The organism is Devosia sp. Z11_6, from assembly GCF_058133665.1.
In genome coordinates this window covers 1-111,502 of sequence record NZ_JBYUNQ010000002.1, presented here as the reverse complement: position 1 = coordinate 111,502, position 111,502 = coordinate 1, and the positions used below count along the sequence as shown (strand labels likewise).

General features: G+C 62.2%; 106 protein-coding genes, 1 tRNA gene and 2 pseudogenes (1 of these 109 cut by a window edge). 62 read left to right on the top strand and 47 right to left on the bottom strand.

Translation table 11 applies throughout. The annotated features are described in order from the left end of the window. A protein-coding gene (locus tag AC3YMN_RS05790; RefSeq protein WP_489889285.1) for a Crp/Fnr family transcriptional regulator crosses the window boundary here: on the bottom strand, positions 1-556 show its 5' portion. The gene continues 197 nt to the left of window position 1, outside the view; 556 of the gene's 753 nt are visible here — the first part of the coding sequence; the start codon lies at positions 554-556; its stop codon lies beyond the left edge, outside the window. 116 nt (positions 557-672) lie between these two features. Here AC3YMN_RS05790 and AC3YMN_RS05785 point away from each other — a divergent pair, with 116 nt between their 5' ends. After that, positions 673-1,053 carry a hypothetical protein gene (locus AC3YMN_RS05785; protein ID WP_489889284.1) on the top strand — a complete coding sequence of 127 codons (381 nt, stop codon included), beginning with the start codon at positions 673-675 and terminating at the stop codon, positions 1,051-1,053. 1 nt (position 1,054) lies between these two features. On the opposite strand, the gene AC3YMN_RS05780 is transcribed toward AC3YMN_RS05785, so the two are convergent. Beyond that, a complete protein-coding gene (locus AC3YMN_RS05780) occupies positions 1,055-1,522 on the bottom strand; it encodes a 5' nucleotidase, NT5C type (protein ID WP_489889283.1) in 468 nt (155 codons plus the stop codon). A 215-nt stretch (positions 1,523-1,737) separates the two neighbouring features. Between AC3YMN_RS05780 and rirA the strand changes: the two genes are divergently transcribed. Both rirA and AC3YMN_RS05770 read left to right on the top strand, forming a co-directional pair. Continuing rightward, positions 1,738-2,232 carry an iron-responsive transcriptional regulator RirA gene (gene rirA, locus AC3YMN_RS05775; RefSeq protein ID WP_127751748.1) on the top strand — a complete coding sequence of 165 codons (495 nt, stop codon included), beginning with the start codon at positions 1,738-1,740 and terminating at the stop codon, positions 2,230-2,232. Positions 2,233-2,360: 128 nt separating this feature from the next. Beyond that, positions 2,361-4,175, top strand: a complete 1,815-nt coding sequence (locus AC3YMN_RS05770; protein ID WP_489889282.1) for an ABC-F family ATP-binding cassette domain-containing protein — start codon at positions 2,361-2,363, stop codon at positions 4,173-4,175. Here AC3YMN_RS05770 and AC3YMN_RS05765 read toward each other — a convergent pair. After that, positions 4,172-5,227 carry a LacI family transcriptional regulator gene (locus tag AC3YMN_RS05765; RefSeq protein ID WP_489889281.1) on the bottom strand — a complete coding sequence of 352 codons (1,056 nt, stop codon included), beginning with the start codon at positions 5,225-5,227 and terminating at the stop codon, positions 4,172-4,174. The genes AC3YMN_RS05770 and AC3YMN_RS05765 overlap by 4 nt on opposite strands. A 495-nt stretch (positions 5,228-5,722) precedes the next feature. Between AC3YMN_RS05765 and AC3YMN_RS05760 the strand changes: the two genes are divergently transcribed. Next, the gene (locus AC3YMN_RS05760; protein WP_489889280.1) at positions 5,723-5,944 is read left to right on the top strand and encodes a hypothetical protein; all 222 of its coding nucleotides are present in this window, start codon (positions 5,723-5,725) and stop codon (positions 5,942-5,944) included. A 33-nt stretch (positions 5,945-5,977) separates the two neighbouring features. Here AC3YMN_RS05760 and AC3YMN_RS05755 read toward each other — a convergent pair whose 3' ends face one another. The 3 genes from AC3YMN_RS05755 to AC3YMN_RS05745 all read right to left on the bottom strand — a co-directional run bounded on the left by AC3YMN_RS05755 (position 5,978) and on the right by AC3YMN_RS05745 (position 7,124). Then, positions 5,978-6,220 (bottom strand): hypothetical protein, encoded by a 243-nt coding sequence (locus tag AC3YMN_RS05755; RefSeq protein ID WP_172121958.1) that lies wholly within the window; start codon positions 6,218-6,220, stop codon positions 5,978-5,980. After that, the gene (locus AC3YMN_RS05750) at positions 6,207-6,353 is read right to left on the bottom strand and encodes a hypothetical protein (protein ID WP_164854696.1); all 147 of its coding nucleotides are present in this window, start codon (positions 6,351-6,353) and stop codon (positions 6,207-6,209) included. The genes AC3YMN_RS05755 and AC3YMN_RS05750 overlap by 14 nt, the downstream gene beginning before the upstream one ends. Before the next feature lie 69 nt (positions 6,354-6,422). Further along, complete coding sequence (locus tag AC3YMN_RS05745; RefSeq protein ID WP_489889279.1) at positions 6,423-7,124, bottom strand: DUF1045 domain-containing protein; 702 nt, start codon at positions 7,122-7,124, stop codon at positions 6,423-6,425. 116 nt (positions 7,125-7,240) lie between these two features. Here AC3YMN_RS05745 and AC3YMN_RS05740 point away from each other — a divergent pair, with 116 nt between their 5' ends. From AC3YMN_RS05740 to AC3YMN_RS05730, 3 genes are all read left to right on the top strand, one after another. After that, a complete protein-coding gene (locus AC3YMN_RS05740; protein ID WP_489889278.1) occupies positions 7,241-8,494 on the top strand; it encodes a glycerate kinase type-2 family protein in 1,254 nt (417 codons plus the stop codon). 11 nt (positions 8,495-8,505) lie between these two features. After that, positions 8,506-8,862, top strand: a complete 357-nt coding sequence (locus AC3YMN_RS05735; protein ID WP_489889277.1) for a VOC family protein — start codon at positions 8,506-8,508, stop codon at positions 8,860-8,862. Between the two features lie 68 nt (positions 8,863-8,930). Continuing rightward, a complete protein-coding gene (locus AC3YMN_RS05730; RefSeq protein WP_489889276.1) occupies positions 8,931-9,869 on the top strand; it encodes a Gfo/Idh/MocA family protein in 939 nt (312 codons plus the stop codon). A 3-nt stretch (positions 9,870-9,872) separates the two neighbouring features. Here the strand turns inward: AC3YMN_RS05730 and AC3YMN_RS05725 are convergent, their stop codons facing one another. From AC3YMN_RS05725 to AC3YMN_RS05715, 3 genes are read right to left on the bottom strand one after another with little or no spacing between them, the layout of a single operon-like run. After that, positions 9,873-10,814, bottom strand: coding sequence for an aldo/keto reductase (locus tag AC3YMN_RS05725; protein ID WP_489889275.1), 942 nt, complete (start codon positions 10,812-10,814; stop codon positions 9,873-9,875). After that, positions 10,786-11,334, bottom strand: coding sequence for a hypothetical protein (locus AC3YMN_RS05720; protein ID WP_489889274.1), 549 nt, complete (start codon positions 11,332-11,334; stop codon positions 10,786-10,788). The genes AC3YMN_RS05725 and AC3YMN_RS05720 overlap by 29 nt, the downstream gene beginning before the upstream one ends. Then, positions 11,331-11,726: a VOC family protein gene (locus tag AC3YMN_RS05715; RefSeq protein ID WP_172121964.1), complete on the bottom strand. Its 396-nt coding sequence runs from the start codon at positions 11,724-11,726 to the stop codon at positions 11,331-11,333. The genes AC3YMN_RS05720 and AC3YMN_RS05715 overlap by 4 nt, the downstream gene beginning before the upstream one ends. Before the next feature lie 212 nt (positions 11,727-11,938). On the opposite strand from AC3YMN_RS05715, the gene AC3YMN_RS05710 reads away from it, so the two are divergent. The 5 genes from AC3YMN_RS05710 to AC3YMN_RS05690 all read left to right on the top strand — a co-directional run bounded on the left by AC3YMN_RS05710 (position 11,939) and on the right by AC3YMN_RS05690 (position 17,237). Then, positions 11,939-13,534, top strand: coding sequence for an ABC transporter substrate-binding protein (locus tag AC3YMN_RS05710; RefSeq protein WP_206524677.1), 1,596 nt, complete (start codon positions 11,939-11,941; stop codon positions 13,532-13,534). A 101-nt stretch (positions 13,535-13,635) separates the two neighbouring features. Then, positions 13,636-14,643, top strand: coding sequence for an ABC transporter permease subunit (locus AC3YMN_RS05705; protein ID WP_489889273.1), 1,008 nt, complete (start codon positions 13,636-13,638; stop codon positions 14,641-14,643). Beyond that, positions 14,644-15,549 (top strand): ABC transporter permease subunit, encoded by a 906-nt coding sequence (locus tag AC3YMN_RS05700; RefSeq protein WP_127751761.1) that lies wholly within the window; start codon positions 14,644-14,646, stop codon positions 15,547-15,549. Between the two features lie 3 nt (positions 15,550-15,552). Further along, the gene (locus AC3YMN_RS05695) at positions 15,553-16,401 is read left to right on the top strand and encodes an ABC transporter ATP-binding protein (RefSeq protein WP_489889272.1); all 849 of its coding nucleotides are present in this window, start codon (positions 15,553-15,555) and stop codon (positions 16,399-16,401) included. Further along, positions 16,398-17,237 carry an ABC transporter ATP-binding protein gene (locus AC3YMN_RS05690; protein ID WP_127751763.1) on the top strand — a complete coding sequence of 280 codons (840 nt, stop codon included), beginning with the start codon at positions 16,398-16,400 and terminating at the stop codon, positions 17,235-17,237. The genes AC3YMN_RS05695 and AC3YMN_RS05690 overlap by 4 nt, the downstream gene beginning before the upstream one ends. 15 nt (positions 17,238-17,252) lie before the next feature. Here AC3YMN_RS05690 and AC3YMN_RS05685 read toward each other — a convergent pair whose 3' ends face one another. The 4 genes from AC3YMN_RS05685 to AC3YMN_RS05670 form a co-directional block, all read right to left on the bottom strand. Further along, positions 17,253-19,862: a bifunctional diguanylate cyclase/phosphodiesterase gene (locus AC3YMN_RS05685; RefSeq protein WP_489889271.1), complete on the bottom strand. Its 2,610-nt coding sequence runs from the start codon at positions 19,860-19,862 to the stop codon at positions 17,253-17,255. A gap of 161 nt (positions 19,863-20,023) precedes the next feature. Beyond that, entirely contained in the window at positions 20,024-20,428 is a 405-nt protein-coding gene (mce, locus tag AC3YMN_RS05680) for a methylmalonyl-CoA epimerase (protein ID WP_489889270.1), read from the bottom strand. After that, entirely contained in the window at positions 20,425-20,979 is a 555-nt protein-coding gene (locus AC3YMN_RS05675) for a gamma carbonic anhydrase family protein (protein ID WP_489889269.1), read from the bottom strand. The genes mce and AC3YMN_RS05675 overlap by 4 nt, the downstream gene beginning before the upstream one ends. A 9-nt stretch (positions 20,980-20,988) precedes the next feature. Next, positions 20,989-22,398 (bottom strand): protein adenylyltransferase SelO, encoded by a 1,410-nt coding sequence (locus AC3YMN_RS05670; RefSeq protein WP_489889268.1) that lies wholly within the window; start codon positions 22,396-22,398, stop codon positions 20,989-20,991. A gap of 112 nt (positions 22,399-22,510) precedes the next feature. Here AC3YMN_RS05670 and AC3YMN_RS05665 point away from each other — a divergent pair, with 112 nt between their 5' ends. Both AC3YMN_RS05665 and AC3YMN_RS05660 read left to right on the top strand, forming a co-directional pair. Then, positions 22,511-23,194 carry an HAD family hydrolase gene (locus tag AC3YMN_RS05665; protein WP_489889267.1) on the top strand — a complete coding sequence of 228 codons (684 nt, stop codon included), beginning with the start codon at positions 22,511-22,513 and terminating at the stop codon, positions 23,192-23,194. A gap of 667 nt (positions 23,195-23,861) precedes the next feature. Continuing rightward, the gene (locus AC3YMN_RS05660) at positions 23,862-24,437 is read left to right on the top strand and encodes a cell wall hydrolase (RefSeq protein ID WP_489889266.1); all 576 of its coding nucleotides are present in this window, start codon (positions 23,862-23,864) and stop codon (positions 24,435-24,437) included. A 64-nt stretch (positions 24,438-24,501) separates the two neighbouring features. On the opposite strand, the gene pckA is transcribed toward AC3YMN_RS05660, so the two are convergent. After that, positions 24,502-26,097 carry a phosphoenolpyruvate carboxykinase (ATP) gene (pckA, locus tag AC3YMN_RS05655; protein WP_489889265.1) on the bottom strand — a complete coding sequence of 532 codons (1,596 nt, stop codon included), beginning with the start codon at positions 26,095-26,097 and terminating at the stop codon, positions 24,502-24,504. Between the two features lie 231 nt (positions 26,098-26,328). Between pckA and AC3YMN_RS05650 the strand changes: the two genes are divergently transcribed. The 9 genes from AC3YMN_RS05650 to tsaE all read left to right on the top strand — a co-directional run bounded on the left by AC3YMN_RS05650 (position 26,329) and on the right by tsaE (position 35,435). Continuing rightward, on the top strand, positions 26,329-27,045 hold the full coding sequence (locus AC3YMN_RS05650) for a response regulator transcription factor (RefSeq protein WP_127751771.1): 717 nt from the start codon (positions 26,329-26,331) through the stop codon (positions 27,043-27,045). Between the two features lie 123 nt (positions 27,046-27,168). Then, positions 27,169-28,848 carry a stimulus-sensing domain-containing protein gene (locus tag AC3YMN_RS05645; RefSeq protein ID WP_489889797.1) on the top strand — a complete coding sequence of 560 codons (1,680 nt, stop codon included), beginning with the start codon at positions 27,169-27,171 and terminating at the stop codon, positions 28,846-28,848. Between the two features lie 7 nt (positions 28,849-28,855). Beyond that, a complete protein-coding gene (locus tag AC3YMN_RS05640; RefSeq protein ID WP_172121972.1) occupies positions 28,856-29,335 on the top strand; it encodes an HPr kinase/phosphorylase in 480 nt (159 codons plus the stop codon). A 156-nt stretch (positions 29,336-29,491) separates the two neighbouring features. Further along, on the top strand, positions 29,492-29,893 hold the full coding sequence (locus AC3YMN_RS05635) for a PTS sugar transporter subunit IIA (RefSeq protein ID WP_127751773.1): 402 nt from the start codon (positions 29,492-29,494) through the stop codon (positions 29,891-29,893). Positions 29,894-29,897: 4 nt separating this feature from the next. Next, a complete protein-coding gene (locus AC3YMN_RS05630; RefSeq protein WP_172121973.1) occupies positions 29,898-30,206 on the top strand; it encodes an HPr family phosphocarrier protein in 309 nt (102 codons plus the stop codon). Between the two features lie 27 nt (positions 30,207-30,233). Beyond that, positions 30,234-30,749, top strand: a complete 516-nt coding sequence (locus tag AC3YMN_RS05625; RefSeq protein ID WP_489889264.1) for a DUF2937 family protein — start codon at positions 30,234-30,236, stop codon at positions 30,747-30,749. A 77-nt stretch (positions 30,750-30,826) separates the two neighbouring features. Next, positions 30,827-32,230, top strand: a complete 1,404-nt coding sequence (gene ahcY, locus AC3YMN_RS05620; protein ID WP_489889263.1) for an adenosylhomocysteinase — start codon at positions 30,827-30,829, stop codon at positions 32,228-32,230. A 369-nt stretch (positions 32,231-32,599) separates the two neighbouring features. Next, positions 32,600-35,002 (top strand): sensor histidine kinase, encoded by a 2,403-nt coding sequence (locus AC3YMN_RS05615; protein ID WP_489889262.1) that lies wholly within the window; start codon positions 32,600-32,602, stop codon positions 35,000-35,002. A gap of 1 nt (position 35,003) precedes the next feature. Then, positions 35,004-35,435 (top strand): tRNA (adenosine(37)-N6)-threonylcarbamoyltransferase complex ATPase subunit type 1 TsaE, encoded by a 432-nt coding sequence (gene tsaE, locus AC3YMN_RS05610; RefSeq protein ID WP_489889261.1) that lies wholly within the window; start codon positions 35,004-35,006, stop codon positions 35,433-35,435. Between the two features lie 49 nt (positions 35,436-35,484). Here tsaE and AC3YMN_RS05605 read toward each other — a convergent pair whose 3' ends face one another. Next, positions 35,485-35,742 (bottom strand): DUF2171 domain-containing protein, encoded by a 258-nt coding sequence (locus AC3YMN_RS05605; protein WP_489889260.1) that lies wholly within the window; start codon positions 35,740-35,742, stop codon positions 35,485-35,487. Positions 35,743-35,895: 153 nt separating this feature from the next. Here AC3YMN_RS05605 and AC3YMN_RS05600 point away from each other — a divergent pair, with 153 nt between their 5' ends. Next, complete coding sequence (locus AC3YMN_RS05600; RefSeq protein WP_127751780.1) at positions 35,896-36,225, top strand: hypothetical protein; 330 nt, start codon at positions 35,896-35,898, stop codon at positions 36,223-36,225. Here the strand turns inward: AC3YMN_RS05600 and AC3YMN_RS05595 are convergent. Then, positions 36,206-36,655, bottom strand: a complete 450-nt coding sequence (locus AC3YMN_RS05595) for a DUF1810 domain-containing protein (protein ID WP_489889259.1) — start codon at positions 36,653-36,655, stop codon at positions 36,206-36,208. The genes AC3YMN_RS05600 and AC3YMN_RS05595 overlap by 20 nt on opposite strands. Positions 36,656-36,791: 136 nt before the next feature. Between AC3YMN_RS05595 and AC3YMN_RS05590 the strand changes: the two genes are divergently transcribed. Continuing rightward, positions 36,792-36,998, top strand: a complete 207-nt coding sequence (locus AC3YMN_RS05590; protein ID WP_489889258.1) for a hypothetical protein — start codon at positions 36,792-36,794, stop codon at positions 36,996-36,998. Positions 36,999-37,712: 714 nt separating this feature from the next. Here the strand turns inward: AC3YMN_RS05590 and AC3YMN_RS05585 are convergent. Beyond that, positions 37,713-37,958: a hypothetical protein gene (locus AC3YMN_RS05585; protein ID WP_489889257.1), complete on the bottom strand. Its 246-nt coding sequence runs from the start codon at positions 37,956-37,958 to the stop codon at positions 37,713-37,715. Between AC3YMN_RS05585 and AC3YMN_RS05580 the strand changes: the two genes are divergently transcribed. Further along, positions 37,933-38,439, top strand: a complete 507-nt coding sequence (locus AC3YMN_RS05580; protein WP_489889256.1) for a hypothetical protein — start codon at positions 37,933-37,935, stop codon at positions 38,437-38,439. The two genes, AC3YMN_RS05585 and AC3YMN_RS05580, sit on opposite strands and share 26 nt — an antisense overlap. 249 nt (positions 38,440-38,688) lie before the next feature. Continuing rightward, the gene (locus tag AC3YMN_RS05575) at positions 38,689-39,627 is read left to right on the top strand and encodes a DUF4747 family protein (protein ID WP_489889255.1); all 939 of its coding nucleotides are present in this window, start codon (positions 38,689-38,691) and stop codon (positions 39,625-39,627) included. Positions 39,628-40,105: 478 nt separating this feature from the next. Here AC3YMN_RS05575 and polA read toward each other — a convergent pair whose 3' ends face one another. Continuing rightward, positions 40,106-43,012, bottom strand: coding sequence for a DNA polymerase I (gene polA, locus AC3YMN_RS05570; protein ID WP_489889254.1), 2,907 nt, complete (start codon positions 43,010-43,012; stop codon positions 40,106-40,108). A gap of 248 nt (positions 43,013-43,260) precedes the next feature. Here polA and AC3YMN_RS05565 point away from each other — a divergent pair, with 248 nt between their 5' ends. Both AC3YMN_RS05565 and AC3YMN_RS05560 read left to right on the top strand, forming a co-directional pair. Next, entirely contained in the window at positions 43,261-45,600 is a 2,340-nt protein-coding gene (locus tag AC3YMN_RS05565) for a hybrid sensor histidine kinase/response regulator (RefSeq protein ID WP_489889253.1), read from the top strand. Positions 45,601-45,705: 105 nt separating this feature from the next. Beyond that, on the top strand, positions 45,706-47,565 hold the full coding sequence (locus AC3YMN_RS05560; protein ID WP_489889252.1) for a PAS domain-containing protein: 1,860 nt from the start codon (positions 45,706-45,708) through the stop codon (positions 47,563-47,565). Between the two features lie 39 nt (positions 47,566-47,604). Here AC3YMN_RS05560 and AC3YMN_RS05555 read toward each other — a convergent pair whose 3' ends face one another. After that, positions 47,605-48,180 carry a lytic transglycosylase domain-containing protein gene (locus AC3YMN_RS05555; protein ID WP_127751788.1) on the bottom strand — a complete coding sequence of 192 codons (576 nt, stop codon included), beginning with the start codon at positions 48,178-48,180 and terminating at the stop codon, positions 47,605-47,607. Positions 48,181-48,646: 466 nt separating this feature from the next. Between AC3YMN_RS05555 and AC3YMN_RS05550 the strand changes: the two genes are divergently transcribed. Then, positions 48,647-48,723: transfer RNA gene (locus tag AC3YMN_RS05550), tRNA-Arg, on the top strand. 220 nt (positions 48,724-48,943) lie between these two features. Here AC3YMN_RS05550 and AC3YMN_RS05545 read toward each other — a convergent pair. The 6 genes from AC3YMN_RS05545 to AC3YMN_RS05520 form a co-directional block, all read right to left on the bottom strand. Beyond that, positions 48,944-49,969 carry an AbrB family transcriptional regulator gene (locus tag AC3YMN_RS05545; protein WP_489889251.1) on the bottom strand — a complete coding sequence of 342 codons (1,026 nt, stop codon included), beginning with the start codon at positions 49,967-49,969 and terminating at the stop codon, positions 48,944-48,946. An 89-nt stretch (positions 49,970-50,058) separates the two neighbouring features. Further along, positions 50,059-51,147: an isocitrate/isopropylmalate dehydrogenase family protein gene (locus tag AC3YMN_RS05540; protein ID WP_127751790.1), complete on the bottom strand. Its 1,089-nt coding sequence runs from the start codon at positions 51,145-51,147 to the stop codon at positions 50,059-50,061. 48 nt (positions 51,148-51,195) lie between these two features. Next, positions 51,196-52,695 (bottom strand): tripartite tricarboxylate transporter permease, encoded by a 1,500-nt coding sequence (locus tag AC3YMN_RS05535; protein ID WP_489889250.1) that lies wholly within the window; start codon positions 52,693-52,695, stop codon positions 51,196-51,198. Between the two features lie 43 nt (positions 52,696-52,738). Beyond that, positions 52,739-53,221 carry a tripartite tricarboxylate transporter TctB family protein gene (locus AC3YMN_RS05530; protein WP_489889249.1) on the bottom strand — a complete coding sequence of 161 codons (483 nt, stop codon included), beginning with the start codon at positions 53,219-53,221 and terminating at the stop codon, positions 52,739-52,741. Between the two features lie 125 nt (positions 53,222-53,346). Continuing rightward, on the bottom strand, positions 53,347-54,300 hold the full coding sequence (locus AC3YMN_RS05525) for a Bug family tripartite tricarboxylate transporter substrate binding protein (protein WP_127751793.1): 954 nt from the start codon (positions 54,298-54,300) through the stop codon (positions 53,347-53,349). A 59-nt stretch (positions 54,301-54,359) separates the two neighbouring features. Then, a complete protein-coding gene (locus tag AC3YMN_RS05520; RefSeq protein ID WP_489889248.1) occupies positions 54,360-55,307 on the bottom strand; it encodes a PdxA family dehydrogenase in 948 nt (315 codons plus the stop codon). Positions 55,308-55,524: 217 nt separating this feature from the next. On the opposite strand from AC3YMN_RS05520, the gene AC3YMN_RS05515 reads away from it, so the two are divergent. After that, on the top strand, positions 55,525-56,475 hold the full coding sequence (locus AC3YMN_RS05515) for a LysR family transcriptional regulator (RefSeq protein ID WP_489889247.1): 951 nt from the start codon (positions 55,525-55,527) through the stop codon (positions 56,473-56,475). A 149-nt stretch (positions 56,476-56,624) separates the two neighbouring features. Here the strand turns inward: AC3YMN_RS05515 and AC3YMN_RS05510 are convergent, their stop codons facing one another. Both AC3YMN_RS05510 and AC3YMN_RS05505 read right to left on the bottom strand, forming a co-directional pair. Next, on the bottom strand, positions 56,625-57,689 hold the full coding sequence (locus tag AC3YMN_RS05510; RefSeq protein ID WP_489889796.1) for an NAD(P)-dependent alcohol dehydrogenase: 1,065 nt from the start codon (positions 57,687-57,689) through the stop codon (positions 56,625-56,627). 365 nt (positions 57,690-58,054) lie between these two features. Further along, positions 58,055-58,945 carry a PRC-barrel domain-containing protein gene (locus tag AC3YMN_RS05505; protein ID WP_489889246.1) on the bottom strand — a complete coding sequence of 297 codons (891 nt, stop codon included), beginning with the start codon at positions 58,943-58,945 and terminating at the stop codon, positions 58,055-58,057. A 62-nt stretch (positions 58,946-59,007) separates the two neighbouring features. On the opposite strand from AC3YMN_RS05505, the gene AC3YMN_RS05500 reads away from it, so the two are divergent. Further along, positions 59,008-59,589: an SH3 domain-containing protein gene (locus AC3YMN_RS05500; protein ID WP_489889245.1), complete on the top strand. Its 582-nt coding sequence runs from the start codon at positions 59,008-59,010 to the stop codon at positions 59,587-59,589. Positions 59,590-59,716: 127 nt separating this feature from the next. Here the strand turns inward: AC3YMN_RS05500 and AC3YMN_RS05495 are convergent, their stop codons facing one another. Then, positions 59,717-60,334, bottom strand: a complete 618-nt coding sequence (locus AC3YMN_RS05495) for an FMN-dependent NADH-azoreductase (protein WP_489889244.1) — start codon at positions 60,332-60,334, stop codon at positions 59,717-59,719. A gap of 119 nt (positions 60,335-60,453) precedes the next feature. On the opposite strand from AC3YMN_RS05495, the gene AC3YMN_RS05490 reads away from it, so the two are divergent. Then, positions 60,454-61,353, top strand: a complete 900-nt coding sequence (locus AC3YMN_RS05490) for a LysR family transcriptional regulator (protein ID WP_172122219.1) — start codon at positions 60,454-60,456, stop codon at positions 61,351-61,353. A gap of 80 nt (positions 61,354-61,433) precedes the next feature. Here AC3YMN_RS05490 and AC3YMN_RS05485 read toward each other — a convergent pair whose 3' ends face one another. Then, entirely contained in the window at positions 61,434-62,333 is a 900-nt protein-coding gene (locus tag AC3YMN_RS05485) for a LysR family transcriptional regulator (protein WP_489889243.1), read from the bottom strand. A gap of 143 nt (positions 62,334-62,476) precedes the next feature. Here AC3YMN_RS05485 and AC3YMN_RS05480 point away from each other — a divergent pair, with 143 nt between their 5' ends. The 4 genes from AC3YMN_RS05480 to AC3YMN_RS05465 all read left to right on the top strand — a co-directional run bounded on the left by AC3YMN_RS05480 (position 62,477) and on the right by AC3YMN_RS05465 (position 65,329). Continuing rightward, the gene (locus AC3YMN_RS05480; RefSeq protein ID WP_127751802.1) at positions 62,477-63,208 is read left to right on the top strand and encodes an SDR family oxidoreductase; all 732 of its coding nucleotides are present in this window, start codon (positions 62,477-62,479) and stop codon (positions 63,206-63,208) included. A 41-nt stretch (positions 63,209-63,249) separates the two neighbouring features. Further along, positions 63,250-63,549 (top strand): Atu4866 domain-containing protein, encoded by a 300-nt coding sequence (locus AC3YMN_RS05475; RefSeq protein WP_489889795.1) that lies wholly within the window; start codon positions 63,250-63,252, stop codon positions 63,547-63,549. 114 nt (positions 63,550-63,663) lie between these two features. Continuing rightward, positions 63,664-65,037 (top strand): cytochrome P450, encoded by a 1,374-nt coding sequence (locus AC3YMN_RS05470; protein ID WP_489889242.1) that lies wholly within the window; start codon positions 63,664-63,666, stop codon positions 65,035-65,037. A gap of 37 nt (positions 65,038-65,074) precedes the next feature. Beyond that, positions 65,075-65,329, top strand: a complete 255-nt coding sequence (locus AC3YMN_RS05465; protein WP_172122227.1) for a hypothetical protein — start codon at positions 65,075-65,077, stop codon at positions 65,327-65,329. Between the two features lie 383 nt (positions 65,330-65,712). Here the strand turns inward: AC3YMN_RS05465 and AC3YMN_RS05460 are convergent, their stop codons facing one another. Beyond that, positions 65,713-66,438, bottom strand: coding sequence for an SDR family oxidoreductase (locus AC3YMN_RS05460; protein ID WP_489889241.1), 726 nt, complete (start codon positions 66,436-66,438; stop codon positions 65,713-65,715). Between the two features lie 77 nt (positions 66,439-66,515). Here AC3YMN_RS05460 and AC3YMN_RS05455 point away from each other — a divergent pair, with 77 nt between their 5' ends. The 3 genes from AC3YMN_RS05455 to AC3YMN_RS05445 all read left to right on the top strand — a co-directional run bounded on the left by AC3YMN_RS05455 (position 66,516) and on the right by AC3YMN_RS05445 (position 69,496). Continuing rightward, a complete protein-coding gene (locus AC3YMN_RS05455) occupies positions 66,516-67,142 on the top strand; it encodes a TetR/AcrR family transcriptional regulator (protein ID WP_489889240.1) in 627 nt (208 codons plus the stop codon). 103 nt (positions 67,143-67,245) lie between these two features. Next, positions 67,246-68,556 (top strand): MFS transporter, encoded by a 1,311-nt coding sequence (locus tag AC3YMN_RS05450; protein WP_489889239.1) that lies wholly within the window; start codon positions 67,246-67,248, stop codon positions 68,554-68,556. 103 nt (positions 68,557-68,659) lie between these two features. Beyond that, the gene (locus AC3YMN_RS05445; RefSeq protein WP_127751806.1) at positions 68,660-69,496 is read left to right on the top strand and encodes a division plane positioning ATPase MipZ; all 837 of its coding nucleotides are present in this window, start codon (positions 68,660-68,662) and stop codon (positions 69,494-69,496) included. 29 nt (positions 69,497-69,525) lie between these two features. Here the strand turns inward: AC3YMN_RS05445 and cysG are convergent, their stop codons facing one another. From cysG to AC3YMN_RS05405, 8 genes are all read right to left on the bottom strand, one after another. Further along, positions 69,526-70,959 carry a siroheme synthase CysG gene (cysG, locus tag AC3YMN_RS05440; protein WP_127751807.1) on the bottom strand — a complete coding sequence of 478 codons (1,434 nt, stop codon included), beginning with the start codon at positions 70,957-70,959 and terminating at the stop codon, positions 69,526-69,528. A 13-nt stretch (positions 70,960-70,972) separates the two neighbouring features. Continuing rightward, on the bottom strand, positions 70,973-71,830 hold the full coding sequence (locus AC3YMN_RS05435; protein WP_489889238.1) for a formate/nitrite transporter family protein: 858 nt from the start codon (positions 71,828-71,830) through the stop codon (positions 70,973-70,975). Positions 71,831-71,868: 38 nt separating this feature from the next. Beyond that, positions 71,869-72,204 carry a nitrite reductase small subunit NirD gene (nirD, locus tag AC3YMN_RS05430; RefSeq protein WP_489889237.1) on the bottom strand — a complete coding sequence of 112 codons (336 nt, stop codon included), beginning with the start codon at positions 72,202-72,204 and terminating at the stop codon, positions 71,869-71,871. Between the two features lie 5 nt (positions 72,205-72,209). Beyond that, complete coding sequence (gene nirB, locus AC3YMN_RS05425; protein ID WP_489889236.1) at positions 72,210-74,657, bottom strand: nitrite reductase large subunit NirB; 2,448 nt, start codon at positions 74,655-74,657, stop codon at positions 72,210-72,212. A 313-nt stretch (positions 74,658-74,970) separates the two neighbouring features. Next, positions 74,971-76,191, bottom strand: a complete 1,221-nt coding sequence (locus tag AC3YMN_RS05420; RefSeq protein ID WP_489889235.1) for a CmpA/NrtA family ABC transporter substrate-binding protein — start codon at positions 76,189-76,191, stop codon at positions 74,971-74,973. A 13-nt stretch (positions 76,192-76,204) separates the two neighbouring features. Further along, positions 76,205-76,828 (bottom strand): ANTAR domain-containing response regulator, encoded by a 624-nt coding sequence (locus AC3YMN_RS05415; RefSeq protein ID WP_248307213.1) that lies wholly within the window; start codon positions 76,826-76,828, stop codon positions 76,205-76,207. 66 nt (positions 76,829-76,894) lie between these two features. Then, positions 76,895-77,533, bottom strand: a complete 639-nt coding sequence (locus AC3YMN_RS05410) for a glutathione S-transferase family protein (protein WP_489889234.1) — start codon at positions 77,531-77,533, stop codon at positions 76,895-76,897. Positions 77,534-77,747: 214 nt separating this feature from the next. Then, positions 77,748-78,149: a RidA family protein gene (locus AC3YMN_RS05405; RefSeq protein WP_489889233.1), complete on the bottom strand. Its 402-nt coding sequence runs from the start codon at positions 78,147-78,149 to the stop codon at positions 77,748-77,750. Positions 78,150-78,306: 157 nt separating this feature from the next. Here AC3YMN_RS05405 and AC3YMN_RS05400 point away from each other — a divergent pair, with 157 nt between their 5' ends. Further along, positions 78,307-78,900, top strand: a complete 594-nt coding sequence (locus tag AC3YMN_RS05400; protein ID WP_489889232.1) for a TetR/AcrR family transcriptional regulator — start codon at positions 78,307-78,309, stop codon at positions 78,898-78,900. An 18-nt stretch (positions 78,901-78,918) separates the two neighbouring features. Here the strand turns inward: AC3YMN_RS05400 and AC3YMN_RS05395 are convergent, their stop codons facing one another. Genes AC3YMN_RS05395 through AC3YMN_RS05385 form a run of 3 tightly spaced genes read right to left on the bottom strand, consistent with a single transcriptional unit; the run spans position 78,919 to position 83,138 of the window. Further along, positions 78,919-79,665, bottom strand: coding sequence for a FadR/GntR family transcriptional regulator (locus AC3YMN_RS05395; protein WP_489889231.1), 747 nt, complete (start codon positions 79,663-79,665; stop codon positions 78,919-78,921). After that, on the bottom strand, positions 79,662-81,713 hold the full coding sequence (locus tag AC3YMN_RS05390) for an ABC transporter permease (protein ID WP_489889230.1): 2,052 nt from the start codon (positions 81,711-81,713) through the stop codon (positions 79,662-79,664). Before AC3YMN_RS05390 ends, AC3YMN_RS05395 begins: the two co-directional genes overlap by 4 nt. A 27-nt stretch (positions 81,714-81,740) precedes the next feature. After that, entirely contained in the window at positions 81,741-83,138 is a 1,398-nt protein-coding gene (locus AC3YMN_RS05385; protein ID WP_489889229.1) for an ABC transporter substrate-binding protein, read from the bottom strand. Positions 83,139-83,514: 376 nt separating this feature from the next. On the opposite strand from AC3YMN_RS05385, the gene AC3YMN_RS05380 reads away from it, so the two are divergent. Continuing rightward, positions 83,515-84,573 carry an ABC transporter ATP-binding protein gene (locus tag AC3YMN_RS05380; protein ID WP_489889228.1) on the top strand — a complete coding sequence of 353 codons (1,059 nt, stop codon included), beginning with the start codon at positions 83,515-83,517 and terminating at the stop codon, positions 84,571-84,573. A 50-nt stretch (positions 84,574-84,623) separates the two neighbouring features. On the opposite strand, the gene AC3YMN_RS05375 is transcribed toward AC3YMN_RS05380, so the two are convergent. Then, complete coding sequence (locus tag AC3YMN_RS05375; RefSeq protein WP_489889226.1) at positions 84,624-85,178, bottom strand: TetR/AcrR family transcriptional regulator; 555 nt, start codon at positions 85,176-85,178, stop codon at positions 84,624-84,626. Positions 85,179-85,257: 79 nt separating this feature from the next. On the opposite strand from AC3YMN_RS05375, the gene AC3YMN_RS05370 reads away from it, so the two are divergent. After that, positions 85,258-86,397 (top strand): FAD-dependent monooxygenase, encoded by a 1,140-nt coding sequence (locus AC3YMN_RS05370; RefSeq protein WP_489889225.1) that lies wholly within the window; start codon positions 85,258-85,260, stop codon positions 86,395-86,397. A gap of 55 nt (positions 86,398-86,452) precedes the next feature. Here the strand turns inward: AC3YMN_RS05370 and AC3YMN_RS05365 are convergent, their stop codons facing one another. Further along, a complete protein-coding gene (locus tag AC3YMN_RS05365) occupies positions 86,453-87,553 on the bottom strand; it encodes a Gfo/Idh/MocA family protein (protein WP_489889224.1) in 1,101 nt (366 codons plus the stop codon). Between the two features lie 174 nt (positions 87,554-87,727). Then, the gene (locus tag AC3YMN_RS05360; protein ID WP_489889223.1) at positions 87,728-88,708 is read right to left on the bottom strand and encodes a DUF808 domain-containing protein; all 981 of its coding nucleotides are present in this window, start codon (positions 88,706-88,708) and stop codon (positions 87,728-87,730) included. A gap of 259 nt (positions 88,709-88,967) precedes the next feature. Here AC3YMN_RS05360 and AC3YMN_RS05355 point away from each other — a divergent pair, with 259 nt between their 5' ends. From AC3YMN_RS05355 to AC3YMN_RS05275, 17 genes are all read left to right on the top strand, one after another. Further along, complete coding sequence (locus tag AC3YMN_RS05355) at positions 88,968-90,503, top strand: ABC transporter substrate-binding protein (RefSeq protein WP_127751823.1); 1,536 nt, start codon at positions 88,968-88,970, stop codon at positions 90,501-90,503. 89 nt (positions 90,504-90,592) lie between these two features. Beyond that, the gene (locus AC3YMN_RS05350; RefSeq protein WP_172122266.1) at positions 90,593-91,534 is read left to right on the top strand and encodes an ABC transporter permease; all 942 of its coding nucleotides are present in this window, start codon (positions 90,593-90,595) and stop codon (positions 91,532-91,534) included. Further along, entirely contained in the window at positions 91,534-92,397 is an 864-nt protein-coding gene (locus AC3YMN_RS05345; RefSeq protein WP_489889222.1) for an ABC transporter permease, read from the top strand. Before AC3YMN_RS05350 ends, AC3YMN_RS05345 begins: the two co-directional genes overlap by 1 nt. Then, entirely contained in the window at positions 92,397-93,617 is a 1,221-nt protein-coding gene (locus AC3YMN_RS05340) for an amidohydrolase/deacetylase family metallohydrolase (RefSeq protein WP_489889221.1), read from the top strand. Before AC3YMN_RS05345 ends, AC3YMN_RS05340 begins: the two co-directional genes overlap by 1 nt. After that, the gene (locus AC3YMN_RS05335; RefSeq protein WP_489889220.1) at positions 93,614-94,633 is read left to right on the top strand and encodes an ABC transporter ATP-binding protein; all 1,020 of its coding nucleotides are present in this window, start codon (positions 93,614-93,616) and stop codon (positions 94,631-94,633) included. Before AC3YMN_RS05340 ends, AC3YMN_RS05335 begins: the two co-directional genes overlap by 4 nt. Next, positions 94,630-95,601: an ABC transporter ATP-binding protein gene (locus tag AC3YMN_RS05330; RefSeq protein ID WP_489889219.1), complete on the top strand. Its 972-nt coding sequence runs from the start codon at positions 94,630-94,632 to the stop codon at positions 95,599-95,601. Before AC3YMN_RS05335 ends, AC3YMN_RS05330 begins: the two co-directional genes overlap by 4 nt. A gap of 20 nt (positions 95,602-95,621) precedes the next feature. Beyond that, entirely contained in the window at positions 95,622-96,113 is a 492-nt protein-coding gene (locus AC3YMN_RS05325) for a RidA family protein (protein ID WP_127751828.1), read from the top strand. 66 nt (positions 96,114-96,179) lie between these two features. Next, the gene (locus AC3YMN_RS05320) at positions 96,180-97,376 is read left to right on the top strand and encodes an aminotransferase class V-fold PLP-dependent enzyme (RefSeq protein WP_489889218.1); all 1,197 of its coding nucleotides are present in this window, start codon (positions 96,180-96,182) and stop codon (positions 97,374-97,376) included. A 44-nt stretch (positions 97,377-97,420) separates the two neighbouring features. Continuing rightward, entirely contained in the window at positions 97,421-98,209 is a 789-nt protein-coding gene (locus AC3YMN_RS05315; protein WP_127751830.1) for an IclR family transcriptional regulator, read from the top strand. A 104-nt stretch (positions 98,210-98,313) separates the two neighbouring features. Then, entirely contained in the window at positions 98,314-98,628 is a 315-nt protein-coding gene (locus AC3YMN_RS05310) for an ArsR/SmtB family transcription factor (protein WP_489889217.1), read from the top strand. Further along, the gene (locus AC3YMN_RS05305) at positions 98,625-98,966 is read left to right on the top strand and encodes an SRPBCC family protein (protein ID WP_489889216.1); all 342 of its coding nucleotides are present in this window, start codon (positions 98,625-98,627) and stop codon (positions 98,964-98,966) included. Before AC3YMN_RS05310 ends, AC3YMN_RS05305 begins: the two co-directional genes overlap by 4 nt. Positions 98,967-99,002: 36 nt before the next feature. Beyond that, positions 99,003-99,626, top strand: a complete 624-nt coding sequence (locus AC3YMN_RS05300) for an ATP-dependent Clp protease proteolytic subunit (protein ID WP_127751833.1) — start codon at positions 99,003-99,005, stop codon at positions 99,624-99,626. 275 nt (positions 99,627-99,901) lie between these two features. Then, entirely contained in the window at positions 99,902-100,309 is a 408-nt protein-coding gene (locus AC3YMN_RS05295) for an Hsp20/alpha crystallin family protein (protein WP_248305214.1), read from the top strand. A gap of 12 nt (positions 100,310-100,321) precedes the next feature. After that, the gene (gene lon / locus AC3YMN_RS05290) at positions 100,322-102,712 is read left to right on the top strand and encodes an endopeptidase La (protein ID WP_489889215.1); all 2,391 of its coding nucleotides are present in this window, start codon (positions 100,322-100,324) and stop codon (positions 102,710-102,712) included. 280 nt (positions 102,713-102,992) lie between these two features. Then, the gene (locus AC3YMN_RS05285) at positions 102,993-103,625 is read left to right on the top strand and encodes a LuxR C-terminal-related transcriptional regulator (protein ID WP_489889214.1); all 633 of its coding nucleotides are present in this window, start codon (positions 102,993-102,995) and stop codon (positions 103,623-103,625) included. Between the two features lie 123 nt (positions 103,626-103,748). After that, positions 103,749-105,239 (top strand): alginate export family protein, encoded by a 1,491-nt coding sequence (locus tag AC3YMN_RS05280; RefSeq protein WP_489889213.1) that lies wholly within the window; start codon positions 103,749-103,751, stop codon positions 105,237-105,239. Further along, positions 105,220-106,539 (top strand): serine hydrolase domain-containing protein, encoded by a 1,320-nt coding sequence (locus tag AC3YMN_RS05275; protein WP_489889212.1) that lies wholly within the window; start codon positions 105,220-105,222, stop codon positions 106,537-106,539. The genes AC3YMN_RS05280 and AC3YMN_RS05275 overlap by 20 nt, the downstream gene beginning before the upstream one ends. A 60-nt stretch (positions 106,540-106,599) precedes the next feature. On the opposite strand, the gene AC3YMN_RS05270 is transcribed toward AC3YMN_RS05275, so the two are convergent. Then, on the bottom strand, positions 106,600-107,238 hold the full coding sequence (locus AC3YMN_RS05270) for a hypothetical protein (RefSeq protein WP_489889211.1): 639 nt from the start codon (positions 107,236-107,238) through the stop codon (positions 106,600-106,602). 76 nt (positions 107,239-107,314) lie between these two features. Next, positions 107,315-108,181: pseudogene (locus tag AC3YMN_RS05265) on the bottom strand (alpha/beta fold hydrolase). Positions 108,182-108,616: 435 nt separating this feature from the next. Here AC3YMN_RS05265 and AC3YMN_RS05260 point away from each other — a divergent pair. Together AC3YMN_RS05260 and AC3YMN_RS05255 are read left to right on the top strand one after the other, a co-directional pair. After that, the gene (locus AC3YMN_RS05260; RefSeq protein ID WP_489889210.1) at positions 108,617-109,591 is read left to right on the top strand and encodes a Bug family tripartite tricarboxylate transporter substrate binding protein; all 975 of its coding nucleotides are present in this window, start codon (positions 108,617-108,619) and stop codon (positions 109,589-109,591) included. A 153-nt stretch (positions 109,592-109,744) separates the two neighbouring features. Continuing rightward, positions 109,745-111,127, top strand: a complete 1,383-nt coding sequence (locus AC3YMN_RS05255; RefSeq protein WP_489889209.1) for an MmgE/PrpD family protein — start codon at positions 109,745-109,747, stop codon at positions 111,125-111,127. A 195-nt stretch (positions 111,128-111,322) separates the two neighbouring features. On the opposite strand, the pseudogene AC3YMN_RS05250 reads toward AC3YMN_RS05255, so the two are convergent. Further along, positions 111,323-111,502: pseudogene (locus AC3YMN_RS05250) on the bottom strand (tripartite tricarboxylate transporter permease); the annotation flags it as partial.

Here is a 111,502-nt window from a genome sequence, read left to right as displayed (position 1 = left end):
CGGCGCGGCGCACGCCGAGCCGCGTGGCCAGCAATTCATGGGTGAGGGGCAGATCGTTGCGATCGAGCCGGTCATGGGTCATCAACAGCCAGCGCGCAAGGCGCTGGTGCACGCTGTAGCGGGCATTGGCGACCACTGAATGGATGATCTGCAATTCGAGCGCGTGCACGAAGCGGAGCAGCAATTGCATGGTGGCATGGTGCCCGCCAATGGTCCGGCGCAGCGCTTCGCCGCTGATCTGCCAGCCGCTGCCCTCGATCTGCATGGAAATTTCATAGGGACTGGTGCCCACCGAAAGCAAGGCCTGATGGCCAATCATCGCCTCGCGGCCAAGATGGGCGGCTTCGACCATCTGGTTGTCCCCGCTGCGCGCCACAGCCGAAGCGAGCCCGGCTTCCAGAAAGACGTGGCACTGCACAGCCTGCCCTGCTCCGGCCAGAACCGTATTGGTGGGCAGGCGCAAAAATTTGAGATGAGGATAAAGCGCAGCAAAGCTGTCTGCTGGCATGGTCCGTAGCAAATAATTGCCCATCAAGGGCTGGCGCGATTTGGGCACGGGGGCTCGTTTCTAGAGGGGAAAAGAGTGGCTGCAGACATAACTTACAGAAGCGCAAGTCGTTCGCTTTTTTCTACAGTCGGACGAGGGCAGGAAAAACCGGAGTAGTCGCACTGATGCGCAAGAAACCTTTGGTGATTGGCTGGACGCTGGTGCCGTCCGAGCGCATGGCCCTGCTGGCCCGCTTCGTGCCGGTTTATCCTGATGTGGTTGCCCACCATGTGACGCTGCAATTTGGGGCGTCCGCCTGGGCAGCGCTCCCCGTGGAACGAGCTGGCGACATCATCGGCCGGGTCGATGACGGCGTGGGTTTGGAAGCCCTGGTGCTGCGGATCGGCGGCACGAGCGATCGGCCGGATGGCGGGACCTACCACATCACCTGGTCGCTGGATCGAGGCGCCGGGCGCAAGCCAGCCGACAGCAACGAAGTCCTGGCTCGCTTGGGCTGGACCGACATCCCGCCGGTTTGCGTGCGATTGCTGCCCGGCCGGTTCTAGCTCAAATAAAGCCGCGCTCGCGCAGTTCGGCAATCGACTGGGCGGCACTGCGGTGATGCACGAAAATGCCGCCGGCTTCTTCCCAGAGATGCCGGTACTTGTCGCGGTCGTCCACCAGCACATCGCCGGGATGGGCATGTTCGCGCTTGAGGGCGGCGCTGGTGGTGATCACCGGCACACCGGGGAAATGCTCCTCGGCCCAGCGCCGCTTTTGCGGCTCGGCCCAATTGCCCCGGGGTAGGCCAGTCAGGATGATGGGGTTGAGATGCTTGACGGCGTCGAACAACTCCATGGCGTCAGGCAGGGGTTCGAGCCGCGCGAAGAACTCGGGCGCGGTTGCTAGGGCCTTCCAGAACTTGCCCAAGCCATGGCGGCGTTCATAGTCGCGCGTCGACATGCCGAAAATGGCCTCCGCCCCCTTGTCGAAATCGGCCAGAACGCCATCGCAATCCAGATAAACCTGCGCCATCCCCGTCCTCCTCAGCGCTTCAATGCGCAACGGGGCAAGTGGCTCCGCCTGCCCAGCATGAGGGGGATCGCGCAGGACAGCGCATGGCGGCGGTGAACTAAGTTGAATAGCGACATCATGTTTGGTTGACACATTTTAGAATGGTTATAAGGTGCAGCGATCAAACTATGCAGCCGCTCCGCGCTCCGCGAGAGGAGCGGACAGAAAGGTCGATCTTGAGACTGACGCGCCAATCCAACTACGCCATCCGCACACTGGTTTACTGTGCAGTTAACGAGCCGGGTCTGAGCCGCGTTGCCGACATCGCCCGCGCTTATGCCATTTCCGAGCTGTTTTTGTTCAAGCTGATCAAGCCCTTGGTCGAAAATGGCCTGCTGCGCACCGTGCGCGGGCGCAAGGGCGGCATTACGCTGGGCAAACCTGCTGACCAGATCACGCTGCTTGAAACGATCCGGCTGACGGAAGAAAATTTCGCCCTGGCAGAGTGCTTTGAAGAAGGGGCCGATTGTCCCCTGATCGGCGAATGCGACCTGAACGGAGCCCTGCGCGAAGCACTGGGGGCGTTCTTCACCGTGTTGGAAGGCTACACCATCGCCGATCTGGCGCACAAGAAGCGCTCGATCCGGGAGCGGCTTGGCTTGCAGATGCTCGAGGAAGTCGGTCAAGCCGACGAGATCGAGGAAATCGAGCCGGAAGCCAGCCCAGCCTAGCAACAGGCCCGCTGCTGCCTTATCTAGGCTGGTTGGGACCTTTGCGTCCCGACCGGCCCTTTGCGCTTGTCTCGCATTGATCCGCCCCCATCTTCGTGATTTATCGCGCCCAAACGCTTGGACGACTTATGGCTGCTGCCCCGCTTCTTTCCCTACAAAATATCCAACTGACCTTTGGCGGCACGCGCCTCCTCGAAGGAGCCGAACTGATTGTTTCCCCGGGCCAGCGCATTGCGCTGGTGGGGCGCAATGGCTCGGGCAAATCCACCTTGCTCAAGATCGCGGCCGGCGACGTGCAGCATGATGGGGGCGTTCGCTTCGTTGAGCCCAGCGCCACCTTGCGCTACCTGCCGCAAGAGCCTGATCTGTCGGCCTTTTCCACCACGCTTGAATATGTCGAGGGGGGACTTGGGCCGGGCGATGATCTTTATCGCGCCCAGTACCTACTGGAATCGCTGGGGCTGACCGGCACGGAAAATCCGAAAAACCTTTCTGGCGGCGAGGGACGCCGGGCGGCGCTGGCGCGAGTTTTGGCGCCAAAGCCAGATATCCTGCTGCTGGACGAGCCCACCAACCATCTTGACCTGCCGGCCATCGAATGGCTGCAGCAGGAACTCAACTCCATGCGCTCGGCCATGGTGCTGATCAGCCACGACCGTCGCTTCCTGTCCGACCTGACCCGCGCCACGGTGTGGCTCGATCGCGGGGTGACGCGGCGACTGGACAAGGGCTTCTCGGCGTTTGAAGCCTGGCGCGACGAAGTGCTCGAGGAAGAAGAGCGCGACCGCCACAAGCTCGACCGGCAGATCGTGCGCGAAGAACATTGGCTGCGCTATGGCGTGACGGCGCGCCGCAAGCGCAATGTGGGGCGCCTCGAGCGCCTGTCCGGGCTGCGCCAGAATCGTCGCGAGCAGCGGCGGGTCACGGGTTCGGTCAACATGCAGGTGTCCGAGGGCCGCACTTCCGGTGCGCTGGTGGCGGAAGCCGAGCACATCAGCAAGACCTACGGCGACCGGGTGATTGTCGCCGATTTCTCCACCCGTGTTTTGCGCGGCGACCGGATTGGCATTGTCGGGCCGAACGGCGCGGGCAAGACCACGCTGATCAAGATGCTAACCGGCCTGCTGCCGCCCGATAGCGGCACCGTCAAGCTGGGCGCTGCGCTCGAGATGGCGATGCTCGACCAGGGCCGCGCCAAGCTGCAGCCCGAAACGCGCCTCAAGGATGCTCTAACGGGCGGGGGTAGCGACACCATCCACATCAATGGCGAGCCGCGCCATGTGGTGGGCTATATGAAGGATTTCCTCTTCACCCCCGAACAGGCCAATACGCCCATCGGCAAACTTTCGGGTGGCGAGCGGGCCCGGGTGGCCCTGGCGCGCGCCTTGTCGCTGCCGTCGAACTTCCTCGTGCTCGACGAGCCGACCAACGATCTCGACCTTGAAACGCTCGATCTGCTCGAGGAAATGGTTTCGGACTATGCCGGCACCGTTGTGGTGGTGAGCCACGATCGGGACTTCCTCGATCGGGTTGCGACCTCCATCATCATTGCCGAGGGGGATGGCATATGGACCGAATATGCCGGTGGCTATTCGGATATGGTGATCCAGCGCGGCGCTGGGGTTAATGCCCGCGCCCCCATAACCAAGGCGACCCACCGCCCCGGCAAGACCTCGCTGGCGCCGGTGACTGCGGCAACCGGCAAGCGCAAGCTTTCCTTCAAGGAGCGGCATGCGCTCGAGAGCCTGCCCAAGGACATCGAAAAGCTCGAGGCCGAGATCAAGGCGATCAACCAGGCGCTGAACGATCCCAAGCTTTATGCGCGCGACCCCGCGGCATTTGCTGAAAAGTCCAAAGCGCTGGTTGCAGCCCAAAGCCGGCGCGACACCGCCGAGCAGCAATGGCTTGAACTCGAGGAACTGCGCGAAACGCTCGAGGGCTAGGCGCCGTCGGCCCAGGGGAAAACGGGTGTGTCGAGGGCGTGCAGGTCTTCGACGGGCTCGCCCGCAATCCGCCGCAGCAGCAGCGAGCCCAGATTGAAGCCGGCTTTGTTGAAGTCCTCGAACACGGTTTCGGCCCCGGGCTGAAACTGGGCGAAGAGGGGGGAGGCTTGCTTGGTCACCACATGCACGCTTTGGCCCACGACGGGGCCGCTGTCGTTGAGGCCGCCGATTATGGCGAGGGCTGAGAGCTCAGAGGCTCCGACATAGCCGTCGGGAGGATTAGGCCGCTTGGCGCGCTTGATCACATAGGTGCGGATGGCGTCGGTCGGGCTGGCCAGGGTGACATCAGCGGCGAATTCGCACTCGATGCCGGCCTCACCGGCGGCGCGGAGCATTCCCGTCTTGAGGTGTTCGGTATAGGTCAGCGCACTGTCGGGCAGCACGATCGAAACCTTGCGGCACCCCTTCTGCACTAGGCGCTTGACGGCGCCATAGGCGTAGGCCTCGTTGTCGAAATCGGCATAGGGATGCGCTTCGGGCCACAGGCAGCGGCCGTGACTGACAAAGGGGAAATCGTTATCCAGCAAGAAGCGGATGCGGTCGTCGAAGGTTTCCACCTTGGAAAACACCACCCCATCGGCCATGCCATTGCGAACGATGTGCCGGATCGGCTCGATCGAGGGCACATTGCGAAACAATGGCGTGATGATGAGATGGAAGGGCGTGTTGCGCATGGCTTCAGTCAGCCCGGCAACGATCGACGAGCCAAAGCCATAGATCTGCTCGTCGGGTTCGAGCACCAAGGAAAGGACATTGGTGCGCCCGGTCTTGAGGCGTAGGGCCGCTCGATCGGGCAGGTAGCCGATCTCGGCTGCGATCTTTTGCACGCGCTCGCGGGTGTCCTGGGCCAACTCGGGGGCATTGTTGAGGGCGCGCGAAATGGTGGTGACCGCCAGCCCGGTCATTTGTGCGATGGTCTTGAGCGTGGGCTTGCCCGAAGGCTTGGCGCCACGCTTGGGCTGCACAGGGGCAGGCAGGTTGTGCTCGGACACTTGCAACTTCCTCCGAGCCGGGCGGGCTCCCGGCTGCGCTGTTATCGTCCGACACCCATCAGATCGCGTCGGACCCTTCAACGCCTTAGCGCCGATAGCCGGTTAAGGGAAGTCCGTCGCGCGTGGCGTCCCGGACCAAGACGAAAGTTGAGCAGGCTTTTTCGCCTAAACCAGCTTGTGCAGGGTCACTGTAGCTGGCTTTTCCGGCTCGGCTGCGTTATTTTGGTGTTGCAGCCAAACTGCTTCGGGTCAACGCCGCAGGAGAGGAATGAAGATGACATCATCGACGACCTTCACCATCCATGCTGGTTCCATGACCGTAGCCAAACTGCTCCGCCGCGCCAAACGTTGGCAAGGAATCTGTCGCTCCAAACGAATGTGACCACCCGTCACTCGTTTGTCTCACAAGACCGATAGAAGCCCAGCGTCCCCGCCTCTTGGCGGGTTTGTGGTCCAGCCAAGGGCTGACCGGACGCGCAAGTGGAGCATCCACCCATGCAGGAAAAGAATCTAGGCCGGGCCAAGACCGTTAAGCCCATCATTGTCGAGGTTGGCGGGGAGCCGCAGGGCATTGTCGTGCCCGAAAACGGCGGCTTTCGTTTTGTTGCGGTCAGGCTGCCTGCCTTCGCCATCGATGGCCAGCATTTCGAAACCATAGAAGCAGCACGCCGCGCGGCGTCAGTGGCCTTGCGCGCTGATAAAGGCAACGGCCACTGACGGGATTAAGGGGCTGGCGACGCCAGCTCCGTCTTAGCCATCATTGGTGGAATTGAGCTCTTCGGGGCGCTTGCCCTCGTCCAGCGGCGCTGGTTCGGCTCCGGCGGCGTGAGTTGGATCGAGTTCAGCGGCAATGGCGACGTCGATGGCTTCCGCCAGCGCCGGCACATCGACGCGAATGGCACCGTCATGCGCCTGCCGGTCAAGCTCGCTGGCAATCACCTCTGCTATGGTTTCGCGGCGATCCTCGCCAGCACCCGGATTATCCGTTGCCATCGATCGATATCCCTTGTTCGTCCACCCTGACCTCGATGCCGGGGCGTGTCTGTTGCTGATAGATGTAGATGCCGAAGGCAAGAACTGCGACCAGCAGAATGCCGATCACGACGTACAGTCCGTTTTTGGACACGAAAAGCTCCTGAAACCCGGCTCCAACAACTTCCAACGCGATAAGCGAAGATCGGTTCAATACGCGGAGTTAAACGCCCAGCGCGCCGTCGCGCAGCCGATATTCCGTGGCTCGCCGGAACGGCTCTCCTGGAGAGGGCTCAACAAAAAGACAAATCCGGTCTAGCCGCACTGAGGTTGCCAGCACGGGCGCAAACCACGCCTCGGCGGCAGCCAGGACCCGGTCGTGATCGGCCTTACCCAGCCGATCGATCAAGGTCATGTGAAACTGAAACTCCTCAAACACATAAGGGTAGCCATAGGCGCCGAGCAGTTCCTGCTGCCGTGGCGTCAACCCAGCCGCTGCGCGGCGGGCCTGATCCTTGAGCGACAGCGGCGCGCGAAAGGGCTCGAAACTTTCCACCACATGGGCCGCAAGATCCTGCAAAGCCTCGTTTGCCTGCGGGATCAGCGCAAGAAAGCCGTGCAATGAAACGAGTTCGAGCCGCCCTAAGTATACCGGCGCGTGCTCGGCCGCAAAGCGAGCCAGCGCATCCTGCAACTCGGCTTCGCTGACATCACTGGCCAGCGCCATGGGCGCCTTGATGGTGGCGTGAAAGCCGTAGCGGCGGGCCGAGACGGTGAGGCCGTCGAGCTCCTCGCGGCCAAGCGGCGGGATCGGCTCGCGCACCATGCTCCCGGTGACGGGATCGCGCCCAAGCCACTGATTGGCTCTTGCCCAAAGCGGGTCCGACACATCAGGCGCATAGTAGATTGCATATCGTGGAGCCATAAGATCCTCGCGGGGAATAGAATATCTGCCTGCGGGCGTAGCGCCTGCTGGACAGTAACGATGGGCTTCGCCAAGTTGTGGCTATCGAGCGTCCCAAGGAATGACAAGCCACACTTATGGATCGAGACCTGCTCCAAGCCTGGTTCGGGCACGCCGTTGCCCAGGCCCAACCCGCTCTAGCGGTTCGCGATAACTTGCCGCCCAAGCCTCGGGGGCGCACCGTCGTGGTTGGGGCCGGCAAGGCTTCTGCCCAGATGGCGCAGGCTTTTGAAGCGGCTTGGGACGGACCGCTCAAGGGGCTGGTCGTCACGCGCTATGGCTATGGCGCGCCCTGCGAGCGCATCGAGATCGTGGAAGCCGCCCATCCGGTGCCCGACGAAGCGGGCTTTCTGGCAGCCCGGCGGATTGCCGAAACAGTTTCGGGGCTTGGCCCTGACGATCTGGTCGTGGCGCTGATCTCGGGCGGCGGCTCGGCGCTGCTGCCGGCGCCTGCGCCGGGCCTGACGCTGGATGACGAGCAGGCCATCAACCGCGTTTTGCTGGCTTCAGGCGCCCCGATCGGGGTGATGAACCTGATCCGCAACCAGTTCTCGACCCTCAAGGGTGGGCGGCTGGCTGCACTGGCGGCGCCTGCGCGTGTGGCGACACTCGTCGTGTCCGATGTGCCGGGAGACGATCCAGCCATTGTAGCTTCAGGCCCGACGGTCGCTCTGGCTGGAACGCGCGAACTGGCGCGGAAGTATGCCACGCTTTATGACCTGCAATTGCCGCCCGCCGCGGCGTTGCTGCTGGCGGGTGACGAAAACCTCGCGCCGCTACCCGGCGATCCCATCTTCGCAACTCACACCGTGCGCACCATTGCGTCGGCGGCGGTGTCGCTGGAAAAGGTCGCCGAACTCGCCCGGAGCCGGGGGGTTGAAGCGGCAATCCTTTCGGACTCGGTAGAAGGAGAAGCGCGCGACGTGGCTCTGGTTCATGCCGCTTTGGCTCGTGAAATTGCCCAGCGCAACCGCCCGTTCGCCAAGCCGGTTGTGCTGCTTTCGGGCGGCGAGACCACGGTGACTTTGCGCGGCAATGGCCGGGGCGGGCGCAATGCCGAGTTCCTGCTGGCGCTCGCCATTGCACTGGATGGGGTGAATGGGATTTCGGCGCTGGCGGCGGATACGGATGGCATTGATGGCTCAGAGGACAATGCCGGGGCGTTCTGTGATGGCAGTTCGGCCACAAGAATGCGCCATGCCGGCATCGACCCGCTGGCGGCCCTCGCCAGCAATGACGCCTATGGTGCCTTTGCCGCCGTTGGCGACCTGTTGGTCACCGGGCCGACGGGCACCAATGTCAATGATTTCCGGGCAATCCTGATCCGTTGAGGGGGACGCGAATGGCAGGCGTTGTGGGTATTGGCGGCGTGTTTTTTCGCGCGAGCGACAAGGCGGCACTCGCGAGCTGGTATGAGCAGCATCTTGGCGTGACCGGTTTGTGGAACCAGGAGGCGGGCCTGACGGTATTTGCGCCCTTTGCGGCGGACACCGATTATTTTCCGGCAGCCAAGCAGTGGATGCTCAATTTCCGCGTCGATGACCTCGACGCCATGATCGCGCAACTGACCAGCGCCGGCATCGCGGTGGAAACCCGGCCCGACGAATGGGATCATCCCGAGACCGGCCGGTTCGCCCGCATCGAGGATCCAGAGGGTAATGCGATCGAGCTTTGGGAGCCGGCCACACCTCGCCCCTGATGGTCCGCCTGCCGGGCTTGGCAGATCGTCAAGGCTCTGCTCTAAACCGCTCATGGAGGAGCCGAACCATGGCCAAGCGCAAGATTGCCGTTATCGGGGTGGGCAAGATCGCCCAGGACCAGCACCTGCCGGTGATCGATAAGTCCGAGCATTTCGAACTTGCGGCGACGGTGTCGACGCGCGGCATTGGCCATAACGGGGTTCCGGTGTTCAAGACGCCGGGCGAGCTCTACGCCGCCATGCCGGAAGTCGATCTCGTCTCGGTTTGCACGCCCCCTGGCATTCGTCACCAATATGTCCGCGAGGCTCTAGAGGCCGGCAAGGACGTGATGATGGAAAAGCCCCCCACCACCACGATTTCCGAGCTCGATGACCTGGTGGCGCAGGCCAAGCGCCTCGATCGCGTGCTGTTCCAGACCTGGCATTCCCAATACAACGCCGCGGTCGACCGGACGCGCGAGCTGCTGGCCGAGCAGGGCGTGGCATCGGCGCGGATCGACTGGCGCGAAAGCGTGCGCAAATGGCATCCCGGTCAGGACTGGGTCTGGGAGCCCGGTGGGTTCGGCGTATGCGACCCCGGGATCAATGCCCTTTCCATCTTCACCAAGGTGATGCCGTTCCCGGTCTTTGTGCAAAGCAGCCGGCTGACTTTCCCGGAAAATCGGCAAACGCCAGTGGATGTTGAGATCGCGTTCAAGTCGGGTGAGCCGCATCAGCCCCAAATGAGCGCAGGCTTCAACTGGCTCGAGGAAAGCGGGGAGATCTGGACCATCCGTTTTGAGACGCAAAGCGGCGACGTGCTCAAGCTGGAAAAGGGCGGCACGGCGCTGCGCGTCAACGACGAGATCGTGGTGCAGAACCCCTCGGAAGAATATGAGGGGATCTATGAGCGGTTCGCAGCGCTCTTGGAGCGTGGCGAGAGCGACGTGGACGCCGCTCCCTTGCGCTTGATGGCCGATGTGTTTCTGCTGGGCGCGCGGGAAAACGGCCCGGCATTCGAGTGGTAGGTGCTAGCGTCCGGCGGCGGTCAGGGCTTCCACCTGCTCGTCGCTGAGCTTGATCCGCACGCCCTTGGCAAGGCTCTTGACCTGCTCAACGGACGTCGCCGAGGCGATGGGCGCTGAAATGCCTGGCTGGGCAACGATCCAGGCGAGGGCCACTTCGGCCGGGGTAGCGTCGACCTCCGCTGAAACCTCATCGAGCGCCTTGAGGATCGCTTCGCCCTTGGGGTTAAGGTAGTTCTTGGCCCCGCCGCCGCGTGGGCTTTTGCCGAAATCGGCTTCCGAGCGGTACTTGCCGGTGAGGAACCCGGCAGCCAGGCTATAATAGCAGATGATGCCGAATTCTCCCTTTTCCGCCATCTCCTGCACTTCGCCCTCAACCTCGTCGCGGTCGTAAAGGTTGAAGCGGGGCTGGAGCACATCGTAGCGGGGCAGGGACTTGATGACGGAAATCTCATGGGCCTCGCGCATCATGGCCGCGGTGTAGTTCGAGGCACCGATCACGCGCACCTTGCCCGAGCGGATCAGCACATCATAGGCCGCGAGGGTTTCCTCATGCGGGGTATCCGGATCGGGCCAATGGCTCTGGTAGAGGTCGATATAATCGGTCTGCAACCGGCGCAGAGAGTCTTCGACGGCGCTCTTGATGGCCTCGGCGCTCAGACCGCCGGGGTTCTTGGCCGAGTTGACCTTGGTGAAGATATGCACGCTGTCGCGGTTGCCGCGCGCCTTGAGCCACTCGCCGATAATGGTTTCGCTCTGGCCCGGCGGGTTGCCAGGCACCCAGTTTGGATAGCCTTCGGCAGTGTCGATGGCGGTAAAGCCTTCGTCTACAAACGCGTCCAGCACCTCAAAGCCGGTGTTCTGGTCAACGGTCCAGCCGAACACATTGCCGCCCAGCACCAGGGGTTCGATCACAAGTTCACTGCGGCCAAGCGGGCGACGATCCATGGGGCTCTCCTTCAGGGGTTCGCTGGGTAACGCCCGGCGGCTCATTCGGTTCGGCCGGCTTGGGCGGGACGCAATAAGCCAGCGCGCGATTGATCTCGTAGAGCGAGCCGGACAGGGGAATGAAGTTGAGCGGGGCGGGCGGGCCCTCAAGCGGGTGGAGATAAGCCACGGCCCCATTCTGGAGATTGTGGAGCAGCCACCCGTCAGGATCGGGGAGCCTGGCGCCATAAGGTGCTTCGCCCTTTTCGGCAGGGAACGGGCGGTTGACCCTGTCGATGGTGATCAGCCACTCGCCGGTATGGGGCTCGGTGCGGCTGGTATGGGCATAGATGCCGACCGAGAAGTCGTCTTCGCAGCGCACGGCGATGCAGTTGAACTCCTCGGCAGTTGAGCGCAGCGCGCAGCCCAGGGTCGCCCGGTCGCCTTCACCCGGAAGAGGAGAATAATGCCAGCCCTCTTCCTGTCCCCGGGCGGGCAGGAGCAGCAGCAGGCCCGCCAAGACTATACGCAACAGGATCATAGGGGCCTCGCTTCAATCAAATCCCAGCGATTGCCGTAGAGATCAGCGAACACCGCGACACTTCCATAAGGCTCCTGACGGGGTGCTTCAAGGAACTGAACGCCCTTTGCCGTCATCGCGGCGAAGTCGGCGGCGAAGTCGTCGGTTTGGAGAAACAACATGACCCGGCCGCCGGCTTGGCGGCCAATGGCGGCTTCCTGCTCGGGCCCATCTGCCCGGGCCAGGAGCAGCCGCACGCCCCGGCTTTCCCTAGGGGCGACCACCACCCAGCGCTTGCCGCCGCCCAGCGGGGTATCCTCAAGAAGCGTGAAGTCCAGCAGGTCACAGTAATAGGCGATGGCCGCATCGTATTCGCGGACCACCAGGGTAACTGTTGCAATCGATCGGGCCATGCCGTGATGGAGCACTGCTACAAAGCAGCGGTCAAGAGCGGGCCCAGCAAAGAGCTGGATGGCGCCTTCATTGTGAAAAAAGGCCGCAGGGTCACAGCATTGACCAAACGGTAAAACTCCCCCATTGCGCTCCTTTGTTTTCTACGCTTTGTTGACCGTTAAGCCCGGCCGGCAAACCGGGCGCAAAAAAACTGTCCCGGGAGACACCAAATATGACATTGATGAAGAGCCTGCTGGCGGCGACCGCCGTGCTCGCACTGACTGCCGGCGCGGCCCAGGCCAAGCAGCTGGTCTATTGTTCCGAAGCTTCGCCGGCTCACTTCGATCCCGGTCCGCTGACCGGTGGCAACGATTTCGACGCCAGCTCGCACACCATCTATGACCGCCTGGTGCAGTTCGAGCCCGGTGGCACGGCGACCATTCCCGGCCTGGCCGAAAGCTGGGACATCTCCGAGGACGGCAAGGAAATCACCTTCCACCTGCGTCCGGGCGTCAAGTTCCATACCACGTCCTATTTCACTCCCACGCGCGATCTCAACGCCGATGACGTGATCTTCTCCTTCGAGCGCCAGTGGAAGGAAGACAGCCCGTGGTATGCTTACCTCGAGGGCATGACTTGGGATTACTTCCAGGGCATGGACATGGCCCGCTACCTGCAGGAAATCCGCAAGGATGACGACCTGACGGTGACCTTTGTTCTGACCGAACCCAATGCGCCCATGATCGCCAACCTGGCAATGGACTTTGCGGCCATTGTCTCCAAGGAGTATGCCGACCAGCTCGAAGCATCCGGCGACCTGGCGAGCTTCTCCACCCAGCCAGTCGGCACCGGCCCATTCATGCTGGTGGATTATCAGCTCGATACCGTGATCCGCTACCAGGCTTTCCCTGACTACTGGGATGGCAAGCAGCCGATCGATGACCTGGTATTCGCCATCACCACCGATCCTTCGGTGCGCGCGCAGCGTCTCCTCGCGGGCGAATGCGATATCATGTCCTATCCGGCGCCTGCTGACATCTCGCAGCTGCAGGCTGACCAGAACCTGAACGTGATGGAGCAGGAAGGCCTCAATATCGGCTACATCTCCTACAACGTCACGGAAGCGCCGTTTGACAATGTCAATGTGCGCAAGGCGTTGAGCATGGCCATCGACAAGGCTGCCATCATCGAGGCGGTGTATCAGGGCGCTGGCGAGGACGCCAAGAACCTGATCCCGCCCACGATGTGGTCCTATAACGAAGAAATTCCGGCCGATACCTACGATCCGGAAAAGGCTAAGGCCTTGCTTGCCGAAGCCGGCATCACCGAGCTGACCACTGACCTTTGGGCCATGCCGGTCTCGCGTCCCTATAATCCGAACGCGCAGCGCGTTGCCGAACTCATCCAGTCCGACTGGGCCGCTATTGGCGTCAACGCCAATATCGTCACCTATGAATGGACCGAGTATCGCGAGCGCGGCAAGGCCGAGGACCGCAAGGGTCCGTTCCAGATCGGCTGGACCGGGGACAATGGTGATCCGGACAACTTCTTTGCGACCCTGTTCTCCTGCTCGGCCATTGGCGTGTCCAATTATTCGAGCTGGTGCAACCAGGAATTCGAAGACCTGATCCAGAAGGCCAAGACCACTTCGGACCAGGAAGAGCGGGCCGCGCTCTACCGCCAGGCCCAGGAAATCTTCAAGGCCGAAGAACCCGCCATGACTCTGGCTCATAGCCGGGTGTTCATGCCAATGAAAAAGACCGTCCTGAATTACAAGATGAGCCCGCTGGGCAACCACTCCTTCAAAGGCGTGGACATCGAGGAATAAGGATCATCGCCGGCGCCCGCGCGCGCCGGCCCGTCCAAGATGGAACCTCGGTCCAGGCTGGACCGAGGTTTTCCATATACAAGGGGCCCTGAACCCAACCCATGCTCAACTTTATCCTGCGCCGACTGGCGCTGATTGTGCCGACAATGATCGGCATCACCCTTTGCGCCTTCTTTTTTGTGCGCGTGCTGCCGGGGGATCCAATTCTGGCCATGGCCGGCCAGCATGGCGTAACCCCTGAGCGCTACGAAATCCTGCGCGAGCAGTTTGGCTACAACCTGCCGCTCTGGCAGCAGTACTTCAATTACCTGGGCAACGTGCTGCAGGGCAATTTCGGTGTGTCGCTGGCCACCAAGCGCCCGGTGCTCACCGAGTTCATGACCTTGTTCCCAGCCACGATCGAGCTGGCCCTGGTGGCGATGCTCTTTGCGGTGATCGTAGGCATTCCGGCCGGCATCTTTGCCGCCGTCAAGCGCGGCTCGTGGTTCGACCAGCTCACCATGGGGATCGCGCTGACCGGCTATTCCATGCCCATCTTCTGGTGGGGTCTGCTGTTGATCATCTTCTTTTCGGGCTATCTGGGCTGGACCCCGGTGTCCGGACGCATCGCGCTGACCTTCTTTTTGCGCCCGATCACCGGCTTCATGCTGATCGATACGCTGCTTTACGGCAACTGGCCCGCCTTCGTGTCCGCCCTGCGCCACCTGATCCTGCCGGCCGTGGTGCTGGGCACTATCCCGCTTGCGGTGATTGCCCGGCAAACCCGCTCGGCTATGCTTGAAGTGCTGGGCGAGGACTATGTCCGCACCGCGCGCGCCAAGGGCCTCTCGAAACGCCGCGTCATCAATGTCCATGCCCTGCGCAACGCGCTGATTCCGGTGATCACCACGATCGGTCTCCAGGTCGGTCTGCTGCTGGGCGGCGCCATTCTCACCGAAACGATCTTCTCCTGGCCCGGTATCGGCAAGTGGATGATCGATTCCATCTCCAAGCGCGACTATGTCGTGGTGCAGTCCGGCCTGTTGCTGATTGCCCTGATCGTCATGGCCGTGAACTTGGCCGTCGATGTGCTCTATGCCGTCATCAATCCGCGCATCAGGGTGAAGTAGATGAGCCAGTTGCAAGCCACTCCCGTCGCCGACAAGGCCGACCTGGGCGCCAGTCTTCGCGAATTCTGGCATTATTTTTCCGTCAACCGCGGCGCCGTTATCGGCCTCGTCGTGTTCACCCTGCTGGTGCTGGTGGCGATCTTTGCCCCCTTGATCGCACCTCATTCGCCTGACCAGCAATTTCGCGACGCTCTCCTTAAGCCACCGGTTTGGGACGCAATGGGTGATCCACGGTTCCTGCTGGGCACCGACCCCGTGGGCCGAGATATCCTCAGCCGACTAATCCATGGCGCCCGTTATTCGCTGTTTATCGGCCTCTTTGTCGTGGTCGGCGCGCTGGTCGTGGGCGTGGTCCTGGGCGTGCTGGCCGGCTATTTCGGCGGCTGGGTCGATGCGCTGATCATGCGCCTCATGGATATTATCCTGGCGTTTCCCTCGCTGCTGCTGGCGCTGGTTCTGGTCGCCATTCTCGGGCCGGGGCTGTTCAATGCCATGGTCGCGATTGCGGTGGTGCTGCAGCCGCACTTCGCCCGGCTGGTGCGCGCAGCGGTGATGGCGGAAAAGAACCGCGAATATGTCACCGCCGCCAAGATGTCGGGCGCCGGCCACCTGCGCCTGATGATCGTTACCATCCTGCCCAACTGCCTGGGGCCGCTGATCGTACAGGCCACGCTGAGCTTTTCCAACGCCATCCTCGATGCGGCGGCACTGGGCTTTCTCGGGATGGGGGCCCAGCCGCCTACGCCCGAATGGGGCACAATGCTGGCCACCGCGCGCGAGTTCATCCTGCGCGCACCCTGGGTGGTGACATTCCCGGGTCTTGCCATCCTCGTCACTGTGCTGGCCATCAACCTCATCGGCGATGGCATGCGCGACGCCCTTGATCCCAAGCTGAAGCGGAGCTGACCCATGCCTCTGCTGGACATTCGTAATCTTACCGTCTCGTTCGACACCTCCGCGGGTCTGTTCAAGGCCGTGGACGGGATCGACGTCTCCGTCGACAGCCGCGAAGTGCTCGCCATTGTGGGCGAGAGCGGCTCGGGCAAATCCGTGGCCATGTTGGCAGTTATGGGCCTCCTGCCCCCTACCGCTACCGTGACCGCCGACAAGATGGAGTTCGAGGGCCTGGACTTGCTCGGGATGAGCGCCCAGGCCAAGCGCAAGATCATCGGCAAGGACATTGCCATGATCTTCCAAGAGCCGGTCGCCAGCCTTAATCCCTGTTTCACCATTGGCTTCCAGCTCGAGGAAGTGCTCGGCGAGCATCTGGGCCTGCATGGTCGGGCCGCGCGCGCTCGCGCGGTGGAACTGCTCCATCTGGTTGGCATCCGCGACGGTGCCGAACGCCTCGGCGCCTTTCCGCACCAGATGTCGGGTGGCCAATGCCAGCGCGTGATGATCGCCATGGCCATTGCCTGCAACCCCAAGCTCCTGATCGCCGATGAGCCGACCACGGCACTCGACGTCACCATTCAAAAACAAATCCTCGACCTGCTGGTGCGCCTACAGGCCGAGCATGGCATGGCCCTGATCATGATTACCCACGACATGGGTGTGGTCGCCGAAACGGCGGACCGCGTCATCGTTCAGTACAAGGGCCACAAGATGGAGGAAGCCGACGTGCTATCCTTGTTCGAAAACCCTCAGTCCAACTACACCAAGGCGCTGCTGTCGGCCTTGCCGGAAAACGCTGTCGGGGATCGGCTGCCCACCGTGGCGGACTTCGCCTTTGATCCCGAAACGGGGGCAGCCCGATGAGCACCCCCGTTCTGGAAGTCAAGAACCTGACGCGGGACTATGTTACGGCGGGCGGACTATTCCGCCCGGCCAAGGTCGTCCATGCGGTCAAGGGCGTCAATTTCTCGCTCCAGAAAGGCCGTACCCTTGCCGTGGTCGGTGAGAGTGGCTGCGGCAAGTCTACCCTGGCGCGCATGATCACCCTGATCGATCCCCCGACCTCGGGTGAGATTCTGATCGATGGCGCCAAGGTGGATGCCAGCCATGCCCTGACCCGCGAAATGCGCCAGAAGGTGCAGATCGTGTTTCAAAATCCCTATGGCTCGCTCAATCCGCGCCAGAAGATCGGCGACGTGCTTGCCGAGCCGCTGCTGCTCAACACTTCGATGGGCGCGGCCGAGCGGGCGGACAAGGCCATGTCCATGCTGCTCAAGGTTGGCCTTGGGCCCGAGCACTTCAATCGCTATCCGCATATGTTCTCGGGCGGGCAGCGCCAGCGCATCGCCATTGCACGGGCGCTGATGCTCAATCCCTCGTTCCTGGTGCTCGACGAGCCAGTTTCGGCGCTGGACCTATCGGTGCAGGCGCAGATTCTCAACCTGCTCAAAGACCTTCAGGAAGAGTTCGGCCTGACCTATGTGTTCATCAGCCACGATCTGTCGGTGGTACGCTATATCGCCGACGAGGTCATGGTGATGTATTTCGGCGATGTGGTGGAACACGGCACCCGCGACGCAGTGTTCAGTGATCCGCAGCACGGCTACACCAAGACCCTGTTTGCCGCGACGCCCCGAACGGACATCGCCAGCATCAGGGAGCGGCTCGCGCGCAAGGCGGCATTGGAGGCGGCCAGCTAAAACCGTCAGGTAGTCCTAGGAGGCGTGCCGCCAGGCCTGGACCTGCAGGAAAGTATCCAGATGATCCCGGCTCATCGGCCGAGCGAAGGCATAGCCTTGGAGAATATCGCAGCCCAGATCGCGCAACAGCGAGGCTTGTTCGAGGGTTTCCACGCCCTCGGCAACCACCTGGATGCCCATGGACTTGCCGATATCGACGATGGAAGCGAGCAACTGCCGCTGGGCAGGGTCAACGGTGATGGGGCGCACCAACTGCCGGTCGATCTTGAGGCGCCGCGGGCGCAGCCGCTGCAGCGAAACAATGGACGCGTAGCCAGTACCGAAGTCATCGATTTCGACGTCGATGCCCAGCTCCTTGAGCTGGTCGATATTCCAAGCGACCACCGGATCCTGCTCGTCGAGATAGATGGACTCCACGAGCTCGAAGGCGAGGCGGCCGGGCTCGATGTCCCGTTGTTTCAGGCCCTGGATCAGGTTCTCGTCATGCAGTCGCCGCAGGGAAACATTGACCGAGGCGCGCGGTACCTGCAGGCCCAGCCCATCCCAATGGCGCAGATCGTTCAGGGTCTGGTCCAGCAGAATTCGGTCGATGCTTGATAATACATTGAGGTCCTCGGCGATGGCCAAGAAGGCATCCGGGGTCAGCAATCCCAGCCGTGGATGTTGCCAGCGGGCAAGGGCCTCGACGCTGACCAAGTTGTGGGTGCGGGCGTCGAACTGCGGCTGGTAAAAGGCGATGAACTCGTTCCGCTCCAGCCCGCTCAGAATATCGTCGGCGATCCGCTTGGTGTTGACCACCTCGGCTTGCAATGCTGCGCTGAAGAACTCATGGCGGTTGCGGCCGCGCTTCTTGGCCCGGTACAGCGCGATATCGGCATTGATCAACAACTGCTCGGCCGCAGCGGGCGAGTTGTCGTCCACGGCTATGCCAATGCTGACACCGCAGCGGCATTCATGGGCCTCAAAGCTGATCGGCTGCTGCATCCGCGAGATGATGCGCTCAGCGAGCTCGGTCAGTTCGGCATCGCCAGTTCTGTCGGTAAGCACCACGACGAACTCGTCGCCGCCCACTCGGGCAACAAAGCTTCCCGGCTCGCAACTATCGCGCAGAACGCGGCTGACATGGACCAGCATGGCGTCGCCTGCAGCATGACCCATCGTGTCATTGATCTGCTTGAAGCGATCAAGGTCGAGATGGAGCAGCGCTATGTGGCGCCCCGGGTTCTCGGAGTTGCTGGAGAGCGCCTTGAGGATATCGTCGAGGAAGCGCCGATTAGGCAGACCCGTGAGGCTGTCGTGCAGCGCATTATGCTCGATCCTGACCCGGGCCGCTTCCAGTTCGATATTGCGGGCCGCCGTGAGGCGCTGGGCCCGCTGCAGGTCCTCGTTGAGGGACACATCGGCCGTGACGTCCCAGTTCACGCCCACGATCTTGGGATTGCTGCCGGGATCGGTGAACACGGCGCCCATTCCGCGCAGGTGCCGGACGGCGCCGTCCGCGCGCTGAACGCGGAAATCAGAATGGTAGTGGCCCCGCAGCATGGCTTCGGCAAAGTCGTGCTCTGCCTTGTACCGATCGTCGGGATGCAAGGCCTTCTGCCAGTCTCGATAGGAGCGGCGCCCGCCATCAGCGGGGAGGCCATAAAGTTCGTTCATCCGGTCATCCCACAGCAATTCCTGGGTGTGGATGTCCATCTCCCAAACCCCAACCTGGGAAGTGGCCAGGGCGAGGCCCAGCCGTCGCGACAAGCGTGCGAGGTCCTGCTCGCTTTGCTTGAGGCGTTGAAAATGCACATGCCGTTCGTTGAGCATCCGTGCAGTCACGAGAATGGGCAGCAGCACCAGGGCGCCAGCCCCCACCAGCACCAGCCGGAATATCCAGGATGACGAGGCCGCGGGCCAACCCCCCTTGGGTATGGCGGTGAGTTCCCAAGAGCCTGAGGGTAGCAGAACCGTGGCCCGGATTGGGTTCTGGGCAGCCAGATCGCGGCCAAAGAAAAGCTCGCCGTCGCCGCCTTGCGCGTCCTTGCCCGCAATGGAGACTTCGATCGGCAGGCCACGATCCAGCAACCCGCTTTCGGCGTAAAGCCGGTCAACATCTACAATGGCCGACAAGATGCCCCAGAAACGCTCCCCTTGCACCGTCTTGGTGTAGATAGGAAAGCGACCGATGATCCCCTGGCCCCCCTGTACCAGGTCGACGGGCCCCGCGATTACGAGGTTGTGGCTGTCCCGGCTGCGCATGGCAGCATCGCGCTGCACCTCATTAATGCGGTAATCGAGCCCCATGGCCCGCTCGTTACCGGCAAGCGGATAAACCATGCGAACCACGAAGTCAGGTGCCGCCGCCAAGGAGCGCAGTTGGGTGGGCTGCTCGAACAGGATGCCGGCAAGCTCCTGAAAGCGGGTCTGGGTCATGTCGGGCTCGCTGGCGATCGCCGCGACCATCCCCCGCACCAGCTGCAGATTGGCGTTGATGTTTCCTTCGAGCCTCGCCCGGATCAAGGATGCCTGGCTCGCTACAGAGCTGCGGATCCGCCCTTGCTCAATCGTGGTGTTCTGCCGATCAAGCCAAACCCCCGCAGTTGCAATGACAACCAGCGCGAGAATGGCCGGCAGCAGCATTGGCCGCAGCCAAGTGATCGCTCTGCTCTGCAAATTGTGTTGCGCCCCCACAGCTGTCTTCCGCCCCTCCATGGCGCAAAGCTAGCGTGCCAAGTTTTAAAATTGGCTGCACAAGCAGAACAAGCAAATGGAATGGTAAAGGGCCTGACAACAGGTGCAGGTCAAATCTGTTCCAGTTCAATAAGGGTGCCGTCGAAGTCTTTGGGGTGAAGGAACAGCACTGGGTTGCCGTGGGCGCCAATGCGCGGGTTACCATCGCCCAGAACGCGGGCACCCCCGGCGGCCAATTTGGCGGCGGCCGAGGTCAGATCAGCTACTTCAAAACAGACATGATGCAGGCCGCCGGCCGGCGTTCTTGCCATAAAGGCTGCGATGGGCGAAGTCTCATCGAGCGGCTCCATCAGCTCGATCTTGCTGTTGCCGGTGTCAACAAAAACAAGGCGAACCCCATGCTCAGGCAAAGTCTGGGGTGATGAAACGCTGGCGCCCAACAGGGTGCGATAGCGCTCGGACGCTGCAGCCAGATCTGGCACGGCAATGGCAACATGGTTGAGCCGACCGATCATGCCGGGTCAAACTCAACAGCCACGGGAGCGGAGACGGCAAGGCCGGCGGCAAAACGGCGCGCATTGCGGATATAGCTCGCTGCGGACCGCCGCAGGCGCTCGATATCGTCGGGCGTGAGCTGGCGCACCACTTTGCCCGGCGCACCCACGACGAGGGATCCATCCGGAATAGCTTTTCCTTCGGTCACGAGGGCTCCGGCGCCAATCAGGCAATTAGCCCCGATAACGGCGCCATTGAGCACTGTGGCACCCATGCCGATCAGCGTGTTGTTGCCCACTGTGCAGCCATGCAGCATCGCCTTATGGCCAATGGTGCAGCCCTCGCCGATCGAGAGCGGAAAGCCCATATCGGTATGCAGGACGACATGCTCCTGGATGTTGGAACGCGCCCCTATCGTGATGGGCTCGTTGTCGCCCCGCGCGACGGCGCCAAACCAGATGCCCACATCGGCGGCAACCATAACCCGTCCCACCAGCACAGCATCGGGGGCAATCCAGGCGGCATCACTGTCGATCTGCGGGGCGACACCATCCAGGGTGTAAATAGGCATGGTTTCTCCTTATGGCTTGATGCCATAAGCCTCGCGCATCTCGGCGATTTCGGCCAGTGCCAAATGCAGGGCCGACCAGTCATCGGTCGCGGCGATTGGCGCCCAGATCGCCTCCACCTCTTCGATCAGCATGGTGCGCGGCCGCTCCCGGGCGAAGTAGGGGTGATCAAGATTGAGGTTCCCAACCGGACTATAAGCCTCCAATGCGTCAGCGACGGGCCTGAAGGCTTCGCTGGCATAGTGGCTGGCCGAAGGGCTACGCGCGGCCCGCTCCGCACCGACTGCGCCCCCACGCCAATCAAAAAAGAACTGCTCGTAAGGTGTTTGGCTCGACAACATGAAGGTGAAGAGCGCATTCACGAAGGCGGTGTCCGGCTCGGCCCCGAGTGGTTGCAGTCCCAGCCGCCGCAGCAATGCTGCTGGCAGGGCGGCCCTGAATCCGGGCCAGACGGTGTTGAGCGCCGGCTCAAGGGCTTCAACGCTCGACAAAGGCACGAGGCACTCGGCCAGCCGCGTCAGGTTCCAGGCCAGCGCTTCGGGTTGCCGGCCAAAGCTGTAAAGTCCGGTTTCATCGAAATAGGCCGCCGTGAAGTTCGGGTCATAGCGCGGCAGGAACCGCCATGGGCCGTAATCAAAGCTTTCGCCGGTGATGTTGATATTATCGGTGTTGAGCACGCCGTGCACAAAGCCTGCCGCGATCCACTGTGCGCCCATTTCGGCAACGCGTGCGACGACGGCTTCGAGAAATGCCGCTGGCTTATCCGCCGCGCCGGCAAGTTCTGGATAGTAGTGCTCAATGGCGTAATCGAGCAGTCGGGCAATGTTCTCGGTTTCCTCAAGATAGGCGAGGCGCTGGAAGGTGCCGATGCGGATATGGCTATGGCTAAGCCGCACCAGAACCGAGCCTCGGGTAGGGGACGGCTCGTCGCCGCGCTCAAGTTCCTCGCCGGTTTCCACCAGCGACAGACTCTTTGAGGTGTTGACCCCCAGAGCTTCCAGCATCTCGGTAGCGAGAATTTCGCGCACGCCGCCCTTGAGCGTGAGCCTGCCATCGGCGCCGCGCGACCATGGCGTACGCCCGGACCCTTTGGTCGCCAAATCGAGCAGGCGGCCATCCTCAAGGTCAACAGCCTGGGCGAACAGGAACCCGCGCCCGTCGCCCAGGTCGGGATTGTAGGAGCGGAACTGGTGGCCGTGATAGCGTAGCGCCAGCGGAGTCGCGAGCGAGCCCGTCAACGGCTCGAAGCGGCCGAAGTGAGCAATCCATTGCTCGTCCGACAGGTTCTCGAGCCCCAGGCGGGCGGCCCAGCGTTGATCGCGATGGCGCAAGATGGTTTTGGGAAAGGCCGCCGGCGCTACGCGATCGAAGAATGCGTCACCCAGGCTTTGATGGTTCTTGGCGGGTTGAAACTGGCTCATGGATCAACAACGCTCACGCTTGGCCTTGGCTCCCCTGCATTGATGCGGTTGCATGGCAGAGGGCGTCCCGGGTGCCTAGCGCCCGGAGTCAAATCGCCCTATATGCGAACAGATGACACGCGAACCGCATCATCTGCACCTGGCTCCTTTCCAAGCCGCCATTTTCGACATGGATGGCACGATCCTTGACACCGAAAGCGTGTTCAAGACTATCGTCTTTGAAGTGTGCACCGAGCTTGGCTTTGAGATGACCGAAGCCGTGCACATGAACATGGTCGGGGCGAGCCATGAGCACACCAGCCAGATGTTGATGGAAGCATATGGAGTTGCTTTCCCCTACACGATCTTTGACGACCGTTGCCGGGTGATCATGCGGGACCGCATGCATACGGAGATTCCGGTCAAGCCCGGTGCCCGCGAGTTGATCACCGAGTTGCGCGAGCGCAATATCCCGACGGCGATCGCCACATCCTCGCGTCGTGCGCATGCCTGGACCCATCTGGGCAATGCTGGCCTGTTGGATCTATTTGACACTATTGTCACCCGCGACGATGTGGTGAATCCCAAGCCCGCTCCTGAGCCATATCTTTTGGCCGCCAAGCGGCTCGGGATCGAGCCGCAACATTGTTTGGCGCTCGAAGACAGCCATACCGGGGTGCGGGCTGCGCATGCGGCCGGGATGCAGACCGTGATGGTTCCGGATCTGGTTCATCCCAGCGACGAAATTCGCGAACTCGGAATCGCGATTCACGAAAGCTTGCACCACGTTCGAAGGGCTGCTTTTCCAGCTACTTAAGAGCGAATCTCTGCGCCACGGAGGGAGGCCAGTGTCTCGCCGCAACACTGCGCAGGCAATCGCATCAGTTCGACGTTAAGCCCGTAAAGCTTTATCGGTTGCGTTAAACCGGCGCTAGGCAGCCCGCAATTCATTCAAATATCACGCTTTTCAAGCGCCGTTGCGTGCGTTAACCCTGTCTTAAGTTCCTAAGCGCTATGGTTAATACAGCGTAAATTTCGGTTTGAAGTTCATCAAGCCTCGGCTAGGGTGCCGCCGGCGTGACGAGCGTCCCTTCGGGGGCATACCGACGAAGGCCCGGCGGATATGGCTGCCGGAGCCCAAGGGCAAGGACGGGACATTGACGAAAAGCTGGCAAGCAACAACGAGACGTGCGTTCTCTCACCTACTCGCGCTCTGCGCAGTGGCCCTGGTGCTCTTCGTTACTCTCGTGCCGACCCATGCTGAATCAGTGGACCCTGCCAACGTCTCTCCGCTCGAAATTCCTCCTTCGGTTCAAAAGGTCCGGCAACAGTCCGCGCTTGGGCCGACCTCGGCGCCTTTGGCGTCCGACCAGCGCAAGCTCAGCCCAGCCCTGCTAGCCAATTACGTAGAACGTCAAAAGGCCTTGCGTTCGTTTGACGTCAGCGCAGTCCAGCAGCCCGGAGAGCTGAACTCTCAAGTATTAATGGGTTACATCGCTCGTGGTTCCTTTGGCGGCAGCAATGGTGCGCTGTCCGCGATTGACAGCTTTGCTCCGGCGGGGCCGAAGCAGGCTTCCGGGCTCAACTCCGAAATCCTGGCCAAATATATCGATGAAGGCTTCCTGCCGACGGGGAAGCGCATCGAGCAGGCCAATACCGAGCGTGAATGCCTGGCCCAAGCCATCTACCATGAGGCTCGGGGCGAAAGCGAAGCTGGGCAAATGGCTGTCGCAAATGTGATCGTGAACCGGGCCCGCTCGGGCAAGTTTCCTTCCACCCTTTGCGGCGTTATCTACCAAAACGCCGACAAGGGCCGTTATCGCTGCCAGTTCACTTTCGCCTGCGATGGCCGCGCCGATACGCCCGGTGAGCGGCGTGCCTGGGCTCGTTCGGCCGCCCTGGCCGAAACAGTTTATGCGGAATATGCCAAGGGCGAAAAGCTCGGCTCACTGCCGCGTTCGGCGCTGTTCTACCACACCACTGCTGTGAGCCCGTCCTGGTCGCACACTTTCAGCCAGGTCGCCCAAATCGGGTCGCACATTTTCTATTCGCCGAACTGAGAGCCATTCCAAGCCGAACATAAAGGGCGCCCCTCGAGGCGCCCTTCTTTTTATCCGCTCTGGCTTATTCGGCCGCCTGTGCGACGACCGGTCCTGCCGAGGCGCTGGCCAAAGCGCCGAACTTCTCGAAGTTGGCGCTGAACAATCCTGCAAGATGGGTGGCCTGACGATCATAGGCTTGCGCATCCGCCCAGGTGAGGCGCGGGGTCAGCAGCTTGCTGTCTACGTCCGGCACCTCAAGCGGCACAGCGAAACCGAACAACTCATCGATCCGCGTTGCGGTGTCGTCGAGTTCGCCCTGGAGCGCCGCGTTGAGCAGGCGCCGGGTAGAGGCAATGTCGATCCGTTGGCCAACGCCATAGCCGCCGCCGGTCCAGCCCGTGTTGATCAACCAGGTTGAAGCGCCGCTGTCCCGGAGTTTGTCGGCCAGCATGGCTCCATAGACGTTTGGATGAAGTGCAATGAAGGGGGCGCCAAAGCAGGCCGAGAACGTTGCCTGTGGCTCGGTGATGCCGCGCTCGGTACCAGCTATCTTGGCGGTATAGCCGGAGAGAAAGTGATAAACCGCTTGCTCGGGGCTCAAGCGAGCGATCGGGGGCAGCACTCCGAAGGCGTCTGCGGTCAGAAAGACTACGGTGCGCGGAGTGCGTCCGATGCTTCCTTCCGCCACTCGCGGCAGAACAGTGAGCGGGTAGGCCGCCCGCGTGTTTTCGGTGAGGGAGACGTCGTTGAAATCCGGCAGCTTGCTGGCAGGGTCAAGCAGGACATTTTCGAGAACGGTGCCGAAGCGACGACTGGCGGCAAAGATTTCCGGCTCCGCTTCCGGGCTCAACCGGATCGTCTTGGCGTAGCAACCACCCTCTAGATTGAAGATACCTTCCTCACTCCAGCCATGCTCGTCATCCCCGATCAGGGGGCGATTGGCATCGTTGCTGAGCGTCGTCTTGCCCGTACCGGAAAGGCCAAAGAACAGCGCCGTTTCGCCATCTGGTCCCTGATTAGCTGAGCAATGCATCGGCAGGACGCCGCGGTCGGGCGCATGGAAATTGAACAGCGAGAAGACGCTTTTCTTGATCTCCCCGGCATACAGCGTTCCGGCGATGACGACGATGTTACGGCTTAGATCCAGCGCGATCACTGTTTCGCTGCGGCTGCCATGCCGCGCCGGGTCTGCCTGGAACCGTGGGGCATGCACGATAGTGACCGGCGTTGGCACCGGAGCTGCGGGCACCGTTTCGCCCGGTCGTATCAGCAGATTGCGGATAAAGAGCGCGTGCCAGGCACTGGGTGTGAGCACAGTGACGCCATACTGGTAAGTCGGGTCGGCTCCGGCCAGCAGGTCCTGCTGGTAGAGGTCCTTACCCGCCAGGGACGCAATGGCGTCTGCGAGCAGCGCTTCGAAGTGCGTCGGGGTCATGGCGGCGCAGTTTTCCCACCAGACGCGCTCTTGGGTGAGTGCGTCGCGAACAATGAACTTGTCCTTGGGGGAGCGGCCGGTGAACTTGCCGGTGCGCACACAAACAGCGCCATCGGCAGACAGCACTGCTTCCTCCTGCCTTAGGGCGGATGCAACTAGCTCGGGCACGTCTTCGTTCAGCGACAACGACGCGGCTTGCTCCGCAAGTTGGTTGCGGATGGGTCCATGATCAAAAAGAGGCATCGGGGTTCTCCCTGGGGGCGTCGCGTGCAGCGGGCCTGCGTGCTTCAAGGGGAGTCTAGGTGAGCCCAGAGGTGGGGAGCCATCCCCAAATCGGTCTTAAGACGGAAGTTGAATGGGCCTGCAGCTGCGTGCTGAGGTGGCGCCTGCCTTGACCGTGCCTTATATAACACTACTCATCCCCTGCAACGGCCGCGCCACGCGGACAATGTAAGAACAATAGAAAGGCAGCTTATGCCCAAGATCGCCCTTGTGGATGACGACCGCAACATTCTCACTTCTGTGTCCCTGACCCTGGAAGCGGAGGGCTATCAGGTTGCAACCTACACAGACGGAGCCTCGGGGCTCGAGGGTCTAACCACCGATAAGCCCGATCTGGCGATCCTCGACATCAAGATGCCGCGCATGGACGGGATGGAGCTGCTGCGCCGGCTGCGCCAGAAGTCGGATGTGCCGGTTATTTTTCTGACCTCCAAGGATGAGGAGATCGACGAGTTGTTCGGGCTCAAGATGGGCGCCGACGATTTCATCACCAAGCCGTTCTCGCAGCGGTTGCTGGTTGAGCGCGTCAAAGCAATCCTGCGCCGCTCGGCCCCTCGCGATCCATCAGCGCCTGCCGGCGCTCCTGGGGAAGCGGCGCCGAGCAAGCAACTCATCGAGCGCGGCTCGCTGGTCATGGATGAGGAGCGCCATACCTGCACCTGGAAGGGCCAGCGGGTCACCCTTACGGTAACGGAGTTCCTGATCCTGCAGGCGCTCGCTCTGCGGCCAGGGGTAGTCAAGTCCCGCAACGCGCTGATGGATGCCGCCTATGACGACCAGGTTTATGTGGACGACCGCACCATCGACAGCCACATCAAGCGCCTGCGCAAGAAGTTCAAGATGGTCGACGACGACTTCGAGATGATCGAGACGCTTTACGGCGTCGGCTATCGCTTCAAGGAACAATAGTACCAAGTGGCCATCATTGACCCCGAGCTAGGGGAGAAGGCAGATACTGGGCCGCGTTCGTCCGCGACCGTGGGGCGCACAGACAAGGTGCGCCGACCCCGCCGGAACTGGCGGCGCTTGCTCCTGACGCCACTCGCCAAACTCGCCCGAGGCTTTGGCCACCTCCTTGATCTAACTATCTTCTCAAGCCTGACGCGACGCATCATCGCGCTGAATTTGGCAGGGCTGCTGGTTTTGGTGGTTGGCATTCTTTACCTGAACCAGTGGCGCGCCGGCCTGATCGACGCCCGGGTGCAATCGCTGCGTGTTCAGGGTGAAATCATCTCGGCCGCCATTGCCGCCTCTGCTACTGTGGATAGCGACGTTATTTCCGTGAATCCCGACCGACTGCTTGAGCTGCAGAGCGGTGGAGTATCGCCCCTTTCTTATTTCGATCCGACGCTGGAATTTCCAATCAGCCCCGAACGGGTCGCGCCCTTGTTGCGCAACTTGATTACGCCAACAGGCACGCGGGCCCGGATCTACGATCAGGGCGGCCTATTGATCCTGGACAGCGACAATATCTACGCTCGCGGCGAAGTGATCCGACCGCCCGGAGAGGACAGTCCGTCCTTTTTCCTTTGGGACTGGTGGAACGCAATTCTCTCCTGGGCGCCAGGCGACAGCTTTCCCCAATATCAGGAATACGGGATCGATGAGGGCCGCCGGTACCCGGAGGTTGCCTCCGCACTGCAAGGCGCGCCGGCCGATTTCGTGCGGGTGGACGATCAGAACCGCCTGGTTGTGTCTGTCGCCGTGCCTGTGCAGCGCCTGCGGGCCATTGTTGGCGTGCTTCTTCTGTCCACGGCGCCAGGGGACATCGACTCCATCGTTTCCCAGGAACGCTGGAGTATTTTGCGCATCGCCATGATTGCGGCGGTAGTGCAGATCGGCTTGTCGTTGCTGTTGGCGGGGACCATCGCGGGGCCCATGCGGCGCTTGTCGGCCGCAGCCGAACGCGTGCAGACTGCTGGTGACGCGAGGGCAGAGATCCCCGACTTTACCGATCGCCCCGACGAGATTGGCCATCTGTCGGGAGCGCTGCGTCGCATGACGGATGCGCTTTACAACCGGATCGAAGCCATCGAGCGTTTCGCTGCCGATGTGGCCCATGAGTTGAAGAACCCGCTGACCTCGTTGCGCTCTGCGGTCGAGACCCTGCCGCTGGCCAAGCGGGCCGAGGATCGGGAGCGCCTCAACGCAATCATCCAGCACGATGTGCGCCGGCTGGACCGCTTGATCTCCGATATCTCCAATGCCAGCCGCCTTGATGCAGAACTGGCCCGCGAAAGCGCCCAACTGGTGGATGTGGACAAGCTCGCCCAAACCATGGTGAGCATCCAGAAGGACATTGCCGCTGCCCGGAACGTGTCTGTCGTTCTCGGTAAGCGCACCGGGCGTGGCTCGGCGGTGGTGAATGGCCATGAAAGTCGTTTGGCCCAGGTCTTTGCCAATTTGATCGACAACGCGGTTTCGTTCTCGCCTACCGGCGGAACAGTCACTGTTGCTCTCGCCACAAGTCCCGAAGACGTTACAGTGACTGTCACCGACGAGGGCAGCGGCATCACCGGCGATGTCGCGCGAATCTTCCAGCGGTTCTACACCGATCGTCCGGACAGTGACGGCTTTGGCAACCATTCGGGGCTTGGGCTTTCGATTTCCAAGCAGATTATCGACGCGCACAAAGGGACGATCCGGGCTGAAAATCGGAAAGACCGGTCCGGCGCCGTGTTCACCATTGTCCTGCCCCGAGCCCGCAGATAGATGCCGGATGAATGACGCTGCGGTTCATGTGCACGCCACGGCCGTGCTGCTGGGGCAGGTCGGTGTCCTGATCCGCGGAGCCTCGGGCTCGGGCAAGTCGCTGCTAGCCTTGGCTCTATTGGATTATTGCCACAGCCTGGGCGTGGGCGCCGCGCTGGTTGCCGATGATCAGGTTCGACTGAGCAGGATCGGCGAAAGCTTGAGCATGGCGGCGCCAGAGTTGCTCGCCGGCCTGATCGAGCTTCGCTTCCGGGGGATCGTCAGCCGCGCCTATCAGAGCCCCGTCGACTTGCACCTCATCGTCGACCTTGTCCCCGATCCGGTGCGGATGCCGGAGGCCGACGCATTCTGCACCGATCTGCTTGGAGTGCCCGTCGCGAGGGCGCCTGTCCCGCAGGGCTCTTTGCTTGATCTGGGGCATCAGGTTCTGTTGGTGATGGAGGCCGTCAACACCCTCGGTCAGCCTAGTGGGCAAAATACCACTTGAATCCTGTCGCCCTTGGGACAAAGGTGAGGCCTGCCTTGGTCAGCCTACGGTATACGGCTTCGCAACTCTGTCGGAGTAGACTGGTGGCAGGGGCATCAAGGACGAAAACGGCTGCCGGCGTCTGCTGGCGCATTTCGGCGGCCTGGGGATGACTGCATGATCGGTATGGTTCTGGTAACGCATGGCGCGCTTGCCAATGAGTTCAAGTCGGCCCTGGAGCATGTTGTCGGGCCGCAGGAGTTCTGCCAGACGATCGCGATCGGTCCTGAGGACAACATGGAGACGCGGCGCAACGATATTCTCGCCGCCGTGGACAAGGCCGATAACGGCTCGGGCGTCATCATCTTCACCGACATGTTCGGGGGCACGCCATCAAACCTAGCCATTTCCGTGATGCAGGTGCGGCCGGTGGAGGTGATCGCTGGCGTTAATCTGCCGATGCTGGTCAAAATCGCTCGGGTGCGGGCGGATATGCCACTCAACCAGGCCGTCAATCTCGCCCAGGAAGCCGGGCGTAAATATATCAATGTAGCGACCAGCATTCTGGGTGCGAGCTAACCTGATGGATTCTGCAGCAACGGGTGGGCGCGCTGTAGCTCAGCAACTCACCATCGTGAACCGCAAGGGCCTGCATGCGCGAGCCTCGGCGCGCTTCGTGCGGACCGCGGAGTGTTTCGACGCGGCCATCAGCGTCGTCAAGGACGGCGTCTCGGTCGCAGGGAATTCGATCATGGGCCTCATGATGCTGGGCGCAGGACCGGGTTCGACCATTCTGGTTCAGGCTAGCGGCAAGCAGGCCCGCGAAGCGTTGGAAGCCATTGTGGAACTGGTCAACAACGGCTTTGACGAGGATAGTGACGGCGCTCCCTGAGGCGGGAGAACCTGAGGAGGAACCGGCATGCGGCACCTGATAGCCGGAGGGGGCGGGCTCGCTTTGGCCGCCCTTATGAGTCAGTTTCCTGAATATGCCCAGCAGTACACGCAGCGGCTGGGCGGCGCCGTGGACGAGTTGCGCATCATCGTCGAAGATTTTGATCGCGCCGCTTCAACCGCTGGGCTGGACCGTCAAGCGGCAATTGCCCGCTATACGGCATCCAATGATGAGTTTCTCGCCGGCCGCGGCATCAGCATGGTCGCCACTTTCACGCGCTATGAGCAACTGCAGGCCACCCTGAACCGTGTTGCGGGTGCCGGACCAATCGAGCGGCTGCAGCTGTTGCCTGCCTATGTGGACACCGATATCGGCCGTCGGACTATCGAGCATTACAAGCCAGCAGTGCCGCTCACGCTCGAGGGATTGCTTTATGCTGGTGCCGGGTTCCTGCTGGGCTTTGCGCTAATGTCGGCCGTTTATCGGCTGCTGGCTCTGCCCTGGCGCTGGCACCGCCATCGCCTCGCAGCCCGCGGGATATAAGCAGATCTTTATATCCCCGATTGCTCGCGGCTTTGGCCTGCCGTATAGGGAGGGCAATCATCCACGCGGAGCGCGCCATGCCCACCCAGAACACCGACTACTCGGTCAAAGATATTTCTCTCGCCGATTACGGTCGCAAGGAAATCCAGATCGCTGAGATCGAGATGCCGGGCCTCATGGCCATTCGTGAGGAATATGCTGCGGCCCAGCCCCTGCGCGGCGCGCGCATTGCCGGCTCGCTGCACATGACCATCCAGACGGCTGTGTTGATCGAGACGCTGGTGGCGCTCGGCGCCGAGGTGCGTTGGGTCAGCTGCAATATCTTCTCGACCCAGGACCATGCCGCCGCCGCCATTGCTGCCGCCGGTATCCCGGTCTTTGCCCATAAGGGCGAAACGCTGGAAGAATATTGGGCATTCACCGACCGCATGATGGACTGGGGCAATGGGTTCACCCCCAACATGATCCTCGATGATGGCGGCGACGCTACCATGTATGTCCTCAACGGCGCCAAGGCCGAGAAGGACGCCTCCATTCTCGACAAGCCGGGTAGTGAGGAAGAGGAAATCTTCTTTGCCACCATCAAGCGGCGGCTTGCACAAAGCCCCGGCTTCTTCTCGACCATCCGAGACAATATCCGCGGCGTATCGGAGGAGACCACGACGGGCGTGATGCGACTGTATCAGCTCCATGCCAAGGGCGAGTTGCCGTTCCCGGCCATCAACGTCAATGACTCCGTCACCAAGTCGAAATTCGACAACAAATACGGCACCCGTGAATCGCTGGTCGACGCCATCCGGCGCGGCACCGACGTCATGCTGGCCGGCAAGGTCGCCATCGTCTGCGGCTATGGCGACGTCGGCAAGGGCTCGGCTGAATCCCTGCGCGGCGCCGGTGCGCGCGTGCTGGTGACTGAAGTCGACCCTATCTGTGCGCTGCAAGCGGCCATGGAAGGCTTTGAGGTGGTTACGCTTGAGGAGGCCGCCCCGCGCGCCGACATTGTTGTGACCGCCACGGGCAATCGCGATGTGCTGATGGTCGATGACATGCGCAAGCTCAAGGATATGGCCATTGTCTGCAATATCGGCCATTTCGACAATGAGATCGACGTGGCCGGCCTGCGCAACTTCAAGTGGACCAATGTCAAGCCGCAGGTTGACCTCATCGAGCAGCCTAGCGGCAAGCGCCTGATCCTGCTTTCCGAGGGTCGGCTGGTCAATCTGGGTAATGCGACGGGTCACCCGAGCTTTGTGATGAGCGCATCCTTTGCCAACCAGACCTTGGCCCAGATCGAACTGTGGACCAATGGCACCACTATGGAAAAAAAGGTGCATGTGCTGCCCAAGCGCCTCGACGAGAAAGTTGCCGAACTGCACCTCGCCAAGCTGGGTGCCAAGCTGACCAGGCTCTCGCCCGCACAGGCTGAATACATTGGGGTTTCCCCCTCTGGCCCATTCAAATCCGGTGAGTATCGCTACTAGGACGCGGGTAATCCGCGGTTCGTAATACGCTGGCAGGAGGCGTTGAGTACTGCCTCCTGCCAGCAGGTAAGTTCCTGCTTCGTTCATGGTCAAGTGGGACAAAGCGGTCTTTGCCCGGAATGCACAACCATTAAGAGTCTTTTAGCCAGAATCGCGCCTCGCTATGGTTAGGCGAATCGGCTGCCCGGGACAGGCAGCCGCTCGGGGCCAGCCAGGATCATCAGCGATCCGGTGTGTATCGGGCCTCTTTCGAGTGCAAGCGTAGCGGTCCGTTCGGGCCGACCCAAACGCAACAAGACACGAGGGCTATGCATGGCGCCGGATCGATTCCGGAAGCACTGGGGATTTGTCACGCTGACAGCGGCCCCCATGACCCTTCTGACTGCCGCACCCGCCCTTTCCCAGACGCCGGACGCTGGTTCGCTTGCCGCCGCCGCGCCGCTGGCAATCGCTATCGGCGCTGGCGCCTTTGCCGTAACGGCCATGGCAATCGTTCGAACCATGCTGCGCGATAGCAAGGTCGAACGGCATAAGGCCGCGGGGCAAATCGCTGGCCTGCGGGCGCTGGTGGACGAATATGAGGCCCTGCTTTCGGGTACTCGCGAACTCACGGTGCTGTGGACGCAAAATAGTGGCGGGGCGGCCAAGTTCCTGGGGCAGGTAGCGGCGGTGCTGCCAGCAGGACGGCAGCCCGAAAGCGTCCTCAAGTTCCAAAGCTGGCTGCAGCCGGGCGACGCCGACCGTCTTGCTGAACTGCTCGAGCAGTTGCGCCTTGGCGGGCACTCCTTCACCACCAGTGTCAATGCACTCGATGGACGGCTGATCCGCGCGCATGGCTGGGTGCTGGGCGGCGGCGCGGCGATGCGGTTGCGGCCCGCCTTTCTGCAAGCCCATCCCCAGCATCGCCTCGAGGATGCAGCCGCGCAGGGTGATCTTTCCAGTGCCCGCGCCATTCTGGGGCTGTTGAGCAAGCCGGCTTTCCTGCGCGACGCTAACAAGCGGCTGGTGTTCGCCAATAATGCCTATCTCGAACTCGCGCGAGCCCTCGGCAAGACCGGCGCCGATGCCGAGCCCCCTGAATTGCTCGAAGGCACCCAGCGCCAGCGCCATCTCGACGCCTGCACCCCTGATGGCAAGCCCGCTGTTCTGCGGCTCGACCTGGGTGCACGTGGCAAGTATGAGCTGACTGAGTTTGCTATTGCCGGCGGCAATGCGGGCTATCTGCGCCCGCTCGAAACGGCTGCCAAGCCCGCCGAGCCCGCAGTCTCTTATATGGGCAGCATCATCAATGCCTTGGCGACGCCCATCGCGGTGTTCAATGCCAAGCGCGAACTCGTGCAGTTCAACCAGGCTTATGCCGATCTGTGGAACCTCGATCCGAAGTTCCTCGTGCTGGGGATCGACGAGCCCGCGATCCTCGACAAGCTGCGCACCGAAGGCATGCTGCCCAACGAGGTCGACTACAAGACCTGGCGGGCCCAGCACCTGACTTCCTACCAGCTCAAGGTGCCGCGCGAGAACGAACCATGGCACCTGCCCGATGGGCGCAGCATCAAGGTTATTTCCGCGCCGGCGGGGCCCAACGGCGGTGTCATCTATGTCTTCGAAGACCTGACCGAGCGCCTCCAGCTTGAATCCTCCAACAAGGCCTATTCCAATGTGCAGCGCGAGACCATCAACGCGCTTTCCGAGGCCGTTGCGGTGTTCGGCACCAATGGGCGGCTGACCCTTTCCAATCCCCAGCTGTCGGCCCTGTGGAAGCTGCCGATGAACGAGTTGGGGCAAAACCCCCATATCGACCAGATCGCCGAAGCCAGTGGGCAGGCCATTCCCCTCGATGGCGCCAGTATATGGCGGGATTTGAAGCGGGGGATTATCGACCTCAACCCGACGCGCGGCGACCAGACCGGTCGCATCAAGCGCTCGGATGGAAGGCTGTTGGACTACGCCATTACCCGGTTGTCGGACGGTCAAACCATGATGACCTTTCTCGATGTCACCGAAAGCGCCAGCTATTCGCAGGTGCTCAAGGAACGCAACGATGCGCTGGTGGCGGCTGACCTGCTCAAGGATGCGTTCGTCGAGAATGTTTCCTATGAACTGCGCTCGCCGCTGACCAATATCATCGGCTTTGCCGACCTCTTGGCCGGCACTGATGGCGGCAACATGAACGAGCGGCAGCGCGCTTATATCGACTATATCCGCGCCTCGAGCGTCACCCTGGGCGTGCTGATCGACAATATTCTCGACTTGGCGTCCGTGGATGCCGGCATTGCCGAACTCAAACCCGAGCGGCTTGATGTCGCCGCCATTGTGGACAAGGCCCGGGCTGGCCTGTCGGCGACCTTCCCCGAAGTTTCGGGGGAAAAGCCGATCAATCTCGTAATCGATATCGCCGATGACCTGCCGCCCTTTGTGGCCGATGGCACGCGCATCGTGCAGGTGATCTATAACCTCTTGAGCAATGCGGCCCGCTTCTCGCCGCCGGGCGGGGAAATCCGGCTTCGGGTGATGAGCCGAGGCGAGCGCATGTTGTTCGTGATCGAGGACGAGGGGCCGGGCCTGACCGACGAGATGAAGGCCGCAATCCTGACGCGGATCGATGGGCAAAGCACCGGCCGGCAACGTGGGGCGGGGCTAGGGCTCGCGATCGTCAAGACCTTCGTGAACCTGCATGGCGGCACGATCTCGGCGGAAAGCCGCGAGCCGCGGGGCAGCCGCATCACCGTCAACCTGCCACGCGACAGCGCCATGGCGGGTATGGCAAGCTAACATGGACCGCTTCCTCCCCGACGATGCCGCCACCGCCGCCTTTGGTGCCGAACTGGCCCAAAGGCTCAAGCCCGGCGATATAGTCAGTATAGAGGGAGAACTGGGGGCGGGGAAAACTGCGCTGGCGCGGGCGATTATCCGGGCGCTGGCGGGCGATCCCGGACTGGAGGTGCCGTCGCCCACCTTTGCACTGGTGCAGCCCTATGACACCGCGAGTGGCCCCGTGCTGCATGCCGATCTTTATCGGCTGGGGGATGCCGCGGAAGCCGATGAGCTAGGCCTGCTCGATACGCCCGATGGCGTGGTGCTGGTCGAATGGGCCGAACGGGCGCCCCATGTCCTGGCGCTGGCGAACTGGCGCATCACGCTGCAAATCCCGCCGGGCGGCGCTGGCCGCCGGGTCCAAGTGCAGTACTTCGACCCGGGCGCCTAAAAAAACGGGAGCGGCGAGCCGCAGGCTCAAACCGCTCCTCTCGGCCGGCTTACGCCTGCCCGCCGTCTTCTTCTTCCTCAAAAAGCACCGCTACGGCTGCACTGGCCGACAGGCGCACCTTGTCGCCCTCGATTTCAGCCACGAGCGAGCCTTCGACATAATGGTGGTGGCCGGCATGGCTGCCTTCGCCCGAATCGGCCTTGGTCAGCTTGATGCGACCGTCTTCGACCGCGTCCACGGTGCCGACATGCACGCCATCGGCCCCAATCACTTCCATATGCTCGCGAATGCCGCTGAGATCAGACATGTGGTTTCTCCTGTTGGTGAGCAAGACAAACGCTCCGGGGCGGGAAGGGATGCATCGCCACGCCCGGGGAGACGAGCACGACTGGGCGGGGCGGGAATGTTATTTGTTCTTTGTTTGTTCTGACGCTAAGGGGAAGGCGGAGACCCGAGTCGCATGCCCCAGACCAATCCGCCGGCCCATCCTTATCCCGGCACCCGCTATCAGCTGCGCCACGCCGCGGCCAACAACCAGATCATCATCTGTCGCTGCAGCCTGTGCCGGCGGCTGGTGCGCTACCTTGCGACTGACCTGGTGGAATTGTTTGGCCCCGACCGGGACGCCCTGCAGCCCCCGTTCAACTGCTCGGTTTGCGGCAAAAGCGACTATGTCACGGTGAGGCTGACCTCGGCGCTGCCGGGCGACTATGGTCATCTCAGCATCCGCCGGCCCGGCGAAGTGCGCACAATCCAGACCTGGCGCACGGTCAAGCTGGGGGATGACTAGCGCCTGCGTCCTCAAGCCGGCTCACCGTGCCCGGATCTTCCCGGCCACCGAAAAAGGCGGTGAGCGCTTCGCGAAACAGCGGATCCTGCGGGGCGGCGCGGGCGAAAAGGGTCATGGAGGAATGAAACTTCATGTTGTCGGGCGAGCCAAAGATGTGATCGAGGCTGCGCGGGGCGGCGCTGTCGGGGGCGTGCAGCAGCACGGCGCGGGTGCATTCGCGCAGACGCGTTCCCAGCACCGGATCGGCGAGGTAAAGCCGCGCTTCCTCCAGATCCTTGATGGCAAAGCGCTGCGCCATATCGCTGCGTCCGAGGCCCGCGATCTGGGGGAAGATAAACCACATCCAATGCGTGCGTTTCTGCCCCGCGCGCAGTTCGGTCAGCACCTGCGGATACACCAGGTTCTGGGCCTCGAGGAAATGGGTGAACATCGGGGAGCATCCTTGGCTTGAGCTGACAAAAATCCAACGCAGGCGGAGCGGCGAGGTTTCCCTTTCGTGACCGATAAGGGGGAACCTGTGGCGGGGCCGGGGGATTGGTTTGGTGACGGCAACAAGGAGCAGTCCCATGAGCCAGCATCCCAAAACCCAGACCCCGAGCGATCTCGACCTCAAGCGCAATCCCGGTATCGGGCAAACCACGCAGGGCATTGATCAGGCCGCTACCGTGTTCGAGGACGAGGAAGGCGACAACACGATTGAGGGCGATGTGATGAACGACGTCGAACCCGATGGCAGCATCAATCCCGATCATACCGGCCGCACCAACAAGTAATCTTTTCGTCTTTGAAGAAGTCAGGCGCCGGGTCTGCAAGGGCCCGGCGTTTTTGCGCGTGCCAAAGCGCCGCCGGCGGTGCCGTCGGTTGGTTCTGGGGGTAGAGCGAGCCCCGAGGCGATCATCGCCTCTGGAGGGGGGTAGAAGGAGGCAAGGATTGCCTCGGGGCAGCCGGGATTTACCGATTCAGCTGGCGTCGCGCAGCCCCCAAATCGGCAGGGGCTGAACTGTCCGACGCCGCTCGAACCCACGGGGAGCACGACCTTCCCCGTCCCGGCGGTCCCCACTGCCATCCGGTCGCTGCAGCGCCGCTCCATGCGTGGGAATGGGTGTAGTATGGGGCAGGTTTTTAGGGGCGGGGATTAGTTTTTTTGTCACCTTAGGTGTGCCGCAAACTCGATTGTCATCCCGGCCTTGAGCCGGGATCCATCTTGAGGTGTTTGGGACGGGCACAAAGCGCTGGCGGCAGCGGAAAAATCTCGTGATGGCCCCGTGTCAAGCCCGGGGTGACACCGGAGGGTGGGGAGGGCCTGTTTCAACACACCTCGCGCCGGCGGAGAGACGGAGCACCCCAATTGCAACTTGGGGCGCGACTAGGCCCGAACCCCCACCCTCGATCCCTCCCCTCAAGGGGGAGGGAGGGTCGCCGTTCGCCGCGCGGTGAGGGTGGCACTGCGTGGCCGGCGCACTGCTCGACACCGGCTGCCCGCGGCATTATTCTTGCGGCCAACGTCCGGAGTCGATGCCATGACCACTCCAGCCGCTACTCCCCGCCAGCCCAGCCGCCGCGCCCGCGAGGCGCAGCAGGCCATGCGCCGTATAGCCGTTGTAGCCGCGCTCGGCATCGGGTTGGGGCTCCTGATGCAGGGGCTGATCATCCTCCTGCGCCTGGTGGGCGCCGGGGCTGCTGACCCTGGCCGAGCTGGCGCAAACCGTGACCTGGTCGGTGCTGGTCTGCACCGGGGTGGCGCTGGGCACGGCGCTGGGCAAGGCGCGCGGGGCACTGGCGGGCTTCATCGGAGCGGTGTTTGCGCCCCTCGCGCTGGCGGCGGCCAAATCGGTGCAAAAGGTGATGCTGAGCGTGCTCGATGCGGTCGAGCAGCCGGGGCTGATTTCCCTCACCACGATCGGCGTCGTGCGCGCGCTCGAATACGGCATTCTCGCCTGGGTCCTGGCCTGGCTCGCCCAGCGCCAGGAGCGGCGGCTTTGGCCTTATGCCTTGGCAGGCGGGTGCGTCGCGGTGCTGTTCGGCGGCGCGCTCCTGTTCCTGACCTTCATGCTCCAGGGCCTCGACGGCAGCGGCCGCAACTGGCTCGCCCTGGGCACCATGGCCGTCACCGAACTGGGCTCGCCGCTCGGCTGCGCTGTCGTGATCTACCTGGCGCAACTGGTGGCAACCAATGCGCGGCTATGGGCGCGAGGGTCGGGTGAGGGGGCTTGAAAGCGCCGCTCGCCAGCTGTCATCCCTGCGTAGAGCAGGATCCATCTTGAGGTGCGTGGGGGTAGCATAAAACCGGCGGGAATGAACTACCTCCTAAAGCGGTGAGCTAGCGGCCCGCCTGTTCTGTGGGACGCAAATCTCTCTTTTCACGCGCCGCTTCTAAGTCCCTTTATTGAAAAGTTCCCTCCGCCGCTCTTGTGTCAAGTAACCTTTTCGGCTTGGATTTGGTAGTCAAGGCGAGAGGGTAAAGTGGCGAGGCAAATCAAAGTATCAGCAGCGGTTCTAAATCTTAGAATACACCCCCATTCACCAGGCAGATACGTTGAGCTGTTTCGCTACGTGTACCGGATGCGCTCCCCAGCCCAAGTCTACGGTGACAGGTTTGGGTTGATATCAACTGCAAACTTTCGCCAAGCAGACGAAGGCATCGTTCATGGGGTGCTTACCACATTCACTAATCTGCCGGATGATGGTGAGTGGTTCGATATCGAGAGCTTAGATGACGCCAGTGAGGACAAGTTGGCTGAGCTAAGTATCCCTACAGGGCTTTTTCCAAATTCAGCCACTTACTTCTTCAAGTTCACGGCAGCAAACCACCGATTGTACGTGGAGACTTACTCTAGAGGGAAAGCCATTACTCCTCGGTCGGTGCTCCGCCTTATCTCTGGTCTCTTTGGCAACGAAACTGTGGCGGCAGAATTCGGATATCCCTCGATTTCTTTGGTCCAAGAAAGAGGAGCGCTGGAGAGGTTGTTCTCCATCGAAAGGATCAGGAAGGTCGAGATAAGCCTAGAGAAGCCGAATGCGGACATTTTCGCAGACGACTTCGAAGAAGAAGTTGAAGGGCATCTACTTGCCACTCACACTCAAAAACTCACAATTTCCTATGAAGCGGTAGCAGGCCAATCAATCGTTCCGACTGATGACATTCGTCGGGTGAGTGAGGTCGCCTTGGAAAATGGCAGTGTGAGAGTCACGGGCCGCAACGACGGTGTTGCTTTCGAAGCTTCCACCATTGATTACCCCAAAACGCTAAGGTCGAAGTACGACCCGGATAACACCAGCGAGCAACAAGCATTCAACAGCTTGGTAGCGGAAGATGGTGACCGAGATTGGAGCAGTACGCCGCGCTTTGGAAGCGACTTATCCAGTACTTCTCTAATTATGGAGGCAAGGGGGCCATACTAAGGTCCCCGCTGTTCCACGTTGCAGTGGCTGTCTCTGTAGTTTCGTTCCGATATTGGGTCGAGCCTAAGTGGGTTGATCTTGTATATACGCTTATTCCGAACCTACTAGGATTTAGCCTAGGGACGTATGCTATACTCTTTAGTCTTGTTACAAACCGGATGAAGAGAGTTCTTCGTTTAGTCCGAAATGCAAGTGGCGTCCCCTATCTCTTCGAGATAAACGCCACATTCTTTCACTTCATATTTGTACAAATTCTTTGCTTATTGTACGCTTTATTGTACGAAGGGCTCGGAGTCGCAAGTTTAGTTCTATCCGTTAGCAAGATAGCTCCTATATATACGCATCTGGCGCTTACAGTAGGCTTTGCAGTATCTCTCGTTGGAATGATCTTGCTGGTGTATGCGGTCACCTTGCTTTTAGGTGCCGCACTGGCCGTTTACCGGTTAGCCGCGATTACAGATCCATCTGAATAGGTACGTTAATGCGCCTCGTCCCAATTGTCTGCCGCATGCGCGTCGACCTGGATCGGCACTGACAAGCGCACTGCGGGTTCGGCGGCGCCTTCCATGACGGCCTTGATGGCGGGCATGGCGGCGTTTTCCGTGCCTTCGGGCACTTCGAAGATCAGTTCGTCATGCACCTGGAGCAGCATGTCGGCTTCGATGCCGGCTTCCGCCAGGGCCGGTTCCATGCGGATCATGGCACGGCGGATGATGTCGGCGGCGGAACCCTGGATGGGGGCGTTGATGGAGGCGCGTTCCACAAAGGCGCGTTCGCTCGGATTGTGGGAATTGGCGTTAGGGAACTGGATTTTCCGGCCAAAGAGCGTGGTGACAAAGCCATCCACTTTCACGCGGCGGCGCTGCTCGTCCATATAGTCCTTGATGCCGGGGAAGCGCTCGAAATAGGTCTTGATGTAGTCGCCGGCTTCGCCGCGGCCGATGCCGAGCTGGTTGGCCAGGCCAAAGGCCGAAATGCCATAGATGATGCCGAAATTAATCGCCTTGGCGCGGCGCCGGACATCGGCGGGCATGCCTTCCACCGGCACGCCGAACATTTCCGAGGCGGTCATGGCGTGAATGTCGAGCCCTTCTTCGAACGCATCCTTGAGCGCCTGGATATCGGCGATATGGGCGAGGACGCGCAACTCGATCTGGCTGTAGTCGGCGGAAATCAGTTTCTTGCCGGGCGCGGCGACGAAAGCCGAGCGGATCTTGCGGCCATCCTCGGTGCGCACCGGAATGTTTTGCAGGTTCGGATCGTTGGACGAGAGGCGCCCGGTGAGGACGGATGCCTGGTTGTAGGAGGTGTGAAGGCGCCCCGTGCGCGGGTTGATGTAGGTCTGGAGCGCGTCGGTATAGGTGCCACGCAGCTTGGTCAGTTGGCGCCATTCGACGATGGTGCGCGCCAGCGGCACGCCCTTTAGCGCGAGATCTTCGAGCACATCGGCGCCGGTGGACCAGGCGCCGGTCTTGGTCTTGGAGCCCCCGGGCAGGTTCATCTTGCCAAACAGAATATCGCCAAGCTGCTTGGGCGAGCCGAGATTGAAGCTTTCGCCGGCCAGTTCATGGGCTTCGGCCTCAAAGGCGGCGGCGCGCTGGGCGAACTCGCCGGAAAGTCGCGACAGCATGCCTCGATCAACGGCAATGCCGCGCGATTCCATGCGCGACAGCACCGGGGCGAGCGGGCGCTCGAGGGTTTCGTAGAGCGTGGTGGCGTTTTCCGCGACAAGGCGGGGTTTCAGGATATGCCAGAGGCGCAGGGTGACGTCGGCATCCTCGCCGGCATAGCGCGCGGCGGGGGCGATCTCGAGCTGGTCGAAGGTTTTCTGGTTGCGACCAGTGCCGGCCAGCTCGCCAAAGGAAATGCATTTGTGCCCGAGCCACGCATCGGCCAGCACATCCATGCCATTGTAGCGCGCGCCATCGAGGGCATAGGAGATGAGCATGGTGTCGTCGACCGGCCCAAGCGTGATGCCGTGGCGGGCGAACATCGTGATCTCGTATTTGATGTTCTGGCCGATCTTGAGCACGGAAGGGTGCTCGAGCATGGGTTTTAGTGCTTCCAGCACTTCGCGGGCCGGGAGCTGGCCTTCGAGGAGGCCCCCCTGGTCGAGGAGGTCGCCGGCCTTGCGGTGGCCAAAGGGGATGTAGCAGCCATTGCCCGGCGCAGTGGACAGGCAAATGCCCACAAGATCGGCGGCTTGCGGATCAAGCCCGGTGGTTTCGGTGTCGATCGAGACATAACCGGTCTGGGCGATGCGGTTGATCCACTCCGCCAGCTGCTCATGGGTGGAGACGATCTCATAGGCGTCGTAATCGACCGGGATCGCCTTGATGGCGTCGTGGACAGCGCGGGCATGCAGGGCCGGGCCGGTGCCAGGGACCTGCGGGGCCTTGAGCTTGGCGCGGGCGACGCTGAGGTCGGTCGACTTGACGCCCTGCGGGCCGCCGGCGCGCAGCTCCGGATCGGGCTCATAGGCATCGGGGTCGGCATCGAGGAGGCCGCCAAGGCGCTTGGTGATGGTGTAAAATTCCATCGCCTTGAGGAAGGGGAAAAGGGTCGCCGGATCGATGGGGGTGCGTTCAAGCGCCTCGATGGGCAGCTCGACGGGCACGTCCTGGGAGAGGGTTACGAGCTGGCGCGAAATGCGCGCGAGCTCGGCATTGTCGGCGAGCTTTTGCCGGCGGGCGGGCTGCTTGATCTCGTCGAGGCGCGACAGCAGCGTTTCCACATCGCCAAAGGTATTGATGAGCTCGGCCGCGGTCTTGACGCCAATGCCGGGCACGCCGGGGACATTGTCGACGCTGTCACCGCACAGGGCCTGCACCTCGATCACCTTGTCGGGGCCAACGCCGAATTTGGCAAACACTTCCTCGGCGCCGATCCAGCGCAGCGGCGGCTGGCCGGGGCGGGGGATGGTGTCGAGCATGCGGATGGAGCCATCGGGCTCGACCAGCTGCATCAGATCCTTGTCGGAGGACACGATGGTGACCTTGCCGCCGGCCGCGCGCATCTTGCAGGCATAGGTGGCGATGATGTCATCGGCTTCCCAGCCTTCCTGCTCGATGCAGGCAATGCCAAAGGCGCGGGTGGCGGCGCGGGTGAGGGGGAACTGGGGCACCAGCTCTTCGGGCGCAGAGGGTCGATGCGCCTTGTATTCGCTATAGAGATCGTCGCGGAAGGTCTTGGCGGAATGATCAAAGATCACTGCCATATGGGTCGGCTCGTCCTCGCCCTTGAGATCCTCGGTGAGCTTGAACAGCATGTTGCAGAACCCCTGCACGCAGCCGACGGGCAGGCCATCGGATTTGCGGTTGAGCTGGGGCAGGGCGTGGAAGGCGCGAAAAATATAGGCCGAGCCGTCGACGAGCAGCAGATGCATGAAAAGCGATTCCGAACGAAGTGAGCCTCAACCTTAAAGCAGATAGGGCAGGGGACCAAGCGCTCCAAGTTGCCGCACAATGTTGCAACCAAATGGGGCGCAGTGCGTTCGAGGTCAATCAGGGGGAAGTATGCATTCGGTAACCTCGTGCGTTCCGCAGAACTAGTGCTGGCGACGTCAAGCTGTCGGCGCACCCAGGTTTGGGTGCAGAAATTTGTCACTGGCGCGGCTGCGCAAGGCAGGTCGGCGTGATCAACTCCGAACGCGCCCTGGTGTTGGTGCCGCGCGGTCCTGACCGCCTGCTGGCGGTCGACCTGCTCGATGAGGCCGGCTGGGCGGCAACGCCGGTCGACACGCTCGACCAACTCGTTGCCGGCTTGCATGAAGGCGCGGGCGTCGCCCTTGTCGCCGATGAAATGCTGCGCGACGAGAATCTGGACCCCCTGCTGGTCTGGGTCGCCAACCAACCCTCCTGGTCCGATTTCCCCTTTGTGGTGCTGACCCAACTGACTGCCCTTCCGGCCGACAGCCCGTTTCACAATAGCCTTCAGGCTTCGCTCGCCAACGTCATTTTCCTGGATCGCCCGTTTCATCCCCGCGCGCTGGTCAATGTGGTCAGCAATGCGCTGCGCGGCCGGCGCCGCCAATATCTGGCAAGACGCTATCTCGACGATGTCCGGCAAAGCGAGCAGCGGCTGCAAACCGCGCTGCTGGCGGGTCGCATGGGCTCCTGGGAGCTCGATATCGAGGACCTGGTGCTGACGGGCTCGGATCAGTTCAAGGCCAATTACGGCCGGCGGCCCGAGCAGACCTTTCTTTTCGCCGATCTGGTGAAAGCGGTGTCGCTGCCCGACCAGCGCCGGGTGCAGCGCGCGCTCGAGGACACGATCCGCACCGGCGCCGATCTCGTGATCGAATATCGCGTGACCTGGCCGGATGGCTCCGAGCATTGGGTGGAAGCCCAGGCCCGGGTGCTCAATGATCGCTGGGGCAAGCCGCAAACCGTGGTCGGGGTGTCCACCGAAATCACCGAGCGCAAGTCGGCCGAAACCGAGCGCGAAAAGCTGCTCTTTGCCCTGGCCTCGGAACGCGAGCGCACCCAGGAGGCCCTGCGCGGCGAACGGGCGCTGTCCGAATTGCTGATGACCGGGGTGCCGGCGGGCATCGTCGCTTATGACACGGCGCTGCAGGTGACCATCTGGAACCCGGTGATGGAGCGCTTGTTTGGCCGCGAAGCGGCTGCTGTGCTGGGCCGGCCACTGGTGGACGCCATTGGCGGGGCCGATGATGACAGCATCGAAGCCCGGCTGCGCGAGGCCCTGGCCGGAATTGCCGGCCCGGTGGAAGAAGTGGAACTCGCCACCGCCCAGGCCGGCACGGTGGTGCTGGAAAGCCAGCACGCGCCGCTGCGTGGGGGCGATGGCAGCGTGGTGGGCGGGGCGGCGTTTTTCCGCGACATCACCGACCGCCGCCGGGCCGAGGAGCAATTGCGCCAGGCCCAGAAAATGGAAACCATCGGACAGCTCACCGGCGGCGTCGCCCACGACTTCAACAATCTGCTTGCGGCCGTGCAGGGCAATCTCGAACTCCTGCGCAAGCGCCTGCCGCCCGACCCGCAGTTGCAGCGCTTCGTTGATGGCGCCATGCAGGGCGCCCAGCGCGGCGCTTCGCTGACCTCGCGCCTCCTGGCCTTTGCCCGCCGGCAAGACCTGCGGCCCGAACCCACCGATCTTTCAGCGCTGCTCGAGAATATGCGCGGGCTGATCGAGCGCTCGGTTGGACCGCTGATCACGCTCGACATGGACATCACGCCCAATCTGCCGCCGGCAAAAGTGGACGCCAACCAGCTCGAATTGGCGATTTTGAACCTGACCGTCAATGCGCGCGATGCCATGCCGGAGGGGGGCACCCTTACCATTACCCTGACCGAACGCGATGGCGCTTCGGGCACAATGGGGCTGCGTGGCTCTTTTTTGCGCCTTTGCGTGCACGATACCGGCACCGGAATGGACGCGCAGACGCTTAAGAGCGCAATTGAGCCATTTTTCTCGACTAAACAACTCGGCAAAGGTACTGGACTGGGCTTGTCGATGGTGCACGGTTTGGCCGTTCAGCTCGGCGGCGCCCTGCACCTTGCCAGCCAGCCCAATCAAGGCACCACGGCCGCGCTGTGGCTGCCTGTTTCTTCTGCACCCGTCACGGAGGTTCTCCCCTTGGAGCCTGCTAGCTTCGAAACCCCCGCATCCACCATTCTCGTGGTTGATGACGACGCGCTCATCAACATGAACACTGTCGATATGATCGAGGATCTCGGCCATACCGCGCTCGAGGCTTATTCGGGCAAGCAGGCGCTGGAGATCATCGCCAGCGGCCGCCAGATCGACGCCCTCATCACCGACTTTGCCATGCCCGGCATGACCGGGGTTGAGCTGGCCACCAAAGCGCGCGAACTGCGCCCGGACCTGCCCATCCTGTTGGCCACTGGCTATGCGGACCTCCCCAATGGCACCCCGGTGGACCTGCCGCGCCTCGCCAAGCCCTATCAGCAGTCGGACCTCGCTTCACACCTGGCGCGCCTGCTCGCCTAGCGGGCAGAGCTTGCCAAATCGGCTGGGCTGATCATTATAGCCGCGCCAAGATGCTGTTGTTGATGTCGCGGGGCTCGGCGACAGCACGAATTGGCCGGAGGCCGTGTGTTTCGCGCATCAAGTTTTGCTGGGATCGACCTGGCGGCATTGTTCAATGCCGCCCCCAACCCCTATGTTGTTCTCGACCTTGACCTGACCATTGTCGGGGCCAATGAGGCCTATCTGCGCGTCACCGGCCGCACCCGCGAGGAAATCACCGGCAAGCAGCTGTTTGACGCTTTCCCCTCCGATCCCGCTTCCCCAGGCGGGCGCCTGCTGCGCGCTTCGCTCAACAAGGTTCTCGCTGACGGGCAGCCCGATCACATGGCGCTGGTGCCCTATGATACCAGCCGCCCCGGCGAGCCTGCGCAGGTCCGCTATTGGAGCGCCACCCATACACCCATCATGGGTGAAGACGGGCGCATGGCCTTTATCCTGCAGCACACCACCGATGTGACCGAACTGGAGCGGCTGCGCCAGGGGGACAGCGCGGGCAATCAGTGGCAGGCGGGCCTGTTGGACCGAGCCGCCGCGGTGCAGGCGCAGAACGACGAATTGGCGGCCCAGGCCAGCCATGTCCGGCGCCTGTTTGAACAGGCCCCCAGCTTCATGGCGGTGGTCGGCGGGCCCGAGCATGTGTTCGAGCTGGCCAATGCCGCTTACCAGCAAGTGGTGGGCCACCGGCAACTTGTTGGTCTGCGCGTTGCCGATGCGCTGCCTGAAGTGGTGGGCCAGGGCTTTCTGGACCTGCTCGACACCGTGCGCCGCACCGGCGAGCCCTTTGTGGGCCGGGGCGTGCCGATTTGGCTGCAAAAAACCCCGGGCGCACCGCTCACCGAAGCCTTTCTCGATTTCGTCTACCAGCCCATTCGCGGCGCTGATGGGGAGGTTGTGGGCATTTTCGCCCAGGGGCACGACATCACCGAGCAAAAGCGGGTGGAAAAGGCGTTGGAGCGCCAAACCCAGTTTTTGAGCCTGGCCCAGGAAGCAGGCGGCGTCGGCACTTTTGAATGGGATCTCGCGACCAATCTCGTCAGCGGCTCACCGGCCTTTTTGCGCCTGTACGGCATTGATCCGGAGCGGGGCGACCTACCCATCACCGAGTTCGCCGAGATGGTGCATCCCGAGGATCGCGGCCTGTTGGTGATTGCCCCATCGCCGAGCATGGACGAAGGCTTCCGGCGCACCGAGTACCGGGTGATCACCCCTTCAGGGATCCGCTGGATCGCCCGCCAGGCTGTGGTGGTCCGCAACAAGGAGGGCGAGCCCGAGCGTGTGCTGGGTGCAGCCTTCGACCTGACCGAGCGCAAGGATGCCGAACTGCAGCTGTCGCTGATCGCCCAGGAATCGGCGCATCGGATCAAGAACATGCTCGCTATGGTGCATGCCATCACAACCCAAACGCTGCGGACATCGCCATCCCTTCCCGAAGCGCGCGACGCCATTGGCGCGCGGCTGGTAGCGCTGGGACAGGCGCAGGACCTTTTGACCCATGGCAGCGTCGCCGCCGGCATCGCCGATGTGGTGGCGGCCTCTACCCAATTGCACAGCGAAACCTTTGGCCGGTTCCGCGCGCAAGGGCCCAATCTCGAGCTTTCGCCCAAGGCCGTCCTGGCGCTTGGGCTGATGCTGCATGAACTTGCCACCAATGCGCTCAAATATGGCGCATTGAGCCTGCCGGGCGGCGGGGTGGAGATCACCTGGAGCGAGCGGCGCGAGGACGCGGAAACCGGGGCTGCGTTTGTTGATTGGGAATGGCGTGAATGGGGTGGCCCGCCGGTGCAGGAACCCACGCAAAAGGGCTTTGGCTCGCGCCTGATCGAGCGGGGCTTGGCCAGCAATCTGGGCCGGGCGGAATTGATCTATGCACCCACGGGCGTTGTGTGCCGAGCGCGGATCGCCGTCGCACGGGTGGCGGTGGGCTAAAGGTGGGGAAGTAACGCCGCGCCGGCGCGGCGTTGGGCGTTAGCGCAAGCCCGCTTCTTCGAGCAGGCCCTGCCGCTTGGCGTCGTAATAATAGCCGCTGGCATAAAAGCGCATGGCGCGGTCTTCGCTGCGCCCGGCGGTGATATAGGCGCCGGCCAGATATTTCACTGCATAGCGCAGATTGGTTTCGGCATCGAGCAGACCCGCGGCCGAGCCCCGATAACCCATGCCGCGCGCCGTGGCGTGGCTGATCTGCATCAGGCCCATATAGGGCCCGTTGCGGGCGGCCGGGTTATATTTGCTTTCGCGCACGATCACCCGGTGCACGAGGCGTTCGGGCACATCATAGGCCTTGGCATAATAGCCGATCATGCCATTGAGCCCGCTGCCACTGCCGGCATAAGCCAAGGCGGCGGGGGCGGGGGGAATGGCATCGGCCCGGGGCACATGGCCGGCCTTGGTCGGCGCGAGCGCCGCAATGGCCGCGGTGGCGGGGGCCGGTTTGATGGAGCCCATGGAACAGCCCGCCAGCAGCAGCGCCAGCATGAGGGCAGCGCCGGCTGAAGCGGCGCGGGCGCGCGAACTGGCCTGTCGGGGAGCGGAAAGGTCGATCATGGCGCCATCTTACTGTTTTTGCTCAAATTGGCCATAGGGCCCGAAAAGGGCAGCTTCATGGCCGTTTTTGGGCGGAGAGGGTGGGAGTTAGTGCTGATGCGGCATGCTACGCCCAAGCGGCAGCGTTGCCGAGGCGTGTAACCCCGGCGTGGTTGGTCCAAAGGCGAGCAGCAGCCGTTATGCGGCGCGGCGGCAGAGGCAGGTGGAGCGGGCTGATCGCGAACGCCATCTGCACCTAGATTTGGAAACCAGCAAGCAGCTTGGCTCAGCCCAGGCAGGCAAAGGGGATTCACGCTAGCAGTTTCGCTCGGCCTATGCAGGCAAAGGGGATCAAGGAGATGGGCGACTGGGATGGGGGCGGGGTTCCGGCCCGGCAGAATTGTTGCGACACCCCGTTGCGCCGCCTGCCGGCATTGGCTAGGTTGCGCCCTGTTCAGCCGGGGCTCCTGAGTCCCGCCCCACGGATGCACCCGTAGCTCAGCTGGATAGAGCGCTGCCCTCCGAAGGCAGAGGCCACACGTTCGAATCGTGTCGGGTGCGCCAACAGTTCCTTTGGCATTTCAACGCCTCAGAGCGAGGCGAGCCAACAAATGCATCTTGGTTTGCAGCCGGTCACTAACTGGTCACACTAACAGGAGTACGCACCTCTGAAGCCCAATGGCAACTGCAGCTATGTCTTGCCGGCGGCCTGCGGAGCGGCGTCGCCACAATCCCTGAACCCAGTTTCACCCCGGACGCAGCGATCCTGCCTTTAGGCGCTCCGCTAAACTAGTGGCTGGCCGTGTCGGCTGATTCTGGTCAACAGGCGATAGAGCGGCACCGTTACCAACAAGATGAACACTATGCGGACCAAGTGGAAGCACGTCACCGTAACGACGCCCAGCCCCAGCGACTTGGCCGTGATGCTCATTTCGGCAATGCCACCGGGCGCCAGTGACAGGACGAGCGTGGGAAGATCCGTCCAGGTCCAACTGCTGAGCAGTGCGGCGAACAGGCTCATGACGACAATAACGGCCAGTGTGCCGGCGATCGTTGCCGGCAAGAACCGACGGGCCGCCAGCAATTTGTCACGTTGGAACCGAGCCCCGAGGCTGCCCCCGATAAGAAGCTGGCTGAGGGTGAATGCCCAACCGGGAACCGCAACTTCGGCAATGCCCGAATAAGCCACGAAGATGCCGGCAACCAAGCCACCCAGCAGCCAGGCATTGGGGATATGGAGCCGCCCCAAGAGCAGCGATGCCAGCATGGCCGCGACCGTCACCGCCGCTAAGGCATGAGGTGCGAAGGGAACAGGTGCTGCGGCCACCGGCACGGTGCCATGCCAGCCCATCAGGCCAAGCCCTGCGGGGACCAGGAAAACAACCAGCAGAACCCGCAAGGTTTGGGCGAGACCGACCAGGGCACTGTCCCCTCCATACCGTTCAGCGAGCACCGACATTTCGGCGACGCCTCCGGGCGTGGTGGAAAAGAACGCCGTGGTTCGGTCCACTTTGCCAAGCCGGGTAACCAAGGCCATCATGGCCAAGCCACTGGCCACCGACATCACCGCCGCGGCCAGGATCAGGGCGGAGTAGGCCACCATCTGGTCGACTGCCGCCGGAACAAAATTGAGGCCGATGGCAATGCCGGCAATGACCTGGCCAGTGCATCTGAGTGCGAGATGAAGGCCGCCGCCGCCCTGGATCAGCGTGGCGATAGCCGCGCCGAAAATGGCCCCAATAAGGGCACCGAGCGGAACTTCGAGATATTGCAGGAGCAATCCGCAACATGCGGCGGTCAGCAGTATCACCAGGCTGGGAAACCGTACCAGTTCATGCTCCTGCGAAGTTATCGAGGCCTGTGGGCCACACAGGCTCCCGCGGGCAACACCTGCGCCTGCTAGGCGGCGCGGCCGTTGCGCAGAATGGCGTCAACAATGGCTTGCGAGGCTCGGCTCCCGGAAGCCGTACCGCCAACGTCGCTGGTTCGGGTGTCGGCGCTGGAGAGCACTTCGTTGACCGCGGCTTCCATGGCAGCTTCCGCCTGCAGGAGATCGGAACGGCCGTGTTTGGCGCCAAGCCAGCCGAGCAGCATCGCGCCGGAGCGGACCATGGAAATGGGATTGGCCTTGTCCTGCCCCACAATGTCAGGCGCCGAGCCATGCGAGGCATTGGCCATGGCGTGGTTCTCGCCGGCATTAACACCACCGCCCAGACCTAAACCACCGGCCAAAGCGGAGCAGAGGTTGGAGATGACGTCGCCAAACAGGTTGGTCATCACCAGAACGTCGTAGCGCTCGGGGCGCTGGTAGACGTCAGCATTGAGGGCGTCCACAATCATCGAGTTGCAGGTCACGTCGGGATACTCGGCGGCTACCTTCATACACTCGTCGTAGAACAGCCCGTCGGTCATCTTGAAGATGTGCTTCTTGCTAACGATGGTAACGAGGTTACGGCGGCGGCGGGCCCACTGGAACGCTGAATGGGCGATGCGGTTTGAGGCATGCGCGGTGATTTTCCGCACCGAAAGGGCCACGCCTTCGACGGGCATCATCTCGCCATAGCCCTGGAACATGTTGCGATCCGGATAGAAGCCTTCCGAGTTTTCCCGAACCACAAGGACATCCAGACCGGCGCGCGAATTGGGCACGCTGTCGTGGGATTTGGAGGGGCGCAGATTGGCGTAGAGGTCGAGCTCGTGGCGGAACTTGCCCGGCACATTGATGCCGCCTTCAGCCAGCGGAGGATAGCCGCCATTGTCGCACGGCCCTAGCAGAATGCCATCGGCAGCAATGGCCGCCTGATAAACCTCGTCGCGCAGCGTGGTGCCGTGCAGACGCAGGCTCTCGTGGCCAACCTCATAGGTTTTGAAGTCAAGCCCAAGCTGAAAGACATCGCTGGCGGCTGTCAAAGCCCGCACGGCCGCCTGGCTGATTTCGGGACCGATATGGTCGCCAGGGAGCACCGCAATGGTGAGTTTGGACGTCATGGAAGACCTCTGTCGTAAAGGATTGGGGGCAATGGCCGCCTGTGCAGGCTAGGCTTGTCGGGCGCTGCGGAAGCGCAGGGCCATCGGCACTATCAGGGCGCTTAGAGCGATGATCATGAGCGTGACGGCAATGGGATGGGTCGTGGGGTTGTAGAAGACGGACAGATCACCCTGGCTGATCGCCAAGGCCCGGCGCAGGTGCTGCTCGGCCATGGGTCCGAGGATAAGCCCGACAATGCAGGGGGCGACCGGTATATTCAGAACCCGCATGCCAAAGCCTGCGAGGCCGATGAGCCAGAGCAGGGCCAGGTCGAACACGCTGTTGTTGACGCTATAAACGCCCAGCGTCGCGAAGATCAGGATGCCGGCATAAAGCCAGGGCCGTGGAATTAGCAGCAGTTTCACCCAGAGGCCGGCAAGCGGCAGGTTGATCAGCAGCAAAAACAAATTGCCGATATAGAGGCTGGCGATCAGTCCCCACACCAATTGGGGATTGGACGCGAACAGGAGTGGTCCTGGCTGGAGGCCGTATTGCTGGAACGCGGCCAGCATGATGGCGGCAGTGGCCGAGGTGGGTAGCCCCAATGCCAGCAATGGTGCCAATACGCCCGCTGCAGAGGCATTGTTGGCAGCTTCCGGACCGGCAACGGCTTCAATAGCTCCGTGGCCAAACTGCTCTGGATTTTTGGACAGCCGCTTTTCAACGGCATAGGACAGGAAGGTTGGGATTTCGCTGCCACCGGCGGGCAGTGCGCCGATCGGGAAGCCGATGAAAGTTCCACGCAGCCAGGGCCGCCAGGAGCGCTTCCAATCTTCCCGCGACATCCAGACCGATCCGTGAATCTTGTAGATCTCTTCCTTCTGGAAGCGGTGACGCGACGCCTGGAACAGGGTTTCGCCGACGGCAAAAAGGCCCACCGCGACTATTACCACCCCCACACCATCGAGCAGTTCGGGGAAATTCATCGTCAGCCGGGCGACACCGGTCTGGCGGTCGGTTCCAATCAGGCCGAGCGCCAACCCAGCCAGAAGGCTGGCAAAGCCCAGCACGGCTGACTGGCCCAGCACGGCCGTCACCGTGATGAAGGCTACGACCATCAATGCAAAATACTCGGCAGGTCCGAACATCAGCGAGAAACGAACCATGAGTGGCGCCACAAACGTGAGCAGCAGGGTCGCGATGGTGCCAGCGATAAACGAGCCAATCGCCGCAGTGGCGAGAGCCTGTGCGCCACGGCCCTGGCGAGCCATGGCATGGCCGTCGATTGCGGTGACGATGGAGCCCGACTCGCCGGGAGTGTTGAGCAGGATTGAAGTGGTGGAGCCGCCATACATGGCGCCGTAGTAAATGCCCCCGAACATGATGAATGCCGCGGTCGGCTCGAGGCCGGCCGTAACCGGCAGGAGCAGAGCAACCGTCAAGGCCGGGCCAATACCGGGCAGCACCCCAATAGCGGTGCCGACGAGCACGCCGATGGCGGCCCAGATCAGGTTGCCGGGAGCCAGAGCGACCAGAAAGCCATCCAGCAGGAATTGAAGGGTATCCATCGGTCAAGCTTCTTGATTGTGCTGGCTGGCGATGGCGGCGAACTCAGTAGCTGAAATAGTTGTCAATGATCCACCCTCCTGGAAGCGAGAGACCGAGCAGGTTGTTGAAGATGAAAAACGAGAGCACGCCGATGATCAGCCCTACGGGAACGTTGATCCACTGACGCCGCTCGCCAAAGGCCGAGGCGGCCGCCGTGAAGGTGATGGCGCTGCAGATGACCCAGCCCGCCGTTTCGAGCAGGAAGAAACTGACCATGAGGCCACCAAGAACGATCAATACCGGCAAGAATTGCAGCTCGAGCCATCCACTCTCATCGATCGCGCGGCGAAATGCCTTGAAGACAAGGGCAATGCCATTGAGCGCCAAGGCAGCGGAGATCAGGAGGGGAAAGAAAGTCGGCCCCAGAACGGCTTGCTGCTGGATCGGCTCGTGCTGCAGCGTCTCGATGCAAATGGCCAGAGCCAGCAGCATCAGGAACGCCCCCAACAACGCGTGACCCATGCGCAGCTTGCTGATAGCTTGCATCGCGTGAAATCCCCATTGGTATCATTCAGGTGCCGTTAGCGGGCCCCGTATACGGGGGCACGGCAGTCATCCGGCCGATGGTGCGGGAGAATGGACCGCAGCACTTGCGCCTGCGGTCCGTTGGGTCAGAGCAGACCGAGTTCCTTGAACAGCAGTTCCACACGGGCCTCTTCGGTCTTGAGGAATTCTGCGAACTCTTCGGGCGGCATGTAGATATCCTGCCAGCCACGCTGATCGAGGGCCGCTTGCCATTCAGGAGTTGTCACCATCTTGGCGACTGCAGCCTCAAGGGCAGCGCGTTCTTCGCCCCTGGGATCCTTGTTGGAAACGACCGCGCGCCAGTTGACCAACTGCACGTCATATCCCTGCTCAACAAAAGTCGGGATATCGATGCCTTCGATCGGCTCGGGTGCACCGATGGCAAGCGCACGCAACTCGCCGCTCTCGATTTGGGATGCCAGTTCGCTGTAGCCGCCGGTGCCGACTGTCACGTGGCCGCCCATCACTCCTGAGAGCATTTCGCCGCCTGAGGTTAGCACGATATAGTTGATCTGCTTGGGATCCATGCCGGCCGCCTTGGCCAGCAGGCCATACATCAAGTGGTCCGAGCCTCCGGGGCCCGAGCCACCCCAGGAGATCGAACCCGGATCGGCCTTGAACTGGGCAATCAGGTCATCCAGCGTCTTGAAGGGGGAGTCCGCCTTGACCACGATAGGCTGATATTCGCCGCTCAGCATTGCTAGCGGATAGGTGTCGTCCAGGGTGACCTGAGACTTGTTGGTCAGTACGGCACCGACAAGCGAGAGGCCGATCATCAGAATGCTTGGATTGCGCTTGTTGCCGTTGACGTAGTTGGCCAGACCAATTGTGCCGCCCGCGCCGGGCTGGTTTTCGACCTGAATACGGGTGGCAAGCTCGTATTGCTGGAAAATAGACTGGGTGATGCGGGCGTTCTGGTCGTAACCGCCGCCAGCGCCGGCCGGGGCGATAATTTCCAACCGTTCGAGCTGGGCAAAAACGGGGCTCGCGGAGAGCGCGAGAGCGCCCGCGGTTAGCATGGCAACGAAAAGTCTCTTCATTATTTTTCCTCCGGTTTAGATAAGCTTCGGACGGCGGCGGTCCTCCCCGCAGCCGTCGATCAAGCGAGGGCTGCCATACGGGTCTTTTCCTCGGCCAGCTTTGCAGCCAGCAGGACGGCACTTGCAAGCGCACCCGGCCGGGCAACGCCTTGTCCGACAATATCGAAGGCAGTGCCGTGCGACGGCGTTGTGAACACCGTCTCCAGCCCTGCCGTCACGGTGACCCCGCGATTAAAGCCTTTCAGCTTCGTCGCGATCTGGCCCTGGTCATGATACATCGCCACGACGCTGTCGAATTCGCCAGCGAAGGCGCGCACGTAAACTGTGTCGGCGGGGAATGGCCCCGAGGCGTTGATGCCGCCCGCCTTCACCTTTTCGACGGTAGGGCGGATCAATTCGATCTCGTCGCGCCCGAATAGACCGTTCTCGCCCGCATGTGGGTTCAGTGCAGCTACGGCGATGCGAGGGCTAGCAAAGCCTGCGCGGCGCAGCATGGTGTCGACCAGGGTAATGGCGTCGGTGATGCTCTCTTCATTGATCTGGTCCAGCGCTTCGCGCAGCGAGGAATGACCCGTTACCCGGCTCATCCACTGGTTGTCCAGCACGTTCATCTCGGAAAAATACGTGCTGTGGCCAAGCAGGTGTGCAAACATCTTGTGCTCGTCGGCAAACTTCCAGCCGCCATCGAACATGGCGCGTTTGTTGAGCGGCGCGAAGGTGATGCCATCGACCTTGCCTGCCTTTGCCAACTCGATGGCGGCAGCCAGCGTATCACCAGTCAGCTTGCCGCTGAGCGGGCTCGCAATACCGGGGGGCAGTTGTGCAGGATCGGTATTACCGAGATCGATCAACGGCACTGCAGCCTTTGACCAATCGGCTTCCGCTAAGTCGGCTATCTTGACGAGGGGGAAGCTGACACCAGCTTGCGTCATACCCAACTCGATGACGCGGGCATCGCCGACGAGAACAATGCGAGCAACCTGTTGAATGGCGCCTTCTGCCAGCACTTTGGCTGTGATTTCAGGGCCAATGCCAGTGCAGTCGCCGGCAACCAGAGCAATGATAGGGAGAGTATTTGGCACGTGGTGGTCCTCCAGTACTGGCGCTGCGAAGGTGTCCGCTGCACCTCTGGCGGAGGGTCAAAGCGCGTTCCTTTGCCGTTTTATAGACGGGCGCCTGGAGTCGTGAGACACTGTTCTCCTCATAAGGTGATGCAATTTCGGTATGAACGTACAAATCAGCTGGCTGATGGACTTCATTGCGGTCATGGAGTTCGGCGGTTTCTCTAGGGCCGCTGAACGGCGCCACGTCACTCAGCCTGCGATTAGCAGGCACATCCTGGCACTGGAAACCTGGATCGGCACAAAGCTGTTTGAGCGCAGCACCCATTCAGTCACCCCGACCCCTGCCGGCCTCGCGTTCAAACCAGTTGCCGAAGACATCCTGCAGCGGATCGAGATGGGCCGCCAAGTTGCGCTCGACACCGCCTTCTCAACGACTGAATCGGTCCAGTTTGCCAGCACGCACGCGTTGTCCCAGACGTTCTTTCCCAAATGGATCAAGCGAGTTCAGTCAGAGGAAGAAGGGATCGTGGTGCAGTTGTTTGCCGCGAACCTGGCAATTTGCGAGCGCATGCTGGTGGATGGCGGCGCGCATTTTCTTCTGGCCTATAGCCATCCCGGCATGGCCGAGCGGACCCTGACCAACCGATTCCAGTCCCTCACATTGGGGTACGAGGTCGTTGTGCCGGTCAGTGCCCCGGTCGAGCTTGGAGCGACGCAGCCGCGGCACCAACTCCCGGGCTCGACTGAGACCCCTGTGGCCCACCTAACCTATCACCCCGGATCTGGGCTCGGCCGGATTGAGAGTCATCACCTTGCGACCTTGCCCGAGCCCCCTCAACTATCTCAGGCTTTTGTCGGCCCAGCGACGCTGCTGGTTGAGATGGCACGGGACGGGCTCGGCATGACTTGGGCGCCGATGGTGCTGGTGGAGCATGACCTTGATGCGGGCCGCCTTGTTCGCGCTGGCGATAGCCGTTTCGATATCCCGATCGAGATAAAGCTGTTCCGGCCTAAGGCCAGGCTACGCTCGAGCGCGGAACGGTTCTGGGCACTTGCGAAGCGGCAGTTGACGGGGCCAAAGCTCCCTGATCTCAAAACGGGAAAATTCTAGCGCATTGCAGCGGATAAAGCTCCTGGCACCCCGTTATGGTTCGCCGCCGGCCGATATATCGGCAATGGTGGCAGTTGCTGCCGCCTTTGGTCTGCATGAAGAGGTTAGGCCTCTGTACTTGCCGTGAATAAACAGAACCATACCGCCGCTTACGGCGTGATGGCTACCTTGAGGACGCCGTCGCGCTGATGGCTGAAGAGGTCGTAGGCCTCCACGATGTCATCGAGCCGGAAGCGGTGGGTGACGAGTGGCGTGAGGTCGGCGCGCTTGAAGGCGATGACATCCATGAGCCTGGCCATCCGCTCCTTGCCGCCGGGGCAAAGCGTAGTGACGATGCTTTGATTGCCGAGCCCAGCCGCAAAGGCATCGAGCGGTATGGTCAGATCGGTGGAATAAACCCCGAGCGAAGACAAGGTCCCGCCGGGGCGCAGGCTGCGCAGCGCCCCTTCGAAGGTTTGCTGCCGACCCAGCGCCTCGATCGCGACATCGACCCCGCGGCCATCGGTGAGCCGCATGATTTCTTCGGCGGGATTGACCTTGCTGAAGTCGACGATGTCGTCGGCACCAAGCTGGCGGGCAATCTCCTGCCGTGCCGGCACGCTTTCCACCGCGATGATGCGGGTTGCTCCCATCAGCTTGGCGCCGACAGTTGCACAAAGACCGATCGGCCCCTGGGCAAAAACGGCGACGGTGTCACCGATACGCACTTTGCCGCTTTCGGCGCCGGAAAAGCCCGTTGACATGATGTCGGGGCACATCAGCACCTGTTCGTCGCTGAGATGGTCGGGAATGGGCGCCAGGTTGACCATGGCGTCGGGCACCAGCAGATATTCGGCCTGGGCGCCATCGATCGTATTGCCGAAGCGCCACCCGCCCATGGCCTTGAAACCGTGCTTGGTGTCGGGCCCATCCTGCGAAAGGCAGCCGCAAAGACAGGCCATGGAGTGGCCCGAAGGGGTGATGGCACCGGCAATCACGCGCTGGCCCTCACTGAAACCCTGCACGGCCGAACCAAGCTTTTCGATGATGCCGACCGGCTCATGGCCGATGGTCAGCCCTTTGGCGACGGGATATTCCCCCTTGAGGATGTGCACGTCCGTGCCGCAGATTGTGGTCATGGTGATGCGGATCAGGGCGTCGAGCGGGCCAACATCTGGAACGGGTTTGGACTCGAGCTCGATCCGTCCCGGCTCAACGAACACCGCCGCCTTCATTTGGGGGACCTGAGTCTTGCGCGCCGGCGCGGCGACCGCGGATGGGCTTGAGCTGGCAGCGACATCATCGTCCATGGCACTTCTCCCCTTGTGGTCTGCCAGAATAGCGTGGACGGGGGGCAGGAGCTTGATCGCCGTCAATTTTGGCGAAGGTTTCCCAGGAGCGGCCATGGATCAAGGGGCGTGCGGCAGGGGGCGTCACCCTCATGGGGCACATTGCGTGCGGGCAGTGTTTCGGCACCCAAATGGATGTTCGAAGCGCCGCTGGCTCTGCTTATCTCCGAAGAACGCAAGAAACAGACAGTCGCTACCCAAGCCCGCAAGCGCTCGACTGCTGAAGTGAACTTGACCCCAACCGGATGCGGTCACTGGGCGACATAGTCCGGCAACTCGAGCAGATCGTCCTCTGCAAGATCGGCGATCAGGTTCGCTCCGGAGATGGATATGGTTCTCCACTCCACGGTGAACTGCCGGTCGGTGCCTGCACCCTGTCGATCTACGACAAGGGCTTGCACCCGACCGTCAGCGGTTATCAGCACATTGGAAATGTCGCCGAGCGCCTGGCCGGATTTGCCGAGCAATGGCCTGCCGATGAGCAGATCGGCCTCCGCCGTCAGGTCCGTTACGCGCAAGACCAGCTCGTACATATTGGACGCGGCTGCCTGCCGATCGGTATCCAACAGCAGGCGAGCGGTATCGACCTGCTTGGACAGACTGGTCGCCAGCTCCAGCGGAACATAGCCGGGTAATGACTGGTCCAGCTGCTCGAGGCTGACGTCGAACTCCTCAAGGGCGTTCCTGGCGGACCGGAGCGCGTCCTCAGGCCCGGTTCCCTCCTCGAGGTCCAGCTTGTGGGCCGCGCGCTCGAGTTGGATCCGGGCCTCCTTCATCAGCTGCTGGGCTTGACCGCCTTGTTCGGGCGGCTGCGTTTCGGTGCGGGCCTCCTCCGGCAGGGTTACCCCGTGTACTTTGGCTGAACCCAGGGGCTGCGGTGCTTGCGCCCAAACGGATGAGGGCAGGCCGCAAAGCATCACGGCGAGTAGGACGGCTTGGTATTTGCGCAAGTGTGGGCCGATCTGCGTGTTAGCATGCGGTCCGGCGCCGAGCGCCGGAACGCGGCAGGCAAGGCCTGCACGGGATGACCGCAACGCTTGATGCCGGTGATCGTTGCCAGCCGAGTGATACCCGATGAATAACGGGCAAACGCCACTCGCTCCCGTGAGTTCAAGCAGCGCAGGCTTGCGGCGTTCATACAATCTTCAGGAACGAGGGCGCTCTTGGCGCTTAGGGCGTTATCGTCCGCGAACTAGGAATATAGATGCGAATTACTCAACCCATTCTCGGTGCCGTGCTGGCTGGCGCAATCCTTTTTGGAACGGCAGCTGCGGCGCTCGCCGCACCGGCAGTAGCGACGACAAACGTCAACGTCAGAACAGGCCCCGGCACCGGCTACGCAGTTGCCGCCACGCTCAAGCGCGGCGAACGCGTCAATGTTGAAGGTTGTCGCGCTGGCTGGTGCTATGTCAGCAAAAGAGGGCCGGCTGGCTGGGTCTCCTGGCAATACCTGGCAGAGTCGAGCCGCCCGACACGTCCTTCGCCGACGTTTAAATCCGACTTCGGCAGCCCGCCCCGATTTGACGCGCCCCGCCGCCATGACCCGGTCCGGCCAGGCGCAAGCCGTCCTGGTCCCCACAGGCCCGGCGACGATGGTCCCGGCCGTCCCGGTAGCAACAACGGTCCTGGGAATGCAGGCCCGGGTAAAGATGGGCCCGCAGGACATGGCAACAACGATGGCCGCGGCAACAGCAGGCCCGGCCCGAACACTGGCCCCGCCCCCGGCGCATCCAACGGACAAAAGCCCTGTGCGATAGGTGCCCCGGGCTTCCCTTTCTGTCGTTAGACACCACTGCTTGAAGGTCCGCCACGGCGGACCTTTTTCGCGGCGAGGGCGGAAAGGGCCTGGGCCAATTGAGACCGGAGTAGGAGCGTAGGCAGGCCCCGCTAGAAGCCCACATACTCCTGAGCAATCAGGCTGCCGCAGAGCGCTTCATTTCGGGAACCACGGCGTCAACGAACTTGTCCATCGTTGCTTCTCCAAGATCCACGGCCTTTGCGCCTTCGCCATGGATGATCGTCACGTCCGTGATGCCGAGAACGTTGAGTATCGACTCAAGATATCGCGGCGCAAAATTGAGGTGCTCGATCGGTGAGGCGGCTCCATAGATTCCGCCGGACGCGATGATCAAAGTGGCCTTTTTGCCGGTCAGCAGACCCTTGCCATCAAATCCGAGCGTCAACCCCTTGCGCACGATATGGTCGATCCAGGCCTTGAGACTGGCGGGGATATTGTAATTGTAGACGGGCGTGGCAATGACCAACTCGTCGGCCGCAAGCAGTTCCTCAACCAAAGCATCTGAGAGACGAAGCTGCGCTGCCATGTCCGGCGTATGGGTATTCGGTGGGGTGAAATAGGCCGATAGCCACGGCATGGTAACATGGGGCAGCGCAGCTACTGCCAAGTCGCGCGTTATGACTTCCCCATCCTGGTTCAAGAGCCGCCAGTTAGAGATAACGCGTTTCGTAAGCTGGCGGGAAATCGACGCCTCGCCCCGCGGGCTGGTTTCGACAACGAGAATTTTGGGCATTGAAGTTGGTCCTCGAGTTTGGCTGAGACAGCCGGAAATTCGAGGCAGGTTTAGTGCCCTTGCCCTCACAGCAGGAGCGATAATAAACTGATATAAACCATCGGCTGGAGAGATGGACCTTGATTGGCAATCTTAGTCTCGACCAGCTACGTATCCTGGTTACCATCGCGGATGCCGGCAGCTTTTCCGCCGCTGGGCGGCAATTAAGCCGTGCGCAATCGGCAATCAGCCAATCTGTGGCGACTTTGGAAGCGGCGCAGGGCGTATTGCTATTTGACCGCAGCGGCCATCGCCCGCGCTTGACGGAAACCGGCCGGGTGTTGGTCAGTCAGGCGAGGATGGTGTTGTCGAGCGCAGCACGCTTTGAAGCCGTAGCCGCTGGCGCCCGAGGCGGGATCGAGCCCGAGCTGGCTCTGGCTATCGACCCACTTGTGCCCACTGGCCCGCTCATCGAAAGTTTGCGCGCCCTACATCAGGCCTATCCGCATCTCCCCATCAGTTTCTCCACCGAAGGCCTTGGCGGGGCCCTGCGCCGTTTGCGCAACGGCGACGTTGCGCTGGCGTTTTGCCTTTTGCTGCCGGTTGTGCCCCCTGACGTGGTGGCTTCATCATTGTTTCGCGTCGCGCTTACGCCGGTCGTCGGGGCCGAGCATCCCTTAGCCAAGCTCGATCGGCCCGCAACTCGTGCCGACCTGGAAAGCCACATCCAGCTCGTCCTTTCGGATCCGGTTGAGCGCGATGCAAACAACTACGGCCTGACGGGCGCTACACCCTGGCGTTTCGTCGATCTGGGGCGCAGGCTGGACTTCCTCCTGGCCGGGTTCGGCTGGTGCCGAATGCCCGAACATCTGATTGCCGACCATGTCGCAGCAGGAGATTTGGTTCGCCTAGATCTGGCCCAAGATGCCCAGGCGCCCGGAGATGCGTTGACCATCTATGCCGCGCGCATGGTTGACAAAGTGCCCGGCCCGGCCGGGCAGTGGCTACTCAAGGATTTGCAGGCTCGACTGTCGCTCTGATGGTGTCGGGCAAGCCGCGGCTCCATTGCGGTTCAAGCTTCGAGGTGCTGCTATCGCCTATCCCCGTCCGTTTGCGGGGGCTACTCTTTGCTCCGCAGATCACGAATGTGATCGAGAAGCGCCCGTAATTTTGGAGAGACCGTGCGTCTGCTGGGGAAGTAGATGAAGAAACCTGCGAAGGGCGGTAGCCAATCGTCCAGCACCGAAACCAATTCCCCTCTCTCCAAGTAGGGTTGGAAGGTTTCTTCGATGCCGAAGGTGATGCCGCCGCCCGCCAACGCCGTGCGAAGCATCAACAACATGTCATTGGTCGTCACCTGAGGTTCCACGGCAACGTCGAAGGCCTGACCGTCCCGCTCGAATTCCCACCGATAGGGCGCAGATTGTGGATGTGGCCTCCAGCCGACGCATCGATGATTGGTGAGTTCTTTGGGATGCCGGGGCCAACCGTATTTCTCGAAATACTTCGGCGATGCTACGGCCACTTGCCGTTGCTGTCCGGTCACTGGAATGGCGACCATGTCCTTTTCGATCACCTCACCGAGACGGACACCAGCGTCGTATCCTGCGGCAACGATGTCGAATTCATCGTCCGAGACCGTCACGTCCAACGTGATGTTCGGATAAGCTTCCGCGAATGAAGCGATGAGAGGGCCCGAGAGGAACCGCTCGGCGATGGAGGTGGCGGTGATCCGCAAAAGGCCCTTGGGCGCTCCAACCGCGTCCATCGCAGTCTCTAGGGTGGCTGTGATCTCGGCCAGGTGAGGGGCAACTCCCTCAAGCAGCTTTTCTCCAAATTCCGTCAAGCGGACGCTTCGTGTCGAACGCTGAAACAAGGGCTGAGACAAGATGTCTTCGAGCCGCTGAATGCCCTGGCTCACGGCAGAGCGCGTGACGCCGAGCCGGTCGGCAGCGGCCCGGAACGTGCCGCCCTCGGCGACGGCCACAAAGACACGCAAAAGGTTCAGATCAATGGCCATTGGTTAGCAAGGCTAACCTCAGCATAGGGCAGAAGGCAAATTGTGTTTGCGGACTAAATTGCCATTCTTCAGGCCGACGGCAGCGTGGACAGACCGATCGGGGACTCGCCGTTGGCACCACAAGCGGGAAGAAGGAGAACACCATGGGTCGCGAAGGCAAAGTCATTCTGATCACCGGGGCCAGCAGTGGCATCGGCGCCGGTATCGCCCGAGAACTGGGAGCAAGTGGGGCCAAGCTTATGCTCGGCGCCCGCCGAACGGACCGGCTCAAGGCCTTAGCAGAGGAAGTCAGGGCGAATGGCGGTCAAGCCGAGTTCGCTGAACTCGACGTCACCGACCGCGAGGGCATGGCGCACTTTGCCCAGACAGCGCTGGGCAAGTGGGGGCGTATCGATGTGCTCGTCAATAATGCTGGCGTAATGCCCCTTTCACCGCTCGATGCTCTCAAGGTCGATGAGTGGGAGCGCATGATCGACGTCAACATCAAAGGTGTGCTTTGGGGTATTGCGGCGGTGCTGCCCGCGATGAAGGCGCAAGCATCGGGTCAGATTATCAATGTCGGCTCGATTGGCGCGCTCGCCGTCACTCCGACCGCTGCGGTTTATTGCGCAACCAAGTTCGCGGTACGCGCCATCTCGGATGGTCTCAGGCAGGAGAGCGACACAATCCGGGTGACCTGCGTCAATCCTGGAGTCGTGGAATCCGAACTTGCATCCTCGATAACCGACCCAGCCACGGCAGAAGCGATGACCGAATGGCGGAGGATCAGCCTCCAGCCAGAGGCCATCGCCCGGGCGGTCCGGCACATCATCGAAGCGCCGGACAATGTCGACACCAATGAGATCACCATTCGGCCCACTGCGGCGGCGCACTGAGAAAGGCGACGATCATGAGATTGGCGCCAACTTGCCTGGCTATGACTCTCGTTCTGGCCAGTACCCCGACATTTCCTCAAGACGGAGCAGACGCTATGCAGGCTCACCCCTATGTCGGCATGTGGGTTACGAAAGATGGATATGTCCGTCACCAACTGCTGCCTGATGGCCGATATGACGAAGCCCGGGGAAACCGTGAAAGTGCCTATCAGGGTCGCTATGAGATCGAGGGCGATCATATCGAGTATTGGGACGATACCGGTTTCACCGCCGATGGCGATTTCCTCGATGGTGTTCTCCATCATGGCGGAATGGTGCTTTACCGCCGCTCCGAGAACTAAGCCAGGCACGGCCGCCTCTGGGAGCCGCATCCGGCGCAGCAATCACCCATGTGTGGCTTTGGACTAGGGAGGTGATGCGGTAGGAGTGGCTCACCTCGAACGAGGAGCACGGCCTTGCCCGCGACCGACCGGCCTATCCTGCCGCCCCATGTTGAGCCCCATCGCAAGCCCTTATCTATCCTCCAGTCGGTGCGGGCTGCACGCCGCAACGTGCTCGAGATCATTCCCGCCATTGCTTATCAGCAACCTATAGTGTCGGGGCGAATGGGCGCGGCGCGCTGGCACATGGTGCAGGATCCGGCGTCCCTGCGACGGATCTATCTCGACAATGCGGCCAACTACCCAAAGTCCGAAGTCATGCTGCGCATGCTTCGCCCGGCCATCGGCAATAGTCTGTTCACCGCCGAAGGCGCCGACTGGCGTTGGCAACGCCGCGCCGTCGCGCCGGTTTTTGCGCAGCGCAATGTTACAGCACTCGCGCCAGTGATGACGGCAACCGCGGAACGCGCCGCACAGCGGCTGCACACGGCAGGGCCCCATGCCGAAATCCTGGGAGAAATGCTGACCGCTACCTTCGACGTCATCTGCGAGGTTGCCTTGTCGGGCCGTGAGCATTTCGATGCACGGGCCTATGGCGCGGCCATCATTCGGTATTTCGAGACCGCCGGACGGGCATCGCTTCTCGACTTTCTGCGCGTCCCCAGCTGGTTTCCGCGCCCAGGAGAACTGCTGGGCTATAGCGCCGTCCACACCATGCACGACATGGTCGCCAAAGCCATCGAGGCTCGCCGCGAGCAAGCCACCGGTCAGGCTGATGATCTACTCGATTTCATGCTCAAGGCCAGTGATCCGGAAACCGGGCGCACAATGTCGCCTCAGGATGTGCTGCACAACATGCAGTTCTTCATCGTCGCGGGCCACGAAACCACCGCGCTCGCGCTCAGCTGGGCCTTGCAGCTCCTGGCAATCTCCCCTCAGGTCCAAGAAGAAGCCAGCGCGGAGGCACGGAGCGTTCTTGGCGATCAGCCTGCAGGGCTTGATCATCTTGAAGCCATGCCGCTCGGCCGCCGCATTCTGGAGGAGTCGATGCGGCTTTATCCACCAGTGGGGTTGCTGGCCCGCGAAGTGCTCGCCAGCGACCGTTTGGCAGGCCGCGATATTTACGCCAATGACGTGATTTTCCTGCCGCTCTATGCGCTGCATCGCCATGCCATGCTGTGGGAAGACCCTAATGTATTCAACCCGGACCGCTTCCTGCCCGAACAGGTCAAGACCCGTGATCGCTATGCCTATCTACCCTTTGGTGCAGGCCCGCGCGTTTGTGTCGGCGCCAATTTTGCCATGATGCAAGCGCAGATCATCCTGGGGACCCTACTGTCTCGTTTCCATTTCGACCCGGGCCCGCGTGCGCTGCCTTCCCCGACCATGCTGATGACCGTTCGTCCCGACACGGGGATCAACCTGCGTGTGACACCGCGGCATGCATGAGGCACGGACTAGCCGCCCTTTGCATAGCAGAACACCAATGTCACGACGCACGCCGACGACGTTTATCGCAGCCGCAATCTGTACCGCGCTCTTGTGGGTAGGGCCTGCTCAGGCGGCTGGCGAAGCCGCGCCTGACTTCGAGCTGTGCAAGTCGCAGCTGGAGCTTTTAATCTCAGGTGGGAAGTTGACGTCGGACGAGGCTGAGGCCTTCAAGGCGCAGTGCGACTGCCTCGCCGAAAAGGTGCACGAGCAGGTGAGCAAGGACGAGCTTTCCTGCGTGCGCGACTGGTAAAGCGCTGGCGTTGGCACCCGCGGCAGCCGGGCATTGCATCCTTTTTGGATCGTTCAGGCTGGTAAAAGAGAGTGTCGTCTGTCCGTTACCTGCGTCTGCGTCGCTGTTCCGGCGCCACCAAGGCTTGGTTCCAGGGCTGAGCGGGTGTCAGGCGACCGGCGCAGGTTATCGCGGTACCCGTCAGTAGCGCCTTAGCGGTGAGCCCTGTGCCCCCAAGGCGCCACTGGCGCTAATGGTGATCGAGAGTTGGGTGCGAGCCTCATGCCACCTTCAACTGGAACTAGCCCCCCGTAGCCGTGGCGGGCATCCTGCTGCCCATTGATAGGGCGCGAGGCTGGTTGAGACCCGTGAACTCCCGGGCGAGCGCCTGGGGGCTTTGCAGGTTACGGGATGAAGGAGGCCAGTTGCTCCTGGAGCATGGGATACAGCTGCTCACCTTTCATGTTCAGCATGGATTTGAGACCTCGGGTCGGTTCATCGGCCAAAATTTCGAGCGCGCCGGCAGCAATACCGTCGTAGGCTTGGGCGACGACGCTTGCGGCGGTCACCTTGGGGACATCCCAGCGCGATGACATGGGGGTGTCGATCATGCCCACCAGCAATCCAACCACTTGCGTATTCTGTCCCTGCAACTGCGAGCGCAGGCCGTTGGTGGCTGCCCACATCGCCGTCTTGGAAACGGCGTAGCCCGTCGACAGGCCGCTCCAGGCGGCAGCCGAGAGGATGTTGAGAATTGTTCCGCCACCGTGTTGCGCCAGCACGGGCGCGAAAGCATTGGCGGTGGCCAGGGTCCCAAAGAAGTTGGTTTCAAAGATATGCCGCAGCGCGTCTTCTGGGCCCGCGAGGGAATCATTTGCGGGTGCAATGGCGGCATTGTTGATGAGCAGATCGACATCGCCGGCCATGGCTGCGATGGCAGCAATTGCCGTCGCATTGGTGATATCGAGCGAAACCGGGGTGACGCGGGGGTTGTCCCACCGGCGCGGGGTTCGCGCTGCGGCATAAACCTTACGGGCGCCCCGGTCCAATGCCTGGATCACGAACTGCTCGCCCAGACCCCCATTGGCGCCCGTAACCAGGATTGTACGGCCCGCGAGTGACTTTTCCATGTGAACTCTCTATGTAAGTGGGGATGTTCCCCACAAAACTTATATGGGGACTGTCCCCACTTTGGCAAGGAGGGCCGATGGCGCATGTGACAGGAAAAAACGAGGGCGTGGAAAACGAGCGGCGGCTGCGCCGTCCGCGCACCGATGCCCTGCGCAACCGTCAGGCGATCCTTGATGCAGCGCGCCAAATTTTTGAAGCTGAAGGGGTGTTGGCGCCGCTGGACGGCATTGCCGTGCTCGCCGGGGTTGGCAATGCCACGCTGTACCGCAACTTTCCCACGCGCGACGACCTGCTCGCCGCGGTGATGCAATCAAGCTTTGTTGACGCTCTCAACTATGGAAAGTCGCTCTCCGACAGGCTCGAGCCTGCCCAGGCGCTGGCGGAATGGCTGGTCGGGCTGGCGTGGCGGCTGCATATCTGGCACGACCTGCCTTATTGTCTGGCTGCGGCCCATGCAGATCCCTCCGGTTCGTTGAACGACTCTTGTCAGCCCATTATCGAGGAAACCGGGCGCTTGTTGCAGGCCGCCCGGGCGGAGCACCGAGCGGTCGCCGATGTTGCCGCCGAAGAGGTGTTCGAATTGGTTCTCGCCTTGTCCTGGGCGATTGATCGCTATGGGGATACCGAAGAAATGGCGCGACGTCGGGTGCAGTTGGGGACCGCCGGCGTCTTTGTGCAACCCAACCTGCTGGCGCAGCGCTAACAGCCTGCCTGGCGACATCGAGCACTGTCCGAACAGGTCGGCAACACCGCCGATTTGGGCTAAGTCGTTGTTCGGCAGACTAGTCGCGAGTGAGAATATGACCATGCAGCAGACTGTAGAAAGCGCCTTGGAGCGTGCGGGTGCGGGTCGCTTTCAGTGGCACCTGCTCGGCATTTTTGGGCTGGTCTGGGCGGCTGATGCCATGCAGGTCCTCGCTGTCGGGTTCACCAGCGCGTCCATCGCCGCGACCTTCGGCGTGTCCATACCCGAAGCGCTCCAGATCGGAACGCTATTTTTCCTGGGCATGCTGATTGGCGCAAGCCTGTTCGGACGGCTCGCCGACCGCTTTGGCCGCCGCCGGGTGCTGCTGGTCACGGTGATCTGCGATGCCGTGTTTGGCCTTCTGTCGGTATTCGCACCCAACCTTGCCGTGCTGTTCCTGCTGCGGTTCCTGACCGGCATGGCCGTGGGTGGAACGCTGCCGGTGGACTATGCCATGATGGCCGAGTTCCTGCCGGCCAAGAACCGTGGTCGCTGGCTGGTGATGCTGGAAGGGTTTTGGGCCGTGGGGACCGTCGCAGTGGCGGTGGCGGCCTGGGCCGCCAGCATCTTTGTGACGAGCGATGCCTGGCGCTGGATTTTTGCCGCCACCGCAGTTCCTGCGCTGATCGGTATCTTCCTGCGCTTTTGGGTGCCCGAATCCCCGCTGCACCTGCAACGCACCGGCCAGGATGCGCAATTGCGCCGGACCCTCAACCGCGTGCTGCGCACCAATGGCAAGCCGGAGCTGAGGCAAGACCAGACCTTGGCGCCCCATGTGGTGGCGACCGGCGGCAGTTTGTTCTCGCCCACGCTGCGCCGACGCACATTGGCCATTCTGAGCGTCTGGTTTCTGGTGTCGATCTCGTATTATGGCGTGTTCACCTGGCTCCCCGGTCGCCTTGCCGAAGAGGGCTTTGGCTATGTGCGCGGCTATGGTTTCCTGGTCATCGTCGCCTTGGCGCAGTTGCCCGGCTATGCCTTGGCCGCCTATGGCGTGGAGGCGATCGGCCGCAAGCCGACGCTGATCGGCTTCCTCCTGCTCAGCGCCGCGGGCTGCGCCTTGTTCTTCCTTGCCGGCAGCCCGGTGCTGATCGGGGGCGCCATCCTGCTCATGAGCTTTGCGCTACTGGGCACCTGGGGCGCGCTTTATGCCTTCACGCCCGAGCTGTTTCCCACGGCGCTGCGCGGCACGGGCATGGGGGCCGCGGGGTCGGTTGCGCGGTTTGGCGGCTTGCTAGCACCATCGGCCCTGGCTGTTGTGATCGCGCAGGATTTCTCCCTGGCAGTAGCGCTGTTCGCGGGCCTCCTCATGCTTGGCGCCGTTGCCGCCTTGTTCGTTGATGCCGAAACCCGCGACGCGGTTCTCACCTAAACTTGTCCACTGCAAAGTGCTGGAGAGTGCCCAGCATTAGCGTTTTGTTAACCATGAAATCCCTTGATGCCGGGGAAGCTCAACCCCGAATTGGAGTCGACGAATGGCCGAGGGCGGCGCGCACATCATTGCGGTTGGGAATGAAAAGGGTGGCTCGGGCAAATCGACCACGGCGCTGCACTTGGCTGTTTACCTGCTGCATCAGGGCCATCGCGTCGCGACCATCGATGTGGATAGCCGCCAGCAAACGCTGACGCGCTATATGCGCAACCGGCGCAACACGGCTGACACCAGCGGCCGTGACATCCTCATGCCCAAGCATGTCCATCTTCCCACCGCTTGGGGCGATTCCGTGAGCGAGAACCAGCGGGTGGAGCTAGACATCTTCAACCGGGCCATGGATGGACTGCGCGGTGAGGTCGATTTCGTGGTTATCGACACGCCCGGATTTGACGGCAATCTCGCGCGCCTTGCCCATGGCGCCGCAGACACGCTGGTGACGCCCATCAATGACAGCATGATCGATCTCGACGTTCTCGCCCGCATCGATCCCAAAACGGGCGAGCCGCTCGAGGCGAGCCCTTATTCGCGCAATGTGCAAAAAGCGCGGGCGGAGCGCCAGCAACGCTCGGGCCGGAGCATAGACTGGGTCTTGGTGCGCAACCGCGTCTCCAATCTAAGTTCACACAATGCCAGCCGGGTGCAGGACACAGTGGAGCGCCTGGCGCAGGGTCTGGGCTGCCGCGTCGCCGATGGCATCGCCGAGCGCGTCATTTTCCGTTCGCTGTTTTTAAGCGGCATGACGGTGTTCGATCCGCTCGATGCAGGCCTCCTCGGCGGGGCACCGTCGATATCGCATGTCAATGCTCGCCACGAATACCGCGCGCTGGTTGCTGCCCTCCAGCTACCTGAACGCCGCTCACTGCAGCTTTCTGCATAAAGCGGCACGGTCCGGTCCCTGCTGCCTGGTTAAAGCGCCAGTACCCTCTCCACTTCAAGCGATTGGCGAAGCCCCATCGCCGCGCCGATCGCGATGATGATAGGCTGGCTCAGATCCAGCTGCGCCATGTCCGAAGGGGCGTCGGCAAGGGACGAGTGCACGATGACTTGCCCCGGTCGGCTGATATTGCTCGCCAGGACCATGGGCGTTTGCGCCGGCATGCCGTGGCGCAGCAAGCCATCGACGAGTGTCGAGCAGGTGCGTCCGGCCATGTAGTAGATATGGGTGGTCGATGAATCCGAGAGTGCCGGCCAGTCAAAGTTCTCCGGCAGCTGCCCATTGCGGGCATGGCCAGTGACGAAGCGTACGGATTGGGCGCAATCGCGGTGCGTGAGCGAGAGCTTGAGTTCGGACGCAAGCGCCAGCGCGGTGGTGATGCCAGGAACCACGTTCACGGCTACGCCCGCAGCCTCAAGCTCGGCGATCTCTTCGCCAGCCCGACCGAAGATCATCGGGTCGCCTGACTTGAGCCGCACCACGTGACGCCCTGCCTTGGCGAGGGCAATCATGGTGCGGTTGATGTCTTCCTGCCGGCAGCTTTCCCGACCACCGCGCTTGCCCACGAGGATGCGCTTGGCTTCCCGGCGGGCCAGTTCCAGCACCTCGTCGGAAACGAGATCATCAAAAAGGATGACATCGGCCGCCTGGAGCGCCCGCAAGGCTTTGATTGTGAGAAATTCGGCATCGCCCGGGCCCGCCCCGACCAACGTCACGCCCCCGCCTTGTGCGCCCCGAGCCTGGTTGATCCAGTCGTCGATCTTGGCGTGTTCCGGGCTCGTGCGGAAAGCCTCGTCGGCCAAACGCTGCCAGAACCTGCGCCGTTCGGCTCCGGGCTGGAGCAGGTCGGTGGCGCGTTGGCGCACCCGCCGAGCCAGCCCCGCCCACTCGCTCAGCGTGGCCGGCAGCATGGTTTCGATGCGCTGACGCACTGCCTGACCGAGGATCGGGGCAGCACCGCTCGTCGAGATACCGACCACCAGCGGTGAGCGATTGACCACGGACCCAAACTGGAAGTCGCAGAAATCGGGTTTGTCGATGACATTGACCGGCACGCCCAGGCGGCGTGCCGCAGCGGCGAAAGCGGCGGCTTCCGCCTCGTCCTCGCAATCGCCCACGGCCATGGCGTAGTCCTGCCAATCGGCGGCGCTCCAATGGCCTGGGACAAGTCTGACCTGACCGGTTTCGGCCAGAGCGGTCATTTCCTCGCAGAGTTCGGCTGGCCGTGCATGGACTTCCACCTTGGCCCCGGTTGCTGCCAGGAGCTCGGCTTTCCAGGCGGCCGCCTCCGAACCACCGGCAAGCAGGACGCGCTTGCCGGCGAGACGGTAAAAGACCGGGAGAACAGCCAGTGGAGCCAGTCGCGGGCGGGGAGCAGGGCTGGGTTGGCGTGGAACGATGTGCATCTGCGCCTCCCCTTTACTCGGCCGCGACGGCATTGACGTCGATCTCGCGCAGCAATGCTTCGGGCTGCTTGCGCGACGGGGCGGTGCGGCTATGGGTGGCGTAAAGGGTAAGGCCCACAAAGGTCAGCCCGCCCACCAGATTGCCGACAACGGTGGGGATCTCGTTCCAGACCATGTAATCCCAAAAGGAGAACTGGCCGCCCAGAAGAATGCCCGAAGGGAACAGGAACATGTTCACGATGGAATGCTCAAAGCCCATATAAAAGAACAGCATGATGGGCATCCACATGCCGAGCACCTTGCCGGTCACCGAGTTGGACATCATGGCCGCCACGACGCCCGTTGAAACCATCCAGTTGCAAAGAACGCCGCGGATGAAAAGTGTCAGCATGCCCGCAGCGCCGTGTTCGGCATAGCCAAGCGTGCGGCCTTCCCCGATATGGCCAATGCGTTCGCCCACCGCATCGGGTGCCTGGGAAAAGCCGAAGGTGACGACCACGGCCATCATCAGCGCCACGGTGAGGGCGCCCGCAAAATTGCCGGTGAACACCAGCCCCCAATTGCGCAACACGCCGCGCATTGTCACCCCGGCGCGCTTGTCGATCAGGGCCAGCGGCACCAGCGTGAACACGCCGGTCAGGAGATCAAAACCCATGAGGTAAAGCAGGCAAAAGCCGACCGGGAAGAGAATGGCACCCGCTAGCGGCTGGCCGGTCTGCACGGTGATGGTGATGGCAAAGGACGCGGCAAGCGCCAGAATGGCGCCGGCCATGAAGGCGCGGATCAGCGTGTCGCGCGTCGACATGAAGACCTTCATCTCGCCGGCGTCGATCATCTTCTTGATGAAGTCTTTGGGGGCAACATAGTCCATGATGTTCTCCTGAAGGGTGCGGGTGAGATTGGCGGCGGTCAGGCTGCGGTGGTGGCGCGCAAACAATGCGCGTCAATAAGGATGCGGCCGTTGTGGAGGCGCAGTGGATGGGTGCGGACGGCGCCCGCGTCGGCACCCAGGGCGATGCCGGTTTCGAGCGAAAAAACCCAATTGTGCAGCGGACAGGTGACCTGCGCGCCGTGGACGATGCCCTGGCTCAGTGGTCCGCCCTTGTGCGGGCACTGGTCATCGATGGCGAAGACCTCGTTTTCGGCGGTGCGGAAAACGGCGATCTTGCCCAAGGCGGTGTTGAGGCACCGGGCGCCCCGCGCGGGAATGTCGCCGAGGCCGCCAATATCGATCCAGTCGGTCATGGCGCTCACTCCGCCGCCTGCAGCATCTGGAAATCGGCCAATGCTGCAAATTCATGGGCATCCTTGCCGTTGACCCGCTCTTCCCAGGGATCGATCTGGGCGAATTTTTGGGAATAAACGAAGCGCTCCAACAGCTGCCGCCGCCTGGAAAGGTCCTCCACCACATGGGCCTTGATGGAAGCAGAGCCGACGCGCTTGGCCCATTTGTAGATGCGCTCGAGATAGCGGCCCTGCTCGCGATAAAGCTGGGTCAGGGCGGCGATGATTTCGACAGTCTCGTCTTCGGTCTTGGCGTGGCAGAGAATTTCCGTGCCCTTGATGTCGAGACCCGCGGCGCCGCCGAAATGGATCTCGTAGCCGGAGTCCACGCAGATGACGCCGATGTCCTTGCAAGTGGCCTCGGCGCAGTTGCGCGGACAGCCCGAGACCGCCAGCTTGAGCTTGGCCGGGGTCCAGGAGCCCCACATGAACTTTTCGATCCTGACGCCAAGGCCGGTGGAATCCTGGGTGCCAAAGCGGCACCAGTCCGAGCCGACACAGGTCTTGACCGTCCGCAGCCCCTTGGCATAAGCGGCGCCGGACACCATGCCGGCCTTGTTGAGATCCGCCCAGACGGCGGGCAGGTCCTCCTTCTTGATGCCGAGCAGATCGATGCGCTGGCCGCCGGTAACCTTGACCGTGGGCACGTTGAACTTGTCGGCCACGTCGGCAATGGCGCGCAGTTCGGCCGCGTTGGTGATGCCTCCGAACATGCGGGGCACCACCGAATAGGTGCCGTCCTTCTGGATGTTGGCATGCACGCGCTCGTTGATGAAGCGCGACTGGGCATCGTCCTCGTATTCCCCGGGCCAGTTGGCCACGAGATAGTAGTTGAGGGCGGGACGGCATTTGGCGCAGCCGCAGGAGGTTTTCCAGCCCAATTCCTGCATCACCGCGGGGATGGATTTGAGCTCTTGCGCGACGATCAAGCGGCGCACTTCGTCATGGCCAAGCTCGGTGCAGGGGCACATGGGCTGGATCGCCGCCGGATTGTAGCGGTCGCCCAGGGTCGACATCAGCAGCTTTTCCACCAGCCCCGTGCAGGAGCCGCAGGAGGCGGAGGCCTTAGTGTGGGCGCGGACCTCATCGAGCGAGGTCAGGCCCCGGGCGGCGATGGCGCCGGTGATGGCGCCCTTGCACACGCCGTTGCAGCCGCAGATTTCGGCGTCAGCAGGGAGGCTCGCAACCGCAGCCAAGGGATCGGCGGCAGCGCCGCCACCATAGCTTTGGCCATAGATCAGCGTATCGCGCATCGGGGCGATATCGGTGCCACGCTTGAGGAGGTCGAAGAACCAGTTGCCGTCGGCCGTATCGCCGTAAAGCACCGCGCCCAGCACGCGGTTGTCCCTGAGCACCACCCGTTTGTACACGCCGGCCTCAGCATCGCGCAGCACGATCTCCTGGCGGTCGTCGGCCTCGGCGAAGTCGCCGGCCGAATAAAGGTTCACCCCGGTTACCTTGAGCTGCGTGGCGGTTTTGACCGGGCTGAACCGGGCCGGCACGCCGAGGAGAGAACCGGCCGCGACCCTGGCCATCTCATAAAGCGGCGCGACCAGGCCGTAGACTGTCTGCTGGTGCTCAACGCATTCGCCCACCGCGAGAATGTCGGGGTCGGAAGTGGCCATTGCATCGTTGACGACAATGCCTCGGGCGACCTCGATGCCCGCATCGGTCGCCAGCCGGGTTTCGGGTCGAATGCCGGCCGCCATGACCACAAGGTCTGCCGGGTAAACCGTGCCGTCCTCCAGCAACACGGCTTCCGCCCGGCCATTGCCCAGAATGGCCTTGGTTTGCGCCTTGCAGTGGACCTTGATGCCGCGTCCTTGCAGCTCGCGCTGCAAAAGATAGCCGGCGGCTGCATCGAGCTGCCGGTCCATGAGATGGGCCGCCAGGTGCAGCACCACCACATCCATGCCGCGCCCGCGCAATGCCGCCGCCGCTTCAAGCCCTAGCAGGCCCCCACCGATGACCACGGCCTTGGCGCCGGGTTGCCCGGCGATCGCCACCATGGCGTCTACATCATCGAGGTCGCGGAAGGCGCGGACGCCCGGCAGGTCTCGGCCCGCAATGGGAAGGATGAAGGGGGCTGAGCCCGTGGCGATGACCAGACGGTCGTAACGGGTCTCGACGCCTTCGGCCCACACGGCCCTGGCTTGGCGGTCGACCCTGGTGACCGCCTGGCCGAAGCGGCATTGGACGCCATGGCTGGCGTACCAGTCTGGAGCGTGAGTCACGATATCTTCATAGCGCTTCTCGCCGGCCAGCACCGGCGAAAGCATGATGCGATTGTAATTGCCCCGCGGCTCGGCGCCGAACAGGCTGACATCGAACCGGCCAGGTGCCGCCTCGAACAAATGTTCCAGCATCCGGCCAGAGGCCATGCCGGCGCCTATGATGACGAGTTTTTCGGCCATGTTCTTCCCATCGAGCTTGGGTCGTGATCGGACCCGGAGACCAAAAACGAAAACGCCGCCAACCAGCAGGACCCCCGTCGCAAGACGAGGCTTCTGAAGGTTGGCGGCGTTGCCAAAGATGTGGCGCCCTTCATTGGACGCCGAAGTCAGTGCGCCGGAGCGCTCGCAAATGGTAGTGCAGGAAACGTGCCAAACAGTCGCGCGGCACAAGACGAACGCTAGATCAGGTGCTTAGCTGAACTGCGCCGGTTTGCGATAATCCAAGCACAGCCGCGCCTTTGCCCGGCAGTTCAGCAATCTGCATCTTTCTTGGTCAACTTTGTTGGGCGGCAATGTAATCGTCCAGCCGGTCCGGATCGAACTGCGCCGCATCGAAAAACATATCTGGACCCAGCGTCAGGCGACCGCCGATCGCGCCCATTTCGGTCGGCTCGGCGAGGGCGCCTTCGATCTTGCTGCTCGCGCCAGGCACGGGCATGTTTATACCCGAAAGCGCGGCGCGGTAGAGGTCGGGCCGGTAGCTCGCTGCGGCACGCGCCGCATGCTCTGGTTTATGGGCGACCTGACCCCAACGCACCATCTGCGAGTAGAACCAAAGAGCGTGGCTGACCCAGGGGAAGTTGGCCGCGCGGGAATAGGGCACGAAGAATTCGGACATTGCATGTTCCTTGCCTGCTTCGAATTCGAGCCGGCCCGTGATGGCCCGCAACAGCAGGTCCCCCTCCACACCCAGCCGGTCATCGCGCGCCAGCATGCTTGCGAGCGCCGAGTGGTTGGCCGGATCTTCGCACCAGCGTGCCGCTCGCGTCGCGGCGCGCAGCAATGCGGCGAGCTGTTCGGGGTAGCGCTGCGCCCATTGCAGCCTTGTGCCCAGAACCTTGTCGGGACTCATCTGCCAGATCTGCCCCTTGGTGGTGACAATGCGCCCGACCCCACGGGCCACGGCCACTGAGCCATAGGGCTCCCCGACGCAAAAACCATCGGTGCGCTTGGCTGCAAGGGCATCGGCCTGGAGGGGCGGGGGCACGATGACAATGTCGACCTGACGATCGGGGTCAATACCGGAAGCGGCCAGCCAATAGCGCAGCGCATAGTTGTGGGCGCTTTCCGGATGCACCACCGCCAGGCGCAAGCGCGGCTCGCCCGCGCGGTGCCGCCGCAAGACAACTTCGCGCAATGCCGCACCGACGGGCCCCGGCGAGCCATCTTCGGGCGCGCCGGCCTCGGCCATGGCGGCCCACACCGCCATGGACATGGTGATTGCGGCGCCGCCCAAGCCCAGCGCCATGGGTGCAATCACGGCGGCATCGAGTGGCGTTAGCCCCAGATTGGCGCTGATCGGCATCGGCCCCAGCATATGGGCGACGTCCAGATGTCCGATGGCGACGCGATCGCGGATATTGGCCCAGGAGGTTTCGCGCACCAGATGCAGGTGCAGCCCTTCGCTTTCAGCAAAGCCGAATTCTTCCGCGGCCAGCAGCACGGCGCTGTCGAGCAGCGGCACATAGCCGGCAACAATTTGGGTCAGGCCCATGCTGTGTCCCTCTTCATGGTCCCAGGAGCTCGGAAGCCGTCACCAGCGCCTGCGCGATTTCGAGGATCTTGCGGTTCTGGTTCATGGCGGTGGAGCGCAGCAGCCCATAGGCCTCTTCTTCGGAAAAGCCACGCGTCCGCATCAGGATACCCTTGGCGCGCTCGATTATCTTTCGCCCCTGAAGTTCTGAACGGGCGGCTTCGAGTTCGTTGCGCAACCGGGAATAGGCACGGAACCGCACAATGGCCATGTCGAGGATCGGCTTGATGCGCTCCTTGCGCAATCCATCAACCACATAGGCCGAAACCCCGGCCTCCACCGCAGCCTCGATTTCGGCCGGGTCGGATTTGTCGACGAACATGGCGATGGGCCGCTCGATCGTGCGGCTGAGGGCAAAGAAATGCTCGAGCACATCGCGATTGGGATTTTCAAGATCGACAATGACGACATCGGGCGCAAACGCGCGAATTCGGCCAGCCACATCTTCCATGTCGGTGACGATCTGCACCGTTGCGTGTCCCGCTTCGCGCAAACCGGCCTCGATGATCGAGGCCCGAATGGCGTTGTCGTCAATCAACAGAATGGAGAGCGACTCAGCCATGGCCTCTGAGGTCAGTTGTGGCAGCACCAAATTCATGTGCTGCCGATCCTTGGATGTCTACACCCCGCAGCCAGGTTTGCGCGCGTGGTGTCGGCTCGATGATCAGCTTGGCACGGGAGGGAGCTCGGGGGCAGTGGTTCCGGCAAAGGGATCTCGCCATGCCTCGATGGTCTCGACCCGGCGGTACCAGCGGCTCACGGCCGGGTAATCCTTGATGGGCAGTCGCGCGACATCGTTAAAGGGCAGGAATGTGCCCATGCGGAAATCGGCGTAAGACACAGCGTCGCCAACGAGCCAGGTGCGATCCGCCAGCTCAGCCTCGAGCAGCCGCGCTGCGGTGTGAAACCGCTCGAGCCCCTCCGCAACAGCAGCGGCATCGTAGGGGCCGAGACCGTAACGGAGCTTGGTGCCGCGCTCCCAATGTACGGTGTCACAAGCTTTGACGAAGTTGTCCTTGCCCCAGCTGATCCAGCGGATCATCTCGGGTTCGTCGGCATCGGTGCGCCAAAACTGCGACCCGACCTGTCGCGATAAAAAACAGGCAACTGCATCCGTTTCCCAGATCGGCCTCGGGGAAACCTCGAGAATGGGCAAAAGCAAGTTCGGGTTGAGATGCAGATAGTCCCCGGCTTGGCTTGGATCCCGGGGTGAAGCGAAGTGGAACTCGATATCCGCGCCCAGATATTTGGCGACGGCCACTGCCAGCCTCGGATTGGGGTTGCGACTAAAATGCAGTTTCATCAGAACCGGTTCTCCTTTGCCGCTTGGTCTTAGGACGGATCACAGTAGAGTTCTTCGACATTGGGAGAAAAAAGCCTGCCGCCACTCCCCTGGTAAGGCCGCTGACATCATCGCCAATAGCGGGTAGCAAGCGAGGCGCAGAAGGGGCCGGCAGCGGCGGCGAGGCTCGGCCAAGGGACGCCGGGCCCGCCACGGAGAACCGTGCTCGTGCTCGCTAGGCGGCCGCGGCCGGGATGCGGGCGATGACCTTGATTTCGAAATCAAAGCCGGCCAACCAGTTCACCCCAACGGCAGTCCAGTTGGGGTAGGGGGTGGTGGTGAAATTTCGTTGCTTCACCGCCATGACGGTCGGGAACTGCTGTTCCGGATCGGTGTGGAACGTCGTCACGTCAACAATATCGTCCAAACCGCCACCCGCGGCTGCGAGGATCGCCTTGAGATTGTCAAAGGCGAGTTGGACCTGACGCTCGAAGTCCGGCTCCGGGCTGCCATCGGGCCGGCTGCCCACTTGTCCCGACACAAACAGCAGGTCACCCGAGCGGATTGCTGCGGAATAGCCATGCTGCTCGTAAAGGGCGTGCCGGTTGGCCGGGAAGATTGTTTGGCGTTCAGTCATCTCGATCTCTCTTTCCTGTGGGCCGTCCGGCACTTGACGAGGCAACAGCGGTTTCGCCGGACGCTGATTTGATATACGGTGCGTATGGCCTGATATTCGACATGCATTCCGTATGTCAAATGATATACGCGGCGTATGCAAAACGAGATGACGAGAAATGGCGAAAACCCGCGCTGTTGCGATGGAAGAAACGCGCAGCAAGCTTGTTGCCGCAGCCCGTAAGGCGTTTGCGCAGAAGGGCTATAGCGCTGCCTCCATGGATGATCTGACCGCCGATGCTGGCCTGACGCGGGGCGCGCTCTACCATAATTTTGGCGACAAGCGGGGCCTGCTGGCGGCCGTGGTCGACCAGATCGACAGCGAGATGGCCGGGAAGGCACAAGCCATCGGCGAGCGCGCGGGTGACGAATGGTCGGCCCTGCTGGCGGAGGGGGAAGCCTATATCGAGATGGCGCTCGACCCAGAGGTTCAGCGCATTGTGTTGCTTGACGGCCCGGCCGTGCTGGGGGATCCCTCGGAATGGCCCAGCCAGAACAACTGCATGCAGGTGACCAAGCGCGCGGTCGAAAAGCTCATGGCCGCCGGGGTGCTCAAGCCCGTTGATCCCGAAGCGGCCGCCCGGCTGTTGAGTGGCGCTGCTCTCAATGCGGCGCTCTGGATCGCCGCGTCCGACAATCCTCAGCATGTCCTGCCCAAGGCCGTCGATGCGTTCCGCTCCCTCGCCTCGGGTCTGCTGCTGCGGCCAGACTGAACGGTGCGTCGCCCGTCCTCAGGGTTCCTCCGAAAAATCCTGGAAGGCTGTGATGCCGATATGCAGGTGTGATTGCAGCGCATATTGGTAGCGGATCCGGTCCCGCTGCTCCAAGGCGTCCACCACCGCCGCGTGCTGCTCGAAGGTTTCGCCGGTGAAGTTATGCAAGTGCTTGGCGCGCTCCATGATGCGGATGATGATCGGCTTCATGATGCGATAAACGTCGGTGACCGCACGATTGGTGAGGATCGACACCAGGCGCAGGTGAAAGCGGAAATCCAGCTCGGACGCTTCCACGATCGAGCCGGCGGCGCGAAGTTGATCGTTGACCTTGCGCATCTCGAGGATGTCCTCGGGCTGCATCTGATCGAAGATGGTGTCCACCGAGCCCACTTCGATGAGCCGGCGGAAGCCCTGGATGTCGTTGAAGGTGCGCCGCGAGATGTCGAGCGTGTTGAACGAGAACAGATCGAGTGCCCGCTCCATCCGGTCATCGATAATGGTGGCGCCAACCTTGGGACGCACCGAGACCACCCCATAGGCCTTGAGGATACGCATGGCTTCGCGCACTGTGTTGCGGCTGGCCTGGAACCGCTCGCACAACTCCCGCTCCGTCGGCAGGCTGTCACCCACGCTCAATCCGCCATCGGATATGAGGCCGCGGATCTTGAGGACCATGCCGTCCACCGCGGAGGGGATGGAGCTGCGCACCACGGAGGCGTTCAGCGCTCCAATTGCCCTTCCAACCCGCGATGCGTCGTTCACCCCTTTACCGCCCCCACTGTCAGGCCCTCCGACAGGAAGCGCTGCGCATAGATATAAAGCACGGCAACAGGAATGGCGGTCAGCAGCGAGGCTGCCATCAGTTTGCCCCAAGGCAGGATATCGCCAACCACCATGGATTGCAGGCCGATAGGCAGCGTGCGCAGCGACTCGCTGGTGATGAACACAAAGGCAAACAGGAACTCGTTCCAGGCATTGGTGAAGGCAAACAGCGTCACCGACAGGATTGCCGGCGCCGCCAAAGGCAGGGTGATGCGCCAGAAAATATAAAGCCGGCTGGCCCCATCGATGCGTGCCGCTTCCTCCAGTTCCACCGGAATGGAGCGGAAATAGCCCATCAGCACCCAGGTGGCAAAGGGCAACAGGAAGGTCGGATAGGTGATGATCAGGGCGGCGTGGCTGTTGATGACGCCAAGATTGGTCAGGGTCTGGTAGAGAGGAATAAACAGCAGCGTGCCCGGCAGCAGATAGGTGATGAGCAGCAACGTTGTCAGCAAGCCCGCGCCACGAAAGCGCAGCCGCGTCAGCGCATAGGCCGCCAGCGACGCCAGGGCAACGGACACCAGCGTGCTGAGGGCGGCGACAAAGGCCGAGTTCATCAGCCAGGTCAGGAACGGCGTATCCTGCAGCAGCGAGGAATATTGCTCCAGCGTGGGTGGATCGGGCCAGAAGATCGAGCGACGCTCACTGATCTGCGGCGTGGATTTGAGCGAGGTCGTGATGATCCAGTAGAAGGGGAAGATCACGAAGGCGAGGAACGGCACCAGGACCAGCAAGCGGGTGAGCGGGCCGGCATTGGACCGTGCGGTGCGCCGCAGGATCGGCTGGGCGGCAGGGCGCCCGGTGGCAACGCGAATGCGGCGGACCATCCATTCGAGCCCGGCGAAGATCAGCTCGATGGGGAGGAAAACCAGATCAAGGATGATGTTGACGAGCCGCGCCGCGCCCGCCAGCAGCCGGTCGGTCAAGCCGGGGCCCCGCTCGGCACTGCCGTCACGCCGGTCGTCCTGGCGCATGAAGCGAGCCAGGAGCCAGATCAGGATCGCCATGAGCGGCGCGACGCTGAAGGCGACGGCAATGCCAGGACCGTATTGCAGCGAGCCCAGCGCCTTTTCATAGGCGAGAATGGAATAAAGCTTGGTCGCCCCGCTCGGACCACCGCCGGTCATCAGGAAGGGCAGGCCGAACTGGTTGAAGGTGGAAATGAACGACAGCAGCAGGGTGACGACGATCACATAGCGCAGGCTGGGCAGGGTCACATTGCGGAAGCGCTGCACCGCATTGGCGCCATCGACCTGCGCCGCTTCGATCTGTTCGCGATCGACGGCCTTGAGGCCCGCCAGCAGCAGCAGGACGAAAAACGGAATGCCTTTCCACACATTGACCGAGATGACGCTGCCCATCGCCATATTGGGATCGGACAGCCAGCCCAGCGGCCGGTCGATGACACCAACGCCCTGCAGGATCGGATTGAGCCCGCCAAACAAGGGATCGTAGATGCTCTTCCAGGCCAGAGCCGTAACGATTTCCGGGACGATCCAGGGCAGGAGCATGATGCCGCTGAGCAGGCTCCGGAACGGCAGGCGGCTGTTGAGGATCAGCGCCACGGTCATGCCGATAACGAATTTGAGGCTCAGCGACCAGAAGGTGAATTGGATGGTGTTCCCCATCGCCTGCAGGAAGTCGCTGCTGGCCCAAAGCCGCTGGTAATTGCGCAGACCGACATTGGTGGTTTCACCGGTGAGGAAATTGAGCGAGGTCATGCTGATGAAAATGGCGCTGACAAAGGGCCAGAAGATCAGCAGCGCCATGATCAGCACCATGGGCAGCACAAAGAGATAGCCGACCTTCCAGTCCATCCCCAGCACGCCATCGAGCCGCTTGCGCAGGCCGAGCCGGCGGGAAACAGGTGCCATCGTTACACTCATGCGGTCGTCCATGCGCACCTCCATCGGGCCGGACGCTCCCACCTGCGGGTGGCCGCCGATGTCCGGAATGTCCAGCATTGGTAGCGTTGGTGCGACGGGCATTGTTGGACACCCGTCGCCGGGGGCCGGCTAGAGAATGCCGCCTTCTTCGAAGATCTGGACGATCTTGTTGTGCGCGTCGGTCACTGCTTCCTGCGAGGTCATGCGGCCCGAGATCACATTGCCCATGGATTGCTCCAGCACGCCCTGAGCGCGAATGGCGTCGATCTGCGCGGCCGGTGGTGCTGGCCAGGAGGCCCCGATAAAGGGATCCTGGGTGTCCACCTGCTCCTTGATGATCGCGTAGTTTGGATCGGCGGCGAGGAGTTCCTCGGTCCACAGGCTTTGATAGGCTGGCATGAAGAGCCCGCCGGCGACCGTGGACATGGGCGTGAAGTTAACGGGATCGAGCAGTTCGAGCGCCAGTTTCTTGGAAAGCTCCACATTGGGAGCGCCCTTGAAGATGGTGAGCCAACCGCCCACGGCGCCACCATTGCGGTGATCACCATTATTGGCGATGGGCTGGGGCAGCATGACCGTGTTGGCAAAGACCGGGTTGTTGTCGCGCTTGGCCGCAGCGTAAAGCGAGTATTGATTGTGGGTATAGCCGGTGCTGCCAGCGAGCCAGGCTTCGTTGTTGGAGATGTCACCCCAGCTTTCCACGCCCGGCGGCAACATGGCGGCGTATTTGCCGTTGCGATCATAGGTTTCGCGGACGAACTCAAAGGCTGCCACGGTTTCAGGCGAGTCGAACTCAACCTTGATGCCGGTTTCGTCGGTAAAGTGGCCGCCAAAAGCGTTGAGGATCGAGGTTGCCACCCCCCAGCCATCGCCGGACTGGTTGACCGTCAGGCCCCAGCCATAAAAGCCGTTGGCGGGATCGGAGATGGCCAGAGCGGCCTCACGCCGCTGCTCCCAGGTCTGCAAGGTTGCCGGGTCGATACCCTTTTCGGCCAGCTTGTCCTTGCGGAAAAAGGCGCCCGTGGTGTTGGCGATAAAGGGAACCGCAACCCAGCGACCATCGATCCTGCCGATACTTTCGGCATTGATGCCCTGCATGACATTGCCATAGCGGCCGATGGCATCCTCGACCACGTCATTGACGTCTTCGAGCAGGCCCAGCAGGTGCATCTGGGGAATGGAAACGGTGCTGGTATAGGCCAGATCGGGCGGATTGCCGGCCCGCACGGCTGCCGACATCTTGCCCAGGAAATCGCCAAAGGCCTCGGGATTGGTGGTGGAGATATCGAGTTGGGCGTTGTTGGCGGCAGCGAACTTGGCCACGGCATCGCGGAACAGGTTCTGTGCCGCCTCGAAATATTCGGTGCGATGGATCACCGTCAGCTTGCCGGCGCTTCCCTGGGGCAGCTCGGCCTCTGGCTTTTCCTGGGCAAAAACCGGCAGGCCCTGGCTTGCGGCCCAAAGGCCAACGCCAGCCGCGCCGCCCCTTCTCAATATGTCACGGCGATTGAACTTGTCCGACGTCATGTTTCCGTTTCCTCCTGTTGGAACATGGCCAAGCGCTTGCGAAGCAAGCCAATGGGTCAGCAATCATCGCAAGCTGTATTATCCTCCTTGGGGCTGAGCTCTTTGGCTCTAGCTCCCATCACAGTCAAAGCAGGCTTTTGTCCCATCATTGACGGCGAATACTCTAGAGGTAGGACAGATATTGCGGCGGAGTCAATCTTTTGTCCCACAATATACTTGAACCGGCTGCCCCTTGGTTCTAGACAGGATTGCAGGCAAGGCGTGCAGACACTGTTTCGTCGAGGAGGGCGGAACGCGTGTCCACACGCGCCAGCCCTTGGCCAGCTGTCTTGAACTGCTGGCTCGTGACCGTTGACCATCGATCTGGGAGGAACAGATGGGCGCCGTGACGATCCGGGACGTTCGCAAAAACTATGGCAGCCTCGAAGTGCTCCATGGCGTCAACATCGACATCAATGACGGGGAGTTCGTAATTCTCGTCGGCCCGTCGGGATGCGGGAAATCCACCCTGTTGCGCATGATTGCCGGGCTCGAGGACATCACCGGGGGCGAGATCGCCATTGCCGGCAATGTGGTCAATGACCTGGCGCCCAAGGACCGCGATATCGCCATGGTCTTCCAGTCCTATGCGCTTTACCCGCATATGACCGTCGAGGAGAACATGGCCTTCTCGCTCAAGCTGGGCCGTGTTCCGAGGGACGAGATCAAGCAGCGGGTAGCCAGTGCTGCAACCGTGCTCGGCCTCGAGCCCTACCTGCAACGCTATCCCCGCCATCTATCGGGCGGGCAGCGGCAGCGCGTGGCGATGGGGCGGGCCATTGTGCGCAGTCCCCAGCTTTTCCTGTTCGATGAGCCCTTGAGCAATCTTGATGCCAAGCTGCGCGTGCAGATGCGCAGCGAGATCAAGCTGAACCATCAACGTCTCAAGACGACGACCGTTTATGTCACCCATGACCAGATCGAAGCCATGACCATGGCCGATCGCATCGTGGTCATGCATGCCGGCAATATCGAACAGATCGGCACGCCGCTGGAGCTCTATGATTATCCCGCCAATCTGTTCGTCGCCGGCTTTATTGGTTCTCCGGCAATGAACATCATCGCCGGCTCGCTTGCCGGCTCCGCCTTTCGCTTTGCCGATGGAACGACAATCGACTTGGGAGCGCTACCGGCGGGGGTAGAGGATGGCCCGATGACCCTTGGCGTGCGTCCCGAGCATTTGCGTCTCGATCCGGCTGGAACCATGGCGGAGGTGGTCGTGGTCGAACCGACCGGCTCGGAAACCCAGGTTACACTTAACCTGGGCGGGCACGATCTCGTTGGCGTGTTCCGCGAGCGGATCCGCGCACAACCCGGCGAACGGATCGGCATTGCCTTTGACAGCAGCCTTCTGCACCTGTTTGACGGCGGCACGGGAAGTCGCATCATCCGGTGACCGCCCGAACGCGTTCCGGTTGGCCCGGCAAGGGCGAGCATTCGCCGCTGCTAAAAATCCTCGAACAGGTAGCGCTGCAATGTGGCGCCAATGGCTGCGACCGCTTGCGCCGGGTCGAGCTGATCATCGCCCAGGTTCAGCACGTAACGGCAATAAGCCAAGCCGAGGATTTGTGTAGCGATGAGGCTGGCGCGGTGCTGCGCGCCCTTTTCGCCGGCAAGCCGCGCCACCAGAGGCAGGATCTGGCCGTGCAGTATGGCAAGGATCTTTTCTGCGGCCCTGCTATTGGTAGCAGCGGTTCGGACCAGCACGCGGAGCAGGTCGTCCGCCTCTCGCCCTTCCCAGCGCTTGAAGAAGTGTTCGATCAAGTGCCGGCCGATCTCGGCCTTTGGCACCCCGCTGAGGTCAGGCAGTGCAAGATCGATGGCGACGGCTCGGGCGAACAACTCGTCCTTGCCCCCAAAATAGCGGCTGATCAGCGCCACGTTCACTCCCGCTTCGGCTGCGATATCCCTGACCGTGGTCCGTTCAAAGCCGTTCACCGCAAAGTGCCGCCTTGCCGCATCGATCAGCCGCTCCTGAGTGGCTTCAGAATTCCTGACCATCATGCCTTCTCATGTAAACAGGTGTTGACATAGCGCGTGATCCATATGTAAGCAAGCGTTTACATGCGGGAGAAATGCTATGAGCACAGCAATAAACACCCTGATCGTCGGCGCCGGCCCGGCGGGCCTCGCCACTGCCATCGGCCTGGCGCAAGCCGGCGTGGAGTTCCGTATTGTCGATGCTTTGCCGCAGGCGCAAAACACCTCCAGGGCCGCGGTTATCCACGCCGCAACGCTGGAAACCCTGGGGCGGCTCGGGGTGGCCGAACCGCTGATTGCCCAGGGCATCAAGGCGCCCAAGTTCAAGGTTCGCGACCGCGACAAGGTGCTGCTCGAGGCCGAGTTCTCGGTGCTGGACAGCCCGACGCCCTTTGCACTGATGATCCCGCAGGACGAAACCGAAGCGATCCTGACCGCGCGGCTCGAACAATTGGGCCACCGCGTGCGCCGACCGGCGGAGGTCACCCAGTTGGTGCGTGATGGGGACAGGGTCCTCGCCACCTTCAACGATAAAGCCGGTCAGGCGGACGTCGTGGCGCGGTTCGTCGTCGGGGCCGATGGCGAGAAAAGCCTCGTCCGCGCAGCGGCGGGCATTGAATTTCCGGGGGAGACCTATGGTTCGTTCCTGCTGGCCGATGTCCACATGGACTGGCCCATCGCGACGAGCGAAGTCAGCTTGTTTTTTGCCCAAGGCGGCACGCTGGTTGTTGCCCCCATGTCCCGGTCCCGCTTCCGGGTGGTCGCGCAACTGGCAAACGCGCCGTCCCAGCCAACCATCGCGGATGTGACGCGTGTGCTCGAGCTGCGCGGTCCGAGCCGCGGCGTGAAGGTTCATGAGGTGATCTGGGGCTCGCGCTTCCAGGTCCACCACAAGCTCGCCGATCGTTTCCGCGCCGGCCCGTTCCTCTTGGTTGGCGATGCTGCCCATGTCCATAGCCCGGCCGGCGGGCAGGGCATGAACTTGGGACTTCGCGATGCGGAAGCGCTGGCCTCCGCCTTGGCCGGTTTCCTGCATCAGGGCGGCACCGGGCTTGACGATTTTGCCCGGCAACGACGGGCAATGGCACAACAGGTCCTGAACCGCACGGATCGGTTGACGAAGCTGGCGACCCTGCAAGCGCCAGCCCCCCGATGGCTGCGCGATCGCCTCCTTGCCGTAGCGGGCCAATCGCCATGGATCCGCAAACGCATAGCGCAAATGCTCGCCGGCTACGCCTAGGCAGCGTCTGGCGCAGCAGCGCTAGGCGAGCGGCATCCTCCTCGATGCTTGTGTGCTAAGCCAAGCGACCCTCGGCGAGCGAAGTGCTGATCGGTGCCGGTCGCTCCACGCTGGTGGTCATTTCCACATGCCGGCCGGTCTTCATGGAAGTGCCGAAGGCTTCCATCACTTCGAGCACATGCAGGGCCAATTCGCCGCTGGCGCGATGCGGCCGATTGCTGCGCAGTGCATGCGCCATGTCAGCCAGGCCAATGGAGCGGTAATTGGTGCCCTCGCCATAGGGCAGAGAGGTCTCCACATTTTCCCACTCGCCGCCCTTGCGCAACAGCTCGACCTGGCCGCCAAAATGATTGGGATCGGGCACCAGCAGGGTGGCATTGGTGCCATAAAGCTCGAGCGGCACATGGCGGTGGCCAGCCACGTCAAAGCTCATGGTGATCTGCACTACCGCCCCGTTTTGGAAGATCAGCGTGCCGCTCACATGGGTGGGCACATGCACGGGGATCACCTCGCCGGCGCGCTCCTTGGCGGTGATGGTGCGGGTGCTGACGGGGGTGGCGGTAGCGCCGGCTACGCGCGCTACCGGGCCGAGGAGATTGACCAGATCGGTGATATAGTAGGGCCCCATATCGAGCATGGGGCCGCCGCCAACCTCATAATAAAAGGCGGGGTTAGGGTGCCAGCGCTCATGGCCCGGGCACATGAAATATGCGGTGCCGCCTACCGGCGTGCCGAGCACGCCTTGGTCCACCAGGGCGCGGGCGGTCTGGTGTGAACCGCCAAGGAAGGTGTCGGGGGCGCAGCCAAGGCGCAGATTGTTGGAGCGGGCGGCCGCAACCAGCTGCTGGCCCTCGGCAAAGGAAATGCCAAGGGGCTTTTCCGAATACACATGCTTGCCCGCGCCCAGCGCCCGCAAGCCCACTTCCAGATGGGCTTTGGGGATGGTGAGGTTGAGGATGATGTCGACCGCGGGGTCGGTGAAAATGGCATCGAGCGTCGTGGCCCGCAGCCCATATTCATCCGCCTTGGCCTGGGCCACCGCGGGATTGAGGTCGGCCACTGCGGCGATCTCGAGGATGGGGAAGTGCTTGCTGGCCTCGATATAGGCCGAGGAAATCTTGCCCGTGCCAATGATGCCGATGCCGACGCGTTCCATGATCAATGCTCTTCTTGGGTGCTGAGGGGAAGTGTCCGGCGGTTCAAGTCAGCAGTCGCAGGCTGCATGCAGATCTTCTCCCTGCGACTGAAATGCTGAATAGACAGACGGCGTTGCTTCCTTTCCTAGCACATGAGGAGTGTGCCGCAAGCAGGTGCAAGTAATCCGCGTGAACTAGGCTCGCACGGCCCTGGCGCCGGGGAGCAGCTTCTTGATCTGAGTCCAGAGCGGGGAAATCACATAGCCCACGACGGGGATCGCGACTGCACCCACAACTAGGCCGGCAATGGCATAGCCAAGTGTTTCGACCACCCAGCCGACCACGCCGCCAAGGGACGCGGCCGCGGCCACCGCTGCGTCGTGGATCAGGTCGCCCACCCCGTGCAGCCCGAAATCGTGCACCCCATGCACGATGATGCTGCCGCCTACCCAGATCATGGCAGCGGTGCCGACAATGGTCAGGCCGGTCATGAAATAGGGCATGCCCTTGACGATTGCGCGCCCGACAGCCCGAGTGAAGCTGCCGCCGCGCTGGGCCATCCAGAGGCCAGCATCGTCGGCTTTCACGATCAGCGCGACCGCACCATAAACGGCAGCCGTGATCCCGACGGCCACCAGGAAAAGCACGATGGCCTGGGTGACAAAGCTTTCGCCTGGCAGTTCGGCCAGGGCAATCGCCATGATCTCAGCGGACAAGATGAAATCGGTCTTGATGGCGCTGCCGACCTTGGTGTCTTCCATTGTGGTGGGGCTAAGGGCCACCGGTTCCAGCCCGGTTTCGTGGGCATGGGCGGCTTTGGGGGCCATCAAATGCCAGATTTTTTCGGCGCCTTCATAGCAAAGATAGGCGCCGCCCAGCATCAGCAGGGGCGTGATGGCCCAGGGCAGGAAGGTCCCCAGGATCAGGGCCGCCGGCAGCAGGAAGATCAGCTTGTTCTTGATCGAGCCGCCCGCGATCTTGCCCACGATCGGCAATTCACGATCCGCGGTAAACCCGGTTAGGTATTTGGGAGTGACAGCCGCATCGTCGATCACGGCGCCGCTGGCCTTGAGCCCGGCCTTCATCGCCATGCCCGCGACATCATCGAGTGACGCCGCCGCCACTTTGGCGATGCCGGCGATATCGTCGAGCAGACCGATTAAACCAACGCTCATTGCATGCGGCTCCTTTGCTAGTGGCTTGATGCCATCTCTTGCTGGCCAACTACAAAGCTCAACCGCGCGATACGTTGCCACCCGCGGCGCTTAGCAGCAGGCCCTCAGGCCTAGCATTGCAAGAATGCAGCCTTTGCCCACCCCCGGGAGCGGCCCAGCCTCTTTTCGCGCGGACGCTTGACCAAATTAGCTCGAAGTGAAACCATCAGTCCGTAAGAACAACATATGTTCCACTGTTGTGGAACATGGAGGGATTGGAATGAGGCATTTTGCTCTAGCATTGGCGACCAGCCTGGTTGCCCTGTGTTCCGCCAACGGTCTGGCCTATGCCCAGACGGCTGGCGGGATCGTGGATGTGGCAACCATCGGGGAGCCGCCAACGCTCGATCCGATGGCTTCGACAGCCGACTTGGTCGGCATTGTCAGCCAGCATATGTTCGAAACGCTCTACACCTTCGATGCCCAGTGGGGCACCACCCCATTGCTCGCCGCAGCAATGCCCGAAATTTCGGAAGACGGCACCGTTTATACCATCCCGCTGCGCACCGGCATCAAGTTCCACGACGACAGCGTCATGACCTCGGCCGATGTGGTCGCATCGCTTGAGCGCTGGATGAAGATCGCCACCCGCGGCAAGCAGGCGGCCGAAGTCATCACCGACATCGCCGCAACCGACGACGCCACGGTCACTATCACGCTGAGCAAGCCTTACGCCCCACTGCTGCCGCTCCTTGCGTTCAACAACGCGGCCGCAATCATCATTCCGGCGGCCAATGCCAGCCAGGACCCGCTCGAAAGCTTCATCGGCACCGGTCCCTACAAGCTCGAGCAGCGCGTTCCTGACCAGTATATCCAGCTCGTGCGCTTTGACGGCTACCAGTCGCTTGAAGGCGAGGGCAATGGCTATGGCGGTGCGCGGCACCAGTATCTCGACGAAATCCGCTTCGTGCCGGTCCCCGATCCCAACACGCGTATCGGCGCGGCAGTGGCTGGCCAGTACGACTATGTCGATCAGCTGCCGGTCGAGGCTTTCGACCAGATCAGCGGTGGCGCCACCGAACCGGTCGTTTTTGCGCCATTCGGCTGGCCCGTGTTCATGATGAACCATTCCGAAGGCCTCGCCTCCGACATCCGGGTGCGCAAGGCAATCCAGGCGGCGCTCGCGCCCGAGGACATGTTGTTTGCCGCCTTTGGTTCGGACGAGTTCTTCACCGCCGAGGGTGCCTGGTATCCCGAAGGCTATGCCTGGCATTCCGATGTTGGCACCGAAGCCTACAAGCCCATGGGCGACACCGAAACAGCCAAGGCCCTGCTGGCGGAAGCCGGCTATGATGGCTCCAAGCCGCTGCGCATCCTGACCAGCCGCCAGTATGAGTTCCACTACAAGATGGCACTGGTTGCCCAGTCTTACCTGGAAGCTGCCGGCTTCAAGGTGCAAATGGACGTGGTCGAGTGGGCGACGCTCACCACCAATCGCGCCGATCCGGCCCTTTGGGATGTCTACATCACCCACAGCCCGTTCCTGCCCGAGCCTTCGCTGATGGGCATCATGTCCGACACCGGCCCTGGCTGGTGGGTGAGCGATGCCAAGCACAAGGTCCTGGAAGCCTTTAATGCCGAAAGCGATCCGGCCAAGCGCGCCGAGTTGTTCGTTGAGGTCCAAAAGGTCATCTATGACGAAGTACCCGGCTACAAGGTCGGCAACTTCAATGCCCTGGCCGCACAGAACCCGGCTCTCGACGGCGTAACACCCGCTCCATGGCCCTATTTCTGGAATGCCTATCTGACCGAATAGGTCCCCATCCGGCTTCGTGCCGCCTGTCGCGTCTTCGGTCGCGGCAGGCCTTTTGTCCATCAGCTTCGACGGGGATTTTCCAGAGCATCATGATCCGCTCCGCACTCAACCGCATATTCGGCATGTTGGTCGTAATGGCGCTGGTGGTTACCATCGTGTTTGTCATTGTGCGCGTGACGCCCGGCGATCCCGCAGCCGTCATGCTCGGCCCCGACGCAACGGCAGCCGATATTGCCAGCCTGCGCCAGCGCCTTGGCCTTGATGCTTCCATTCCGCAGCAATTCATCAGTTATGTCGGGGGCGTACTGCGCGGCGATTTCGGACAGTCCATCTTCCTCAACATGCCGGTGACCACAGCACTGATGCAGCGCGCGGAACCGACCTTTTTCCTGACGATATTTGCCCTGCTGATCGCGACCCTGATCGCCTTGCCCGTTGGCGTGCTGTCGGCCTATTGGCGCGGCTCGGTGTTTGACCAGGCAGCAACCGCCCTTGCCATGTTTGCGGCCTCGGTCCCCAGCTTCTGGCTCGGGTTGATCTTCATGCAGGTTTTTGCCGTACAGCTTGGGTGGTTCGATACCTCCGGCTATGGCGGCCCTGGCGCCAGCTTTGGCGAACGGATGCATCACCTGGTGCTGCCCGCGACGACCCTTGGCCTGATCAGCTCGGCGCTGATCACCCGGTTCACCCGCGCCTCGATGCTCGATGTCCTAAACGATGATTATGTGCGCACCGCCCGCTCCAAGGGCATGAGCGAGTGGCGTGTCGTGGTCAAGCATGCGCTCAAGAACGCCCTGATCCCGATCCTGACCGTGATTGGCCTGACCGCAGCGCTGCTGATCTCGGGCGCTATCGTTACTGAAACCGTGTTCGGCCTGCCCGGCGTGGGCAGCCTCATTGTTTCGGCCGTGCTGCGCCGTGACTATCCCTTGATCCAGGGTGCCCTGCTGGTGGTGGCCGGGCTTTATGTCCTCGTCAATTTCATCATCGACATGCTCTACCTCCTCGTCGACCCTCGGGTGCGTTACTGATGGCTGCTGTTGCACAAAGCGGGTTTCGCGAACCCAATCTGCTGATGAAAATTGCTAGCCGCCCCACGGCGTTGGCGGGCTTGGTGACTATCGTCACCATGATCCTGCTGGCTTTGCTGGCGCCGGTTATTTCGCCCTATGACCCCGCGCAATTGTCAGTGCGCAACCGGCTGCAGCCACCGAGCTGGCTGCATCTGTTCGGCACCGACGATCTGGGTCGCGACATCCTTACCCGCGTGCTGTATTCGGGTCGCACCTCGATCGCGGTTGGCTTTGCCGTGGTGATTTTCGCCTCGGTAATCGGGGTGTTCCTGGGGCTGATGTCGGGCTTTTTCCGCAGGCTCGATACGCCAGTATCGCGCCTGATCGACGCTATGATGGCCTTTCCCGATATCCTGCTCGCCATTGCCTTGGTGGCGGCGCTGGGGGCGTCGGCGACCAATGTGGTGATCGCGCTCGGCGTGGTTTATGCGCCTCGGCTTGCCCGCGTCGTGCGTGCCTCCACTCTCGTGATCCGCGAACTACCCTATGTGGAAGCGGCGCGGGCACTTGGCGTGCCAACGCATGTTACCCTCGTGCGCCACGTCCTGCGCAACGTCACCTCGCCCCTGCTGGTGCAAGCCACCTTCATCTTTGCCAATGCGATCCTTGCCGAAGCCGGGCTGTCGTTCCTGGGCGTCGGTATTTCACCCGATATCCCCACCTGGGGCACGATGATCTCCGTGGGCCGCCAATATCTGGAACAGGCCCCCTGGATCATGTGGTTCCCGGGCGGCGCCATCATCCTCACCGTACTTTCACTGCAACTCGTGGGCGACGGTCTGCGCGATTTTCTTGATCCGCGCCTCGCCAAGGATGTCTGATGTTCGATAACCGTTTCAAACCGCAAGCGCAGAACCTTTTGATCAAGGGTGCCAAGCCCGTCGGCTTCGCCCAGCCGGAACTGCCGCCGGTGCTCGATGTGCTGGTTGGCGCCGATGGGGCCATTCTCGATATCGGCGCGAGCCTGACCGCCGACAACGCCAAGACCGTTGCCGCGAACGGCGCCTTCATTTCACCTGGCTGGACCGATCTGCATGCCCATGTCTGGTATGGCGGCACCGATATCTCCATTCGCCCCGAACAGGGCGGCGCGGCGCGTGGCGTCACCACCATCGTCGATGCGGGATCGGCCGGCGAAGCCAATTTCCATGGCCTTCGCGAATTCATCATCGAGCCGGCGCGCGAGAACATCTACGCCTTTCTCAATCTCGGCTCGATCGGCCTCGTCGCCTGCAACCGCGTGACCGAGCTGCAGGACATGCGCTCGATCGATCTCGATCGCACCATCGCCGTGATCCGGGAAAACCGTGACGTCATCATTGGCATCAAGGTTCGCGCCAGCGCGGTGATCTCGGGCGGCTGGGACCTGGTGCCGCTCAAGCTGGCCAAAAAACTGAGCCGCGTGCTTGATCTGCCGGTAATGGTGCATGTCGGCGAGCCCCCTCCGCTTTATGATGACGTGCTGGGCCTGTTGAGCGAGGGCGACATCGTCACCCACTGCTTTAACGGCAAGCAGGGCGGCTCGATCATCGAGGACGATGATCTGTTCCGGCTGGCCGAAGACGCCGCCAAGCGCGGCATCATCCTCGATGTCGGCCATGGCGGCGCGTCGTTCTCGTTTGATGTCGGCAAGGCCGCGCTCGAGCGGGGTCTGCTGCCCAACACCATTTCCACGGATCTGCACAATCGCTCGCTCGACACTTCGGTATGGGATCTCGCCACCACGATGAGCAAGCTACTCTCGCTGGGCATGGGCATGGAGGATGTGGTCATCGCCTCGTCCACGGCCCCCAAGCGCGCGATCCGCAAGCCGGCCGACAATCTGCTGGCCAAGGGCAAGCCGGCCGAGTTCACCTTGTTCGACCTCGTCGATGGCGATCTGGTGGTGACCGATAGCCAGGGCGCCACGAGCACGCTGCACCAGACCTTTGAGCCACGCTACGCCATTCTGGGCGCCGAGGCCGTGGTTGCACATCGTCACCACCCGATTCCCGCCGGGGCGCCGGGCCACAAATGCCCCAGCTGCGGGTGGACTGCATGACGGGAACGCTGCCAGCAGACACCATCCTGTCGGTTCGTGACCTTCGGACCTGGTTCGAGAGCAAGCGCGCCACCGCCAAGGCGGTGGATGGCGTGACCTTCGATCTCAAGCGCGGCAAGACGCTCGCCGTGGTCGGGGAATCGGGATCGGGCAAATCGGTCACCAGCCTGTCGATCATGGGCTTGCTGGCCAAGCCGGGACGCATTGCCGGTGGCGAGATCCTGTTCCGCGATCGCAAGGAGCGGGTGCACGATCTGGCGCGTTTCGCGCCCAGCCAGTTCCGCGCCATGCGGGGCAGCGAAATCGCGATGATCTTCCAGGAGCCGATGACCTCGCTCAACCCGCTTTATACGGTGGGCGACCAGATCGGCGAGATGATCTCGCTTCATACCCGTCTGAGCCGCAGCGAGGCGCGGGCCAAGGCGCTCGAAATGCTCCAGCATGTGGAGATCCCCGATGCCGCGCGGCGCCTGGATGACTACCCGCACCAGATGTCGGGCGGCATGCGCCAGCGCGTGATGATCGCCATGGCGCTCAGCTGCGACCCCTCGCTGCTGATCGCCGACGAGCCGACCACCGCGCTCGACGTGACCATCCAGGCGCAGATCCTCGATCTCCTGCAGCGCCTGCAGGCGCAGTTCGGCATGTCGATCCTCTTCATCACCCACAATCTTGGTGTGGTGGCGGAGATCGCCCATGACGTCGTGGTCATGTATGGCGGGCGCGTGGTGGAACAAGCGCCAGTCAATTCGCTGTTCGCCCACCAAAAGCACCCCTACACTAAGGGACTCCTCGCCTGCACGCCCGATGCCACCCGCGACCTGGGGCAGGACGGCGAGCGCCGGGCGCTGTATTCCATTCCCGGCTCGGTTCCCCCCATCACCAATCTGCCGCCAGGCTGTGCCTTCGAGCCGCGCTGCCCCATGGCCATCCCGGCCTGCCGAGCGGCCCTGCCGCCCTTGATCCCGGCCGGACCAGACACCTTCTCGCGCTGCATCAGGACCCATGAGCTATGATTGAGGCAGTCGATACCAAGCCCCTTCTGAGCCTGCGCGGGCTGACCAAGCATTTTGGCGGCCGCAACGGCCAGATCGTCCATGCCGTCGAAGATGTGAGCTTTGACATCGCGCGCGGCACCACCGTGGGTCTTGTCGGTGAAAGCGGCTCCGGGAAGACCACCGCCGGGCGCTCGATCCTGCGGCTCGTTGAGCCCACCAGCGGGCAGGCGATCTTTGATGGCACCGACATCTTTGCGCTCAAGCCGCGCGAAATGAAAGAGTGGCGCAAGCGCCTGCAGATCGTCTTTCAGGACCCCTATTCGAGCCTCAATCCCCGGTTGCGCATCGATGCCATCATCGGGGAAGCCCTTGATGCCCGCGGTTATCCGCGCGGGGCCAAGCGGCGTGAACGCATTGCCGAATTGTTGACCCTGGTTGGCCTACCAGCCGATTATTCCCGGCGCTTTCCGCATGAATTTTCAGGCGGCCAGCGCCAGCGCATCGGCATTGCCCGCGCCCTGGCAGTTGAGCCCGATTTCATCGTTGCCGACGAGCCGGTTTCCGCGCTCGACGTTTCGGTGCAGGCGCAAGTGCTGAACCTGCTCAGCGCGTTGCAGCAGCGGCTTGGTCTGACCATGCTGTTCATTGCCCATGATCTAAGCGTCGTTGAATATCTCTGCGATGAAGTCGTGGTGATGTATCTCGGCCGGGTGATGGAGCGCGGCCCCTCGCGCCAGGTTTACGCCCATCCGCGCCATCCCTATACGCGGGCCTTGCTCGCGACCGCTCCCGTGCCCGATCCAACCCGCAAGCGCACCCATGTGCCCCTGCAGGGCGATATTCCTTCGCCGATCAACCCACCCTCGGGGTGTGTGTTCCGCACGCGTTGTCCCATGGCCATCGAGGCTTGCGCGCGGGTCGTTCCGCCCGTCGAGCATATCGGCGCCAATCATCACGTCGCCTGCATTCGCCACGGCGAGCTATAGTATTTGTTGGAGTTCCATTTATGAGCATTTCCGAGCTGGCCACGCGCCCGGATGCGTCCCCCTATGAGCGGCTCAAGGCGCTGGGGATCGTCTTGCCCGCAGCGCCCTCTCCGATCGCCAATTTCGTGACCCATGTGATCGATGGCAAGCTGTTATTCCTGTCAGGGCAGGGGCCAACCGAGACCGACGGAACGCTCCACACCGGCAAGGTGGGCGCCGATGTTTCGGTTGATGCGGCCTATGCCCATGCCCGCCTTACCGGCATCAATCTGATTGCCGTGATGCAGGCGGCCTTGGGCGATCTGGGGCGCGTGCGCCGCATCGTCAAGCTGCTCGGCATGGTCAATGCGACGCCCGATTTCGAGGCCCATCCCGCTGTCATCAATGGCTGCTCGGATCTGATGATCGAAGTGTTCGGCGAGCAAGGGGTGCATGCGCGCTCCGCCGTGGGCTTTGGCTCGCTGCCCAACCAGATCACCGTGGAAATCGAAGCCATCGTCGCCTTTGACTGAGCCGATCCGGCCCAACCCAATCGCTGCCGCATCAACCGGGCAGCCCATCAATCGAGAGTTATTTGCATGACACAGGATATTCGCAGCCAGCTGGGACTTCGTCCGGTGATCAACGTTTCGGGCACCATGACCTCCCTGGGCGCCTCGATCGTGGTTCCCCAAGCCGTGGATGCCATTACGCGCGTCCTCACAGAGTTCGTGGAAATGGGCGCCCTGCATCGGCGCGCCAGCGACGCTATCGCCGATCTGACGGGTGCCGAGGCCGGCTTTGTCACCGCTTCATGCTCGGCGGCGATCAGTCTCGCTGTGGCGGCCGCGATTACGGGCGACAATCTCTGGGCGATCGAGCAGCTTCCCGATGCGGGCAGCCTCAAGAATGAAGTCCTGATCCAGACCGGCCATATGGTCAGCTATGGCGCGCCGGTGGAACAGGCCATTCGCATTGCCGGCGGCAAGGTGGTGCCGGTCGGCCAGGCCACCAGCGCCCACGGCTATCAGCTTGAAGGCGCCATCACCGAGCGGACTGTTGCTGCGGTGTTTGTTGTGTCGCACCACGTCGTCGATTACGCGCAGATCCCGCTCAAGACCTTCGCCGAGATTTGCCATGCCCGCGGCGTCAAGGTGATCGTCGATGCGGCATCCGAATACGACCTGCGCAAGTTCCTGGCCGATGGCGCCGATGTGGTGCTGTACTCGGGCCACAAGTTCCTGGGTGGGCCAACCTCGGGTATCTGCGCCGGCGACAAGGAATTGATCCGCAACATCTACCTGCAGAACCGCGGCATCGGCCGGGGCATGAAGGTGGGCAAGGAAGGCATTGCCGGCGTCATCGCGGCTCTGGAAGCCTGGAAAGTGCGCGACCACGACGGCATCCGCGCGCGCGAACAGGCCGCACTCGATCTCTGGCTTGAAACCCTGGCCGACAAGGCCGGCGTAACCGCCACCATTGTGCCCGATCCCACCGACAATCCGCTGGATCGACTTAAGGTGACGATCAATCCAGAACTGGCACGCATCACGGCCTGGGACCTTGCCCGCGCCCTAGCAACCGGGCCACGCCCCATCATCGTGCGCGACCACGAAGCCGAGCATGGGCACTTCTTCCTCGACCCGTGCAATCTGCACCCCAATGAAGAAACCGTCGTGGCCGAACGGCTGGTCGAAGAGCTCGAAGCGGCCCGCGGCTCCAATGAAATCATTGCCACGCCAATCCATGAACATTGGCGTGCGCAAGAGGCTGCTATATTGAAGTGGCTCGACTAAACGCCTAGACGGGCGGCACATCGGTTGAACGACGGGACAGAGTAGTGAGCGACATCCTTAGTGCAACTGAGCCGGTTCGCCGTACGCGCACCAGCGGCATCGATCGGGCGCTGCAGATCTTTGATCATCTGCAGCAGCTCGAGCGATCCGCCACTGCCTACGAAATCGCGAGAGCGGTCGGCGCGCCGCTCTCGACCATTTATGCAATCATCGACGATCTCGTCGACAAGGATCTGCTGGACCGCGACAGCAACGGGCTGATCTGGTTTGGCCCGCGGATGTATCATTATGGCTTGAGCTATGCGCGCAGCCTCGATTTGCTGAGCGCGGCGACCCAGGAGATGCACGAACTGGCGCGGCTGTCGGGCGAGACGGTGCAGATCTGCGGCCGCGACCAGGACATGATGGTGGTGCTGGCCATGGAAGATGGCACCGGTCAGTTCAATGTCAGCTCTCGAGTGGGCTCGCGCAGCCCGCTCAACTGGACCGCTTCGGGCAGGCTGCTGGTCGGCCACTTGCCACGCGAGGAACTGCTGGGCATCTTCGCGCGCTCCGCCCGCGTGTCCCCGACCGGCCGGGCCGAAACCGACCCGGCGGTGCTCGCCGACAATGCCCATGAGGCGCTGGCGCAGGGCCTCTCCATCCAGGCCGGCGAGTCCGATTATGCCGTAGCCTGCATCGCCGCACCCGTCTTGGATCGGAGCGGTCACTGCCACGCCACCATGTCGATCGTGGTACCCGAACACAAAGTGCAGCAAAAAGACCCCGATCTCATCGCCCTGGTGCGCGACAGCGCTCGCCGGGTGGAAAGCCGGCTGGGCTGGCTGCGCTGAGATTGCCGGGTATGGCGTGGCGGCCTACCCGGATTGCAGTTTCATCAAATCCCTCCACAACACTACCTTGCCACGACACATAAGTCTGTGCTTATGTGTTGGACATGAGTGACGTGGATATCTTCAAGGTCCTGGCTGATCCGACCCGTCGTGGTGTGCTCGAGCGGCTTGCTGCCGCCGAAATGACGGCGAAGGAGCTGCGTCAGGGCCTCGCAATATCCCAGCCCGCCATGTCCCAGCATCTAGCAGTGCTGCGTCAAGCAGGTTTGATCAGCGAGCGGCGCGAGGGCCGTTTCGTCAACTACCGCGTTGAACCCGATGGTTTGGCGCCACTGCATCAATGGCTGGCTCGATATCGCGCCTTCTGGCCCGATCGCATCGAGTCCCTCAAGGATGTGCTCAAGGAGATGGACCAGTGAAGATCGATGCAGATGCCTTGGTGTTCGAATGCGCTCTTGAAGCTGCTCCCGAAAAGGTCTGGCGGGCGCTGACCATCCCAGTGTTGCTGGAGCGTTGGCTGCGGCCCGCGCCCGGCCTTGAGCTTTCCGTGGTAGCGGCGGAGGAAAACCGCAGCCTGACTTATCGCTGGCGCGAACAGGGGCAGGGGGCCGTCGTCGAGGCAGAGGAAAGCCTCGTGACCTTCGAGCTCACCCCAACCGATGAAGGGGGCACCTGGCTGACGCTGACCCACGCACCGGTGCTTGCCCCAGCCAGCGCCAACGACAATCGGCGCGGCCCCCTGATGCTGGCCGCCTGAGCTTAGGCAAACCGCAAGTTTGAACGGAGATCGCCGATGCGCGACATGATGCAGCTCGTCCCTATGGTCGTGGAACAATCCAGCCGCGGCGAGAGATCGTTTGATATCTATTCGCGCCTGCTGCGCGAGCGGATCATCTTCGTCAATGGCGAAGTCGAGGACAACATGGCCTCGCTGGTCTGTGCGCAGTTGCTCTTTCTTGAGGCGGAAAACCCCAAAAAGGAGATCTACCTCTACATCAACTCGCCCGGTGGGGCGGTGACCTCGGCCATGGCGATGTATGACACGATGCAGTTCATCAAGGCGCCGGTGGGAACGCTTTGCATGGGCATGGCGATGTCCGCGGGATCGTTCCTCTTGATGGCGGGCGCGCCGGGCAGCCGCATCTGCCTGCCCAATGCGTCGATCATGCTGCACCAGCCGAGCGGCGGCTTTCAGGGCAAGGTCACCGATATCCTGCTGCATGCCGAAGAAAGCATGCGCCTTAAGCGGCGAATGCATAATCTTTATGCCAAGCATTGCGGCCGCACCTATGAGGAAGTCGAGAAGGCCCTCGAACGCGACAACTTCATGACCCCCGAACAAGCCCGCGACTGGGGACTGGTAGATCATGTTTACCATGATCGCAGTGAAATCGAGGGCGGCGAAGCGCAGCCCTGAACCCACATGTAGGGGGAACGCCCGGGGCCACCCCCTTGGGCACCCCTTCTTTCCTGCACTTTGGCGGACCCGGCAGCGCGCTGCGCGGCGAGCGAGGATCGGAACCAGACCGGGCACGAGCGCATTGCCCGCAATAATGCCCGCCTACCCGATGGGGTGGGCCCGCTCCGTCCGGTGTGACGGCGGCACGCCAAGAACCCGGCAAAGCCCTCCCGCCGCACCGACAGACATCAAGCCTAGATGTGCCGGCAAAGCCAAGCGCGTGGAGAGCACGAATGGCAAGAACAGACTCTCCCAACTGGATGCTTTCCGAAGCGCTTGAGGCGCTGGCCCGCGCCGAACGCATCCAATCTCAGTTCTTTCGCATCTCGACCGCGACGGCCGCGCGCGAGCCGCGCTGGGAGCCGCCCATCGATGTGCTGGAAACCGAGCGCGAAGTTCTGGTCTTTGTGGCCTTGCCGGGTGTCGATCCTGAACAGGTGGAAGCCGGCATCGAAGATGGATCGCTGGTAGTGGCAGGCCGCCGGACCTTGCCGCCTGAACTGCGTGCGGCGGTGATCCATCGGCTGGAACTGCCCCAAGGGCGCTTCGAGCGGCGCATTGCGCTGCCGCCTGGGCGTTATTCCGTGCGCCGCTTTGCCACCAATGGCTGTGTCGTGTTCAGCCTGACCAAGCTCGGGTGAGGAGATCGTGCCGTGACCGATACCCAGAATGCCCAGGGCGCCGCAAGCGACGACAAGCCCCTGGAACTGCCCAGCGATTCCCTGATCATCGTCGCGGTCCGGGACATGGTGCTGTTTCCCGGAATTGTTGTGCCCCTTACGCTGGGGCGCCCGAAATCCATTGCCGCGGCCCAGCAGGCGGTCAAGCAGGAACGCCAGATCGGCATCGTGCTGCAGCGGGATCCCCAGCAAGCCGATCCCGGTCCCGACGACCTGCACCGCACCGGCACTATGGCCAATATCGTGCGCTACATCACGGCCCCCGACGGGTCGCACCATCTGGTGTGCCAGGGCGTGCACCGGTTCCGGGTGCTCGATTACTTCCCTGGAACACCGTTCCCCGTTGCGCGCGTGCTTGATTTGCCCGAGGTGGATACGCGCTCGCCTGAAATCGAGGCACGTTTCCTCAACCTCCAGCACCTCGCGGTTGAAGCCGTGGAGTTGCTGCCCCAGGTGCCCCAGGAATTGCTCGCCGCCATCCAGGGCACAACCTCGCCGTCCCAACTGGCGGATTTGGCAGCCGCCTATATGGACATGAAACCCGAGGAAAAGCAGGAGATCCTCGAAACCCTCGACGTCACGGCGCGGATGGATAAGGTTTCGCGCGTCCTGGCGCAGCGTGTCGAGGTGCTGCGGCTTTCCCAGGAAATCAGCCAGCAGACCCGCACCGCACTCAACGAGCGCCAGCGCGAAACCCTGCTGCGCGAGCAGATGGCGGCCATCCAGCGCCAATTGGGCGAGGACGAAGGCAAGTCCCAGGAAATTGCCGATCTCAATGAGGCGATTGCCAAGGCCGGCATGCCCGAAGAGGTGGAAAACCAGTGCCGCAAGGAATTGCGGCGCTATGAGAGAATGCCCGAGGCGGCCGGCGAAGCGGGCATGATCCGCACCTATATCGATTGGCTGATCGGGCTGCCCTGGACGCTGCCCGAGGAAAGCCCGATCGACATCGCCACCGCCCGCCGCATCCTTGACGAGGACCATTTCGGGCTGGAAAAGATCAAGACCCGGATCATCGAGTATCTGTCCGTTCGCAAGCTCAACCCCGATGGCAAGGCGCCGATCCTGTGCTTTGTCGGCCCTCCCGGCGTCGGCAAGACCTCGCTGGGCCAATCCATTGCCCGGGCAATGAACCGGCCCTTCGTGCGCGTCAGTCTTGGCGGCGTGCATGACGAGGCGGAAATCCGCGGTCACCGCCGGACCTATATCGGCGCGCTGCCCGGCAACATCATCCAAGGCATCCGCAAGGCGGGGGCACGCAATTGCGTGATGATGCTCGATGAAATCGACAAGATGGGCCGGGGCGTCCAGGGCGATCCCTCCGCCGCCATGCTCGAAGTGCTCGATCCCGAGCAGAACCGGACCTTCCGCGACAATTATCTTGCCGTACCATTTGATCTTTCGCGCGTGGTCTTCATCGCCACGGCCAATATGCTCGACACCATTCCCGGCCCGCTGCGCGACCGCATGGAAATCATCAGCCTCGCCAGCTACAGCGAGCCCGAAAAGCTGCAGATCGCCCGGCGCTATCTGGTGCAGCGGCAGCTGGAGGCCAACGGGCTGCGCCCCGACCAGGCCGAGATCGATGATGAGGCGCTCAAGGCCATCATCCACAGCTACACCCGTGAAGCCGGTGTGCGCGGCCTTGAACGCGAAATCGGCCGCGTCCTGCGCGGCGCTGCCATGCGGGTAGCCGAAGGCACGGCCGAAAAGGTCAGCATCAGGGCCGCCGATCTTGAGGAACTGCTGGGTCCTGCCCATTTCGAAAATGAAGTGGCGATGCGCACCGGGGTTGCCGGAGTAGCGACCGGCCTTGCCTGGACGCCGGTGGGCGGCGACATCCTCTTCATCGAAGCCACGCGCGTCCCGGGCAAGGGGGCGCTGATCCTCACTGGCCAGCTTGGCGATGTGATGCGCGAAAGCGCGCAGGCGGCGATGAGCCTGGTCAAGAGCCGTGCGGGCGTGCTGGGGATCGATCCTTTGCTGTTTGAGAAAAGCGACATCCATGTGCATGTGCCCGCGGGCGCTACGCCAAAGGATGGACCCAGCGCCGGGGTGGCGATGGCGACGGCGCTGGTTTCGCTGCTGCTCGACCGCCGCGTGCGCAGCGATACGGCAATGACCGGCGAGATATCGCTGCGGGGCCTGGTGCTGCCGGTGGGCGGCATCAAGGAAAAGGTGGTTGCCGCGGCGGCGGCCGGGATTAAGCGGGTGCTGCTGCCAGCCCGCAACCGCCGCGACTATGAAGACATTCCCCAAGATGTGCGCGAGCGGCTTGAATTTGTCTGGCTCGAGAACATCGACCAAGCCGTTGCCGCCGCCTTGGAGCCCGCAGAAAGCGTGGCCGCAACCGCGGCTGAATAGCGGTTGCGCTCTGGCGCCCTACCCGATTGGCAGGCTCGGTGGGACCGCCTGCCAGCGCCGTGATGTAAAACATCTTGGCGCAGCCATACTTGGCCGCTTGCCCAGATCGCGGCGACTCTCCGGCAAGTTTTAGGCTGTTTCTGCAGGCTTTAGTACATGAATACCCCTAAACCGATTAGGGGTGGCGCGGCGTATGGTTTGCTTTGATCAACAGGTTGTAGTGGGCATGGCATGTCGTCGGCGGAGATAGTCTATGGACTGGCCTCTGATCAGAATATTGGTGGCTGATGCATATCCGGTGGTCCGGAGTGGCCTGCATCGCTTCATCGGTGCCGAGCCTGGCCTTGAAGTGTGCGGCGAGGCAGGCAGCGGGCACGATGCCGTACAGCTTGCCCTTCAGCTGCGCCCCGATCTCGTGCTGCTCGACCCCGCCATGCAGGATCTGGCGGGCACCGGGATCCTGGACCTGTTGCGCATCGACTGTCCCGAGTCCCAGGTTCTTATCTTCTCACTGCCAAGGGAGGAAAGCGAACTTCGTGAGCTGATCCTTGCCGGCGCCAAGGGGTGCGTGTTCAAGAACGACCCACCCGAGATCGTTATCAGCGCCATTCGTGCCCTCCATTTTGGCCGCCCATTTTTCTCGCCCGCGCTGGCCGAAGCGGAGCTACAGGCCTGCCTGCAACTCGCGTTGTGCCGGGCTGATGGAGGTGGCGGCGATGCCATGACGCCGCGCCAGCTCGAGGTTGTGCGCCACCTCGCCGAAGGCCTCGGCAATAAGGAGGTGGCCCAGCTGCTGGGCATCAGCATCAAAACCGTCGAGACCCACCGCGCCACCATCATGCGCAAGATCGGAGCACGCTCGGCGGTGGATCTGGTGCGCTACGCCATCCGCCATAACCTCAGCCCACTCTAGCTCCCCGCCAGCAACGCGAAGCTAAGTCTCTCAGGGAATCCCCGATTGTGGTTGGCTTGAGCCAGCCGAATACTGGCCGTGCCCGGCATCAAGCCGGAGTGTTACATCAGGTGGGTATCGGTTATGCCTCATCTTTGCGCCCAAGGCGCCACCACGATCCTGTTCTGCGCCAGTCTCGTTTTTGTTCCGGCTGCCTTTGGGCAGGACCGATCCAGCCAGGATGAAGCCAGCCAGGAACAGATCACTCAAAGCCAGGGCGGCAAGGACCCGCTGCTGCTGATCGACCAAAATGGCTTCATGCTGCGGGGGCACCTGCAAGCCGGTGTTAACGGGGTGATTGAGCACAATCTGTTCTGGGATCTGGCCGATCTGGTTGCGCCCGGCGTCGATACCGACGCGCAATGGCTGGAGGGCTATATCGAGCCGGGGCTGAGCTTTACCCTTGATCTCGACAATTCGGTGGTCCTTTACGGCAAGGTTTCCGCCATCGCCTCGGGTACCTTGGGTATCGACGCGTTCGATACCGGCAATACCGGGGCGATCACCCTCGAAGAAGGCTATCTGGCGCTCCGCACCACCAACCAGACCGGCCCGACCATCGATCTGTCGCTGGGGCCGAGGGATTTCGTTGCCGGCAGTGGCATGCTCCTGGCCAATGGCGGCTCGAACGGCTTTGAGCGCGGGGCCCTCAAGCTCGGACCGCACAAGGCGTGGGGCATGGCAGCCCTGGGCACGATCGGGCTCGATGACGTCAAGGGCACCGCCTTCTATCTTGAGCCCAACGAGCAGCGCGACAACGAAACCGGCACCAAGATCGTCGGCGTCGATCTGCGCTATGACAAGACGACGCAAACTTTTGTCGGCGGCACGCTTGGCCATGTGCCGGAGTCCACGTCGCCCTATCCCAAAGCGGCACCCGGCGGCATCGGCGCGCCCGAATTGATCCCGGATGGACGCAAGGGGCTCAGCTTTATCAACCTTTATGGTCGCGGCAACCCGTTCAATCCGGAGAACGAGAGCTTCTTCCTGTCTGGCGACATCGCCTATGAATGGAACCCACGGATCGACATGTCGGCCTGGGGCGGGCGAGCGCAGATCGGCTACACCTTTGCCGATGCGCCCTGGACACCATCCCTGTCCTACACCTTCCAGACCTTTTCGGGCGACGATCCCACGACCTCGCGCTTCGAACGCTTCGATCCGCTGTATTACGAAGGCAGTCCCGATGCCTGGGCCACCGGCTCCAAGTCATCCCTGGTCTTCAACAATTCCAATGTCAACGCGCACCAACTGGCGCTTTCAGTCAAGCCGACCCAGGTGGATACGATTACGCTGCGTTACGCCCATATTCGGGCCAATGAGTTGGGCAGCCCAATTCAGTTCGGCCAGGGCGCAAGAACCATCGAAGTTAGTGGCCAGCCCTATCAGATCGCTGGCGTCACCAACGCCCATCTGAGCGACGATTTTTTCATCGAGTACAACCGCGTTCTGAGCCCCAATGCCTTTTTGACGGCCGGGTTCAGCGTGTCCATCCCGGGTGAAGGCATTCGCGAGATCACCCAGAAGGACACGATTTGGTCAGGAGGATTTGTCAATGTCGTGGTCAATTTCTAGGCTGAGCCTGAAGACGGGCCTGTTCTGCGCCCTGCTGGCGGTTCCGGCGCTGGCCCAGGATGCACCGGTGCTCAACGCCGCCGAATCTGACCCCAACAAGATGGGCTGGATGGTTGGGTCGCCGCCGCCTGAAGACAAGATCATCCGCGTCGATGATCCCGACGCCTATGCCTTTCCCAAACTGCGCTGGACGGTATGCCATTTCCGCCAGCTGATGCCGACGGTCAATGTGAGCCGCGGGCTGGGCGATCCCGTTCCGCTCGAGGAAGTGCTCGATCCCGCCGTTGATGCGATCACCTTCACCCCCCTCGGGGGCGACACCAAGATGACATGGGCGGAGTCGCTGCAGGCGAACTACTCGGACGGCGTCATCGTCATGCATGACGGTGTGGTGGTCTATAAGCGCTATTCCGGTTGCCTCACCGATCTGGGGCAGCATGCCCTGATGTCGGTGACCAAGTCGGTTACGGGCCTCCTGGGTGAAACGCTGGTGGTGGAGGGCAAGCTCGACGAGAATGCGACCGTCGGCTCGATCATCCCGGAGCTGGAGAACAGCGGTTTTGGCGATGCCACGGTGCGGCAGGTGCTCGATATGACCACCGCGCTCGATTATTCCGAAGATTATAACGACCCCAACTCCGATATCTGGACCTATTCGGCGGCCGGCAATCCTCTGCCCAAGCCCGCTGACTACAAGGGGCCCCGGACCTATTTCCAGTATCTGGAAACCGTCAAGAAATCCGGGGAACACGGGGAAGCCTTTGGCTATCGGACCATTAATTCCGACGTGATGGGGTGGATCATCTCCCGCGTCACCGGCAAGCCGATCAACGAGGTGCTTTCGGAACGCATCTGGAGCCAGATGGGCGCGGATCAGTCCGGGTACTACACGGTGGACTCGATCGGCACGCCCTATGCAGGCGGTGGCCTGAATGCCGGGTTGACCGATCTGGCCCGCATTGGCCAGTTGATGCTCGACAACGGCTCCATCAACGGCAAGCAACTGGTGCCCGAAGAAGCTATTACCAGTATCCGTGCCGGCGGCAGCCCGGAAGCCTTTGCCAAGGCCGGCTATGACCTGCTCAAGGGCTGGAGCTATCGGGCGATGTGGTGGATCACCAACAACCCCCATGGCGCCTTTATGGCCCGGGGCGTGCACGGCCAGTCCATCTATGTCGATCCCGAAGCCCGGATGGTGATCGCCCGGTTCAGCTCCCATCCGCAAGCGACCAACTCGGCCAATGATCCGACGAGCCTGCCGGCCTTCGAGGCGCTCGGCAACTATTTTGCGGCCAAGTAAGGCTTAGACCCGTCCTGGCTCCGGGTGGGGCGCATATTCCCACCCGGACAAAGCGCTAGATCAGCGCAGCGGACCATCCCGCTCGAACTCTTCCCAGCCAATCAGCTGCGGCCGGGCCTCGTCAGTGCTGCTCTCTTGGGCAGGAGCAGTTGCGGTGCCGCTCTGTTGCGCCCGCTTCACCTTGGCTTTCCAGGCCGCCTGCCGCCGGTTGTCGGCTCTGGTTGCCGCATCCTCTTCACGCCAGTTCACCACCATATCGCGATCAAGGATGTCCTCGACCTTGCGCGGATCGAACACGTGGAAGGTGATCTTCTTGGCGCGGCCGGCCAGCTTGACTGTGCGGGTGCCAGCACTAGGCAGGCGACCATCCTTGAGCCAGCGGTGGCGCTCAGTGGTGGAGATCGTCAGGATATCCTCGATCTCGCGCGGGATCACCGGCAGGCTTTCAATACCTTCAAGGGCTTTGGCAACAATCGTCGATGCCGCCGTAAACTCAGCTGCCGCGGTGGGGGGCAGCTTCAGAACCAGCCGGCCGGCCTCGAGGTCGAGCGACTTCTTCACCGGGCCCGGCAGGCGCGCCCGGATTTCCAGCACAATCCCCTTGGCGCGCACAAAGGAGCCCAAAGTGGCGGCACTGGGCAGCGGCCATTCCTGGCGCAGCCAGTTGTCAGTGTTCATCTCGGCTTTGGGCTTGGGCATAACTTCTTATTAGGTGCTGCCGCAGCCAGCTTCAAGAACGGGCAGCCGCCCGAGACGGGCAAAGCTAGAAAGAACCTTAGTTGTCGAACATGCCCTTGGGCGCTTCACCCTTCAGGAATGGTTCGATGAATGCATGGAGCAAGTTGGCCTGCCCGATCACCGCGGTGTGGGAGGTCGCGGGCAAAACCGCGAGCCGCGAGGCGGGCAGGGGATTGCCCAGATCGCCCATGGCCCCGCCACCGAGGAGGCGGAACATGGCCACCGAATGCTCAAGCGTCACCACATCTGCATCGCCCGTGATGATAAGCACCGGGTGCTTGAGTGCCTTCACATCCTCCTGCCAGGCCATGGGTTCATGCTCGAGCGCGATCAAGCGCTCCACAAAGGGGCGGAACGCCTCGGCGTTAGGCGCGAGTTTTTTCCACTCGTCCTCCATCGGAGTGCCCACAAACATTTCGGGCGTCATCGTGGGGATCATGGCGTGATATTCAGGCTGCGCGCCTGCCATGTCATAGGAAACCGAGGCAGCAACCAGCTGGTCCACCTTTTGCGGATGGCGAATGGCCAATTGCAGGGCCGCGGCCGAGCCCATGGAATAGCCGAACACATCGGCCTTTTCGAGCTCGACGGCGTCCATGAAGGCAGCGACATCGTCGGCCAGGTTGGGATAGGTGATCGGGCGATCGATGTCGTTGGTGCGCCCATGGCCCTGCAGCTCCACCGCATAAACCGTGTGGGTTTGGGCCAGCATGGGGATGATCTGCCCCATGGCGGGGATGTTCATATAAGCGCCGTGCAGCACCACCAGCGGCTCGCCCTAGCCCGACACCTCGTAATACATGCGCATGCCGTTCACCTCGGCATAGTCGCCCTTGGGCGCTTCCTGGGCATGGGCCAGGGCACCCGTCAACAGCAAGGCTGCAGCTATGGTGGCTCGGATCATCTTTGGACTCCTCAATATCGGTGGCGCGAGCATGGCTCACTCCAGCGACGATCTGGACGCCGAGGTTCCGACACGCTGCCAACAAAAGCGACAACAAACTGCATGCCCCGTGGGCGGGATTGCGTGGGCACCTCTGGAAGTCCGCAGGGCTTGAAGATAACCCCTGAGTTTCTCCTTGCGGAACGGTCCAACTTTGCTTGGGCTGACGCACAGCGACTGTAAGAGAATGTCCGTATTAGCTCACCGCAAGTCAGGGCAGGGACACTGATTTACGGCAAGCCCAAAAAGGGCCAGGACGGGTCGGCGCGAGGAATATGCAGCGCGAGCATGAGCGGCTATTCCGATATGCGAAATGCGGCCAAGGCATTTATCGGGCGCGGCAAGGTCATGGCAGAAACATGGACCTGAGCGCCAAAAGGGCCAACGGGAGGAAACATGACAAAACAATCCAAGATCGCATGCAGCGCAGCACTGGCAGTGCTGCTGAGCGCCGCCACAACTGCCCCTGGCCTGACCCAGGAGGCTTATCCCGTCGACACCGTCACCATGGTGGTGCCCTATGCGGCCGGTGGCGCCGGGGATATTGTGGGGCGCATTGTCGCTGACGAACTCAGCCGGCGACTGGGCGTCAACTTCGTGGTGGAAAATGTTGGCGGCGCCAGCGGCACCATTGGAGCAGAACAGGTCTCGCGCGCAGCTGCCGACGGCTCCACGCTGTTGCTGGGCGGCAATGCCATTTTCACCACGGCGCCGCATATGGCCGAAGTGGGTTTTGACCCCTTTGACGATTTCACCCCGGTCGCCAATGTCAGCGAAGCCGTGCGCATGCTGGTCTCGTCCAAGACCCTGCCTGTGGCCACGCTGGAAGAGTTCATCGCCTATGGCAAAGAACACCCAGGCGAGCTGAACTACGGCTCGGTCGGCGTTGGCTCGACCGGGCATGTGGCCACGGTCGATATGCTTGATGCGATGGGGGTCGAGGCGACGCACATCCCCTATACCGGTGCCGCCCAGGTGGTGCAGGCGGTGTTGGCGGGGGATGTGCAGTTCATGATGGATGCTGCCGCCATTCCCCAGGTCCGCCAGGACGCGCTGACCCCCCTAGCCGTTCCCGGTCCTGATCGCTTGGCCGAGTTCCCCGATGTGCCTGCCCTTGCAGAGCAGGGGATTGACAGCATCAGCGGCACGGGCTGGCAGATGGTGATGGGCCCGGCCAACATGCCAGCCGAAGTGGTTGCCATGATCGAGGACGCCCTCAAGGCCGCCAATGACACGCCCGAATTTGCCGACAAGCTGGTAAAGGCCGGCGTGTCGCCGCGCTTCATGCCCGGCTCGGAACTCGGTGCCGCATTGCAGGCCGAGTACGACCGGTTTGATGAAGTGCTGACCGAAATCGGCCTCGCAAAATAAGCGAGACTCCCCGTAGCCGGCGGCAATCTGCTGCCGGCTATTTTTAGCCGCGGGCGCGAGGCGGCTGCTGCATTCCACCCGCGCCGCGCTGCAACTGCTCTGTACTTTACAACGGCCTTGCGGCCATTTTTTCTTTGCGATCAAGGCTCACCCATGCCGAATTTGAGTTCCCAGCTGGCCGAGTGGGCCGTTGGCTTTTCCCTCGATGATGCGCCCGCCGAGGTGGTTCACAACACCAAGCTGCGCATAGTTGACCTGGTTGGGGTGATGTTGGCCTCCCATCGGCTGCGCCCGGTGGAAGCAGCCCGCCGCGCCCAGCAGGATGCCGATGGGGGTGGCCGGGGCGCGCAGACCCTTGGCGATGCTACGGAAACCTCGCTGGCCGGCGCCGCCTTCATCAATGGCGTGGCTTCGGCGGTACTCGAGTTCGACGACACCCATATCGCGAGCAATATCCATCCCACCGGCGTCATTCTGGCTGCGGCACTGGCCGAAGCGCACAAGACCCCGCAGACCGGCCGGCAGCTGCTTGAAGCGGTTCTGGTTGGCTCCGAAATTCTGTGCCGCCTGGGCCTGGTTTCCCCGGTGCGCATGCATGAAGTGGGTTTCCACCCGACCAGCGTTTATGGCGTTTTTGGCGCCGCTTATGCAGTAGCCCGGCTCCGTGGCCTTCCGGTCGGCGTCATGGCCGATGCGGTTGGAACAGCCGCCAGTCTGTCAGCGGGCTCGATCAGCGCCTTTCAGGACGGTGCCGACAGCAAAACCCTCCATGTCGGCTTTGCAGCCGCCGCAGGCATCCGCGCCGTTGCCCTTGCGCAGCAGGGTCTGACGGGGCCATCGGCCGTGTTCGAGGGTAATTTTGGCTGGTACAAAAGCCATGTTCAGTCCGATGTGCAATTCCGCTTTGACACCCTTGTTGAGGGGCTGGGTTCGCGCTGGGAAGTGCTCAATATCGCGCCCAAGCTATACCCATGCGCCTATACGATGATGCCCTTCATTACGGCCGCGCTTGAATTGCGGGCGCAGCACGACTTCGCCCTTGAGGACATCGCCGAAATCCGCTGCGAGATCATGCGGCGCTCCTTCCGCACCGTTTGCGAGCCGGTTGAGGACAAGCGGCGTCCGCGCACCTCCTGGCACGGCCGCATCAGCCTGCAGCATACGGTGGCGGAAGCCCTGGCTTTGGGGCGGTTCAACAAGTCTTCCTACAGCACGGAAAGCCTGGGCAATCCGGTCGTCAATGCACTCGCCGACAAGGTTGTGCATGTGGCGGATCCGCTGGCCGATGCCGACACTTCGCGCTCGCGTGCAGTGGTGACCTTGGTGATGGCCGATGGCAGGAGCCTCACCCATACGGTAGAGGACATGGTCGGCACACGCCGCAACCCTGCGCCTGACAGTGTTTACTTCGCCAAGTTCCACGCCAATGTCGATGACGTTATCGGCGCGGATCGGGCGAACGCCCTTCTGGCATCGCTGTTGCGGCTCGAGCGCGCCGACGACATCAACGACCTGTTTGCCAAGCTCAAAGCGTGATGACCGGTTCTCGTGTCCCAGGCGACTTTGCGGGGGCGCGAGAACTGAACCGGCCGGGCAACACATCCGGCAGGGCAGGCACCACCGTGCCAGCCAGCCCCTAGCGATCCCAAGCCATGCACACCGATCCGGTCGCCGTCACCTAGGCTGGCTTCCTGCAGCTCGGGCAACCGGCCGTTTGCTCGACCGTCGCCATCACTCGGTGACCTCCGCCCGGCCACGCCGCACAAAGGAGGTCGTGGTCGCCAGCAGCACCGCAATGCCGATCAAGACGAAGGTCAGGCTGATCGGGCGCTCAAGGAACACCATTGGATCGCCGCGCGACAAGGTCATGGCGCGCCGGAAATTCTCCTCGAACATGGGCCCCAGAATGAA

Excerpts from the sequence above, each read along its gene's own strand:
- AC3YMN_RS05460 (WP_489889241.1), bottom strand. The coding sequence starts at position 66,438 with ATGGAAAAGTCACTCGCGGGCCGTACAATCCTGGTTACGGGCGCCAAT.
- AC3YMN_RS05525 (WP_127751793.1), bottom strand. The coding sequence starts at position 54,300 with ATGAAGAGACTTTTCGTTGCCATGCTAACCGCGGGCGCTCTCGCGCTC.
- AC3YMN_RS05355 (WP_127751823.1), top strand. The coding sequence starts at position 88,968 with ATGAGGCATTTTGCTCTAGCATTGGCGACCAGCCTGGTTGCCCTGTGT.
- AC3YMN_RS05635 (WP_127751773.1), top strand. The coding sequence starts at position 29,492 with ATGATCGGTATGGTTCTGGTAACGCATGGCGCGCTTGCCAATGAGTTC.
- AC3YMN_RS05720 (WP_489889274.1), bottom strand. The coding sequence starts at position 11,334 with ATGATCCTGTTGCGTATAGTCTTGGCGGGCCTGCTGCTGCTCCTGCCC.
- AC3YMN_RS05705 (WP_489889273.1), top strand. The coding sequence starts at position 13,636 with ATGCTCAACTTTATCCTGCGCCGACTGGCGCTGATTGTGCCGACAATG.
- AC3YMN_RS05420 (WP_489889235.1), bottom strand. The coding sequence starts at position 76,191 with ATGGGCCTGACCCAAATTGTTGCCGGCTATGTGCCGCTGCTCGACAGC.
- AC3YMN_RS05650 (WP_127751771.1), top strand. The coding sequence starts at position 26,329 with ATGCCCAAGATCGCCCTTGTGGATGACGACCGCAACATTCTCACTTCT.
- AC3YMN_RS05275 (WP_489889212.1), top strand. The coding sequence starts at position 105,220 with ATGTCGTGGTCAATTTCTAGGCTGAGCCTGAAGACGGGCCTGTTCTGC.
- AC3YMN_RS05665 (WP_489889267.1), top strand. The coding sequence starts at position 22,511 with ATGACACGCGAACCGCATCATCTGCACCTGGCTCCTTTCCAAGCCGCC.
- AC3YMN_RS05700 (WP_127751761.1), top strand. The coding sequence starts at position 14,644 with ATGAGCCAGTTGCAAGCCACTCCCGTCGCCGACAAGGCCGACCTGGGC.
- AC3YMN_RS05390 (WP_489889230.1), bottom strand. The coding sequence starts at position 81,713 with ATGCCCGTCGCACCAACGCTACCAATGCTGGACATTCCGGACATCGGC.
- AC3YMN_RS05630 (WP_172121973.1), top strand. The coding sequence starts at position 29,898 with ATGGATTCTGCAGCAACGGGTGGGCGCGCTGTAGCTCAGCAACTCACC.
- nirD (WP_489889237.1), bottom strand. The coding sequence starts at position 72,204 with ATGACCGACTGGATCGATATTGGCGGCCTCGGCGACATTCCCGCGCGG.
- AC3YMN_RS05555 (WP_127751788.1), bottom strand. The coding sequence starts at position 48,180 with ATGATCGACCTTTCCGCTCCCCGACAGGCCAGTTCGCGCGCCCGCGCC.
- AC3YMN_RS05410 (WP_489889234.1), bottom strand. The coding sequence starts at position 77,533 with ATGAAACTGCATTTTAGTCGCAACCCCAATCCGAGGCTGGCAGTGGCC.
- AC3YMN_RS05770 (WP_489889282.1), top strand. The coding sequence starts at position 2,361 with ATGGCTGCTGCCCCGCTTCTTTCCCTACAAAATATCCAACTGACCTTT.
- AC3YMN_RS05675 (WP_489889269.1), bottom strand. The coding sequence starts at position 20,979 with ATGCCTATTTACACCCTGGATGGTGTCGCCCCGCAGATCGACAGTGAT.
- AC3YMN_RS05445 (WP_127751806.1), top strand. The coding sequence starts at position 68,660 with ATGGCCGAGGGCGGCGCGCACATCATTGCGGTTGGGAATGAAAAGGGT.
- polA (WP_489889254.1), bottom strand. The coding sequence starts at position 43,012 with ATGCATCTGCTGCTCGTCGACGGCTCGGCCTATATTTTTCGCGCCTTC.
- AC3YMN_RS05350 (WP_172122266.1), top strand. The coding sequence starts at position 90,593 with ATGATCCGCTCCGCACTCAACCGCATATTCGGCATGTTGGTCGTAATG.
- AC3YMN_RS05380 (WP_489889228.1), top strand. The coding sequence starts at position 83,515 with ATGGGCGCCGTGACGATCCGGGACGTTCGCAAAAACTATGGCAGCCTC.
- AC3YMN_RS05455 (WP_489889240.1), top strand. The coding sequence starts at position 66,516 with ATGGCGCATGTGACAGGAAAAAACGAGGGCGTGGAAAACGAGCGGCGG.
- AC3YMN_RS05375 (WP_489889226.1), bottom strand. The coding sequence starts at position 85,178 with ATGGTCAGGAATTCTGAAGCCACTCAGGAGCGGCTGATCGATGCGGCA.
- AC3YMN_RS05690 (WP_127751763.1), top strand. The coding sequence starts at position 16,398 with ATGAGCACCCCCGTTCTGGAAGTCAAGAACCTGACGCGGGACTATGTT.
- AC3YMN_RS05715 (WP_172121964.1), bottom strand. The coding sequence starts at position 11,726 with ATGGCCCGATCGATTGCAACAGTTACCCTGGTGGTCCGCGAATACGAT.
- AC3YMN_RS05295 (WP_248305214.1), top strand. The coding sequence starts at position 99,902 with ATGGCAAGAACAGACTCTCCCAACTGGATGCTTTCCGAAGCGCTTGAG.
- AC3YMN_RS05280 (WP_489889213.1), top strand. The coding sequence starts at position 103,749 with ATGCCTCATCTTTGCGCCCAAGGCGCCACCACGATCCTGTTCTGCGCC.
- AC3YMN_RS05735 (WP_489889277.1), top strand. The coding sequence starts at position 8,506 with ATGGCAGGCGTTGTGGGTATTGGCGGCGTGTTTTTTCGCGCGAGCGAC.
- AC3YMN_RS05670 (WP_489889268.1), bottom strand. The coding sequence starts at position 22,398 with ATGAGCCAGTTTCAACCCGCCAAGAACCATCAAAGCCTGGGTGACGCA.
- AC3YMN_RS05340 (WP_489889221.1), top strand. The coding sequence starts at position 92,397 with ATGTTCGATAACCGTTTCAAACCGCAAGCGCAGAACCTTTTGATCAAG.
- cysG (WP_127751807.1), bottom strand. The coding sequence starts at position 70,959 with ATGCACATCGTTCCACGCCAACCCAGCCCTGCTCCCCGCCCGCGACTG.
- AC3YMN_RS05385 (WP_489889229.1), bottom strand. The coding sequence starts at position 83,138 with ATGACGTCGGACAAGTTCAATCGCCGTGACATATTGAGAAGGGGCGGC.
- AC3YMN_RS05435 (WP_489889238.1), bottom strand. The coding sequence starts at position 71,830 with ATGGACTATGTTGCCCCCAAAGACTTCATCAAGAAGATGATCGACGCC.
- AC3YMN_RS05370 (WP_489889225.1), top strand. The coding sequence starts at position 85,258 with ATGAGCACAGCAATAAACACCCTGATCGTCGGCGCCGGCCCGGCGGGC.
- AC3YMN_RS05510 (WP_489889796.1), bottom strand. The coding sequence starts at position 57,689 with ATGAAGGCGGCGGTGTTCGTTGAGCCGGGACGGATCGAGCTCGAGTCC.
- AC3YMN_RS05685 (WP_489889271.1), bottom strand. The coding sequence starts at position 19,862 with ATGCTGCTGCCGGCCATTCTCGCGCTGGTTGTCATTGCAACTGCGGGG.
- pckA (WP_489889265.1), bottom strand. The coding sequence starts at position 26,097 with ATGCCTCTTTTTGATCATGGACCCATCCGCAACCAACTTGCGGAGCAA.
- AC3YMN_RS05625 (WP_489889264.1), top strand. The coding sequence starts at position 30,234 with ATGCGGCACCTGATAGCCGGAGGGGGCGGGCTCGCTTTGGCCGCCCTT.
- AC3YMN_RS05595 (WP_489889259.1), bottom strand. The coding sequence starts at position 36,655 with ATGTTCACCCATTTCCTCGAGGCCCAGAACCTGGTGTATCCGCAGGTG.
- AC3YMN_RS05745 (WP_489889279.1), bottom strand. The coding sequence starts at position 7,124 with ATGGCTCCACGATATGCAATCTACTATGCGCCTGATGTGTCGGACCCG.
- AC3YMN_RS05515 (WP_489889247.1), top strand. The coding sequence starts at position 55,525 with ATGAACGTACAAATCAGCTGGCTGATGGACTTCATTGCGGTCATGGAG.
- AC3YMN_RS05320 (WP_489889218.1), top strand. The coding sequence starts at position 96,180 with ATGACACAGGATATTCGCAGCCAGCTGGGACTTCGTCCGGTGATCAAC.
- AC3YMN_RS05480 (WP_127751802.1), top strand. The coding sequence starts at position 62,477 with ATGGGTCGCGAAGGCAAAGTCATTCTGATCACCGGGGCCAGCAGTGGC.
- AC3YMN_RS05640 (WP_172121972.1), top strand. The coding sequence starts at position 28,856 with ATGAATGACGCTGCGGTTCATGTGCACGCCACGGCCGTGCTGCTGGGG.
- AC3YMN_RS05725 (WP_489889275.1), bottom strand. The coding sequence starts at position 10,814 with ATGGATCGTCGCCCGCTTGGCCGCAGTGAACTTGTGATCGAACCCCTG.
- AC3YMN_RS05485 (WP_489889243.1), bottom strand. The coding sequence starts at position 62,333 with ATGGCCATTGATCTGAACCTTTTGCGTGTCTTTGTGGCCGTCGCCGAG.
- AC3YMN_RS05365 (WP_489889224.1), bottom strand. The coding sequence starts at position 87,553 with ATGGAACGCGTCGGCATCGGCATCATTGGCACGGGCAAGATTTCCTCG.
- AC3YMN_RS05465 (WP_172122227.1), top strand. The coding sequence starts at position 65,075 with ATGTCACGACGCACGCCGACGACGTTTATCGCAGCCGCAATCTGTACC.
- AC3YMN_RS05495 (WP_489889244.1), bottom strand. The coding sequence starts at position 60,334 with ATGCCCAAAATTCTCGTTGTCGAAACCAGCCCGCGGGGCGAGGCGTCG.
- AC3YMN_RS05755 (WP_172121958.1), bottom strand. The coding sequence starts at position 6,220 with ATGGCAACGGATAATCCGGGTGCTGGCGAGGATCGCCGCGAAACCATA.
- AC3YMN_RS05710 (WP_206524677.1), top strand. The coding sequence starts at position 11,939 with ATGACATTGATGAAGAGCCTGCTGGCGGCGACCGCCGTGCTCGCACTG.
- AC3YMN_RS05785 (WP_489889284.1), top strand. The coding sequence starts at position 673 with ATGCGCAAGAAACCTTTGGTGATTGGCTGGACGCTGGTGCCGTCCGAG.
- AC3YMN_RS05530 (WP_489889249.1), bottom strand. The coding sequence starts at position 53,221 with ATGCAAGCTATCAGCAAGCTGCGCATGGGTCACGCGTTGTTGGGGGCG.
- AC3YMN_RS05325 (WP_127751828.1), top strand. The coding sequence starts at position 95,622 with ATGAGCATTTCCGAGCTGGCCACGCGCCCGGATGCGTCCCCCTATGAG.
- AC3YMN_RS05590 (WP_489889258.1), top strand. The coding sequence starts at position 36,792 with ATGAGCCAGCATCCCAAAACCCAGACCCCGAGCGATCTCGACCTCAAG.
- AC3YMN_RS05405 (WP_489889233.1), bottom strand. The coding sequence starts at position 78,149 with ATGACTGAACGCCAAACAATCTTCCCGGCCAACCGGCACGCCCTTTAC.
- AC3YMN_RS05695 (WP_489889272.1), top strand. The coding sequence starts at position 15,553 with ATGCCTCTGCTGGACATTCGTAATCTTACCGTCTCGTTCGACACCTCC.
- AC3YMN_RS05330 (WP_489889219.1), top strand. The coding sequence starts at position 94,630 with ATGATTGAGGCAGTCGATACCAAGCCCCTTCTGAGCCTGCGCGGGCTG.
- AC3YMN_RS05345 (WP_489889222.1), top strand. The coding sequence starts at position 91,534 with ATGGCTGCTGTTGCACAAAGCGGGTTTCGCGAACCCAATCTGCTGATG.
- AC3YMN_RS05270 (WP_489889211.1), bottom strand. The coding sequence starts at position 107,238 with ATGCCCAAGCCCAAAGCCGAGATGAACACTGACAACTGGCTGCGCCAG.
- tsaE (WP_489889261.1), top strand. The coding sequence starts at position 35,004 with ATGGACCGCTTCCTCCCCGACGATGCCGCCACCGCCGCCTTTGGTGCC.
- AC3YMN_RS05605 (WP_489889260.1), bottom strand. The coding sequence starts at position 35,742 with ATGTCTGATCTCAGCGGCATTCGCGAGCATATGGAAGTGATTGGGGCC.
- AC3YMN_RS05450 (WP_489889239.1), top strand. The coding sequence starts at position 67,246 with ATGCAGCAGACTGTAGAAAGCGCCTTGGAGCGTGCGGGTGCGGGTCGC.
- AC3YMN_RS05260 (WP_489889210.1), top strand. The coding sequence starts at position 108,617 with ATGACAAAACAATCCAAGATCGCATGCAGCGCAGCACTGGCAGTGCTG.
- ahcY (WP_489889263.1), top strand. The coding sequence starts at position 30,827 with ATGCCCACCCAGAACACCGACTACTCGGTCAAAGATATTTCTCTCGCC.
- AC3YMN_RS05310 (WP_489889217.1), top strand. The coding sequence starts at position 98,314 with ATGAGTGACGTGGATATCTTCAAGGTCCTGGCTGATCCGACCCGTCGT.
- AC3YMN_RS05415 (WP_248307213.1), bottom strand. The coding sequence starts at position 76,828 with ATGAATTTGGTGCTGCCACAACTGACCTCAGAGGCCATGGCTGAGTCG.
- AC3YMN_RS05360 (WP_489889223.1), bottom strand. The coding sequence starts at position 88,708 with ATGAGCGTTGGTTTAATCGGTCTGCTCGACGATATCGCCGGCATCGCC.
- AC3YMN_RS05540 (WP_127751790.1), bottom strand. The coding sequence starts at position 51,147 with ATGACGTCCAAACTCACCATTGCGGTGCTCCCTGGCGACCATATCGGT.
- AC3YMN_RS05400 (WP_489889232.1), top strand. The coding sequence starts at position 78,307 with ATGGCGAAAACCCGCGCTGTTGCGATGGAAGAAACGCGCAGCAAGCTT.
- AC3YMN_RS05500 (WP_489889245.1), top strand. The coding sequence starts at position 59,008 with ATGCGAATTACTCAACCCATTCTCGGTGCCGTGCTGGCTGGCGCAATC.
- AC3YMN_RS05615 (WP_489889262.1), top strand. The coding sequence starts at position 32,600 with ATGACCCTTCTGACTGCCGCACCCGCCCTTTCCCAGACGCCGGACGCT.
- nirB (WP_489889236.1), bottom strand. The coding sequence starts at position 74,657 with ATGGCCGAAAAACTCGTCATCATAGGCGCCGGCATGGCCTCTGGCCGG.
- AC3YMN_RS05475 (WP_489889795.1), top strand. The coding sequence starts at position 63,250 with ATGACTCTCGTTCTGGCCAGTACCCCGACATTTCCTCAAGACGGAGCA.
- AC3YMN_RS05535 (WP_489889250.1), bottom strand. The coding sequence starts at position 52,695 with ATGGATACCCTTCAATTCCTGCTGGATGGCTTTCTGGTCGCTCTGGCT.
- AC3YMN_RS05780 (WP_489889283.1), bottom strand. The coding sequence starts at position 1,522 with ATGGCGCAGGTTTATCTGGATTGCGATGGCGTTCTGGCCGATTTCGAC.
- AC3YMN_RS05740 (WP_489889278.1), top strand. The coding sequence starts at position 7,241 with ATGGATCGAGACCTGCTCCAAGCCTGGTTCGGGCACGCCGTTGCCCAG.
- mce (WP_489889270.1), bottom strand. The coding sequence starts at position 20,428 with ATGATCGGTCGGCTCAACCATGTTGCCATTGCCGTGCCAGATCTGGCT.
- AC3YMN_RS05255 (WP_489889209.1), top strand. The coding sequence starts at position 109,745 with ATGCCGAATTTGAGTTCCCAGCTGGCCGAGTGGGCCGTTGGCTTTTCC.
- AC3YMN_RS05300 (WP_127751833.1), top strand. The coding sequence starts at position 99,003 with ATGCGCGACATGATGCAGCTCGTCCCTATGGTCGTGGAACAATCCAGC.
- AC3YMN_RS05730 (WP_489889276.1), top strand. The coding sequence starts at position 8,931 with ATGGCCAAGCGCAAGATTGCCGTTATCGGGGTGGGCAAGATCGCCCAG.
- AC3YMN_RS05600 (WP_127751780.1), top strand. The coding sequence starts at position 35,896 with ATGCCCCAGACCAATCCGCCGGCCCATCCTTATCCCGGCACCCGCTAT.
- AC3YMN_RS05760 (WP_489889280.1), top strand. The coding sequence starts at position 5,723 with ATGCAGGAAAAGAATCTAGGCCGGGCCAAGACCGTTAAGCCCATCATT.
- AC3YMN_RS05660 (WP_489889266.1), top strand. The coding sequence starts at position 23,862 with ATGGGTTACATCGCTCGTGGTTCCTTTGGCGGCAGCAATGGTGCGCTG.
- AC3YMN_RS05335 (WP_489889220.1), top strand. The coding sequence starts at position 93,614 with ATGACGGGAACGCTGCCAGCAGACACCATCCTGTCGGTTCGTGACCTT.